This window comes from Enterobacter cloacae complex sp. I2, from assembly GCF_014896205.1.
Lineage (GTDB): Bacteria > Pseudomonadota > Gammaproteobacteria > Enterobacterales > Enterobacteriaceae > Enterobacter > Enterobacter quasihormaechei.
The window spans coordinates 1-115,343 of sequence record NZ_JADBRA010000009.1 but is presented as its reverse complement, the minus strand read 5'-3'; the positions used below and the strand labels follow the sequence as shown (position 1 = coordinate 115,343).

Genomic DNA, 115,343 nt, shown 5'->3' with positions numbered 1-115,343 from the left:
CAGTCGGCGTGGAAACGCGGGCAGAAGGTCTCTATCCACGGCTGGGCGTACGGTATTCACGACGGCCTGCTGCGCAATCTGGAAGTGACCGCCACCAACCGTGAAACGCTGGAGCAGCGTTACCGCTCGGGGATTGCCAACCTCAAGCTTAAGCACGTTAACCACAAATAAACAAAGCCGGGTGGCGGCTGCGCCTTACCCGGCCTACACGTGCCCTTCGTAGGCCCGGTAAGCGGAGCGCCACCGGGCAACACGCCACGATTACTCGTCCAGCATCACGACCTTGCCAACATACGGCAAATGACGATAACGCTGCGCGTAGTCAATGCCGTAACCCACGACGAATTCGTCCGGGATGGAGAAGCCAACGAACTCCACCGGCACCTGTACTTCACGGCGCTCAGGCTTATCCAGCAGGGTACAAATCGCCAGCGATTTTGGTCCGCGCAGGCTCAGGATCTCCCGCACTTTAGAGAGCGTGTTGCCGGAGTCGATGATGTCCTCAACGATCAACACATCTTTGCCACGAATATCTTCATCCAGATCTTTCAGGATTTTCACATCACGGGTTGTGGACATGCCGCTGCCGTAGCTGGAAGCGGTCATAAAATCGACCTCGTGCGGTACCTGCACTTCACGGCACAGGTCTGCCATGAACATGAAAGAACCGCGCAGCAGACCAACCAGCACCATTTCGCTGCCGCTGTCCTTGTAATGCTCGGTGATTTGACGACCCAGTTCGGCGATACGCGCTTTGATCTCGGCTTCCGGGATCATCACTTCAACAGTATGTTTCATATTACTAACCAAATGATTTTAATGAAAATCTCTCAATGCGGATGAATCTTGCTCCGGCATCGATACGCAAGCCAGCCATTATATCAGTAAATGGATAAGCCTGGCGTATGAGTTATAAAAGCAATATTTGTGATTCCGATCACAGTTGTTAATACCTATAATTAATTGCTAGCAAATAATTAACAAAACTGACGAGTACTTTTCTATGGCTGAAACAAAAACTAAGCAGCCGCGTCTACTGGTAACATTAACAGCCGCGTTTGCCGCATTCTGCGCGCTGTATTTGTTGATCGGAGGCGTCTGGCTGGTCGCTATTGGCGGCTCCTGGTACTACCCGATTGCGGGTCTGGTTATGGTTGGCGTAACCGTCCTGCTGTTGCGGAGAAAACGTTCTGCTCTGTGGCTGTATGCCGCCCTGCTCCTTGCCACCATGATCTGGGGCGTGTGGGAAGTCGGGTTCGACTTCTGGGCGCTGACGCCGCGCAGCGACATTCTGGTCTTCTTCGGTATCTGGCTGATCCTGCCGTTTGTCTGGCGTCGTCTGATCGTCCCGTCCAGCGGTGCCGTAGCCGGCCTGCTCGTTGCCCTGCTGATTAGCGGCGGTATCCTGACCTGGGCCGGTTTCAACGACCCGCAGGAGATCCACGGTACGCTGAACACAGAATCCACGCCAGCCGCGGCTATTTCGCAGGTGGCAGACGGCGACTGGCCCGCTTATGGCCGTAATCAGGAAGGTCAACGCTACTCCCCGCTGAAGCAGATCAACGCGGACAACGTGAAAAACCTGAAGGAAGCCTGGGTATTCCGCACCGGCGACCTGAAAATGCCGAACGATCCGGGTGAGCTGACCAACGAAGTGACCCCGATTAAAGTGGGCAACATGCTCTACCTGTGTACGGCGCACCAGCGTCTGTTCGCGCTCGACGCGGCCACCGGTAAAGAGAAATGGCACTTCGATCCACAGCTGAACTCCAACCCGTCGTTCCAGCACATCACCTGCCGCGGCGTCTCTTACCACGAAGCGCGCGCGGATAATGCCAGCCCGGAAGTCATTGCCGACTGTCCTCGCCGCATTATGCTGCCGGTGAACGATGGCCGCCTGTTTGCCATTAACGCTGAGACCGGCAAGCTGTGCGAAACCTTCGCCAACAAAGGTATCCTGAATCTTCAGACCAACATGCCGGACACCACGCCGGGTCTGTATGAGCCAACCTCCCCGCCAATCATCACCGATAAAACCATCGTGATTGCCGGTTCGGTAACGGATAACTTCTCTACCCGTGAAACCTCCGGCGTTATCCGTGGTTTCGACGTGAACACCGGTAAACTGCTGTGGGCCTTCGACCCGGGCGCGAAAGATCCAAACGCAATCCCGTCTGACGAGCACACCTTTACCTTTAACTCGCCGAACTCATGGGCACCGGCCGCGTATGACGCGAAGCTGGACCTGGTTTACCTGCCAATGGGCGTGACCACGCCGGATATCTGGGGCGGTAACCGCACGCCGGAGCAGGAACGTTACGCCAGCTCCATCGTGGCGCTGAACGCAACGACCGGTAAACTGGCGTGGAGCTATCAGACCGTTCACCACGATCTGTGGGATATGGATATGCCATCCCAGCCGACGCTGGCGGATATTACCGTTAACGGCAAAACCGTTCCGGTGATTTACGCCCCGGCGAAAACCGGCAACATCTTCGTGCTGGATCGCAGCAACGGTAAGCTGGTTGTGCCTGCGCCGGAAAAACCGGTTCCACAGGGCGCTGCCAAAGGCGACTACGTCACCAAAACGCAGCCGTTCTCTGACCTGAGCTTCCGTCCGGAGAAAAACCTCAGCGGTGCGGACATGTGGGGTGCTACCATGTTTGACCAGCTGGTATGCCGCGTGATGTTCCATCAGCTGCGCTACGAAGGGATTTTCACCCCACCGTCAGAGCAGGGTACGCTGGTCTTCCCGGGTAACCTGGGGATGTTCGAATGGGGCGGGATCTCCGTTGACCCGAACCGTCAGGTCGCTATCGCTAACCCAATGGCGCTGCCGTTCGTGTCCCGTCTGATCCCACGCGGTCCGGGTAACCCAATGGAGCAGCCGAAGGATGCGAAAGGCAGCGGTACCGAAGCCGGTATCCAGCCGCAGTATGGCGTTCCTTACGGTGTGACTCTGAATCCGTTCCTCTCTCCGTTCGGTCTGCCGTGTAAACAGCCTGCCTGGGGTTATATCTCCGGCCTGGATCTGAAGACCAACAAGATTGTCTGGAAGAAACGTATTGGTACGCCGCAGGACAGCATGCCGTTCCCAATGCCGGTTCCGGTGCCATTCAATATGGGTATGCCAATGCTGGGTGGCCCAATCTCCACCGCCGGTAACGTGCTGTTCATCGCGGCGACCGCAGATAACTACCTGCGCGCGTACAACATGACCAACGGTGAAAAACTGTGGCAGGGCCGTCTGCCGGCCGGTGGCCAGGCAACGCCGATGACCTATGAAGTGAATGGCAAGCAGTACGTTGTCATCTCTGCGGGTGGTCACGGTTCGTTTGGTACGAAGATGGGCGACTATATTGTCGCGTATGCACTGCCTGACGACGCTAAGTAATGAAAAAGCCCGGTGGCGCTAACGCATACCGGGCTTTCGGGTGTCCTATGTAGGCCGGGTAAGGCGAAGCCGCCACCCGGCTTTTTTTATACGGTAAAGCCCAGCATCATCCCCGTATCTTCATGCTCCAGCAGGTGACAGTGCGCCATATAAGCAAACTCTTTCGGCGCCTCGTGGTCGAACTTCACCAGCACCTCGCTGACGCCGCCTTCCACCCTCACCGTATCTTTCCAGCCCGCGCGATGCGCGTCCGGCGCTTTACCGTTCTCGGAGAGAATGCGGAACTGCGTGCCGTGGATATGGAACGGGTGCAGCATCATGTCGCCTTCGCCTGAAATGACCCAGCGCTCAAACTGCCCTTTCGTTGCGGCGAACATCGGTGTGTTCATATCGAACGCCTGGCCGTTGATACGGTTGGCGTTGTGGAAATCGAAACCATGACCGCCGTGATCCATGCCGCCCATTTTGCCGTGGTCCATATTCATGTGGCCCATCATCTGGCCGTGGTGCATTCCCGCCATGGCCTGATTGCCATACTTCTTCATCAGCGCCTGCATGCCCATCATGTCGAGCATCGGGTCCATAGAGAGCTGAAGCTTACGCTGCGTCAGCCCATCCAGCGACGGGAGCGCTGGCAGCGTGGTCAGGGTGTCCGGCAGAGTGCCGGAGGCGGTGATCTGTAGTGGCTGAATGCGCAGCACCGGGTGTGGTTTATCAAACGGCGCGACGGCCATCCCCATCTGGCTGACCGGCAGGGTCACGAGGTCAAACGCTTTACCATCGCTGATATCCACCAGCACCTCGAAGCGTTCGCCCATCAGCATCGGCAGCTCGCTCACTTTTACCGGTTCCGGCAGCAGGCCGCCGTCGCTTGCCACCACATAAAGTGGGCGCTTATCGCTGGTGGCGAAGTTCAGCGAGCGGGCGTTACAGCCGTTAAGCAGGCGTAAGCGCAGCCAGCCTTTCGGGGCGGCATGCTGTGGGTAGATTGCCCCGTTGGTCAGCAACGTATCGCCAAACCAGCCTACCGCCGCGCTCATCACATCCAGCTGATAGTCAATTTGCCCGTCAGCGCTGAATTTTTTGTCCTGCACAATCACCGGAACATCGTCGATACCCCACTGTTTTGGCAGGCGCAGGAGGCGGCTTTCGTCATCCTCAATCAACACCAGTCCGGCCAGCCCCATCGCCACCTGATGGCCCGTTTTGCCATGCTGATGCGGGTGGAACCAGCAGGTTGCCGCCCGCTGGTCAGGGGTAAAGGTTACGCTGCGTTTACCCCCAGGCTTGATAACGCCCTGGGGACCACCATCCACTTCGCCCGGGACTTCCAGCCCGTGCCAGTGCACCGTGGTCTCTTCAGAAAGCGAGTTATGAATGTCTACCGTCACCGCTTTCCCTTTTCGTAGCTGCAACGCCGGGCCGAGCAGATTGCCGTTATAACCCCACGTCGTCGCGGCGTGTTGCCCGAACGTGGTTTTGCCTGCCTGCACCACAAGCTGGATGCGGCTACGGGCATCTGCGCTGAGTAACTCAGGGATCGGTAAAGCAGGTCTGTCGGCGGCAAAAACAGCGCGGCTCCAGAGCGGTAACGCGCTGGCAACCCCCAGCGCGGCAGAATATTTTAAAAAATCACGACGTTGCATGTGCATTTCCTTATTTCCAGGCGGCGATCTTTTGAGCATAAACCCTCCCCTTACCGGAAGGTCAAGCACGGCGGCAATAATAAAGATCGTCGGCCTGGCATCAAGTATGCTAACGTTAATTTTCCGTGATGCAATGGTAAAGGCAATGAAGACGTTTTTCAGAACAATTTTGTTCGCCAGCCTGATGGCGATGTGTGCGAACAGTTACGCGCTTAGTGAAAACGAAGCGGAAGATATGGCCGATCTGACGGCAGTTTTTGTTTTTCTGAAGAACGATTGTGGTTACCAGAATTTACCCAATGGGCAAATTCGTCGCGCACTGGTCTTTTTTGCCCAGCAGAACCAATGGGACCTCAGCAACTACGACAGCTTCGACATGAAGGCGCTCGGTGAAGACAGCTACCGTGATTTAAGCGGTATCGGTATTCCCACTGCTAAAAAATGCAAAGCGCTGGCACGCGATTCACTCAGCCTGCTCGCCTACGTGAAGTAACCTTCCCGACGCCCCTTGTTGACCCGCTAACCGCCTCACGGCGGTTTTGTGTTGCGCCCATCTGCCGGATGTAATGGATGTTAACGAAGGAGGTGCTCCCCATGACCGATAAAACGGTATGGCAAGAAACGCTGCATGACCAGTTTGGTCAATATTTTGCCGTGGATAACGTGCTCTATCATGAGAAAACCGATCATCAGGATCTGATAATCTTCGAGAACGCTGCCTTTGGCCGCGTCATGGCGCTGGATGGCGTGGTGCAGACCACCGAGCGCGACGAGTTTATCTATCACGAAATGATGACCCACGTCCCGCTGCTGGCCCACGGCCACGCGAAGCACGTGCTGATTATTGGGGGCGGTGACGGCGCCATGCTGCGTGAAGTCTCTCGCCACCAGAATGTCGAAACCATCACCATGGTGGAAATCGACGCCGGGGTGGTGTCGTTTTGCCGCCAGTATCTGCCAAACCACAATGCCGGCAGCTATGACGATCCGCGCTTTCAGCTGGTTATCGACGATGGCGTCAATTTTGTTAATCAGACTACGCAAACGTTTGATGTCATTATCTCTGACTGTACCGACCCTATCGGCCCCGGCGCGTCGCTGTTTACCTCTTCGTTTTACGAAGGCTGCAAGCGCTGCCTGAAACCTGGTGGGATTTTTGTGGCGCAAAACGGCGTCTGCTTCCTGCAACAGGATGAAGCGCTGGATAGCCACCGTAAGCTGAGCACCTATTTTAGCGACGTCAGCTTCTATCAGGCGGCGATCCCGACCTACTACGGCGGGATTATGACCTTTGCCTGGGCGACGGATAACGACGTCCTGCGCCATCTCTCCACCGAAATCATTCAGGCCCGCTTCCACCAGGCCGGACTCACGTGCCGATACTACAATCCGGCGATCCACACCGCAGCCTTTGCGTTGCCTCAATACCTGCAAGATGCGCTGTCCTCAAAGGAGGTGAACTAATTGAAAAAGCTTAAACTGCATGGCTTTAACAATCTGACCAAAAGCCTGAGTTTTTGTATTTACGATATCTGCTACGCCAAAACGGCAGAAGAGCGCGATGGTTATATCGCCTATATCGATGAACTCTACAACGCCAACCGTCTGACCGAGATCCTGTCAGAGACCTGCTCGATTATCGGCGCGAACATCCTGAACATTGCGCGCCAGGATTATGAGCCTCAGGGTGCGAGCGTCACCATCCTGGTCAGTGAAGAGCCGGTTGACCCGCAGCTGATCGACAAAACCGAACATCCCGGCCCGCTGCCCGAAGTGGTGGTGGCGCACCTCGATAAAAGCCATATCTGCGTTCACACCTATCCGGAAAGCCACCCTGAAGGCGGACTGTGTACGTTCCGCGCGGATATTGAAGTGTCGACCTGCGGGGTGATTTCACCGCTGAATGCGTTGAATTATTTAATCCACCAGCTGGAATCAGACATCGTCACCATTGATTATCGTGTGCGCGGTTTTACCCGTGATATCAATGGCATGAAGCACTTCATCGATCATGAGATCAACTCCATTCAGAACTTCATGTCCGACGATATGAAGTCGCTGTACGACATGATGGATGTGAACGTCTATCAGGAAAATATCTTCCATACCAAGATGATGCTTAAGGAGTTCGACCTTAAGCACTATATGTTCCACACCAGGCCGGAAGATTTGAGTGAAGAAGAGCGTAAGGTCATTACCGACCTGCTCTGGAAAGAGATGCGCGAGATCTACTACGGCCGCAATATTCCGACCGTGTAAACGTGACCCGAAGCAGGGATGCTTCGGGGAGTTACTTCTGTTTCATAAAGTCGCGGTAGGCGTTCACCACTTTCAGGAAGTCTTCCACACCGCACAGCGACAGGCTCTCTTCGTCGTAGTAGCTCATCCCCTCTTCCATCTCATCCCCCGAAAACTCCAGCTGGTTGGCGCGCACCATCACCTCTTCGCCATCCATCCACAGGGTGTACTCATGCCCGGCACGTTGCCAGGAGCGTTCACTGCCTTTCACCGTTTCCGCCGCCTGTTCGACTTCATCCAGCAGCGCGAGGTTCTCTTTCACCTCTTCGTTAAACCAGTGCCCAACGGCTTCGTGCCCCATCGACATTCGCACTTTCACCACGCCGGTGATGTCGCGCAAAAATTCGTAATCCATAGCGTTTTCCTCTGCAAAGCCATTAGGGTAATTATCGCAGCAGAGAGGAAGAAAAAAAGCGGGAGAGGTGGGAGGAATGAAAATAAAAAACCCACCGACGTTGCGATGGGTTTTGTAGGCCCGGTAAGCGTAGCGCCACCGGGCAATGGGTCAGGTGCGGTCTGGTGCCCTCACCCCCAGCCCCTCTCCCACGGGAGAGGGTAGCATTTATACTGCCGTCTGGAAGATCACCCCGTCAGCCTTCTCGGTGTACTGAGAGAGCTGGTCGAAGTTCAGATAGCGATAGGTATCCACCGCCGTCTTATCCACCTGCGCCACAAAGGTCTGGTACTCTTCCGGCGTTGGCAGTTTGCCAATCAGCGCCGCAACCGCCGCCAGCTCCGCAGAGGCCAGGTAGACGTTCGCACCGGTACCTAAACGGTTCGGGAAGTTACGGGTAGAGGTGGAAACCACTGTCGCACCGTCGGCCACGCGCGCCTGGTTGCCCATGCACAGGGAACAGCCAGGGATTTCAATACGCGCCCCGCTCTTACCGAACACGCTGTAGTAGCCTTCTTCCGTCAGCTGTGCCGCGTCCATACGGGTTGGCGGCGCCACCCACAGGCGGGTCGGCAGCTGGCCCTTGTGGGTATCCAGCAGCTTACCGGCGGCGCGGAAGTGGCCGATGTTGGTCATGCAGGAGCCGATGAACACTTCGTCGATCTTATCGCCCTGTACGTCTGAAAGCAGACGCGCATCGTCAGGATCGTTTGGCGCGCACAGGATCGGCTCTTTGATATCCGCCAGATCGATGTCGATCACCGCCGCGTACTCTGCGTCAGCGTCGGCTTCCAGCAGCTGCGGATCCGCCAGCCATTTTTCCATGCCCTGAATACGACGCTCCAGCGTACGACGGTCGCCGTACCCTTCTGCAATCATCCACTTCAGCAGCACGATGTTGGAGGTCAGATACTCGATAATCGGCTCTTTGTTCAGCTTGATGGTACAGCCTGCCGCAGAACGCTCGGCGGAGGCGTCGGTCAGCTCGAACGCCTGCTCAACTTTCAGATCCGGCAGCCCTTCAATTTCCAGAATGCGACCAGAGAAGATGTTTTTCTTCCCTTTCTTCTCAACGGTCAGCAGCCCCTGTTTGATGGCGTACAGCGGGATCGCGTGAACCAGGTCGCGCAGCGTGATGCCCGGCTGCATTTTGCCCTTGAAGCGCACCAGCACGGATTCAGGCATGTCGAGCGGCATTACGCCGGTCGCCGCTGCAAACGCCACCAGGCCGGAGCCCGCCGGGAAGGAGATCCCGATTGGGAAACGGGTATGGGAATCACCGCCGGTGCCCACGGTATCCGGCAGCAGCATGCGGTTCAGCCAGGAGTGGATGACGCCATCACCCGGGCGCAGGGAGACACCGCCGCGGTTCATGATGAAGTCCGGCAGCGTGTGGTGCGTGGTCACGTCAACCGGCTTAGGATACGCCGCCGTGTGGCAGAAGGACTGCATCACCAGGTCAGAAGAGAAGCCCAGGCACGCCAGGTCTTTCAGTTCATCACGGGTCATTGGGCCAGTGGTGTCCTGAGAACCCACTGAGGTCATCTTCGGCTCGCAGTACGCGCCAGGACGGATACCGGCAACGCCGCAGGCGCGACCCACCATTTTCTGTGCCAGCGAGAAGCCGCGGTTGCTTTCCGCCACGTCTTTCGCCTGACGGAATACGTCACTGTGCGGCAGACCCAGCGCTTCACGCGCTTTGGTGGTCAGGCCACGACCGATGATCAGCGGGATACGTCCACCGGCACGCACTTCGTCGATCAGCACGTCGGTTTTCAGCTCGAAGCTTGCCAGCAGTTCGTTGGTTTCGTGGTTGCGCACTTCGCCCTTGAACGGGTAAACGTCAATCACGTCGCCCATGTTCAGGTTAGAAACATCTACTTCGATCGGCAGCGCGCCCGCATCTTCCATGGTGTTGAAGAAGATCGGTGCAATTTTGCCGCCGAGGCACAGGCCGCCGCCGCGCTTGTTCGGCACGTGCGGAATATCGTCGCCCATGAACCACAGCACGGAGTTGGTTGCGGACTTACGGGAAGAACCGGTACCCACAACATCACCGACGTAGGCCAGCGGGAAACCTTTTTGTTGCAGCGTTTCGATCTGTTTGATCGGGCCCACTACGCCCGGCTGATCCGGCTCGATCCCTTCACGGGCGTTTTTCAGCATCGCCAGAGCGTGCAGCGGGATATCAGGACGAGACCACGCGTCCGGTGCCGGAGACAGGTCATCGGTGTTGGTTTCACCGGTCACCTTAAAGACGGTCACGGTAATTTTTTCAGCCAGCGCAGGGCGGTTCAGGAACCATTCGGCATCGGCCCAGGACTGCATGACCTGCTTCGCGTAAACGTTGCCCGCTTTGGCTTTTTCTTCCACATCGTAGAAGTTATCGAACATCAGCAGCGTTGAAGAGAGCGCTTTGGCGGCAATCGGTGCCAGCGTGTCGTTATCCAGCGCATCAATCAGCGGATGAATGTTGTAGCCGCCCTGCATGGTGCCGAGCAGTTCAATCGCTTTTTCAGGAGTAACCAGTGGGGAGGTGGCTTCGCCTTTGGCAACGGCGGCAAGGAATCCGGCTTTTACGTAGGCAGCTTCATCTACGCCAGGCGGTACACGGTTGATCAACAGATCCAACAGGAATTCTTCTTCGCCCTTAGGCGGGTTCTTCAGCAGCTCGACGAGCGCGGCCATTTGGGTTGCATCTAAAGGTTTGGGTACAATTCCCTCGGCGGCACGTTCTGCTACGTGCTTACGGTATTCTTCTAGCACGACGGTTCTCCTCGCTCTCATTGTCATATGCGGCGGGCGTTCTCTTCACGCTCCTGTGAGACAGCAGTTTGTAGGGTAAATGCCCGATACCGCGTCGGGCAGCATAGCAGGATTTCTGCACAGTGTTAATCTGTTTACAAAAAAGCAACATTAAATTATTTGCTGAATCGTTAAGCATGGTGTAGCGGGGAGACGCGTCGACTTTTGGACACAAAAAAACCGCCTGATAGCGGTTAATTTGTTGCCTTGCGGTGGTAGCACACCGGGCTGGCAGTTTAGCGGCAATGCACTCGCCATAAATAATGCTCCTGTGTATGCAGATCTGCAAGCACATGTTCTGTCTTTACGAGCCTCCATCCAGTTCCGCATGAAAAAGAATGAAACTTCATTTCGCCTCTTTTAAGTCCATATCGGCTGTAATACTGTTGCGCTCGGCCTGCTTCGCTGGTGTAGCAACCAGTCACCGGGCCCGGGAGCAGTTCCGTAACCTACGCGGCAATGTACTCATTTGCCTGGTTCTGCCTTTCCCGGTGGAGAATGAACCCGCGTAGCCTGTACAGGAACGCACGCAATGGAGATGCGAATCACTGCGCTGATCGTTGTGATTGGTTTACTGCTTACCGCACTGCACGGTGGCTGGAGCATATCCGACATCACGGTGCTGTTTGTCGTCAACCTCGGCAACTAGCTGCTGGCCGCTCGCAAGAGCGGCCTTCTGAATTCCCGTCGCCTTTTTAGCCACCAGATATAATTGTGTAATAAATGCACACACTCTTTATCCGGACGCGCCGGGTGGTTTCCCAAGAAAAGTCAAAACGGTAAAACACGGGTGAATGATACTCGCGGCAACAGCAACGCCTCCCGGCACTGCACTCGTCTCGTTGGAGCCATTTTATGAAGTTGCCTTCTAAACCCCATCTTCTTGTTCTGCTTTGCAGTGCGGGACTGTTTGCCGCCTCGGGCGTCTTGTTTGTTAAAAGCCGCGTAACGGAGCCTGCTCCGGTTGCACAGCCCCCTGCCCCACCGGCAACCCAACCTGTGGCCGTCGCTACCCCGGCCTACACTGCTGCGCAAATCGACCAGTGGGTAGCCCCTGTTGCGCTTTACCCGGATGCCCTGCTGTCGCAAATCCTGATGGCGTCGACCTACCCGTCTAACGTTATACAGGCCGCGCAGTGGTCAAAAGATAACCCCAAAATGCAGGGGGATAACGCCATTCAGGCGGTCGCCAACCAGCCATGGGATCCCAGCGTAAAATCGCTGGTCGCGTTTCCTCAGCTGATGTCGCTGATGGGCGAAAATCCGCCGTGGGTACAGAACCTGGGGGATGCCTTTCTTGCACAGCCGAAGGATGTGATGGATTCAGTACAGCGGTTGCGCCTGCTGGCACAACAAACGGGTGCGCTACAATCCACGCCGCAGCAGACGGTCACCACCGTCACGAAGGCTGTACCGACAAAAACCGCGACAACCGCAACCCCCTCCAGCCCAACGGTGATTAAGATTGAATCCGCCGATCCGCAGGTGGTGTATGTCCCTACCTATAACCCGAATACGGTTTACGGCACCTGGCCTGAACCCGCGTACCCGCCGGTCTATCTCCCGCCCTCACCCGGCGAACAGTTTACCGACAGCCTCGTTAAAGGGTTAGGCTTCAGCCTCGGGGTCGCGACAACCTACGCCATCTTCAGCAATATCGACTGGGATGACGACAACTGGGATCACCATCATCACGATGATGACTGGGACAATCACGGCGGCTATAACCGTAACGGTGATAACAATATCAATATCAACGTGGATAACTTCAACAGAATCAGCGGGCAGCACCTGAACGGCAATGACCGCACCTGGCAGCACAACCCTGCTTATCGTGAAGGCGTGGCTTATCCGAATAACCAACTGGTTAGCCGTTTCCACTCCACGAACGCGGCAACGGGATTAAGTACGACCCAGCAAAGGCCGGTCAATCGCGACAGCCAGCGCCAGGCCGCTCTCAGCCAGATGGAAAAAGCGACGGGAAAAACGTTCCCACAATCGACACATACGGATGCACGAGACGCTCAGCGTCTGGCCTCAACGCAGCAGCTTAAGCAAATATCACAGCGCAATAATTTCCGCGGGTATGACGCCAGGCCGCAAGCCGTACAACGGACCAGCGCGCCGCAGCATGAAAATCATCAGGCTCCTGAGAAGCGTATTACGCAGACGGCACGGCACCCTGCCAGCGCACACCGCGCCAATGCCCTGAGCGGCAACGACAGCCGCTCGGCCTCCTGGCAGGCCCAGCAGCAGCGCGGGGCGCAAAGCCGCCACCTGTCGGCACAGCAGCATCCCCGACAGCGCACCGCCGACCGTACCGAACACCGCGAATTCCGTCATCGTTAAGGGAGCCGACATGAAAAGTAAACTACTCAGTGGAATGGTGTTGTTCATGGTGTCGGCAGCGGTTATGGCGCAGCAATCCTTCAGCTCGCCGGATCGGGCGACCCGCGCGCTGGCAACCGCCATCAGCGAGCACAACGAAAGCGCGATGAGCGCGCTGCTCGGCGAAAAATGGCGCGACGTTCTGCCGCCCGAAGGTGTCGATCCCGATGCTGTGGATCGTTTTCTGAGAGACTGGAAGGTTCGCCATGAAACCGTCGTCAATGGCGACGTGGCGCACCTGGCGGTGGGCAAGAACGGCTGGCAGCTGCCGATACCGGTAATCAAAACCGCCTCAGGCTGGCAGTTCGACATGCAGAAAGCCGCTGAAGAGATCCAGACCCGCGAAATCGGTCGCAACGAGCTCGCGGCCATCGAAGCGCTTCACGCCTACGTCGATGCGCAGCTGCGGTACTTTGCACTGAACCAGAAATACGTGCAGAAAATTGTCAGTTCTGAAGGGAAAAAGGATGGGCTGTACTGGCCCGTCTCGCCTGGCGATGCGCCAAGTCCGCTTGGCCCGGCGTTTAGTCCACCACAGCCGGGGGCGGGTTACCATGGCTATCGCTTCCGCATCCTGTCGGATAAGAATGGCTTTGCCATGGTTGCCTGGCCCGTGAGCTACGGTCAGACGGGGATAATGAGCTTTGTTGTAAACCAGAATGACGAGGTCTATCAGGCTGATCTCGGTAACGACTCAGCGCAGAAAGCGCAGGCTCTGTCTGAATATCACCCGGATAAAACCTGGCAGCCTGTCGCCCCTTAAACGCAGCGCATAAAAAAAGCGGCCTCAGGCCGCTTTTTTCATCTGAAGAAACTTATTTCTTCTTCGCTTTCGCGTTTGGCAGGTCAGTGATGCTACCTTCAAACACTTCTGCCGCCAGGCCCACGGACTCGTGCAGAGTCGGGTGCGCGTGGATGGTCAGCGCGATGTCTTCCGCGTCACAGCCCATTTCGATAGCCAGACCGATTTCACCCAGCAGCTCGCCGCCGTTGGTGCCGACAATCGCACCACCGATCACGCGGTGAGTCTCTTTGTCGAAGATCAGCTTGGTCATACCGTCTGCGCAGTCGGACGCGATAGCACGGCCAGAAGCAGCCCACGGGAAGGTGGCGGTTTCGTAGCTGATGCCTTTCTCTTTCGCTTCTTTCTCGGTCAGACCGACCCATGCCACTTCTGGCTCGGTGTACGCGATAGATGGGATCACTTTCGGATCGAAGTAGTGCTTCATGCCGGCGATAACTTCAGCGGCAACGTGACCTTCGTGAACGCCTTTGTGCGCCAGCATTGGCTGACCGACGATGTCGCCGATAGCAAAGATGTGCGGCACGTTGGTGCGCAGCTGTTTGTCAACGCGGATGAAGCCACGGTCGTCCACTTCCACGCCCGCTTTACCGGCGTCAAGGTTTTTACCGTTCGGCACGCGGCCGATAGCCACCAGCACGGCGTCGTAACGCTGTGGTTCAGCAGGGGCTTTTTTGCCTTCCATGGAAACGTAAATACCGTCTTCTTTCGCTTCAACGGCAGTCACTTTGGTTTCCAGCATCAGGTTGAATTTCTTGCTGATGCGCTTGGTGAAGACTTTAACGATGTCTTTGTCAGCAGCCGGGATCACCTGGTCGAACATTTCAACCACGTCGATCTCTGAACCCAGCGCATGGTACACGGTACCCATTTCCAGACCGATGATACCGCCGCCCATCACCAGCAGGCGCTTAGGAACGGTTTTCAGCTCCAGGGCATCGGTGGAATCCCACACGCGCGGATCTTCATGTGGAATGAATGGCAGTTCGATTGGGCGAGAGCCTGCCGCGATGATCGCGTTGTCGAAGTTGATCACGGTTTTGCCGTTTTCGCCTTCCACTTCCAGGGTGTTCGCACCGGTGAATTTACCCAGACCGTTAACCACTTTTACCTTACGGCCTTTCGCCATGCCAGCCAGACCACCGGTCAGCTGAGTGATAACTTTCTCTTTCCAGGTACGGATTTTGTCGATGTCGGTTTTTGGCTCGCCGAAGACGATACCGTGTTCAGCCAGCGCTTTGGCTTCTTCGATAACTTTCGCTACGTGCAGCAGCGCTTTAGAAGGGATACAGCCGACGTTCAGACAAACACCGCCGAGGGTGCTGTAACGTTCTACGATGACGGTTTCCAGACCTAAATCCGCTGCGCGAAATGCTGCGGAGTAACCTGCCGGGCCTGCCCCAAGTACTACGACCTGAGTTTTGATTTCTGTGCTCATCATGACCTCTTAATGTATACCCGTCGTCCACCGGGTCGTTCTATCCGCCCGTATTTTACAAAATTGTTAACAATTTTGAAACAACAAACGGCTCACGAATTATCGCTTTCACCAATAACCTCAAAAGCCCCATGAGATTATCAGAAAAAAGCCGGCCGATTGGCCGGCTTTTCGATTACATCACCAGGCGGCGAATGTCGCTCAGGGTGTTGTTGATGATGGTGATGAAACGCGCACCATCAGCCCCGTCAATCACGCGGTGGTCGAAGGACAGAGAGATTGGCATCATCAGACGCGGCACGAACTCTTTGCCATTCCACACCGGCTCCATCGCGGACTTGGACACACCGAGGATAGCCACTTCCGGCGCGTTAACAATCGGCGCGAAGTGGGTGGTACCCAGGCCGCCGATGCTGGAGATAGTGAAGCAGCCGCCCTGCATTTCGCCGGCAGTCAGCTTACCATCACGCGCTTTCTTGGAGATGGTGGTCAGTTCACGGGACAGCTCGGTAATGCTCTTCTTGTTCACGTCCTTGAAGACCGGAACAACCAGACCATTTGGCGTATCTACCGCAACACCGATGTTGATGTATTTCTTCAGCGTCAGCTTCTGGCCGTCTTCGGACAGGGAGCTGTTGAAGCGTGGCATCTGCTCCAGAGCAGCGGCAACGGCTTTCATGATGAAGACCACTGGGGTGAATTTCACGTCCAGCTTACGCTTCTCGGCTTCGGCGTTCTGCTGTTTACGGAACGCTTCCAGATCGGTGATATCGGTCTTATCGAAGTGGGTAACGTGCGGGATCATCACCCAGTTACGGCTCAGGTTAGCACCAGAGATTTTCTGGATACGGCCCAGCTCCACTTCTTCGATTTCGCCGAACTTGCTGAAGTCCACTTTCGGCCATGGCAGCATGCCCGGGATACCGCCGCCAGCGGCTGCCGCAGGTGCAGCTTCGGCGCGTTTCACCGCGTCTTTCACGTAAGCCTGAACGTCTTCGCGCAGGATACGACCCTTACGGCCGGTGCCTTTCACTTTCGCCAGGTTCACGCCGAACTCGCGCGCCAGGCGACGGATCAGCGGAGTCGCGTGGACGTATGCGTCGTTTTCAGCAAACTCAGATTTTTCTGCTTTTGCAGCAGGGGCAGCGGCTGGTTTAGCAGCCTGAGCCGGTGCAGCAGCCGGTGCTGGAGCAGCCGCGGCAGCCGGAGCTGCGGCAGGCGCAGCGCCTTCCACTTCGAAGACCATGATCAGGGAGCCGGTAGACACTTTGTCGCCGGTGCTGATTTTGATCTCTTTAACGGTACCGGCGAACGGCGCAGGCACTTCCATGGAAGCCTTGTCGCCTTCAACGGTGATCAGTGACTGTTCAGCGGCAACTTTATCGCCCACTTTCACCATCACTTCGGTGACCTCAACTTCGTCACCGCCGATGTCCGGTACGTTAACGTCTTTCGCACCGCCAGCAGCCGCTGGTGCAGCCGCCTGAGCCGGAGCAGCTTCCGCTTTCGCTGGAGCCGCAGCGCCTTCAGCGCCCGCCACTTCAAAGACCATGATCAGGGAACCAGTAGACACTTTGTCACCGGTGTTGATCTTGATCTCTTTCACGGTACCCGCGAACGGCGCCGGTACTTCCATAGAGGCTTTGTCGCCTTCTACGGTGATCAGTGACTGCTCAGCTTCAACTTTGTCGCCCACTTTCACCAGGATTTCGGTAACTTCAACTTCGTCACCGCCGATGTCAGGCACGTTAACGTCTTTCGCGCTCGCGGCAGCTGCTGGAGCAGCGGCGGCCGGAGCGGCTTCTTTCTTCTCTTCCTGCGCAGGTGCAGCAGCTGCTGCACCGTCGGCGGAATCGAAAATCATGATCAGTTTGCCGGTCTCGGTTTTATCGCCAACGGAGACTTTGATCTCCTTAACGATGCCAGCCTGAGGAGACGGGACTTCCATAGAGGCTTTGTCGCCTTCTACGGTGATCAGCGACTGTTCAGCTTCAACTTTGTCGCCCACTTTGACCAGGATCTCGGTGATTTCAACTTCATCAGCCCCGATGTCCGGTACATTGATTTCGATAGCCATTATTCTTTTACCTCTTACGCCAGACGCGGGTTAACTTTATCTGCATCGATGTTGAATTTGGTAATTGCGTCCGCAACCACTTTCTTATCGATTTCGCCACGTTTAGCCAGTTCGCCCAGTGCTGCTACCACCACGTAGGAAGCATCAACTTCGAAGTGGTGACGCAGGTTTTCGCGGCTGTCAGAACGACCGAAGCCGTCAGTACCCAGTACGCGATAATCATCAGCTGGAACGTAAGTACGAACCTGCTCAGCGAACAGTTTCATATAGTCAGTAGACGCCACCGCTGGCGCGTCGTTCATCACCTGAGCGATGTACGGAACGCGTGGGGTTTCCAGTGGGTGCAGCATGTTCCAGCGCTCACAATCCTGGCCATCACGCGCCAGTTCAGTGAAGGAGGTAACGCTGTACACGTCGGAACCGACGCCGTAGTCTTTCGCCAGGATCTGCGCTGCTTCACGAACGTGACGCAGGATAGAGCCGGAGCCCAGCAGCTGAACTTTACCTTTGCTACCTTCAATGGTTTCGAGTTTGTAGATACCTTTACGGATACCTTCCTCGGCACCTGCTGGCATTGCCGGCATGTGGTAGTTTTCGTTCAGGGTGGTGATGTAGTAGTAAATGTTCTCTTGCGCTTCGCCGTACATGCGCTGCAAGCCGTCATGCATGATGACTGCCACTTCGTACGCGTAGGACGGATCGTAAGAGATACAGTTCGGGATAGTCAGAGACTGAATATGGCTGTGGCCATCTTCGTGCTGGAGACCTTCACCGTTCAGGGTCGTACGACCAGAAGTACCACCGATCAGGAAGCCGCGAGCCTGCTGGTCGCCTGCCTGCCAGCACAGGTCACCGATACGCTGGAACCCGAACATGGAGTAGTAGATGTAGAACGGGATCATCGGCAGGTTGTTGGTGCTGTAAGAGGTCGCAGCAGCCAGCCAGGATGCGCCTGCACCCAGCTCGTTGATACCTTCCTGAAGGATCTGACCTTTCTCGTCTTCTTTGTAGTAGGCAACCTGCTCACGGTCCTGCGGGGTGTACTGCTGGCCGTTCGGGCTGTAGATACCGATCTGACGGAACAGACCTTCCATACCGAAAGTACGCGCTTCGTCGGCGATGATTGGAACCAGACGATCTTTGATCGACTTGTTCTTCAGCATCACGTTCAGGGCACGAACGAAAGCGATGGTAGTGGAGATCTCTTTGTTCTGCTCTTCCAGCAGCTGAGAGAAGTCTTCCAGCGCTGGCAGTTCCAGCTTCTCGGTGAAGTTAGGCTGACGAGCAGGCAGGTAGCCTTTCAGCGCCTGACGACGTTCGTGCAGGTACTTGTGCTCTTCAGAACCTTCCGGGAAGGTGATGTAAGACAGGTTTTCTACCTGCTCATCGGTCACTGGAACGTTGAAACGGTCGCGGATGTAACGCACGCCGTCCATGTTCATTTTCTTAACCTGGTGAGCGATGTTTTTACCTTCTGCGGTATCACCCATGCCGTAACCTTTGATGGTGTGGGCCAGGATTACAGTCGCTTTACCTTTGGTTTCCTGCGCTTTTTTCAGTGCAGCGTAGACTTTCTTCGGATCGTGACCGCCACGGTTCAGGGCCCAGATCTGCTCATCAGTCCAGTCTGCAACCAGTGCTGCGGTTTCAGGGTATTTACCGAAGAAGTGCTCACGTACGTACGCACCGTCTTTGGATTTGAAGGTCTGGTAGTCGCCGTCAACGGTTTCGTTCATCAGCTGGATCAGCTTACCGCTGGTGTCTTTACGCAGCAGCTCATCCCAACGACCGCCCCACATGACTTTGATCACGTTCCAGCCAGCACCCGCGAAGATGCCTTCCAGCTCGTTGATGATCTTGCCGTTACCGGTTACCGGACCATCCAGACGTTGCAGGTTACAGTTGATGATGAAGCACAGGTTGTCCAGCTTCTCACGGGTTGCGATGGTGATCGCACCTTTAGATTCTGGCTCATCCATTTCACCGTCGCCCAGGAAGGCGTAAACGGTCTGCTCAGAGGTGTCTTTCAGACCACGGTGTTCCAGATACTTCAGGAATTTAGCCTGGTAGATCGCACCGATTGGGCCCAGACCCATAGAAACGGTCGGGAACTGCCAGAACTCAGGCATCAGTTTAGGGTGCGGGTAAGAAGACAGACCTTTACCGTGAACTTCCTGACGGAAGTTGTTCATCTGCTCTTCAGTCAGACGACCTTCCAGGAAGGCACGCGCATAGATGCCCGGAGAGATGTGGCCCTGGAAGTACACCAGATCGCCGCCATCTTTCTCGTTAGCTGCACGGAAGAAGTGGTTGAAGCACACTTCGTAAACGGTCGCTGAAGACTGGAAGGACGCCATGTGGCCACCCAGCTCCAGGTCTTTCTTGGATGCGCGCAGAACGGTCATGATGGCGTTCCAGCGGATAGCAGAACGGATACGGCGTTCCAGATCCAGATTGCCCGGGTATTCCGGTTCGTCTTCGACGGCAATCGTGTTTACGTAGTTGTTAGCCCCTGCACCTGAAGCCACTTTCACGCCGCCTTTGCGCGCTTCTGAAAGCAGCTGATCAATCAGATACTGAGCGCGCTCAACACCTTCTTCACGGATGACCGATTCGATCGCCTGTAGCCAGTCGCGAGTTTCGATCGGATCCACGTCATTTTGGAGACGTTCTGACATGGGGGTATTCCTTATCTATCTAATACGTTGATTTGTCTGGAACCTGTCCCATTGTATTTTCCCCAGAAAACACAATAAGACAGGTTCTGCGTTTAGTTGCCGCGCTCTAAAAGTACCTGGCGCTTAATCCTTTCGTTGCTGTATGCGGCGTAATGAACGTTCGCGACGCGATTGTTCACGGCTGCGGTCCAGCAAGATTTCCTCAATGAAAGCCAGATGGCGGTGCGACGCTTCACGCGCCTGCTCCGGTTCCCCGGCCATTATCGCCTCGAATACTCGGGTGCGATGGTTGCTTACCAGCGGGAGCATCTCCCGACGGGCATACAACAATTCAAAATTCTGACGAACGTTCTGGGCCAGCATCGGCTCCATGCAGCGTAGCAGATGGAGGAGCACCACGTTGTGTGCTGCTTCGGTGACGGCAATTTGATACTGGACGACGGCGCTGGACTCGGCGTCTAAATCGCCGGACTGCTGTGCCCGTTCAATGGCCTGATGCAGCTCGCGAATACGCACGCGATCTTCATCAGTGCTGCGAAGGGCGGCGTAATAGGCCGCAATACCTTCCAGCGCGTGACGGGTCTCAAGCAGATCAAACTGGGATTCTGGGTGGTCAGAGAGAAGTTCGACCAGCGGATCGCTGAAGCTCTGCCACAGGCTGTTTTGCACAAAGGTTCCGCCACCCTGGCGACGGAGCAACAGGCCCTTTGCTTCGAGACGTTGAATCGCCTCACGCAGAGAGGGACGTGAAACGTCGAACTGTTTGGCCAGCTCGCGTTCTGGCGGGAGCTTCTCGCCCGGGCGCAGTGTCCCTTCGAGAATTAAAAACTCCAGCTGCTGCTCAATCACATCGGAAAGTTTTGGTTGGCGAATTTTGCTGTAGGCCATATTCCCTGTCTTACGCCTTTTTGCCCGGAGTCAATTGGTCTTACCAATTTCATGTTCGTATCGCTAAAGTAACAAAGTATTCACCTTCTGTCCATATTGGTTTTGATTGAAATCAGTAAACCCGGCAGATTTTAACAACCTTACAGAACTAACGTTTCAGGAATGTAACTTTGCACAAATGAAATGGTTACTCCCAAAGAGGCAGTTTTAACCATAATTAAACGAGGGTTATTGCAATCTGAAGCGATTCAACAGGGCAAAATATGAAAATTCGCCCGCTTTTGACGCATTTCTATTCTATAGGTTGGGTATGAGGGGTTAACGTACCGATTTACAATTGGTTTCTTTTTATTCAAGTCGTCTTCATCCCTTCATAAAGCAGGTGCATTCGGCTGCACTTACCACTATTCTGGCGCTAACGGAAGCCACCTCCGCTTTTTTCGGTATCGTTAACCGTAAAGAAATAAATACAGAATATGGACTTTCATAATTACACACGCACAGCGTGAACATAACAACCACACACGAGGTTTCAAATGGAAGCTCAACAGCATGGCGATCAGCTAAAGCGCGGCCTTAAAAACCGCCATATTCAGCTCATCGCCCTGGGCGGTGCTATTGGTACTGGCCTGTTTCTGGGCAGCGCATCCGTAATCCAGTCTGCCGGTCCAGGCATTATTTTGGGTTACGCGATTGCGGGTTTCATTGCTTTTCTGATTATGCGCCAGCTGGGTGAAATGGTCGTCGAGGAGCCGGTCGCAGGCTCGTTCAGCCACTTTGCCTACAAATACTGGGGCAGCTTTGCGGGCTTCGCCTCCGGCTGGAACTACTGGGTTCTGTACGTTCTGGTTGCCATGGCCGAGCTAACCGCCGTCGGGAAGTACATTCAGTTCTGGTATCCGGAGATCCCCACCTGGGCGTCAGCCGCGGCCTTCTTCGTTATCATCAACGCCATTAATCTGACCAACGTAAAAGTGTTCGGCGAGATGGAGTTCTGGTTTGCGATTATCAAAGTCATTGCCGTGGTGGCGATGATCATTTTCGGCGGCTGGCTGCTCTTCAGCGGCAACGGCGGCCCGCAGGCCACCGTACGCAACCTCTGGGAACAGGGTGGCTTCCTGCCGCACGGCATGACCGGCCTGGTGATGATGATGGCGATCATTATGTTCTCCTTCGGCGGTCTTGAGCTGGTGGGCATCACCGCTGCGGAAGCCGACAACCCGGAGCAGAGCATCCCGAAAGCGACTAACCAGGTGATCTACCGTATTCTGATCTTCTATGTGGGCTCCCTGGCGGTACTGCTCTCCCTGCTGCCATGGACGCGCGTCACGGCGGATACCAGCCCGTTCGTGCTGATCTTCCACGAGCTGGGCGACACCTTCGTAGCGAACGCGCTTAACGTCGTGGTGCTGACCGCCGCGCTCTCTGTTTATAACAGCTGCGTTTACTGCAACAGCCGTATGCTGTTCGGCCTGGCACAGCAGGGCAACGCGCCGAAAGCGCTGCTTACCGTTGATAAACGTGGCGTACCGGTTAACACCATTATCGTGTCGGCGGTCGTGACGGCGCTGTGCGTGCTGATTAACTACCTGGCCCCGGAATCGGCCTTCGGTCTGCTGATGGCGCTGGTGGTTTCCGCGCTGGTGATCAACTGGGCGATGATTAGCCTCGCGCACATCAAGTTCCGCCGTGCCAAGCAGCAGCAGGGCGTCACCACTCGCTTCCCTGCCCTGCTCTATCCGCTGGGGAACTGGGTTTGCCTGGTGTTCATGGCAGCCGTGCTGGTTATCATGCTCATCACCCCCGGCATGGCGATTTCCGTTTACCTGATCCCGGTCTGGATTGCGATCCTCGGCGTGGGCTATCTGGTGAAGCAGAAAAATGCCAAAACGGTGAAAGCGCACTAAGTGTTTTCTCGCTGCGCCCATCCTGCCGGGCGCAGCGTCTTGTTACCTTCCTCACAAATTCACGCCAACAGCAAAATCATCCATATCGCCGCCCTTATATTGCAACGCATATATTCGTTTGCCAGCGAATAATTCTCTCCATACCGAAACCCGGAGAGCTGTCGATGGATAACAACAAACTGTCAGTAAAAGAAAAGATCGGCTATGGCATGGGTGACGCCGGATGCAACATTATCTTTGGCGCCATCATGTTATTTGTTAACTATTTTTATACGGATATTTTTGGTCTTGCGCCTGCGCTGGTTGGCGTTTTGCTGCTTTCTGTACGCGTCATCGATGCCGTAACGGACCCGATCATGGGCGCGATTGCCGACCGTACCCGCAGCAAATATGGCCGGTTTCGTCCATGGCTGCTGTGGATTGCCTTCCCCTATGCGCTGTTCAGCATCCTGATGTTTACCACGCCCGACTGGAGCTATAACAGCAAGGTTATCTATGCGTTCGTCACCTATTTCCTGCTGTCGCTGACCTATACCGCCATCAACATTCCGTACTGCTCGCTCGGGGGCGTGATCACCAACGACCCGAAAGAGCGCGTTGCCTGCCAGTCCTATCGTTTTGTGATGGTCGGTATCGCCACGCTGCTGCTCTCCTTAACGCTGCTGCCGATGGCCGACTGGTTCGGCGGGGATAACAAAGCCAAAGGCTACCAGATGGCGATGACCGTGCTGGCGCTGGTGGGTACCTGCATGTTCCTGTTCTGCTTCGCCACCGTGCGCGAGCGCGTACGTCCGGCGGTGCAAACCCATGATGAGCTGAAAAATGATCTGAAGGACGTGTGGAAGAACGATCAGTGGGTGCGCATTCTGCTGCTCACGCTGTGCAACGTCTGCCCGGGCTTTATCCGCATGGCGGCAACCATGTATTACGTTACCTGGGTAATGGGTCAAAGCACCCATTTTGCCACGCTGTTTATCAGCCTGGGCGTTGTCGGCATGATGTTTGGCAGCATGCTGGCGAAAGTGCTGACCGACCGCTGGTGTAAGCTTAAAGTCTTCTTCTGGACCAACATCGCGCTGGCGATTTTCTCCTGCGCTTTCTACTTCTTCGACCCGAAAGCCACCGTCACCATCGTGGTGCTCTACGTCCTGCTCAATATCCTGCACCAGATCCCCTCCCCGCTGCACTGGTCCCTGATGGCCGACGTGGATGACTACGGCGAGTGGAAAACCGGGAAGCGCATCACCGGGATCAGCTTCTCCGGCAACATCTTCTTCCTCAAGCTGGGCCTGGCGATTGCCGGGGCGATGGTGGGCTTCCTGCTCTCCTGGTACGGTTACGACGCGGGGGCGAAAGCGCAGAGCGCGGATGCCATCAACGGCATCGTGCTGCTCTTTACCGTCATTCCGGGCGTCGGGTATCTCATAACCGCTGGCGTGGTGCGTCTGCTGAAAGTTGACCGGGAGACGATGAAGCGGATCCAGGAAGACCTGGAGAAGCGCCGCATTAACTATCGCGAGCTGAACGAGTATCAGGAAATCAGCGCCGCTGAGACTAAATAAGGAAAGCCGAATGCAAACCTGGCCAAACCCGTTTATTGAACAACGCGCCGACCCGTACATCCTGCGCCACGACGGGCAATATTACTTTATCGCCTCCGTGCCGGAGTACGATAGGCTGGCGATCCGCCGCGCGGACTCGCTGGAAGGTTTACGCAATGCCGAAGAGGTGGTGGTCTGGCGCAAGCCTGACGCCGGCCCGATGAGCCAGCTGATCTGGGCACCCGAACTGCACCACATTGACAACAAGTGGTACATCTATTTTGCCGCCACGCATACGCAGGCGCTCGACAAGCTGGGGATGTTCCAGCACCGCATGTTTGCGCTGGCGTGCGCCGACGGCGATCCGCTTACCGGGTCGTGGGTGGAAAAAGGGCAAATCAAAACGCCTTTCGACACCTTCGCGCTGGACGCCACCACCTTTGTTCATCAGGGCAAACGCTGGTACCTGTGGGCGCAAAAAGCCCCGGACATTTCCGGTAACTCCAATCTTTACCTGTGTGAAATGGAAAATCCGTGGACGCTGAAGGGCGAACCGGTGATGCTCAGCAAGCCGGAATATGACTGGGAGTGCCGCGGGTTCTGGGTTAACGAAGGCCCGGCAGTGCTGTTCCACGGCGATAAGCTGTTCATCAGCTACTCCGCCAGCGCCACCGACGAAAACTACTGCATGGGATTACTGTGGATAGACGTGAATGCCGATCTGCAAAACCCGGCTAACTGGCAGAAATCCCCGCGCCCGGTGTTCGTCACCAGCTATGAAAACCGGCAGTATGGGCCAGGCCATAACAGCTTTACGCAGACCCCTGAGGGCGACGATGTGCTGGTCTACCACGCGCGAAACTACACTGAAATTGAAGGCGATCCGCTGTACGATCCCAATCGCCACACTCGCCTGAAGCGCGTCCGCTGGGACGAAAACGGGATGCCTGATTTCGGCATCCCGCCTGCGGATACGCTGTAACGGCTTCGGCGCGCTGGCTTAGACCAGCGTGCCGTAAATCGTCAGCAGCGCCACAACCACCACCACCACAAACGACGTTTTCTTCGCCATCGAGACGGCTGCTTTTGGCGTTTCGACTTTGTCCGCGTGCGGCTCACGCGCCAGCGAGAACTGCGCCAGGCGGGTTAACACCTGATACTGCGACGTATGGCGGTCCGCAAGGGAGGCAAACCACGCGGGCAGCGCTTTTTCGCCGTGACCGATAAGGGCATAGACCACGCCCACCAGACGCACCGGGATCCAGTCGAGCACGTGCAGAATGGCATCAATGCCGGAAAGCAAACGCTCATGCGGGGTCAGATAACGGGCAAGCCAGGTCTGCCAGGCGCGCAGGAACGCATAGCCCATCAGCAGAACCGGCCCCCACGGGCCGCCCACCACAAACCAGAACAGCGGCGCCAGGTAATAACGGAAGTTGATCCACAGCAGCGCGTTTTGCAGCTCGCGCAGGAACTCGCGTTCATCGCAGTCCGGCGGCACGCCGTGGATCATCGTCAGCTCGCTTGCCATCGCGCCGCGCGCGTGGGCATCGTCCCGTGAGGCGGCTTTCAGGTAGGCATGATAGTGCATACGCACCTTGCCCGCGCCGATGCACAGCACGCCCAGCAGGATCCACACTACCAGCAGCGGCACGTTGAAAAAGAGGCCGTAAAGCGCGCGCAGCAGCAGGAAGGTAATGACCATCACACCGGCCGTCATCAGCAGCGTGCGTAGCATGGAAAAATGCCTGATGCGGCGGAATAACACTTCCAGCCGGTGATCCAGATGCCAGTGCTCGCCGAGCTTAAACAGGCGTTCGGCGATCATAACCAGCAGCATGGTAAACAACGTCATGTTATCTCCTTATCTGACGACGTGGTAAGCATGGCGTGAAACCGGGACCAGTCAAACGCCGGGCCGGGGTCAGTTTTTCTTTCGGGGGCGATGTCGCTGTGCCCCGTAATATTGTCTGCAATGGCGGGATAAAGCCCGACTAACGTTTGCGTCACAGCAACCAGTTTCTGATATTGCGCATCGGTGTAAGGCGTGGTGTCGGTGCCTTCCAGCTCTATTCCAATGGAAAAATCGTTGCAGCGCTCGCGTCCTTTGTACATCGACACGCCCGCATGCCAGGCTCGCTTATCAAAGGGAACATACTGAACCACTTCGCCGTCACGACGGATCAGGCAATGCGCCGATACGCGCAGGTGTGCAATCTCAGCAAAGAAAGGGTGGGCATCGGGATCTATCGTTCCAGTGAATAACGCGTCGATCCACGGACCGCCAAATTCACCCGGCGGGAGACTAATGTTATGAACCACCAGCAGTGTGGGTTTTTCATCCTCCGGGCGGCAATCGTGGTGCGGCGACGGTACATGTCGCGCGTCCACCAGCCATCCGTTTTCTAACAACATGCTGGAACTCCTTATCTATGGTGCTGTTACTCGGTTCAGAGTAGCATGTTTCAATATTATGATTCGTTACCAATTTGGAGTTTTATCATGCCGCCTCGCCGCTATAACCCCGACCACCGACGTGACGCGCTTCTGGAACGTATTAATAGTGATATTCCGACAAGCGTTGCCCATGCTCTCAAAGAAGATCTGGGCGGCGACGTCAGCGCCGATAACGATATTACCGCACAATTGTTGCCAAAAGAGACACGCTCGCACGCGGTCATCATCACCCGCGAAGACGGCGTATTTTGCGGCAAACGCTGGGTTGAGGAGGTCTTCACCCAGCTGGCGGGCGACGAGGTGCAGGTAACATGGCACGTTGACGACGGTGATGCGGTCAGTGCGAATCAGCCCCTTTTCGAGCTGGACGGTCCGGCCCGCGTCTTGCTGACCGGCGAACGCACCGCGCTCAACTTTGTGCAAACGCTCTCTGGCGTCGCCAGTGAAGTGCGCCGCTACGTTGACCTGCTGGCAGGGACCCGCACGCAGCTGCTGGACACCCGTAAAACCCTGCCGGGCCTGCGCACCGCGCTGAAATACGCCGTGCTCTGCGGCGGCGGCGCAAACCATCGTCTGGGGTTATCCGACGCCTTCCTGATCAAAGAGAACCACATTATTGCCTCCGGCTCGGTGCGCAAGGCAGTAGAAAAAGCCTTCTGGCTGCATCCGGATGTGCCGGTCGAAGTAGAAGTGGAAAATCTGGACGAGCTGGACGAGGCCATTAAGGCGGGGGCTGACATCATCATGCTCGATAACTTCGACACGGAGCAGATGCGTGAAGCGGTCAAACGCACAAACGGCCAGGCGCAGCTGGAGGTGTCCGGCAACGTGACGTTCGACACCCTCCGCGAATTTGCTGAAACCGGCGTCGACTACATCTCCGTTGGCGCGCTGACCAAGCACGTACGCGCCCTCGACCTCTCGATGCGCTTCAAATAATTTGCCCTTCCCCTCTCCGCCCGGAGGGGGGAAATACGAAACCGCTCGCAATTACGCTGTCCATCTCTGCAACGCTGAATCATTTCCCTGAAAGCCCCTTCACGTTCACGCTTTTGCCCCTCGTTTCTGCGTCCCGGCACTGCCAGAGTAGCGCCACCTAACGTAAGGAGCAGACATGAACAGACAACAAGGATTTACGCTGATTGAGCTAATGGTCGTCATTGGCATTATTGCCATCCTGAGCGCGATTGGCGTCCCGGCCTACCAGAACTACCTGCGAAAAGCGGCGCTCACCGATATGCTGCAAACGTTCATTCCCTACCGTACCGCCATTGAGCTTTGCGCCCTGGATCGGGGGGGCGTGGATCGCTGCGACACAGGCACCAATGGTATTCCCTCTCCGACAACCACGCGTTACGTTTCGGCGATGAGCGTAGCAAAGGGGGTCGTATCGTTAACAGGGCAGGAAAGTCTTAGCGGACTCGAAGTGCTGATGACGCCGATCTGGAGCGACGGTAACGGTATGACGGGCTGGACGCGCGACTGCAAAATTGCGTCCGACAGTGCGCTCAGACAAGCCTGTGAAGATGTTTTCCGCTTCGACACCAACTGACAGGAGTGGGCAATGAATACCGAACAGCTTATGACACTCTGTCAGCGCCATCATGCACTGCTGCTCGCAAGCGACACCGACACGATCAGCATTGCGGTAGTGGGTAACCCTGCCTCTGAGCTGATGGAGGCGTTACGCTTCGCCACACAGAAGCGTATTGATATCGAGTGCTGGACGGCCGAGCGGATGGAAAAACGGCTACAGCCCGTCTCATTATCCCATCTGCCGGGCATAGCGCCAAACTCAGCCGCAGATGTGCTCAACACAACGTTGCAGCAGGCAGTAAACCAGCGGGCCTCCGATATCCATATTGAACCGACGGGCAACGGCTACCAGATCCGGTTGCGAATTGACGGCGTTCTCTACCCGCAGCCGCCGATCCCTGCCGCCCTCGGGACGACGCTTGCCGCACGCCTGAAGGTGCTGGGCCAGCTGGATATTGCAGAGCGTCGCCTGCCGCAGGACGGTCAGTTTACGGTGGAGCTGGCAAGCGTCCCCGTCTCTTTTCGTATCGCAACCCTTCCCTGTAGCGGTGGAGAAAAAATCGTGCTCCGCCTGCTTCATCAGGTACAGCAAGCTCTGGAGCTTGAACAGCTGGGAATGAGCGCAGACCAGCAGGCCCGTTTTGCCGGAGTGCTTAACAGCCCTCAGGGTTTAATTCTGGTCACCGGCCCAACCGGTAGCGGGAAAACGGTGACGCTGTACAGCGCGTTGCAGGCCCGGAATACCCCTGACGTCAATATTTGCAGCGTGGAAGATCCGGTGGAAATTCCCCTTGCAGGCTTAAACCAGACGCAGATTAATCCGCGCGCGGGGCTGACCTTTCAGAGCGTGCTGCGCGCGCTGCTCAGGCAGGATCCTGACATCATTATGGTGGGTGAAATTCGCGACGGCGAAACGGCAGAAATTGCGATTAAGGCCGCGCAAACCGGGCATCTGGTGCTGTCCACCCTTCATACTAACTCGACGACTGAAACGCTGGTCAGGCTGCAACAGATGGGCGTCGCACGCTGGATGATCTCCTCGGCGCTCTCGATGGTGATTGCCCAGCGGCTGGTACGCCGTTTATGTCCGTACTGCCGGCAGGAAACCAGCCGCCACGCCGAACTGCCGCGCACGCTGTGGCCACGTCCGCTTCCTCGCTGGCAACCCACCGGCTGCGATCGCTGCTATCACGGTTTTTACGGTCGCGTAGCCATTTTTGAAGTGCTGGTCATCGACGATGCGCTCCGTCAGGCCATTGCCAGCGGAGCAAGTACGGAGGTGATCGGCTCCAGCGCACGTCAGGCGGGAATGGCCTCTTTGTTTGAGCATGGCTGCATGGCCGTGGAGCAAGGGCTGACCACGCTCGAAGAGCTGTTGCGCGTACTGGGAATGCCCGATGGCTGCTAATTCGCTCTGGCGCTGGCGTGCTCTTACCCCCGAGGGGGACGTGCAAACGGGCACCCTCTGGGCCATCGACCGTGACGCAGCTTTCACCGCACTGGTGCTTAAACAGCTGCACCCGCTGGCGCTCAAGCGCTGTCAGGGACGCCACCGATGGCAGGTGCAGCACTGCTACGAGATTTTTCGCCAGCTCGCCACGCTGTTACAGGCCGGACTCACGCTGTCCCAAAGCCTGCAAATGCTGGCGGAACAGCATCCTTTGAAACAGTGGCAGGCGCTGCTGCACAGTCTTGCTGATGACCTCAGTGAAGGCTGTGCCCTGTCAGAGGCCATGAAGAAATGGCCAGAGGTGTTCAGCCCTCTGTATGTCTCCATGGTGAAAACGGGTGAGCTAACGGGAAAGCTCGAAGCGTGCTGCCGTCAGCTTGCGCAGCAGCAGAAATCCCAGCAGCAGCTCAGTGCAAAGGTAAAGAAAGCGCTGCGCTATCCAACGATCATTCTGACGCTGGCCGTTTTCGTGGTGCTGGCCATGGTCACGCTGGTGTTGCCTGAGTTTGCTGCAATCTACAAAACGTTTAAAACCCCGCTCCCTTTGCTCACGCAGGCAGTCATGGGGCTGGCCGCCTTTGTTCAGACGCATATTCTTACCCTTGTCGCCCTGCTCATCATATTGGCTATCATCGCCTGTAAACTGCGGCGGCACCCACGCTGGCAGTATGTCTTGTTACACGTACCGGTAATGGGCACGCTGACGCGCGGGCAAAAGCTGGGACAAATTTTTACCGTGCTGTCATTAACCCAGCAGGCCGGCATTACCTTTTTACAAGGGCTGGAAAGCGCGGAGGAGATCGTTGAGCGTGGCTACTGGCAGGAAAAACTCTGCGCGATACGCAGCAATATCGAACAGGGCATGCCCGTGTGGTCCTCCTTCCAGAAGGCCTCTGTTTTCACGCCACTGTGTATTCAGCTCATTCGCACCGGCGAAATATCGGGTTCGCTGGATGTAATGCTGATGAATCTGGCCCGTCACCATACGGAGCAGACATTTCAGCAGGCGGACAATCTGGCGGCGCTGCTTGAGCCTCTGTTACTTGTCGTGACGGGACTGATTATCGGCACGCTGGTGGTGGCAATGTATCTGCCGATTTTTCATCTGGGGGATGCAATGAGCGTGGGGTAGCGCTGGCGCACGGACGCGCGCCAGCCGTAGCCGTCAGAGGCTATTAAATACGCGGTTTTCCTGCTCCTGAACGCGGATAAACGTCGTGCGTTTAGTCAGCTCTTTCAGGCGGGAAGCCCCAACGTAGGTACAGGCGGAGCGCAGACCGCCGAGAATATCGCGCGCCGTGTTCTCGACCGGGCCACGCAGCGGCAGCTTAACGGTTTTGCCTTCCGCCGCACGGTATTTGGCTACGCCACCCACGTGACGGGTCATCGCAGATTCAGAGCTCATGCCGTAGAAAAGCATGAATTTCTCGCCGTTCTCTTCCACCACGGTACCGCCGCTCTCTTCGTGGCCTGCCAGCATGCCGCCGAGCATCACGAAGTCTGCGCCACCGCCAAAGGCTTTCGCGACATCGCCCGGCATGGTGCAGCCACCGTCGCTGATGATTTGGCCGCCCAGACCGTGCGCGGCGTCAGCGCATTCAATGACCGCAGACAGTTGCGGATAACCCACACCGGTTTTCACGCGCGTGGTGCATACGGACCCCGGGCCAATGCCTACTTTCACAATGTCGGCACCGGACAGGATCAGCTCTTCACACATTTCCCCGGTCACCACGTTGCCCGCGATGATGGTTTTGGTGGGCCAGGCTTCACGCGCCTTGCTGACGAACTGGACGAAATGCTCGGAATACCCGTTTGCCACGTCAATGCAGACAAAATTCAGCGCAGGATTCGCGTTCAGGATCTGTTTGGTTTTCTCGAAGTCGGCATCAGACGTACCGGTCGAGACCATCACATGCTTCACCACGTCAGCGGAGGCGGAGGCGACAAACGCATTCCACTCCTCAGGGCTATAGTGTTTGTGTACCGCAGTAAGGATGTCGAATTGCGCCAGTGCGGTCGCCATCTCGAAGGTCCCGACCGTGTCCATGTTGGCCGCGATAATCGGCACGCCAGACCACGTTTGACCGGAATGCTTAAAGGTGAATTGACGTTCAAGTTCAACGTCTGAGCGACTTTTCAGTGTAGAGCGTTTAGGGCGGATAAGAACGTCTTTAAAACCTAACTTCAGATCTTCTTCGATACGCATGTGCGGATTCCTGGGGTTAGAGGCAAATTTATTAAAAGCACAACTCCAGTGACGCTATCATACGCACTAATACCTGCTCCGCAAGACTGCGAAATTCTCTTTTTTTACGCTACAATCCTATAAATTTACCTGGTAAAAAGCGGGTAAAGAGAGCTAAACATTGGCTGTTGTAAGTTTGAATTTTAAGCAACTGATTTTAAAAATGAATAATTCCCAGGATCCGATTTAATGGGGTATATCGTCGCATTAACCGGCGGCATCGGTAGTGGTAAAAGCACCGTTGCGCAGGCGTTTGCTCGTCTCGGCATCACGATTATCGACGCCGACATCATTGCCCGTCAGGTGGTAGAACCCAATACACCCGCCTTAAACGCCATCGAAGCGCATTTTGGTCGCAGTGTTATACAGGCTGACGGCACCCTGAATCGTCGGCAGCTGCGCGAGTGCATATTTTCCGATCCTGTGGAAAAAGCCTGGCTTAATGCCCTGCTCCACCCCATTATCCACCAGGAAACCCAGCGTCAAATTGCCGCAGCCCGTTCGCCCTATGTGTTGTGGGTGGTCCCGTTACTGGTTGAAAATCAGCTTCATAATAAAGCAGACAGAACGCTGGTGATTGACGTTTCCCGCGAAACGCAAATCCAGAGAACCATGGCGCGTGACCACGTTTCACGCGAGCATGCTGAACAAATTCTTGCCGCACAGGCCACGCGCGAAGCGCGCCTCGCCGTTGCGGATGATGTTATTGATAATAACGGCGCACCAGATGCCATTGCATCGGATGTTGCTCGTCTGCACGCGCAGTATCTGACCTTCGCCGCGCAGGCCGTTGCACAGGAAAAACCATAATGTCGACTCATATCCTTTTTGAGCACCCGCTTAACGAAAAAATGCGTACCTGGCTACGCATAGAATTCCTTATTCAACAGCTTTCACAACATCTGCCCGTCAACGATCACGCTACCGCGCTGCATTTTTTCCGCAACGTGGGCGATCTGCTGGATGTGATTGAACGCGGCGATGTCCGCACGGAGCTGTTGAAAGAGCTGGAGCGCCAGCAGCGTAAATTGCAGGCCTGGGCCGAAGTCCCGGGCGTCGATCAAAGTCGCATCGACGCTCTACGCCAGCAGCTGAAAAACAGCAGCACAACGCTGATGGCTGCGCCGCGCGTTGGGCAGTTTTTACGAGAGGACCGTCTCATTGCGCTGGTGCGCCAGCGCCTGAGCATACCGGGCGGGTGCTGTAGCTTTGACCTGCCAACGCTGCATATGTGGTTGCACATGCCGCAGGAGCAGCGCGATCGTCAGGTAAACAGCTGGCTGGGCAGCCTGGAGCCGATGAATCAGACGTTATCGCTGATCCTCGATCTTGTGCGTAACTCCGCCCCGTTCCGCAAGCAAACCAGCCTCAACGGTTTCTATCAGGATAACGGCGACGACGCCGATCTTCTGCGTCTGAATCTGGCTCTTGGCGAGCAGCTTTATCCGCAAATTTCCGGGCATAAAAGCCGTTTCGCGATCCGCTTCATGCCGCTGGACAGTGAACATGGCACCGTGCCGGAACGCCTCGATTTTGAACTGGCCTGTTGTTAAGGAGTGCCGATGTCTGACGTAACCACCGTAAACTGCCCAACCTGTGGGAAAACTGTCGTCTGGGGAGAAGTGAGTCCGTTTCGCCCGTTCTGCTGCAAGCGCTGTCAGCTTATAGACCTGGGCGAATGGGCGGCGGAAGAGAAACGCATTCCCAGCGAAGGCGATCTCTCCGATAGCGATGACTGGAGCGAGAACCAGCAGTAACCTCTGAAGCCTGCTGGCGCTTCGCTTAGCAGGCCTACAGGTTGCCCGTTAGCCGGGATATGACGGGCGCATTTGCCGGAGGAAATTTTTCGGCATCACTCGCGTGAAGCGTAACCCAGCCCCCCGGTTGCCCCTCTTTACCCCACGGTTCACCTTCCCAGCTTTCCACCAGCCAGAACCACAGCGTGATGTGCCTGTCCGGAAACTGGTATTCCAGCTTATCAAACAGCGTTGCGCCAAGCGGAGTAATGCCGACCTCTTCCTGAAGCTCGCGCACCAGCGCCTGCTCCGGTGTTTCATCGGATTCAATTTTCCCGCCCGGAAATTCCCATTTGTTCGCCATGTGCGCATCGGCGGCGCGTTGGGTTATGAAGATCTGATTTTGCGGGTTGCGAATGATCCCGACAGCAATTTGCAGTGTTTTCATCGTGTCACGTCCATAAAAAAGGCGCAGAAGTCTGCGCCTTTTCGAGTGGTTATGTCTTAGCTCAGGCGGCCGTGGCACGCCTTGTATTTTTTGCCGGAACCGCATGGGCACGGATCGTTACGACCGACCTTACGATCGCCCGTCTGCGCGGCGATTGCCGCTGCGGCTTCGCTTTCATCGGTCTGGTGGCTCAGCTGCTGCATCTGCGCCAGACGCTCAGCTTCTTCACGACGCTGCTGCTCCATCGCTTCCACCTCTTCCGGCATACGCACCTGAACTTTGCTCAGGGTGCTGATGACTTCATACTTCAGCGATTCCAGCATGGCAGCAAACATGGCGAAGGATTCACGCTTGTACTCCTGCTTCGGATCTTTCTGCGCATAACCACGCAGGTGGATACCCTGACGCAGGTAATCCATTGCTGCCAGGTGCTCTTTCCACAGGGAATCCAGCGTCTGCAACATAACGCCTTTCTCGAAGTGACGCATCATCTCAGCGCCAACCACTTCTTCTTTACGCTTGTAGACGTCCAGTGCGGTTTCGTAGATACGCTCGCGCAGCGTCTCTTCGTGCAGCTCAGGCTCTTTGTCCAGCCACTCTTTGATTGGCAGCTCGAGGTCGAAGTCATTTTTCAGACGTTCCTGCAAGCCTTCGATATCCCACATCTCTTCCAGAGACTGCGGCGGAATGTGCGCGTCGATAGTGGCTTTGAACACATCTTCACGAATGCTGTTGATGGTTTCGCTCACGTCAGACACGTCCAGCAGTTCGTTACGCTGGGTGTAGATCGCACGACGCTGGTCGTTGGCCACGTCATCATATTCCAGCAGCTGCTTACGAATATCGAAGTTGCGGCTTTCCACTTTACGCTGGGCGTTAGCAATCGCTTTAGTCACCCACGGGTGCTCAATGGCTTCACCAGGCTTCATGCCCAGTTTACGCATCATGCCGGACACGCGATCGGAGGCGAAAATACGCATCAGCGCATCTTCCATAGACAGGTAGAAGCGGGAAGAACCGGCATCACCCTGACGGCCCGCACGGCCACGCAGCTGGTTATCGATACGACGAGATTCGTGACGCTCGGTACCAATGATGTGCAGACCACCGGATGCCAGCACCGCGTCGTGACGCACCTGCCAGTCGGCTTTGATCTGCGCGATCTGCTCTGGCGTTGGGTTTTCCAGCTCTGCGACTTCAGCCTGCCAGCTACCGCCGAGCATAATATCGGTACCACGACCCGCCATGTTGGTGGCGATGGTCACGGCAGCCGGATAACCCGCCTGAGCTACGATATCCGCTTCTTTTGCGTGGAACTTAGCGTTCAGTACGTTGTGTTTAATGCCCGCTTTGGTCAGCTCGTTAGACACCACTTCGGATTTCTCGATGGAGATGGTCCCCACCAGTACTGGCTGCCCCTTCGCAGTGCGATCGCGAATATCTTCGATGATCGCCTGAATTTTTTCCGCTTCGGTCATGTACACCAGGTCCGGCATATCCTTACGGATCATTGGACGGTTGGTTGGCACCACCACGGTATCCAGCTTGTAGATAGAGCTGAATTCAAACGCTTCGGTATCTGCGGTACCGGTCATCCCCGCCAGCTTCTCGTACAGACGGAAGTAGTTCTGGAAGGTGATGGATGCCAGCGTCTGGTTTTCGTTTTGAATGTCCACGCCTTCTTTCGCTTCCACGGCCTGGTGCAGGCCATCGGACCAGCGACGGCCCTGCATGGTACGACCGGTGTGTTCATCGACGATGATGACTTCACCGTCTTTCACAATGTAGTCAACGTCGCGGGTGAACAGCGCGTGCGCGCGCAGTGCGGCGGTCACGTGGTGCATCAGCATGATGTTGCTCGGGGAATACAGGGACTCGCCCTCTTCCATAATGCCTTCAGCCACCAGCAGCTCTTCGATTTTCACCAGACCGCGTTCGGTCAGGTTCACCTGGCGCGCTTTTTCATCCACGGAGAAGTGACCTTCACCCTGGAAGGTATCGGAGTCTTCTTTCTCCTGACGCAGCAGGTGCGGAATGATTTTGTCGACTTTACGGTACATCTCGGAGCTGTCTTCGGCCGGGCCGGAGATGATCAGCGGGGTACGCGCTTCATCGATCAGAATGGAGTCAACCTCATCCACCAGCGCATAGTGCAGCTTACGCTGGACGCGCTCTTCCGGGCTGAACGCCATGTTGTCGCGCAGGTAGTCGAAGCCGTATTCGTTGTTCGTTCCGTAAGTAATATCCGCGTTATAGGCTTCACGCTTGGCAGGTGCCGGCAGGCCGGACATGTTAATGCCGACGGTCATGCCGAGGAATTCGAACAGTGGACGGTTGTTTTCGGCGTCACGCTGCGCCAGGTAGTCGTTGACGGTAACAACGTGAACGCCTTTCCCGGTCAGCGCGTTCAGGTAGGCCGGCAGCGTAGCGGTCAGGGTTTTACCTTCACCGGTACGCATTTCCGCGATGCAGCGCTCATTGAGCACCATGCCGCCCAGCAGCTGTACGTCGAAGTGACGCATGCCAAACACACGCTTACTCGCCTCACGAACGACGGCAAAGGCTTCCGGGATCAGGCTTTCTAAGGTTTCGCCTTTTTCCAGGCGCGCGCGGAACTCCGCAGTTTTCGCCTTCAGCTCATCATCAGAGAGCTTCTCCATCGCCGGTTCCATACCGTTGATGACGTTTACAGCTTTGCGCATACGGCGCAGGGTACGATCGTTACGACTACCAAAAACTTTGGTTAATAATTTGATTAGCATAATAAATTCTCAAACGCCCCAGACGGGCAGATAAATTAAGGTATTGAAAAAGATTAATTTAGCTGAGGCGCAGAGGCCCGGCACGGATGCCGTGAACCTGGCTAATCCATGTCGAAACAGAGAAGGAGGAAGGGGGAACAAATTCGGTTTGTGCCGTCTGGCTTACGGCCACAGGCGGCTGATTGTCCTGCGTCAGCAGCGCATTAAGCGTATCGAGCAGGGCAAGATGCTGGGCCTGAACCGGCAGCGTTTCTTCAGCAACGGGCATCGTCTGCGGCGCCATCGCGAACGACAGATGGCGGATAACCGTGCGAATGGCGTGTTGCTGCCAGTAATCAACGGAGAAATTGGGACGACGGCTGGCTTCAAGCCAGGCGAGATTAGTAAAATTAACCCGCGTGGTGAGATCGTGTTTGGTCGTCGTGGAACGTGCTGGCGTTGCCGCGTCTGCACTGTTGCTGAGCACAGGCAAGCCGAGACTCGCCGCGACCATCCCTAATAAGAGATGCGGCCAGAAGTAACGTCTGCCAAATTGTCGCCAGCGCGTCAGTATTCCGCTCACTTGCTCCACCACGTTCGCCCGCCGGTGCAGGCTGAATTCACTTATTCTTTTTTTAGCGCCCAGATATTACCACTAAAGCCAATACACGGCAGCAGGAATGACACCTTGCAGCAGGTAAAAACGGTCAATAATGCAGCGAACACACCGTTATTCGGCACCTGACACGCGCCAGGGGTGAGAGGGGCAAATCAAAGAAAGGCAGAAATAAAAACGACTGGCTTCCCTGGTCGGAGAGAGTACCAGGTGAACCAGTCGCTTTTCTTACGAAACGGGTTTAACCGTTACGCCAGGACCATAGTCGGTGCTTTGAACGCCAGCGGCAGTTCAGCTTCGTCTTCGAAGGTCACATATTCCCAGGCTTCCTGTTTTGCCAGGACTGCCTGCAACAGTTTGTTGTTCAGTGCATGACCGGATTTAAACGCGGTAAAGGCACCAATGATATTGTGACCACACATGAAGAGGTCGCCGATCGCATCCAGCATTTTGTGACGAACAAATTCATCTTCAAAACGCAGGCCGTCTTCGTTCAGTACGCGATAATCGTCAACAACGATGGCACAATCGAAGCTGCCGCCCAGGCACAGGCCGCGGGACTGCAAATATTCGATATCACGCATGAAGCCGAAAGTACGCGCTCGGCTGATCTGACGCATAAACGCATCCGCAGAGAAGTTCATCGCGTAGCGCTGGGTGCTGGAATCAATCGCCGGGTGGTTAAAATCGATGGTGAAGTCCAACGAGAAACCATTGTACGGTTTGAATTCAGCCCATTTGTCGCCATCTTCGACGCGAACGGTCTCTTTAATGCGAACAAATTTCTTCGCGCAGTTCAGTTCTTCGATGCCGGCATCCAGCAGCAAATAAACGAACGGAGCAGCACTCCCGTCCATGATCGGGATTTCTGGCGCATCGACTTCAACAATAATGTTGTCGATACCCAGACCCGCCAGGGCGGCGTTCAGGTGCTCTACGGTAGAAATCCGCACGTCATGCTCGTTCACCAGACAAGTACAGAGCATAGTATCACGCACAGATTTGGCATCGGCCGGAAAATCTACCGGTGGATTCAAGTCGGTGCGACGATAGATGACCCCGGTATTGGCCGGCGCAGGGCGTAACGTCAGTGTGACTTTCTTGCCGGTATGTAAACCGACACCCGTCGCCTGAACGATACGTTTAAGTGTCCTTTGTTTGATCATCGTATAATCTCGCCAAATTAACTATCCAACCGAGAGTGTATATCACTAACGGTGGGCCAGTTTAGCACAAAGAGCGCAAATCCCCAAATTCCAGCCAATTCTTAGTCAGCTTGCTTACGCAGGAACGCCGGGATATCCAGATAATCTGGCTCTTTTGCCGTTTGTGGTGTCGGGTCGTTCACCACTTTCGCCGCCGGTTTTTGCTCCTGAGTCAGAGGCGCCATACCGTGCTGCTGGTAACGATCCATCACCGGCTGCTGAGTCTGTTTGTTGGTTACCAGGGTGATCTCAGGACGCTTGTCCATACCGATACCGGTGGCGACAACAGTCACACGCAGTTCGTCGTTCATTTCCGGATCAAGTGACGTACCGATTACCACGGTCGCGTTGTCAGAGGCGAACGCACGGATGGTGTTACCCACGGTTTCGAACTCATCCAGACGCAGGTCAAAGCCAGCGGTGATGTTGACCAGCACGCCGCGCGCACCGGACAGGTCGATATCTTCCAGCAGTGGAGAAGAGATCGCCATTTCAGCCGCTTCTTCCGCACGGTCTTCGCCGCTTGCCACGCCAGAACCCATCATCGCGTAGCCCATTTCGGACATCACGGTGCGAACGTCTGCAAAGTCAACGTTCATCAGACCAGGACGGGTAATCAGTTCAGCGATACCCTGAACCGCGCCTTTCAGCACGTCGTTTGCTGCGCCAAAGGCGTCCAGCAGAGAAATACCGCGACCCAGCACTTTCAGCAGCTTGTCGTTCGGGATGGTAATCAGAGAGTCCACGTGCTTGGACAGCTCGGTGATACCCTGCTCCGCGAAAGCCATACGCTTCTTGCCTTCAAAGTTGAAAGGCTTGGTCACGACAGCAACGGTCAGAATACCTAAATCTTTTGCGACTTCCGCCACAACGGGTGCTGCACCGGTACCTGTACCGCCGCCCATACCCGCTGCGATGAAGACCATGTCAGCACCGTCCAGTGCAGCGCGCAGCGCTTCACGATCTTCTTCAGCCGCGTTACGGCCCACTTCCGGGTTAGCCCCTGCTCCCAGACCTTTGGTGATGCCACCACCGATCTGAATGGTCTGGCCAACAGCCGTTTTACGCAGTGCCTGTGCATCGGTGTTCACCGCGAAGAATTCAACACCTTCAATGCGCTCGCGCACCATATGCTCTACGGCGTTACCGCCGCCGCCACCGACGCCGATGACTTTAATCACCGCGTCGTTGGTTAATTCCATTGGTTCAAACATAGTTTCTCTCCGTTGTGCCTGTCGCCCGAGACCGCTAATTCTCTCCGGTCTCTTAAAAAATTAAAATTCTTTTCGCAACCAGGTGTTAAGTCGTTTGACCCACGACCCCACCGAGACGCGTTTTTCCACCTCTGCTTCACCACTTAAATGGGACTCTTTCCCGTAGTGCAGCAGGCCCACCGCCGTTGAATAGTACGGCTCCTGAGCATAATCCGTTAAACCGGTAATATTCAGCGGCGCACCGATGCGCACCTGCGTATGGAACACGCGCTGAGCGCAGGCCGCAAGACCTTCAATTTGCGCTGCCCCGCCGGTTAATACAATCCCCGCCGCGAGATGATGTTTCACACCCTGCTGGCGAAGCTGTTCCTGTAACTGCAAAATCTCTTCGTTGACCAGGTTGAGCAGCTCGGTATAGCGCGGCTCAATCACCTCTGCCAGGGTCTGGCGTTGCAGGCTGCGCGGCGGTCGCCCACCTACGCTCGGCACTTCAACGCTTTCGTCTTTGCCGACGATAGAGCCCAGCGCGCAACCATGGCGCACTTTAATCGCCTCTGCGTCGCTCGGTGGCGTACCAAAGGCGTAAGCGATATCGCTGGTCACCACATTCCCGGCATACGGGATCACTTTGGTGTGGCGCAACGCACCGCCGGTATAGACAGCCATGTCCATTGTACCACCACCAATATCCACCACACAGACGCCCAGTTCACGTTCGTCTTCGGTCAGCACGGAATAGCTCGCGGCAAGACCGGCGAAAATAAGTTGGTCAACTTTCAGGCCACAACGTTCAACGGCTTTTACAATGTTCTTCGCCATATCGTTGTGACATGTGATCAGGTGCACTTTTGCCTGCATACGCACGCCCGACAGACCGACCGGATTCTTGATGCCTTCCTGGTAGTCGATCGCGTATTCCTGCGGGATCACATGCAGCACACGGTGCTCGTCGCGAACGCGCACGGATTTCGCCGTGTGGACAACGTTCTCAACGTCTTCCTGCGTCACTTCTTCTTCGGAAATCGGCACCATACCGATTTCATTCTGGCAGCTGATGTGCTTACCAGAAAGGGCCAGATAGACAGAGGAAATCTGGCAATCTGCCATCAATTCAGCCTGGTCGATGGCGCGCTGAACGCATTTCACCACCGACTCAAGGTCGTTTACCCCACCTTTATCCATACCACGGGACGGGCAGCTGCCCACGCCAATGATATTGACCATACCGTCGGGCAGAACTTCCCCTACTAAAGCGGCAACCTTCGCGGTGCCAATCTCCAGTCCTACTACCAATTTTCTGTCCGTCGACTTGATCATTGTTGTTCTGCCTGTACCTGTGCCTGATTCTGTTGCTGATTAGGTTCCTCGACCGGAGCCGGCTCCCAACCGACTGCTGCGCCTGAGTCATAGCGCAAATCAACGTAGCTTATCCGTTTGCCATCCGTCTGCGCCTGCTGCTGTAAAACCGGGTAAAGTTCTACAAAACGCGCCAGACGTTTCATTGTGTCGCCGCGGCCAAGGTTGAGCTTAATGCCGTTCGTAAGCGTCAGCTGCCAGGAGCGGCGCGCCGTCATCGCAGCTTCTTTTAACGCAAAACGATCCTTAGCCAGCACCTGCCCCATCTCACGAAAACCCTGCAAGACTTCGTTTTCGCTGCCTTCCGGGCCATACAACATCGGTAAATTCTGCTTGTTGACACGATCGCTCGGGACGCTGAACGAATTTCCGTCTACGTCAACCATATGCTGATCATTCCAACGCGCAATCGGCACATATTCAACCAGATGAATCTTCAATTCATCAGGCCATTGCTTTCTGACACTCGCCTGTTTAATCCAGGGCAGACGTTCAATCTGACTCTGGATAATGTTGACGTCCTGCGTCATAAAGGTGCCAGGCGACCCCAGTGCCAGAATAGACTGGCGAATGTCATCGTTACGCGTGTAGTGACGTTCCCCGGTCACCACCAGCTTCGACAGCGGCAACCGCTGCGCGTCTTCCATCCAGCCCAGCACCATCCAGCCGCTGATAAACACGGTGCACAGCACTCCGAGCAGGAATATGATACCTGCAAGACGCGTACCATTACTCCGGCGCGAAGAAGTGTATTCTTCTTCCTCGCGGTTGCGCGTGTTCAATGCAGCCTGAGACATATCAGCCCGCCTGGTCCAGAATACGTACGACTAACTGCGAGAAACTCATTCCTGCCTGACGCGCCGCCATTGGCACAAGGCTATGGCTGGTCATACCCGGAGACGTGTTTGCTTCCAGCAGATAAAATTGCCCGTCACCGTCGAGCATCACGTCGATGCGTCCCCAGCCACGGCATCCCAGAACATTCCAGGCTTTAAGCACCAGAGACTGTAATTCGGCTTCGCGTTCTGCTTCAAGGCCACCAGGACAGAAATATTGCGTCTCATCAGAGAGATACTTCGCCTCATAATCATAGAAGACTCCCGCAGGTTGGATGCGAATTGACGGTAAAATTTCTTCGCCAAGCATCGCGACGGTAAATTCCGGCCCGCTGAGCCATTTTTCAATCAATACTTCTTCATCGTGTTGAAATGCCAATGCTAAAGCGGACGCTAAATCGTCAGCTTTATCCACTTTGGACATTCCCACGCTCGACCCTTCGCGGCTCGGCTTGACAATAACCGGTAAGCCCAGCGCGGCAATGCGTGTATTAATGCTGTCCGACAGGCCCAATTCATATTCGCGACGCGTCAGTGCAACCCATGGCGCAACGGGCAGGCCCGCACCCTGCCACAGCAGTTTGCTGCGCAGTTTATCCATAGAGATGGCAGATGCCATCACGCCGCTGCCGGTATACGGCATACCGATAAGCTCCAGCAGCCCCTGTAACGTGCCGTCTTCACCGCCGCGACCGTGCAACGCGATGAAGGCTTTATCGAAGCCCATCGCTTTCAGCTGCGTAACGTCTACGTCTTTCGGATCAACCGGGTGCGCGTCGACGCCCCCTTCACGCAGGCCCGCCAGCACGGCAGCGCCCGAATTCAGAGAAACCTCGCGTTCGGCGGAGGTGCCGCCAAACAGGACAGCAATCTTATCAGCCATGACGCTCGTCCTCCTGAGTTTGCGGCTTCAGTTTGATTTCAGCTAAGGTACGGGCGATTTTGCCGATATTTCCTGCACCCTGAATCAGGATCAGATCGTTGCCTGTCAGGACCGGGGCAAGCATTTCTGCCACCTGTGCCGGGTCGGGAACCAGAATAGGATCCACTTTACCTCGTCCACGGATGGTACGACATAAAGAACGACTGTCCGCACCCGGAATCGGATTTTCGCCTGCGGCATACACGTCCAGCATCAGCAGGGTATCGACCTGCGAAAGCACGTTGGCAAAATCGTCGTACAGATCGCGGGTACGCGTGTAACGGTGCGGCTGGAAGATCATGACCAGATTCTTTTCTGGCCAACCCGCGCGTGCCGCTTTGATGGTGGCGTCCACTTCGGTCGGATGGTGACCGTAGTCGTCTACCAGCATCGCAGAACCTGGCTTACCGTTTACCGGCTCCAGTGGGAATTCACCGAGGAAGTCGAAGCGACGGCCCGTTCCCTGGAAGCTTTCCAGCGCGCGCAGGATCGCCTCATCGTCAATGCCTTCTTCTGTCGCAACCGCCACGGCCGCAGCCGCATTCAGGGCGTTGTGGCGTCCCGGCGCGTTCAGGGTGACACGCAGCAGGTCTTTGTCCTGACGTGCAAGGGTGAAATGCCCCTGCGCACCAATCTGCTTGTAATCTTCTACGCGTACGTCAGCGTCTTCGCTGAAACCATAGGTGGTGATTTGACGCCCGACGCGCGGCAGCAGCTCGCGGATCACCGGATCGTCCACGCACATTACCGCACGGCCATAAAACGGCAGATTGTGCAGGAAATTAATGAAGGTTTGCTTTAAGTTCTCGAAGTCGCCCTGGTAGGTATCCATATGGTCAGCTTCGATATTGGTGACGATCGCCACCATGGGTTGCAGATGCAGGAACGACGCGTCGCTCTCATCCGCTTCCGCAATCAGATAACGGCTGTGACCCAGACGCGCATGTACGCCAGCGGCTTTCACCAGACCACCGTTGACGAACGTAGGATCGAGACCCGCTTCCGCATAAATGCTGGAAACCATGGCCGTGGTAGTGGTTTTGCCGTGCGTACCGGCCACCGCAATGCCGTGACGAAAACGCATCAGTTCCGCCAGCATTTCCGCGCGACGGATCACCGGAATACGCGCCTCATGCGCGGCAACGATTTCCGGGTTATCGGCGGAAATGGCGCTGGATACCACCACCACGCTCGCATCGCTCACGTTTTCCGGGCGATGATTGAAATAGATAGTCGCCCCAAGCGACGCCAGCTGCTGCGTAACAGGGTTTGGCGCCAGGTCAGACCCGCTGATCTGATAGCCTTCGTTAGCTAACACTTCGGCAATACCGCCCATGCCGGCACCACCGATGCCGACAAAGTGAATGTGCCGGACGCGACGCATCTCGGGCACGATAGAACGCAGTTTTGCCAGTTGTTGTGTATTCATTCTCTAAACGCCATCGACTACTTCAAAAAAATCGTGCAGCGCAACACGCGCTGCGAGAATTATGCCTGGGCTGCCAGGCTCACTTCTTTTGCCACCCGTTCCGTTGCATCCGGGATAGCGGTCGCGCGCGCGCGTTGCGCCATCTCCAGTAATACATCCCGGTTCCAGCCCGCCAGGGTAGCGGCGACCGCCTCAGCGGTAAATTGTGGCTGCTCAAAAATTTTCGCCGCGCCCGCTTTCTCCAGCGGCAGCGCATTCCAGTACTGCTGTCTGTCTTTGTGCTGGAACGGCACGAACAGCGCAGGCAGGCCGGCGGCAGCGATTTCGCTCACCGTCAGCGCGCCCGAACGACAGACCACGACATCGGCCCAGGCATAGGCTGCGGCCATGTCATCAATAAATTCAGTGACCTTATGCTGCGGCTGACCTTCTGACGCGTAGGCCTGCTCAACGGTCTGCTGTGCGCCCTTCCCGCTCTGGTGCCAGATGGTCACGGCATCACCCAGTTTTGCCGCAACCTGCGGCATCGTCTGGTTTAAGATACGTGCGCCCTGTGAACCGCCAACCACCAGCACACGCACCGGTCCTTCGCGACCGGCCAGACGCACGTCCGGCAGCGGCAGCGCCAGCACGTCTACGCGCACCGGGTTCCCTACGACATCTGCTTTCGGGAATGCCCCAGGGAAGGCCTGCATCACTTTGGTGGCAATTTTCGCCAGCCATTTGTTGGTCAAACCGGCAATACCGTTCTGCTCGTGCAGAACAACGGGGATCCCCAGCGACCACGCCGCCAGTCCGCCAGGGCCGGAAACGTAACCGCCCATACCCAGTACGACGTCAGGCTTAAAACGCTTCATAATGGCGCGCGCCTGACGCCAGGCGTTGAAAATACGCACCGGGGCCAGCAGCAGCGCCTTAATCCCTTTGCCACGAAGGCCGGAAATACGAATAAAGTCGATCTCGATACCGTGCTTCGGTACCAGGTCGGCTTCCATGCGGTCTGCGGTTCCCAGCCAGCGTACCTGCCAGCCCTGATCCATTAAATGGTGCGCAACCGCCAGCCCCGGGAACACGTGTCCGCCGGTACCGCCTGCCATCACCATTAACCGCTTCGGTTGATTCATCGTGAACCTCGTGTAAACGCCTGGGCTTTCTCCAGACGCGTTTCATAATCTATGCGTAACAAAAACATGATGGCCGTCGACATGATCAACAGACTCGAACCACCATAACTGATCAGCGGCAGCGTCAGGCCTTTGGTTGGCAGCATACCCGCTGCGGCCCCAACGTTTACCAGCGCCTGGAAGCTAAACCAGATACCAATTGAGCAGGCCAGAAAACCGGAGAAACGGTGATCGATCTCCAGCGCTTTACGGCCAATCGACATGGCGCGGAAAGCGACGAAGAATACCATTAATAGCGCCAATACCACACCGATATAACCCAGTTCTTCCCCAATAATGGAGAAGATGAAGTCGGTGTGCGCCTCCGGTAAATACTCCAGTTTTTGCACCGAGTTGCCCAGGCCTTGCCCCCAGACTTCGCCGCGGCCAAACGCCATCAGCGACTGCGTCAGCTGATAGCCGCTGCCGAACGGATCTTCCCACGGGTTCCAGAACGAGGTTACGCGGCGGATACGGTATGGCTCGGCCAGGATCAGCAGCACAACCGCCGAGATCCCCATTCCGATAATGGCGATGAACTGCCACAGCTTTGCGCCCGCCAGGAACAGCATCGCCAGCGTTGTGACAAACAGTACGACTACCGTACCGAGGTCGGGCTGCGCCAGCAGCAGGATCGCGAGCACCAGAATCACGCCCATCGGTTTTAAGAAGCCGCGCAGGTTGTTACGAACCTCGTCAACTTTACGCACCAGGTAGTTCGCCAGGTAGCAGAACAACGAAAGCTTGGTGAACTCCGCAGGCTGAATACGCAGTGGACCAAAGGCGATCCAGCGCGATGCCCCGTTAACGGAGCTCCCGACTACCAGTACAATCAGCAGCATAATAATCGACGCAATCAGCATGGCCGTACTGTGCCGCTGCCAGAACGTCATCGGCAGGCGTAAGGTGATCATCGCCAGGCAGAACGCCAGAATGATGTACAGCCCGTCACGCTTGGCAAACAGGAACGGATCGTTTGCCAGACGTTGTCCAACGGGCATTGACGCCGAGGTGACCATGATAAAGCCGATTGCTGCCAGCCCCAGCGTGAGCCAGAACAGCATACGGTCATACATGATCAGGCTGTCGGAATCTTTATCCCGGGAAGCCATCACCCAGCCTTTCAGCGCCTCAAACAGCCACACCAGGATGCCAAATCCTGGCAGGCGCGGCATTCTCAGGCGAGGGAGTGAAAAACGCATCAGCCTAACTCCTTCGCCAGGCGGGTAAAGAGATCGCCCCGCTGTTCGAAATTCTTAAATTGGTCGAGGCTGGCGCAGGCAGGCGACAGCAGCACCATATCGCCGGGCTTCACGCGCGGGGCAATAAGGCGCATCGCCTGCTCCATGGTCTCGGTTTGCTCGGCAACCTCAGGACGCAGCGCCGCCAGCTCGCGACCGTCGCGGCCAAAGCAGTACAGGCGCACGTTATCGCCGCCGAGATACGGCTTCAGCGAGGAGAAGTCGGCCGATTTACCGTCGCCGCCCAGCAGCAGGTGCAGCGTGCCGTCAACGTGCAGGCCGTTCAGCGCGGCCTCGGTGCTGCCCACGTTGGTGGCTTTGGAATCATTAATCCAGCGCACGCCGTTATGCTCCAGCGCCAGCTGGAAACGGTGCGCCAGGCCGGTAAAGGTGGTCAGCGCTTTCAGGCTGGACGATCGCGGCAGGTCAACGGCATCCGCAAGCGCCAGCGCCGCCAGGGCATTGGTGTAGTTATGCTGGCCGGAAAGTATCATCTCTTTCACGTTCAGCACCTTCTCACCTTTCACCCGCAGCCAGGTTTCGCCCTGCTGACGGTTGAGGTGATAGTCACCCATGTTAATACCGAAGCTAATGCAGCGATCGTCCGCGCCGCGCACCGGCATGGTGAGCGCATCATCGGCGTTCACCACGCAAACGTTGGCATTTTCATAGACGCGCAGCTTGGCCGCGCGGTACTGCTGCAAGCCGAACGGGTATCGGTCCATATGATCTTCGGTGACGTTAAGGATCGTCGCCGCCGCCGCATGCAGGCTTGTGGTGGTTTCCAGCTGGAAACTGGAAAGCTCCAGTACAAACAGCTCACAGCCTTTATCGAGCAGCATCAACGCGGGCAGACCAATGTTACCGCCCACGCCGACATTTTTACCCGCCGCTTTCGCCATCTCACCCACCAGCGTGGTGACGGTGCTTTTACCGTTTGAACCGGTAATGGCAACGATCGGGGCCTGCGCCTCCCGGCAGAACAGTTCGATATCGCCAACGATCTCAACCCCGGCATCCGCCGCGGCGCTCAGCGAAGGGTGCGCCAGCGCCATGCCCGGGCTGGCAACAATCAGATCCGCGGCCAGCAGCCACTCATCATTCAGACCACCCAGGTGGCGTTCAACCTGCTCCGGCAGCTTGTCCAGACCCGGCGGAGAGACACGCGTATCCATCACGCGCGGCGTCACGCCACGCGCAAGGAAAAAGTCCACGCAGGAGAGCCCGGTCAGGCCCAACCCGATGATAACGACTTTTTTGCCCTGGTAATCTGCCATGATTAACGTACCTTCAGCGTTGCCAGGCCAATCAGCACCAGCATCAGCGAAATAATCCAGAAGCGCACAATGACGCGCGGCTCCGGCCAGCCTTTCAGTTCATAGTGGTGGTGAATCGGTGCCATACGGAAGATGCGCTGACCGCGCAGCTTGAAGGAACCGACCTGCAAAATCACCGACAGGGTCTCAACCACAAACACACCGCCCATGATCACCAGCAGGAACTCCTGACGCAGCAGCACGGCGATAATGCCCAGCGCGCCGCCCAGCGCCAGCGAACCGACGTCGCCCATAAAGACCTGCGCCGGATAGGTGTTGAACCACAGGAAGCCGAGACCCGCCCCGACAATCGCCGTACAGACGATCACCAGCTCACCCGCGTGACGCAGGTACGGAATGTGCAGGTAGTTAGCAAAGTTCATGTTACCGGTCGCCCACGCTACCAGCGCGAAACCGCCGGCGACAAAAACGGTTGGCATGATGGCCAGGCCATCCAGACCATCGGTCAGGTTGACGGCGTTACCGGTGCCGACGATGACAAAATAGGCCAGCAGGATGTAGAACAGCCCCAGCTGCGGCATCACGTCTTTGAAGAACGGCACCACCAGCTCGGTGGCCGGGGTATCTTTACCCGCCAGGTACAGCGCGAACGCCACGCCCAGCGCAATCACCGACATCCAGAAATACTTCCAGCGGGCGATCAGGCCTTTGGTGTCTTTACGCACGACTTTGCGGTAGTCATCCACGAAGCCGATGATCCCGTAGCCAACCAGGACCGTCAGCACGCACCAGACGTACGGGTTAGACGGATAAGCCCACAGCAGAACGGACACCACAATGGCGGTCAGGATCATGATCCCACCCATGGTCGGCGTACCGCGCTTGCTGAAATGCGATTCCGGACCGTCGTTACGCACAACCTGGCCGAAAGAGAGTTTTTGCAGACGGGCAATCATACGCGGGCCCATCCACAGCGAGATGAACAGCGCAGTCAGCAGGCTGACGATGGCGCGAAACGTCAGATAGGAAAAGACGTTAAAGCCTGAATAATATTTGACCAAATGTTCGGCCAGCCAAACTAACATGTCCCGTTCTCCTGTAATGCGTGCACAACCTCTTCCATGGCGGCACTACGTGAACCTTTAACTAAAACAGTCACAATTTGTTTTTCTGCAATCAGCGCCTTCAGGCGTTCAATCAGTGCAGATTTATCGGCAAAATGTTCGCCAACTTCACTGGCATCAGAAATAGCCTTGCTCAGCGTGCCGGCGCTCAGTACGCGGTCAAGTCCTGCCGCTTTCGCCGCTTCGCCAACCTGAATATGGCAGGCTTCGCTTTCATCACCCAGCTCGGCCATATCGCCCACAACCATCACCCGATAGCCCGGCATTTCAGACAGTACCTGCACGGCCGCCGTCATGGAGCCGACGTTGGCGTTGTAGGAGTCATCCAGCAGCAGTTTGTTTTCAGCCAACTGAATCGGGAACAGACGTCCCGGCACGGCTTTTAAGTTTGCCAGACCTGCTTTGATCGCATCGTGTGAAGCACCTACCGCCATCGACAGCGCTGCCGCGGCAAGCGCATTGGCGATGTTATGACGACCCGGCAGCGGGAGCAGCACGTCAATGTCGCCCGTTGGGGTAGAGAGGGTGAACTCAGTACCGTGTGACGTCACATGAATGTTGGTCGCCGAAAAATCGCTGTTTGCCGCGTTTGGCGAGAAGCGCCAGGTCTTGCGTGAACCGATGATGTTCTGCCAGTTCAGCCAGTCGTTGTTATCGGCATTCATGATGGCGATGCCGTCATCCGGCAGGCCGGTATAGATTTCACCTTTCGCTTTCGCCACGCCTTGCAGCGAACCAAAACCTTCAAGATGTGCCGCCGCCAGGTTATTCACCAGCGCCGCTTCCGGACGCGTCAGGCTCACGGTCCAGGCGATTTCGCCCTGGTGGTTAGCCCCTAACTCAATCACCGCATATTCATGCTCTTTGCTCAGGCGCAGCAGCGTCATCGGCACGCCGATGTCGTTATTAAGGTTGCCCGCCGTGTAAAGCGTGTTGCCGCACTGGCTGAGGATGGCCGCCGTCATCTCCTTAACGGAGGTTTTTCCCGACGAGCCCGTCAGCGCCACTACGCGGGTCGGCACCTGCTGGCGAACCCATGCCGCCAGCTCGCCAAACGCCAGGCGCGTATCTTTCACCACAATCTGCGGCAGATCGATATCGAGCTTGCGGCTGACCAGCAGCGCGCCGGCGCCGTTATCTTTGGCCTGCTGTGCAAAATCGTGGGCGTCAAAACGTTCGCCCTTCAGCGCCACAAACAGGCAGCCCGCAGTCACTTTACGGGTGTCGGTGGTCACGGCCTCAATGGTCAGATCCTGACCATGCAATGCCCCCTGCAATACCGCAGCGGCCTGGCTTAAGGTAATGCTAATCATGCCACCACTCCCAGCAGACGCGCTGCCGTCACGCGGTCCGAGTAATCCAGACGACGATTGCCGACTATCTGATAATCTTCATGACCCTTACCGGCCAGCAGAACCACATCATTCTCCTGCGCCTGCATAATGGCGTTAGTCACGGCCTCCGCACGGCCTTCGACCACGCGCGCGCGGCCCGCATCCAGCATGCCGGCCAGAATGTCGTTGATAATGGCACGCGGCTCTTCGGTACGCGGGTTGTCATCGGTCACCACCGGAATATCCGCGAACTGCTCGGCAATCGCGCCCATCAGCGGTCGTTTGCCCTTGTCGCGATCGCCGCCGCAGCCAAATACGCACCAGAGCTTGCCTGCGCAGTGCAGACGCGCCGCTTCCAGCGCTTTTTCCAGCGCATCCGGCGTGTGGGCGTAATCCACCACCACCGTCGGCTTGCCCGGCGCGCTGAACACTTCCATTCGGCCACAAACCGGTTGCAGACGCTCAGCCGTTTTCAGTAGATCCGCCATCGGATACCCCAGCGCCAGCAGCGTCGCCAGCGCCAGCAGCAGGTTGCTGACGTTGAAGGCCCCCATCAGGCGGCTTTCAATCTCACCGTCGCCCCAGGTGGAAGCAAAGCGGATCGTCGCCCCGCTATCGTGGTAGTTCACCTCGACCGCCTTCAGCCAGCGGCCACGGCAGTTCGGGTTGATATGATCTTCCATCGACACCGCTACCGCATCCGGCAGTTTTTCCAGCCAGCGGCGACCGACTTCGTCGTCGGCGTTAATGATCGCCTGTCCGTGGTGGTGAGTGGAATAGAGCAGCCATTTCGCCGCTTCGTAGTGTTCCATATCACCGTGATAATCAAGGTGATCGCGGCTCAGGTTGGTGAAGACGGAGGCGGCAAATTTCAGCGCCGCCACGCGATGTTGTACCAGACCATGGGAAGAGACTTCCATCGCGGCAAAGGTCGCCCCCTGCTCTGCAAGGCCCGCCAGCACACGCTGCACGTCAACCGCCGAGCCGGTGGTGTTTTCCGTCGGGCTGACTTTGCCCAGAAGACCGTTCCCCACCGTGCCCATGACGGCGCCGGTTTCGCCCAGCAGCTGCGCCCACTGCGCCATCAGCTGGGTTGTGGTGGTTTTTCCGTTGGTTCCTGTCACGCCAACCAGCTTTAACTGGTCGGAAGGTTCGTGGTAAAAACGTCCTGCCAGCGCGGAGAGACGCTCATTCAGCTGGCTGAGATAGATGACCGGCACGCCGTGCATTTCACGGATCTCACCGTCTGTTGCCTCATCTTTAGCCTCTGCAATAACGGCAGCAACACCTTGCGCAATCGCCTGCGGGATATAACGACGCCCGTCCGCCTGATGACCTACCACTGCCACAAAAAGATCGCCAGCAGCCGCTACGCGGCTGTCCAGTACCATCTCTCGCAGTGCTCGCGCAGGTAGCATTGGCACCCACGGAGCAAGAAGGTCGCGCAAATTACGATCTGCCACCTGTTCCCTCGCCTTGATTAATTACAAATTCACTTTTTTCGCCCGTCGCCAGCGCATCCGGTTCTATGTTCATGGTGCGCAACACGCCGCCCATAATAGCCCCGAATACAGGCGCGGAGACGGCGCCGCCGTAGTACTTACCCGCCTGCGGATCGTTAATGACAACCACCAGCGCAAAACGCGGATTGCTTGCAGGCGCTACGCCTGCGGTATAGGCAATGTATTTGTTGATATAGCGGCCGTCCGGCCCCACTTTTTTAGCCGTACCGGTTTTAATGGCGATACGATAGCCCTTAATCGCGGCCTTCACGCCGCCACCGCCCGGCAGCGCAACGCTTTCCATCATATGCACAACGGTACGCACGATAGATTCAGGGAAAACACGCTCACCCGGAACCGGTGGATCAACTTTGGTGATCGACAGCGGGCGATAAATGCCATAGCTGCCAATCGTTGCGTAGACTCGCGCTAACTGTAACGGGGTTACCATTAGCCCGTAGCCGAAAGAGAAGGTGGCCCTCTCTATGTCAGACCACCGTTGTTTTTGAGGATATAAGCCACTGCGTTCTCCGACCAACCCCAAATTGGTCGCCTTTCCCAGCCCAAAACGTGAGTAAGTATCTACTAACGCTGAGGACGGCATCGCTAACGCCAGCTTTGACACACCGACGTTACTCGACTTCTGTAAGACCCCGGTCAGGGTCAGTTCGCTGTACCGCGCCACGTCTTTGATTTCGTGACCGTTAATTCGGTAAGGGATGGTATTCAGAACGGTATTTTCGTTGACGATGCCTCGCTGTAGAGCCGTCATCACCACCATCGGTTTTACGGTCGAGCCGGGTTCAAACACATCGGTGATTGAGCGGTTACGCATCGCATCTTTTGCTGTACCGGCAAAATTATTTGGGTTGTATGAGGGGCTACTGGCCATCGCCAGCACTTCACCTGTCGCAACATCCACCAGCACGGCACTGCCCGATTCCGCCTTGTTAAACGCCACGGCGTTGTTCAGCTCGCGGTAGACCAGCGCCTGCAAGCGCTCATCAATACTCAGAGCAAGATTGTGCGCGGCCTGGCTGTCTGTTGAGGAAATGTCTTCAATGACGCGGCCATAGCGGTCTTTACGTACGATTCGCTCGCCGGGCTGGCCGGTCAGCCATTTATCGAAGCTTTTTTCAACGCCCTCGATCCCCTGGCTGTCGACGTTAGTGAAGCCAATGAGGTGAGCGGTTACTTCGCCGGAAGGATAGTAGCGGCGGGATTCTTCACGAAGATGAATGCCCGGCAGCTTCAGCTTTTTAATATAGTCAGCCATATCAGGGTTTACCTGACGGGCCAGATAGATAAAGCGCCCTTTCGGGTTGGCATTCACGCGGGAAGCCAGCTGGTCCAGCGGCATTTTTAACGCGTCTGCGAGCGCCTTCCAGCGGTTATCCAGCGAGATCCCGCCGGCGTCGTGCAGTTCCTTCGGATCGGCCCAGATTGCCTTCACCGGCACGCTTACCGCCAGCGGACGGCCGGAGCGGTCGGTGATCATCCCACGAGAGGTAGAGACTTCCTGTACGCGCAGAGAACGCATATCACCCTGACGTACCAGCATGTCGGGGGCGATGATTTGCAGCCACGCCACGCGGCCCAGCAGGAAACCCAGCGCCAGTAAAATGCAGCCGCAAAGCAACGCAAAACGCCAACTGACAAAGTTGGCCTGTTCTTCCTGACGTTTTGGTTTTAGCGTTTTTGCCGCTGCTTTCATGCGTCGCGTTTTCCCTTATTTTTGTACTACGATATTTTCCTGCGAAGGATCAACATGCTGCAATTGCAGCTTTTCCGTTGCGATCCGTTCAACCCGGCTGTGATCGCCGAGCGCATTTTCTTCAAGGATCAGGTTTCGCCATTCAATATCCAGCGCATCGCGTTCCAGCACCATCTGCTCGCGCTGCGCAGTCAATAAACGGGTATGGTGCGCGGTAGTGACCACCATGATTGCCGTCACAATGATGCAAATGAACAAGCAGAGTGGCAGCTTCCCAAACCGCAAAAGATCGTCGCCGATCACGCCAGGCAAGGCATGGCGCTCGTTGCTTCCTAACGATCCCTTAACTTTGCTTAGGGTCTCTGTCACTCTGCCGATCATGCGTTCGTCCTCTCTGCAATGCGCAGCACTGAACTACGGGCACGTGGATTCTCTGCCACCTCTTTTTCGCCCGGCATCAACTTGCCTAATGCTCGCAACTGACGGCCGCCCAGTTTACTGAGTTGTTCTTCCGTCATCGGCAGCCCCGCTGGAACCTGTGGACCGCGGCTCTGTTCACGCATAAAACGCTTCACGATGCGATCTTCCAGCGAATGGAAGCTGATGATGGATAACCGCCCACCCGGGGCCAGCACGTCGAGCGAGCTTTTTAGCGCCAGCTCTATTTCCTCCAGTTCACTGTTTACCCAGATGCGAACCGCCTGGAAGGTACGGGTCGCAGGATGTTTGTGCTTATCCTTCACCGGCGTTGCCGCCGCGATGACTTCTGCCAGCTCTTTGGTGCGAGTCATAGGCTCAATACGGTTGCGCTCAACGATGGCGCGCGCGATACGTTTGCCAAAACGCTCTTCGCCGAAGGTTTTAATCACCCAGGCGATATCTGCTTCGTCGGCGGTTTGTAACCACTCGGCGGCAGACTGACCGCGGGTGGGGTCCATACGCATATCCAGCGGACCGTCGCGCATAAAGGAGAAGCCGCGTTCTGCATCATCAAGCTGAGGTGAAGAGACGCCAAGATCGAGGAGGATCCCGTCGATTTTGCCGGTCAGGCCGCGCTCGGCAACATAATCCGCAAGCGCAGAGAAAGGTCCATGCACGATGGAAAAGCGAGGATCATCGATGGTTTGCGCAACGGCAATCGCCTGCGGATCGCGGTCAATTGCCAGCAGGCGTCCTTCCGCTCCAAGCTGAGAGAGGATCAAACGCGAGTGACCACCACGACCAAAAGTGCCATCGATATAGATGCCGTCCGGACGAATATTCAGGCCGTTAACGGCCTCGTCCAGCAGCACCGTTGTATGTTTATAATTTTCCATCATATTTATAGTGACAAGTCCTGCAACCGTTCCGACAATGTTGCGGAATCAGATTGCTCAGCGTCGATATCTTCCTTGACCTGTTGATACCAGGTCGTTTCGTCCCACAGTTCAAACTTGTTGAACTGCCCGACCAGCATCACTTCTTTTGTCAGACCAGCATGTTGCCGCAACACCGGCGCAATCAATAATCGCCCAGCGCTATCCATCTGACATTCACTGGCATGACCCAATAACAGCCGCTGCACGCGGCGTTCCTGCGGGTTCATGCTCGACAGTCGCGACAGCTTTTGCTCAATGATTTCCCATTCAGGCAAAGGGTAAAGCAGCAGGCAGGGGGAGTTGATGTCAATGGTGCAAACCAGTTGACCCGAAGCGTTCTCAATCAGCTGGTCGCGGTATCGGGTTGGTACCGATAAACGCCCCTTGCTGTCGAGATTGACTAACGTTGCTCCACGGAACATGCCAGCCTCACCCCTCCTCACCACTTTAACCCACAAATTCCCACCTGAAGGAGTTTACGGAGCGAGGGAAAAGCTTGTCAAGCCAGGACTCTCTCTATACCGGGGCGAAAGCACCGTATTTACAGAGCAAGAGTGACCTGGCTAATAACTACACAACTGGCGAGGCAAAATTAACGTTATGAATATTTGTAAGAAAAAAACCGAATATGCACACGAGCGTTAAGACTCACTCAATATCATCGCAGGGAAATATAAAGTGTCAGTTTGCGACGCGGGCAGCATTTTAAGGCATATTGGCGGGTGATGACAGCCTCAGATGAGCGATAAGGCGATAAGGTGCCCTTCAGGTGCCGTAAGGTCTGGAGACGTTTTAAAAAATGGCTGAATATTTATCGGCTGGCGCCTGTTTGTAACAAAACAATACAAAGAAATTCTTTTATAGAGCAATAAAAGGTCTTTTATAAGCCAAAAAAGATTCAGAAAAATAGCGGGCTATCTTTCATAAGGAATAATCTTAATTTTTATCCGGATTTTAATTTACGTAATAAATGTACAGCTAGGGGGCAGTTTTCACTCCCCCGCTGAGATATTAATGACGGCTCAAAATTCCGCGCCGATAGAGATTACGTTTGATGCGCGTCAGCCCGGGTTTCGGCTTACGGGGTTCATCCAGGCTTGCAAGAACGATCTCCAGCACCCGCTCGGCGACGTCGCGGTGACGCTGGGCCACGGCCAGCACCGGACATTGCAGGAAGTCGAGCAGCTCATTATCGCCGAAGGTCGCAATCGCCAGATCGGATGGCAGCTTGCCATCGCGACGTAATGTGACGTCCATGACCCCCTGCAACAGGGCAAACGAGGTGGTAAACAGGGCCTGCGGCATGGGGTGCGTTTCCAGCCATTTCTCGAACAGCTGAGCAGCCGCTTCGCGCTCATAGCTGTTGGCATACAGATAGTGAACGTCACGCGGATCGTCTTTCCATGCGGTACGGAACCCTTGTTCACGCAGGAAGCTCACGGAGAGTTCAGGCAACGCGCCAAGATACAGTACCGTTTCAGCCGGGAAGGTACGCAGCTCGGCAGCCAGCATTTCTGCATCGTCCTGATCGGCACCCACAACGCTGGTGAAATGCTCACGGTCAAGCGCACGATCCAGCGCCACAATAGGGAACGGATCGTTCGCCCAGCGCTGATAGAAAGGATGCTCCGGTGGTAAAGAGGTCGACACGATGATGGCGTCAACCTGACGTTGCAGCAGATGCTCAATGCAACGCATTTCGTTGTCGGGCTGATCCTCGGAGCAGGCAATCAGCAGCTGATAGCCACGCTGGCGAGCCTGACGTTCCAGATAGTTGGCGATGCGGGTGTAGCTGGTGTTTTCCAGGTCCGGGATCACCAGGCCAATCGAGCGGGTGCGCCCGGCACGTAACCCTGCGGCGACAGCATTCGGATGGTAATTATGCTCACGAACGACTGCCATCACTTTCTCAACGGTCTTATCGCTGACACGATACTGCTTTGCTTTACCGTTAATCACATAGCTGGCCGTGGTTCTCGACACGCCGGCGAGCCGGGCGATTTCATCCAGTTTCACAATTGCCTCTCAAAAAAGAAAAAAGTCCATGGCCCTGTCAAGGTTATGGTTAAATATTTTAACATCTAAACGCAGAATAGCCTTCACGGCAACCGCTTTTGTCTGCGTTGTCGGCGGATTACGCAAAAAAAAGCCCGGCTTTGGCTACCGGGCTGAAAGAGGCGAACCTTTTGCGCTACTCACGCATGATTTTATCGCCGCGCGAGAGGCCAACAACGCCAGAGCGCGCAACTTCAACTATTTTTGCCACATCCCTGACAGACGCCAGGAATGCGTCCAGCTTATCGCTCGTTCCGGCAAGCTGCACAGTATATATAGAAGGCGTGACGTCGATGATCTGCCCACGGAAGATATCCGTGTTGCGTTTGACCTCTTCACGGCCGTAACCGCTGGCCTGGATTTTCACCAGCATCACTTCACGTTCAACGTAAGCCCCCTGCCCCAACTCGCTGACGCGCAACACGTCCACCAGCTTATGCAGCTGCTTTTCGATCTGCTCAAGCACTTTCGCATCGCCGACGGTCTGGATCGTCATGCGGGAGAGCGTGGGATCGTCGGTCGGTGCAACGGTCAGGCTTTCAATGTTGTAGCCACGCTGCGCAAAAAGCCCAATGACGCGCGACAGTGCGCCCGACTCATTTTCCAGTAATACAGATAATATCCGGCGCATATCAGGTTCTCTCCGTTTTGCTTAACCACATTTCATCCATACCACCGCCGCGAATATGCATCGGATAAACGTGTTCTGAGCCGTCAACGATCACGTCCATGAAGACGAGGCGATTGTTTTTAACGTGCGCAAGCGCTTCGCCGAGCTTCGCTTCCAGCTCTGACGGATCGGTTACCCGCATGCCAATATGGCCATAGGCTTCAGCCAGACGGACAAAATCCGGAAGTGACCTCATATAAGACTGAGAGTGACGGCCGGAATAAATCATATCCTGCCACTGCTTCACCATCCCGAGGTAACCGTTATTCAGGTTCAGCACCAGCACTGGCAGCTCATATTGCAGCGCGGTAGAAAGCTCCTGAATATTCATCTGAATACTGCCGTCACCCGTCACGCAGATGACCGTTTCGTTCGGCAGCGCCAGCTTCACTCCCAGCGCGGCGGGCAGGCCAAAGCCCATCGTGCCCAGCCCGCCTGAGTTGATCCAGCGACGCGGTTTATCAAACGGGTAATACAGCGCAGCGAACATCTGATGCTGGCCCACGTCAGACGTCACATACGCATCGCCGTTCGTCAGACGCCAGATCGTTTCGATCACCGCCTGCGGCTTGATGCTCTCACTGTGCGTGTCGTATTTAAGGCACTGACGGCTCCGCCATAGCTCGATTTGCTGCCACCAGTCGCGGATCTCGTCCAGCGGTTGAGACGCGGATTCCTGCGCCAGCAGATCTAACATCTGCTCCAGCACCTGACGGGCGTCACCCACGATCGGTACATCCGCCGGCACCGTTTTAGAGATAGAGGTAGGATCGATATCAATATGCAGCACTGTCGCATTCGGACAGTATTTCGCCAGGTTATTGGTGGTGCGATCGTCAAAACGCACGCCGACGGCAAAAATCACGTCAGCGTTGTGCATTGTCATATTGGCTTCATAGGTGCCATGCATACCCAGCATGCCCAGCGCCTGACGGTGGGTAGCCGGGAATGCCCCCAGCCCCATCAGCGATGACGCGACAGGAAGATTAAGCTTCTCGATCAGTTCGCGTAACTGCGTTTCACAGGCCGCATTGACGGCGCCGCCGCCCACATAGACTACCGGCTTTTTCGCAGCCAGCAGCGTTTGCAGCGCACGCTTAATCTGTCCTTTGTGCCCTTGCGTCGTTGGATTATACGAACGCATGCTCACCGACTCAGGCCACAGGTAAGGCAGTTTATTTGCCGGGTTGAGAATATCTTTTGGCAGATCGACGACCACGGGCCCGGGACGACCGCTGGCGGCCAGCCAGAAGGCTTTTTTCAGTACGCCCGGGATGTCTTCAGTTTGCTTAACCAGAAAGCTGTGCTTCACCACGGGGCGTGAGATCCCCACCATGTCGCACTCCTGAAACGCATCATAGCCAATCAGTGACGTCGCCACCTGTCCGGAAAGAATGACCAGCGGAATGGAATCCATATACGCCGTCGCGATGCCGGTAATGGCATTGGTCGCCCCCGGCCCGGAAGTGACCAGCACAACACCCACTTCGCCCGTGGCGCGGGCCAGACCGTCAGCCATATGCACAGCGGCCTGCTCATGACGAACCAGAACATGATCGATACCGCCTACCGTGTGCAGCGCGTCATAGATATCGAGAACTGCGCCTCCAGGATAGCCGAACACCTGCTTCACGCCCTGATCGATAAGCGATCGGACGACCATTTCCGCGCCAGACAACATCTCCATGCTTTGCCTCCAGGCTTTTGTTATAGACGGTCTACAGAATTCATTTCCGCGCCGTCTTCTGACAGGGTTAACCCATCTTATAATTTGCAGAGTGATTGCTACCTTAACCGCTCGTTATGAGGCAGGCAATTAGCAAACCGGTGGCGGTAACGGGTAAGAAAAGCAGAATAAACAGGTATCAGATACGAATATGGTGTATTCGTCTGGAATGCGTGGAGACAATAATAATTCATCTCTTAAAAAGAGGAGGGATCAGGAAATCATCTATTTTTGAGCATGTCTGAGTGAGTGAAAAAAATGAAAGCAGAACAAAATTTTGCCCGCATGAAAAATCACAGAATAAACCGCACGGTGCCATGCGGTTTATTCACCCGAACTTAGCGACGACAAATAGCGATCAGCAGCTCTTCCATCCACTGATGCCCTTTATCCCGACCCGCGGCTTCATGCCATGAAAGGTAACAGGTACGGCTATTAAGCTTGAGCGGCAGAGGTAAAATTTGCAGGTCCAGCGAATCGGAGAACTCTTCAGCTAGCCAGCGCGGTGCGATGGCGACTAAATGGGTCTGAGAAACGACGTTTAATACGCTGACCATGGCCATCCCCTGATAGGCCACGCTGGCTTGTTTATCGGCAGTGTCATACCACGGCTGACTGAATGAGGCATATCGGTCAAGCGCAACAACGGCGTGCTGCTCGCTGTAAACATCGCTTTCACGCAGCGGCGAATTCATACGGGGATGTTTTTTACTGGCAACTAATACCATTTCATCTTTGAACAATGGAACGCAGGCAAATTCTGGACGGCGGAACTCTTCATAGCCCAGAACAAACTCTGTTTCCTGATAACGAAGCTGGTGTTCAGTGTTTTGATTTAATGATGATTTAAAAACGAGGTGAATATTTGGGGCGATCTGTTCAACTTTATTATATATAACAGACGTCAAATAATTGTCTAACGGACTGCAAACACAGAGATGGAAAACTCGCTCACTGCTTAAGGGTTCAAAGCCCGAACCGGGAAGCTCATTTTGAACCAGCTGTAGCGCCTGACGAATCGAACCGAATAGCTGGAATGCACGCGCCGTGGGCTGTATCCCCCGTCCATAACGTACAAATAACTCGTCGTTAAACATCACCTTAAGTCTGGCTACGGCATTACTCACGGCAGGTTGAGACATTCCCAGAGATTGCGCTGCTCGTGTAATATTCTGCTCCTGCATCACTGCATCAAATACCGTTAACAAGTTAAGATCCACTGTGCGTAACTGAGGCTTAACCCCATCATAAGACTGTGGTTGGTTAATATTATTTTCTGGCATTTCTGACTCCACCGTCACGCTAAATTCCCTTTGCCAAAGTACAGTAATAATTTCGAAAAATATGATTTACCATGCATATACAACAAGCGAAAGAGAATTATTTAAAATTCGGAATATATAAAGAGCCCTCTTTTCTGGCGTGGCATTATGCCGCCCAAAAACGAAGCGCTAAAAACGTTCAAATGATATCTTAAACTTTAATGCAGGCATGAAACCATAAACCAGACAAATACACAATCACCGCCCTCGTGAATAACGACTTAAGTATTATTAAACTATTAATGGCATAGGCCGCGTTTTCATTAACAAACTGATATCAATATTGATCATTTACTCACCCGCAACTCATTCACGCCACTTATAAATCAACAAGATGAAACAGATTTCTTTTCACAGCATGTCGGTAAAAATACTGTGTTCAATTGCTACCAATTATATTCAAATTATTCCAGAGATGAATCTTCAGTCCAATAATAGACAATAAAGTCGGTTAGCCATGCCAAAACCAGCACAATTAGCTAACGTACTTACCCTGTACTGAATAGCCGTTTTGCCTGTGAGGGGTTGACATGCGTCAGCGTATCCAGTACCACTAAAAGCATAACGCATTCACCTGGAGCACGATTCATGATTCGCACCCTTCGTTTCACCGGTCTACTACTACTAAACGCATCCACTGTGCGCGGTAGACTGGCGGGCGAAATTCAGCGTTGAATCGTCTTCAGTAAAACTAAAAACCCGCGCCACTGCGCGGGTTTTTTTATGCTCGTAGCAAGGCGCCCTAAGACTGACAAGGACCTAACCCATGAGCCAGCAAGTCGTTATTTTCGATACTACTTTACGTGACGGTGAACAGGCATTACAGGCGAGCCTGAGTGTTAAAGAGAAACTGCAAATTGCGCTGGCCCTGGAACGCATGGGTGTAGACGTAATGGAGGTCGGTTTTCCTGTCTCCTCGCCGGGTGATTTTGAGTCAGTGCAGACCATCGCCCGCACCATCAAAAACAGCCGCGTGTGCGGTCTGGCGCGCTGCGTTGAGAAAGATATCGATGTGGCCGCGGAATCCCTGAAAGTTGCAGAAGCCTTCCGTATCCATACGTTCATTGCCACCTCACCTATGCACATTGCGACCAAGTTGCGCAGTACGCTGGATGACGTGATCGAACGCGCGGTTTATATGGTCAAACGCGCGCGTAACTACACTGATGACGTTGAATTTTCCTGTGAAGATGCTGGCCGCACGCCGATTGACGATCTGGCCCGCGTAGTCGAAGCCGCCATCAATGCTGGTGCCAGAACCATCAACATCCCGGACACCGTCGGCTACACCATGCCGTTTGAGTTCGCCAACATCATTACCGGCCTGTACGACCGCGTGCCAAATATTGATAAAGCCATCATCTCCGTGCACACCCACGATGATTTGGGCCTGGCGGTGGGTAATGCCATCGCCGCCGTCCACGCCGGTGCGCGTCAGGTTGAAGGCGCAATGAACGGCATTGGGGAACGTGCCGGCAACTGCTCGCTGGAAGAAGTGATCATGGCGATCAAGGTGCGCAAAGACATTATGAACGTGCATACCCGCATTAATCACAACGAAATCTGGCGCACCAGCCAGACCGTGAGCCAGATTTGCAACATGCCGATCCCGGCCAACAAGGCGATTGTTGGAACCGGCGCGTTCGCCCACTCCTCCGGTATTCACCAGGACGGCGTGCTGAAGAACCGTGAAAACTACGAAATCATGACCCCGGAATCCATCGGTCTGAACCAGGTTCAGCTGAACCTGACCTCACGCTCTGGCCGCGCGGCGGTGAAACACCGTATGGAAGAAATGGGCTATCAGGACAGCGATTACAACATGGATCAGCTGTACGACGCCTTCCTGAAGCTGGCCGACAAGAAAGGCCAGGTATTCGATTACGACCTGGAAGCGCTGGCATTCATCAACAAACAGCAGGAAGAGCCAGAGCATTTCCGTCTGGACTACTTCAACGTGCAGTCAGGCTCAAGCGATATCGCTACCGCCTCCGTCAAGCTGGCCTGCGGCGAGGAAATTAAAGCGGAAGCCGCCAACGGTAACGGCCCTGTGGATGCCATTTACCAGGCGATTAACCGCGTTACCGAGTACGACGTAGAGCTGGTGAAATACGACCTGACGGCAAAAGGGCACGGCAAAGACGCCCTGGGTCAGGTTGATATCGTCGTCAACTACAACGGTCGCCGCTTCCACGGTGTGGGTCTGGCGACAGATATTGTCGAATCCTCCGCAAAAGCGATGGTGCATGTCCTGAACAACATCTGGCGCGCCGCTGAAGTCGAAAAAGAGTTGCAACGCAAAGCTCAGAATAAAGAGAACAACAAGGAAACCGTGTGATGTCGAAGAATTACCATATTGCCGTGTTGCCGGGTGACGGTATTGGCCCGGAAGTGATGGCACAGGCGCTGAAAGTACTGGAAGCCGTTCGCTCGCGTTTTGCGATGAAAATTACCACCAGCCACTACGATGTGGGCGGTATTGCGATTGATAACCACGGTACGCCACTGCCAAATGCAACGGTGGAAGGCTGTGAAAATGCCGATGCCGTGCTGTTTGGCTCCGTGGGCGGCCCGAAGTGGGAACACCTGCCGCCGGCCGGGCAGCCTGAGCGCGGCGCGCTGCTGCCGCTGCGTAAACATTTCAAGCTGTTCAGCAATCTGCGTCCGGCGAAGCTGTACCCGGGGCTGGAAGAGTTTTGTCCGCTGCGTGCGGATATCGCGGCCAACGGTTTCGACATCCTGTGCGTGCGTGAGCTGACCGGTGGCATCTACTTCGGTCAGCCAAAAGGCCGCGAAGGCAGCGGTCAGCATGAAAAAGCGTTTGATACCGAGGTCTATCACCGTTTTGAAATTGAACGTATTGCCCATATCGCCTTTGAGTCGGCGCGCAAACGCCGCCGCAAGGTGACCTCCATTGATAAAGCGAACGTACTCCAGTCGTCTATTTTGTGGCGCGAAATCGTCAGCGAAGTGGCTAAGCAGTACCCGGACGTTGAGCTGTCGCACATGTACATCGATAACGCGACGATGCAGCTGATCAAGGACCCGTCACAGTTTGACGTCCTGCTGTGTTCCAACCTGTTCGGCGATATTCTCTCGGACGAGTGCGCAATGATTACCGGCTCGATGGGCATGCTGCCTTCTGCCAGCCTGAACGAAGAAGGCTTTGGCCTGTACGAGCCGGCGGGCGGCTCCGCGCCGGATATCGCAGGCAAAAACATTGCCAACCCGATTGCGCAAATTCTTTCGCTGGCCCTGCTGCTGCGCTACAGCCTAGATGCAGGCGATGCAGCAACCGCAATTGAAAACGCCATTAACCGTGCGTTAGAAGAAGGCGTCCGTACCGGTGATTTAGCACGCGGCACGGCGGCAGTCAGTACCGATGAAATGGGCGACATCATTGCCCGCTATGTCGCTGAAGGGGTGTAATCATGGCTAAAACGTTATATGAGAAGTTGTTTGATGCGCACGTTGTCCACGAGGCGCCAGACGAAACCCCGCTGCTGTACATTGACCGCCATCTGGTGCACGAAGTGACCTCCCCTCAGGCCTTCGACGGACTGCGTGCGCACAAGCGCCCGGTGCGTCAGCCGGGTAAAACCTTCGCCACGATGGATCACAACGTCTCCACCCAGACCAAAGACATTAATGCTTCCGGCGAGATGGCGCGCATCCAGATGCAGGAGCTGATCAAGAACTGCAACGAATTTGGCGTGGAGCTGTACGATCTGAACCACCCGTATCAGGGGATCGTCCACGTGATGGGACCTGAGCAGGGTATTACGCTGCCGGGCATGACCATCGTCTGCGGTGACTCCCATACCGCGACGCACGGCGCGTTTGGCGCGCTGGCGTTCGGGATTGGCACCTCTGAAGTTGAACACGTTCTGGCAACGCAGACCCTGAAACAGGGCCGCGCCAAAACCATGAAGATTGAGGTGAAGGGCAAAGCCGCACCGGGTATCACCGCGAAAGATATCGTGCTGGCGATTATCGGCAAAACCGGCAGCGCAGGCGGCACCGGTCACGTGGTTGAATTCTGCGGTGACGCTATCCAGGCGCTGAGCATGGAAGGTCGTATGACCTTGTGCAATATGGCCATTGAGATGGGTGCCAAGGCAGGGCTGGTCGCACCAGACGAAACCACCTTCAACTATGTGAAGGGGCGTCTGCATGCCCCGAAAGCACAGGATTTTGACGACGCGGTCGCGTACTGGAAAACCCTGAAAACGGATGAGGGGGCAGTTTTTGATACCGTGGTGACGTTGCAGGCGGAAGAGATCGCCCCCCAGGTCACCTGGGGCACCAATCCGGGCCAGGTCATCTCCGTCAACGACAGCATTCCTGACCCGGCTTCCTTCGCCGATCCGGTCGAACGCGCCAGTGCGGAAAAAGCGCTGGCCTATATGGGGCTGAAACCCGGCGTACCGCTGACTGACGTGAGCATTGATAAGGTGTTCATCGGCTCCTGCACCAACTCCCGTATCGAAGATTTACGCGCGGCGGCTGAGATTGCTAAAGGCCGCAAAGTGGCGCCCGGTGTGCAGGCGCTGGTTGTGCCGGGTTCCGGTCCGGTGAAAGCCCAGGCGGAAGCGGAAGGTCTGGATAAGATCTTTATCGACGCGGGCTTCGAGTGGCGCCTGCCGGGCTGCTCCATGTGTCTGGCGATGAACAACGACCGCCTGAATCCGGGCGAGCGTTGCGCATCCACCAGCAACCGTAACTTTGAAGGCCGTCAGGGCCGGGGTGGACGCACCCACCTTGTCAGCCCGGCAATGGCCGCCGCCGCGGCAGTCACCGGTCATTTCGCCGATATTCGCAGCCTGAAATAAGGAGACAATCATGGCAGAGAAATTTACCCAACATACGGGCCGTGTTGTCCCGCTGGACGCCGCGAACGTTGATACGGATGCGATCATTCCTAAGCAGTTTTTGCAGAAAGTGACGCGCACGGGCTTTGGCGCGCACCTGTTCAACGACTGGCGTTTCCTCGATGACAAAGGCGAAGTGCCCAACCCGGAGTTCGTCCTGAACTTTCCGGAATACAAAGGCGCGTCGATTCTGCTGGCGCGGGAAAACTTTGGCTGCGGATCGTCGCGTGAACACGCGCCCTGGGCGCTGACCGACTACGGCTTTAAGGTGGTTATCGCCCCGAGCTTTGCGGATATCTTCTACGGCAACAGCTTCAACAACCAGCTGCTGCCGGTGACGCTTAGCGACGAGCAGGTCGATGAACTGTTTGCGCTGGTACAGGCGAATCCGGGGATTTCGTTTGAGGTGGATCTGGAAGCGGAAGTGGTGAAAGCCGGGGATAAAACCTACAGCTTCAGCATTGACGCGTTCCGTCGCCACTGCATGCTGAACGGTCTGGACAGCATTGGCCTGACGCTGCAACACGAAGAGGCTATCTCCGCCTACGAGAAAAAACAGCCTGCGTTTATGGGGTAGAAGCAATGGCCCGCAGGGCGCGGGCCATTGATAAGGGTGCGTTGAGGCAAGTACGTTTTGTCATTCCAGCCTCCTTATTGCTTTTCGGCAATGAAGAGACTAACCTCGCAATGTTGGTTGTGAAGTTGGTCTCCCCATCAGTTTTTTGATGTGGGACTCTCCACTGTTTGCCTCTTGCGAAAGCCTGAGGCAAACAGCCTCAAGCACCCGTCACGCACTCTATGCGCCTTCTTTGCACCTGTCAGAAAATCGTTTCATTTCGTGAAGCCGCCTTCCAGAATCAAATGTCTTTAACCCGGCACGTCAACACCAGCGTGACAATCGAAATCGCCGCAATCACCCAGTATACGGATGCATGGCCATAGCTTTGCGCCAGCGCACCCTGAATTACACCCGCCAGGATCACGCCGGTCGAAATACTGTTGGTAAACAGCGTGGTCGCCGAGCCAGCGCGTCCAGGCATTAAATCCTGGAACCAGAGCATGCCTATCCCGGCGACAATCCCGATAAACACGGCATTAAACAGTTGCAGCGCCAGCAGCGCGTCGTGCGAGTGGAAGAAGATCAGCCCGATATAGAACATCACCCCGGCGGCAACCGCCACCACCATCATTTTGCGTTTTCCGAAGCGCTTGACGTAATATCCCGCCAGAATCATTGCCGGAATTTCCAGCCCGGCAGCGGTACCCATTAAGATCCCCGCAAGCTTGTCCGGCAGCCCCAGATCGCTGCTGATCCACAGCGGCATGTCGATGATGTACATGGTGTTGCAGGTCCACATCAGCGTGGAGGCGATAAACAACATGCGAACGTTTTTATCCTGCCAGCCGCTTACCTGCGTGATGGGTTTGTCCGACGCCTGCTCCACGCGCGCCACCGACGGCAGCGCAAAGGCAATCAGCGCCAGGCTGATGGCAAAAATCCCCGCGGCGATGGAGAACATGGCGGTGAAACCGTAGTTCAGCGCCAGCATGAACGCCAGCGGAGGGCCGATGACCCACGCGAGAGAGAGCTGGGCACGCATCACCGAGCTGAACATCACCACTTCCCGCGCCGAGTTATCGGCGTACTCCCGGGCCAGAGCGAACAGCTGCGGCATGGCGGTGTTTGCCAGAGAAGCCAGCAGCACGCCGCAGGTGATGAGGGTCAGGTAATGGCGGTTGAAGGCAAACAGCAGCGCGTTGCCCACGGCCATGGCGCAGCAAAAGAGGATCAGTTTGCGGCGATCGCCCTGGCTGTCGGATCGTTTCGCCAGCCACAGGCTGACGAGGATCCCGGCAATGGCGTTGACGGTATAGAACAGACCCACCCAAAATGGCTGCGCCCCCACCTCACGGCTGAGAAACAGGCTCAGCGTCGGTGCCTGTAGCGCACCGGCCACGCCCATCATGAAGGCCACCAGCATAAAAGCGGCGTACACGCCGTTCAGGCGTCGCCCCATCGTCATCAACCAGAGCATGCGCAAGTCCTTGTGAAAGCGAATCGAATTTGGGTGAAATAGTAAACGAAAAAAGCCAGCAAAAACATTTTGCTGGCGGGTGATTAGCACCAATACTCAGTCACACATGATCGAGGCGAGTTAGCGAGAAGAGGTCGGTTTCGTAACGTCCCACTGCATCAGATCTTCCAGGATTCTCAGCCGCTGCTCTGCGCACTGGCGGGCCAGCCAGGACACTCCCTTTGTCGCTGAAAAATAGTGCTGATAAAACTGACGTGCGGTAGACCTCTTCATAATTTACCTCCTCGCTTCATCGGGAAGAATTATTGGCCTAATATAGGGATAAATAAATTGCTGGTTTTTTGTCAGGAGTTCCCCTTTTATGCCTTCCGGTCGTCTGCAACAACAATTCATCCGCCTGTGGCAGTGCTGCGAGGGGCAGTCGCAGGAGACTACGCTGAACGAACTGGCCGAGCTGCTTAACTGCTCCCGGCGTCATATGCGCACCCTCCTCAACACCATGCAGCAGCACGGCTGGCTCAGCTGGGAAGCGGAGGCGGGACGCGGCAAGCGCTCGCGCCTGACGTTCCTTTATACCGGCCTGGCGTTGCAGCAGCAGCGGGCGGAAGATTTGCTGGAGCAGGACCGCATCGATCAGCTGGTCCAGCTGGTGGGCGACAAAGCCGCCGTGCGCCAGATGCTGGTCTCACACCTGGGACGCAGCTTTCGCCAGGGACGCCACATTCTGCGGGTGCTTTACTACCGCCCAATGAAAAATCTGCTGCCCGGTACGGCGCTGCGTCGCTCTGAAACCCACATGGCCCGGCAGATATTCAGCGGCCTGACGAAAATAAATGAGGAAAACGGGGAACTGGAAGCGGATATCGCCCACCACTGGCAGCAGCTTTCCCCCCTGCACTGGCGTTTCTTTTTACGCCCGGGCATTCATTTCCACCATGGACGCGAGCTGGAGATGCGTGACGTCATCGCCTCTTTAGAGCGCGCCCGCACGCTGCAGCTCTATTCGCATATCACGCGGATCCACTCCCCAACGGCCTGGACGCTGGATATTGAGCTATCGCAGCCGGACAACTGGCTTCCGTGGCTTCTGGGCTACGTGCCCTCGATGATCCTGCCTGCCGAGTGGCGATCCCTGAACAATTTTTCCAGCCAGCCGATTGGTACAGGCCCCTACTCCGTTACGCGCAATAACAGCAATCAGCTGAAGATCCGCGCCTTTAATGACTATTTTGGCTATCGGGCGCTGATCGACGAAGTGAACGTCTGGGTGTTACCGGACCTCAACGAAGAGCTGAGCGCAGGCCTCACCCTGGAAGGACCAACAACCAGCGAAAAGGCGTTCGAGAGTCGCCTTGAAGAGGGCTGCTACTATCTGCTTTTTGACAGCCGCAGCCATCGCGGGGCGAATCACGACGTCCGCAAGTGGATAAGCCATATTCTGGCCCCCGCGAACCTGATTTATCACGCTGAAGAGCAATACCAGACCTGGTGGTTCCCGGCCTATGGCCTGCTTCCGCGCTGGCACCATGCACAGCCGGTCCGCAGCGAGAAACCTGCCGGACTGGAGACCATCACCCTCAGCTACTATCGCGATCACATTGAGCACCGGTTTATCGCGAGGATCATGAGTAAGCTGCTGGCAGCCGAGGGGGTGACGCTGGCGATACAGGAAGTGGACTATGATGAATGGCACCGTGGGGATGTGGTCAGCGATATCTGGCTCAACAGCGCGAACTTCACGCTGCCGCTGGATTTCTCACTCTTTTCACACCTGTATGAAGTGCCTCTCATTCAGCACTGCATCAGCCGGGACTGGCAGCAGGACGCCGCAAGGTGGCGGGCAGGAGAGATGGATCTGGCCGCCTGGTGCCAGGAGCTGCTGGCCGGGCAGACGATCGTACCGTTAATTCACCACTGGCTGCTGATCCAGGGGCAGCGCAGCATGCGCGGCCTGCGTATGAACACCCTGGGCTGGTTTGATTTTAAATCCGCGTGGTTTGCGCCGCCGGAGCCATAACGCTTTCGTAATATTCACCAAATCATTACAATAGCGCCGTTCTCAACGGGGTGCTGCATCACTGATGTGCGCTGAGATCATACCCGTCGAACCTGATCCGGATAACGCCGGCGAAGGGATTTGAGGCTGTTTCTCAAAATCCTTTGCCACTCAACCCTGAGGTGCAAAGTGTTAAAAAACGTTCTTCCTCTGCTGGCGCTGTTTGCGCTGCCTGTTTTTGCTAAGCCTGTTCTGACGATCTATACCTACGACTCCTTCTCCGCCGACTGGGGCCCTGGCCCGGTGGTGAAAAAAGCCTTTGAAGCCGACTGCAACTGCGAGCTGAAGTTCGTGGCGCTGGAAGATGGCGTGTCGCTGCTCAACCGCCTGCGTATGGAAGGCAAAAACAGCAAGGCCGACGTGGTGCTCGGGCTGGATAACAACCTGCTGGAAGCCGCCACGCAAACCAGACTGTTTGCCAAAAGCGGCGTAGCGGCAGATGCCGTCAACGTGCCGGGCGGCTGGAAAAACGACACCTTCGTTCCCTTCGATTACGGCTACTTTGCGTTCGTCTACGATAAAAACAAGCTGAAGAATCCGCCGAAGAGCCTGAAAGAGCTGGTCGAAAGCGACCAGAAATGGCGCGTGATTTATGAAGATCCGCGCACCAGCACGCCGGGCCTGGGGCTGCTGCTGTGGATGCAGAAAGTCTACGGCGACAAAACGCCGGAGGCGTGGCAGAAGCTGGCTGCGAAAACCGTTACGGTCACGAAAGGCTGGAGCGAAGCCTATGGCCTGTTCCTGAAAGGCGAAAGCGACCTGGTGCTGAGTTACACCACCTCTCCGGCCTACCACATTATTGCCGAGAAGAAAGATAACTACGCCGCCGCGAACTTTGCCGAAGGGCATTATCTCCAGGTGGAAGTGGCGGCGCGGACCGCTGCGAGCAAGCAGCCGGAACTGGCCGAAAAATTCCTGAAATTTATGGTCTCCCCGGCATTCCAGAACGCCATTCCGACGGGCAACTGGATGTACCCTGTTACCGACGCGGCGCTGCCGGCAGGCTTTGAGAAGCTGAACAAACCGCAGACCGCGCTGGAATTTACGCCGCAGCAGGTTGCCGCTCAGCGCGCCGCATGGATAAGCGAATGGCAACGCGCCGTCAGCCGCTGATCCCCGGCTGGTTAGTGCCCGGACTGATTGCCGCCATACTGATGGTGGTCGTCAGTCTGGGCGCGTTTCTCGCGCTGTGGTTTAACGCGCCAGAGAGCGATCTGCTCGCGCTCTGGCACGATAGCTATCTCTGGCACGTCATCCGTTTCTCCTTCTGGCAGGCATTTCTCTCCGCGCTGCTGTCAGTCATCCCGGCCATTTTCCTTGCGCGCGCCCTCTATCGCAGACGTTTCCCCGGCAGGCTGGCCCTGCTGCGCCTGTGTGCCATGACGCTGATCCTGCCCGTACTGGTGGCGGTGTTCGGGATTCTGAGCGTATACGGTCGCCAGGGCTGGCTGGCCTCCCTCTTCAACCTGCTTGGTCTGGAATGGACCTTCTCCCCTTACGGCCTGAAGGGCATTCTGCTGGCGCATATTTTTTTCAATATGCCGATGGCGACGCGCCTCTTTTTACAGGCGCTGGAGAACATTCCCGGCGAGCAGCGCCAGATTGCCGCCCAGCTTGGCATGCGCGGCTGGTCGTTCTTCCGTTTTGTCGAATGGCCGTGGCTGCGACGTCAGATCGCCCCGGTTGCCGCGCTGATCTTTATGCTCTGCTTCGCCAGCTTTGCCACCGTCCTTTCGCTCGGCGGCGGGCCGCAGGCCACCACCATTGAGCTGGCGATCTATCAGGCGTTAAGCTACGACTACGATCCGGGGCGCGCCGCGCTGCTGGCGATCGTGCAGATGGTGTGCTGCCTGGCGCTGGTGTTACTTAGCCAGCGGCTGAGCAAAGCGATTCCCGCAGGAAGCAATATCCTTTCCGGCTGGCGCGATCCGCAGGACAGCCTGCACAGCCGCATCTCGGACGTGATGCTGATCGCGCTGGCGCTCCTGCTTCTGCTGCCGCCGCTGCTGGCCGTGATCGCCGATGGCCTCAACAGGAATGTGGTGTCGGTACTGCAACAGCCGGTCCTGTGGCAGGCCACGTGGACCTCGTTGCGCATCGCGCTGGCAGCCGGGCTCCTGTGCGTGATCCTGACCATGATGCTGCTCTGGAGCAGCCGCGAGCTGTACGCGCGCCATGCCCGCAAAGCCGGACACGCGCTGGAACTGACGGGTATGCTGATCCTGGCGATGCCGGGCATCGTGCTGGCGACCGGCTTCTTTTTACTGTTTAACAGCACCATCGGCCTGCCGGAAAGCGCCGACGGCATCGTCATTTTTACCAACGCCTTAATGGCCATCCCGTATGCGCTGAAGGTGCTGGAAAACCCGATGCGGGATGTTAACAGCCGGTACAGCGCCCTGTGCCAGTCCCTTGGCATTATGGGCTGGCGGCGGCTGAAAGTGGTCGAACTACGCGCCCTGAAACGGCCGCTCGCCCAGGCGATGGCCTTCGCCTGCGTGCTGTCGATTGGGGATTTTGGCGTGGTGGCCCTCTTTGGCAACGAGGATTTTCGCACGCTGCCGTTCTGGCTTTATCAGCAAATTGGCTCCTACCGCAGCCAGGACGGTGCCGTCACGGCGCTGCTCCTGCTGCTGCTGTGCTTTGCCTTATTTACCGTTATCGAAAAACTTCCGGGGCGTGATGTTAAAACTGACTGATGTAACCTGGCTTTACGAGCACCTGCCCATGCGTTTTACTCTCTCCGTTCGTCAGGGAGAGCGAATTGCGGTGCTTGGCCCAAGCGGGGCCGGAAAAAGTACCCTGCTCAATTTGATTGCCGGTTTTTTGCAGCCTGCCAGCGGGTCGATAGTCATTGATAATGGCGAGTATACCTACGCTCCGCCGGCTAAGCGCCCGGTGTCGATGCTGTTTCAGGAAAACAATCTGTTTAATCACCTTACGGTGTGGCAGAACATCGCGCTGGGAATCGATCCGGGGTTAAAGCTCAACGCTGCGCAGCGTCAGAAGCTGGCGGCGATTGCCGAACAAATGGGCCTGTCCGCGTTGATTACCAGACTGCCCGGTGAGCTTTCCGGCGGCCAGCGTCAGCGCGTGGCGCTGGCACGTTGTCTGGTGCGCGAACAGCCGCTGCTGCTGCTTGACGAACCCTTCTCGGCCCTTGATCCGGCCCTGCGCCAGGAGATGCTTTCGCTGGTTGAGGAGGTTTGCCAGCGCCAGCAGATCACGATGCTGATGGTTTCGCACAGCATTGAAGATGCCGCACGCATCGCGCCGCGATCGGTAGTGATCGCGGAGGGACGGATTTTGTGGGATGGCACGACCGACGCCTTAATGAGCGGGAAAGAAATCGCGTCAGGATTACTGGGTATAAAACCGTAGGCCGGGCAAACGCAGTGCCGCCCGGCGTTTAACGGCTCACCACTTTCAACAGGATCTCACCATACACCGGCATCAGCGGGTGACGAATCAGCGCGACCAGCGCCACCACCGCCACGCCCAGCGTCAGCGGGGCCAGCCAGAGCAGGCGCGTGCGCGGGAGATAGCGCGTCAGGCGATCGACGCTGGCTTTCGCGCTGCGCCATAGCCGCCAGCAGAGCCAGACCGCCAGCCACAGCAGTACCGCCGTTCCCAGCAGCAGCCATTTGAACTCACCGCTTTGCATACCGTCAGGAATATCAATGGCCGCGCCTGCCAGAATACCCGGCAGGAAGTAGAACGGCGGCCAGAAGACGCAGCCAATGATGTTCGGCACCACGAATTTCGCGACGGGCAGGTCCAGCATCCCGGCAACCATCGGCACCAGCGGACGCGTTGGGCCAACGAAGCGCCCCACGAGGATGGTGAACATGCTGTGCTGATGCAGCGCATGCTCGGTTTTATCCAGCAGCGCTTTGTTCTTTTTCATGAACGACCAGCGGTGCAGCGGCTTCTTAAAGCGCCAACCCAGCCAGAAGGAGACCCAGTCCCCCAGCAAACAGCCGATAATCCCGGCCATCCACGCCTGCCAGAAATTGACCTCACCGCTGCCGATAAGCGCCCCAAGCCCCGCCATCATCACGGTGCCGGGCAGGATCAGCCCGACCAGCGCCAGCGATTCCAGAAACGCCACCAGCGCCACGGCGATGAGCGAATACATAACGGACTGGGTAATAAAATGTTCCAGCAATGCCTGCATAACTATTCCGGTCAGAAAACGAATCAGCGATTCTGCTTAGCGCCCTGCACCGCGTCAAGGCAACAATTGTCTGAATAGTTTACAGGGTGCTTTCTGAGTTCACCTGTATGTTTAGCTTTTTTTACCGATTATTCACATCCCGCGCGAAATTCACTGGGGCTGGCGCCGGTGCACTTCTTAAACACGCGAGAGAAATAGAGCTGATCTTCAAAGCCCACGTTGCGTCCGACGGTGGCGATAGGCATTCGGGTGGTGCTGAGCAGCAGTTTCGCCTGGCTGATGCGCTGATCCTCACGCCAGCTGAGCACGCTCACGCCAAGCTGCTGGCGGAACAGATGTGAGAGCCGTGACGGTGACAGACAGACGTGCTGGGCAACGCTGGCGATATCAAACTGGCTGTCGGCCAGATGGTCGCTGATGTACTGACAGGCATCACGGACACGGTTGTCCAGCGGCGGGTTAAGCGATTCGTTGATCGCCTCCATGCGGCGCAGCAGCACCTGCTCAAGCAGGTTGATCGCCAGCAGCTCGGCATAGCGCCCTCCCGCCTGCCCCGCCTCAATAATTTGTGCGAACAGTTCACGAAACTGCGCCAGATGCGCCTCATCCGGCCGATAAAAACCGGTTTGCGCGAAAATAGCCGGCCATGAGAGCCACTCCTGCCAGTAGGCGCGCGGGCGGAAATAGACCCACTGGTGATACCACTCTTTGGCATCCGGGTGACGCCCGTAGTGGTGGATCTCCCCCGGCGGGAACAGCAGCATATCGCCCGGGCGGCAAACAAACTGCCGATCGCCGTTTTTGATCACCCCTTCCCCGCGTACGGTCAGGTTCAGAATATACCCTTTCATGCCGAGCGGTCGGTCGACGTAAAAATCGAGATACCCCTCGGCCTCAATTGGCGTCAGCCCCGCCACCAGATGGGCGTTAAATGAGTATCCCGGCAGCAGGGGATCGTTTTGCGGTTCGGCCATAGATTCAGTTCTCCAAAGGGTCCTGAAGGAAACCATTTGTCCATATCGTTAAAAGCAGTATAAAAATGGCCCGCGAAAAGATCCAAAAAGCATCACGCCTCTTTTACGTCCGCCATGTTTCAGCCTTTTCCCCTGATTTTTCTGCCGACACGGGCAGAGAAGCAGTAACAAAAGTGTCTATAAGTGCGGCAGAAATGTCCACATTGAATATTTGCACGGCGTCACACTTTCCGTTGCTACAGCAATTTAGTCCATAAGATTAGCGGATCCTGCCTGACGATTTTTGTCCCCAGTCTCTAATGTTCTTCCATACCTGTTTCGGATGGAGCAACACCATGGCAATTGCAATTGGCCTCGATTTTGGCAGCGACTCGGTTCGCGCGCTGGCAGTGGACTGTACGACTGGCCAGGAGATAGCAACCAGCGTTGAGTGGTATCCGCGCTGGCAAGAGGGGCGCTACTGCGACGCGCCAAACAACCAGTTCCGTCACCACCCGCGCGATTACATTGAATCGATGGAAGCGGCGATCAAAACCGTGCTGGCTGAACTGTCGGACGCCCAGCGGGCCGACGTCGTGGGGATTGGCGTGGACAGCACCGGCTCAACGCCTGCCCCTGTCGATGCCGAAGGCCGCGTACTGGCGCTGCGCCCGGAGTTTGCCGACAACCCGAACGCCATGTTTGTGCTGTGGAAAGACCATACCGCCGTGGAAGAGGCGGAAGCCATCACCCGCTTATGCCATCAGCCAGGCAAGACCGACTACTCACGCTATATCGGCGGGATTTACTCCAGCGAGTGGTTCTGGGCCAAAATCCTGCACGTTACCCGCGCGGACGCTTCGGTCGCCCAGGCCGCGGCATCATGGATTGAGCTGTGCGACTGGGTGCCCGCCCTGCTCTCCGGCACCACTCGCCCGCAGGATATCCGCCGCGGACGCTGTAGCGCCGGACATAAATCCCTGTGGCATGAAGGCTGGGGCGGTCTTCCTCCGGCAGCGTTCTTCGATGAGCTTGACCCGATCATCAACAAAAACCTGACATACCCGCTCTTTACCGACACCTTCACCGCCGATATTCCGGTCGGCACGCTCTGCGAAGAGTGGGCGACGCGTCTCGGCCTGCCGCAAAACGTGACCATTTCCGGCGGCGCGTTCGACTGCCACATGGGCGCCGTGGGCGCGGGTGCGCAGCCTAACACGCTGGTGAAAGTGATTGGCACCTCCACCTGCGACATTCTGACGGCAGATAAGGCCAGCGTCGGAGACCGCGCGGTAAAAGGCATCTGCGGCCAGGTTGACGGCAGCGTGGTGCCGGACTTTATCGGCCTTGAAGCGGGTCAGTCCGCGTTTGGCGATATCTACGCCTGGTTTGGCCGCGTGCTCGGCTGGCCGCTGGATCAGCTGGCTGCCGCGCATCCTGAGCTGAAAACACAGATTATCGCGAGCAAAAAACAGCTCCTGCCGCAGCTCACTGAAGCCTGGGCAAAAAATCTGTCTCTCGATCACCTTCCGGTGGTGCTGGACTGGTTCAACGGTCGCCGCACGCCGTTCGCGAACCAGCGCCTGAAAGGGGTGATTACCGATCTCAACCTGGCGACCGACGCGCCCGCGCTGTTCGGCGGCCTGATTGCTGCCACCGCGTTCGGCGCGCGCGCCATTATGGAGTGCTTCACCGAACAGGGCATCGACGTGAACAACGTGATGGCGCTGGGCGGTATCGCCCGTAAAAACCCGGTAATTATGCAGGCCTGCTGCGACGTGCTGAACCGTCCGCTGCAAATAGTGGCCTCCGATCAGTGCTGTGCGCTGGGCGCCGCGATTTTCGCTGCCGTGGCCGCAGGCGTGCATGCGGATATCCCGACCGCGCAACAGCATATGGCGAGCGCCGTCGAAAGTACGCTCCAGCCGCAGCCTCAGCAGGCACAACGCTTTGAACAGCTTTATCAGCGCTACCAGCAATGGGCAAAAAGCGCCGAACTTCACTATCTCCCTGTCGCCGCCCCGGCCAAAAGTACCGCGGACACTACGGCAACCCTGACACATTAAGGACACGATAATGACCATTTTTAATAATTATGAAGTGTGGTTTGTGATTGGCAGCCAGCATTTGTACGGGCCGGAAGCGTTGCAGCAGGTGACGAAACATGCGGAGCACGTTGTGAATGCCCTGAACGCGGAAGCCAAACTGCCGTGCAAACTGGTGCTGAAGCCCCTGGGTACGACGCCGGACGAAATCACCAACATCTGCCGTGATGCCAACTACGACGACAAATGCGCCGGCCTGGTGGTGTGGCTGCACACCTTCTCACCGGCCAAAATGTGGATCAACGGCCTGGCAATTCTCAACAAACCGCTGCTGCAATTCCACACTCAGTTCAATGCCTCCCTGCCGTGGGACAGCATCGACATGGACTTCATGAACCTGAACCAGACCGCGCACGGCGGCCGCGAGTTCGGCTTCATCGGCGCGCGCATGCGCCAGCAGCATGCCGTGGTAACCGGCCACTGGCAGGACGGCCAGGCACAACAACGCATTGGCTCCTGGATGCGTCAGGCGGTCTCTAAGCAGGACACCCGTCACCTGAAGGTGGTGCGTTTTGGCGACAACATGCGCGAAGTGGCGGTCACCGACGGTGACAAAGTGGCCGCGCAGATCAAGTTTGGTTTCTCCGTCAACACCTGGGCGGTGGGCGACCTGGTGCAGGTAGTGAATGACATCAGCGAGGGTGATGTTAACGCGCTGGTAGATGAATATGAAAGCAGCTACCGCCTGACGCCTGCGGCGCAAGTTAACGGCGACAAGCGCCAGAACGTGCTGGATGCCGCACGCATTGAGCTGGGCATGAAGCGTTTTCTGGAACAGGGCGGCTTCCACGCCTTTACCACTACATTTGAAGACCTGCACGGCCTGAAACAGCTGCCGGGTCTGGCAGTACAACGTCTGATGCAGCAGGGCTACGGCTTTGCGGGCGAAGGCGACTGGAAAACTGCCGCTCTGCTTCGCATCATGAAGGTGATGTCGACCGGTCTACAGGGCGGCACCTCCTTTATGGAGGACTACACCTACCACTTCGAGAACGGCAACGATCTGGTGCTCGGCTCGCACATGCTGGAAGTCTGTCCCTCCATCGCGGTTGAAGAGAAACCGATCCTTGACGTGCAGTACCTCGGCATTGGCGGCAAAGCGGATCCGGCCCGTCTTATCTTCAACACCCGTACCGGCCCGGCCATCAACGCCAGCCTGATCGACCTCGGCGACCGCTTCCGCCTGCTGGTGAACTGCGTCGATGCGGTTGAAACCCCGCATTCTCTGCCGAAGCTGCCGGTCGCCAATGCCTTGTGGAAAGCGCAGCCGGACCTGCCAACCGCGTCAGAGGCGTGGATCCTGGCGGGTGGCGCGCACCACACCGTCTTCAGCCATGCGCTTGACCTGAACGATATGCGTCAGTTTGCCGAGCTGCACGACATCGAGCTGACCGTGATTGATAACGACACCCGTCTGCCAGCCTTTAAAGACGCGCTGCGCTGGAACGAAGTCTATTACGGTTCAAAACGCTAAGTACGCAATGCCCGTTGGCACTGCGTTTACCGGGCCTACGATCCTGTAGGCCGGATAAGCGAAGCGCCATCCGGCACTGGAGACAACCATGTTAGAAGATCTCAAACGTCAGGTACTTGAAGCTAACCTGGCGCTGCCAAAACATAACCTGGTGACCCTGACCTGGGGCAACGTCAGCGCCGTTGACCGGGAAAAAGGGGTATTCGTGATCAAGCCTTCGGGCGTGGATTACGCGCTGATGACCGCAGAGGATATGGTCGTGGTCAGCATCGAAACGGGTGAAGTGGTCGAAGGCAACAAAAAGCCCTCATCCGATACGCCGACTCATCGCCTGCTGTATCAGTCCTTCCCGACCATCGGCGGCATCGTGCATACCCATTCGCGTCACGCGACCATCTGGGCGCAGGCGGGCCAGTCCATTCCGGCCACCGGCACCACCCACGCAGACTACTTTTACGGCACCATTCCCTGCACGCGTCTGATGACCGATGCGGAGATCAACGGTGAGTACGAATGGGAAACCGGGAACGTGATTGTCGAAACCTTTGAAAAACAAGGGATCGATGCGGCGCAAATGCCCGGCGTACTGGTGCACTCCCACGGTCCGTTTGCCTGGGGGAAAAATGCGGAAGACGCGGTGCATAACGCGATCGTACTGGAGGAAGTCGCCTACATGGGGATCTTCTGCCGCCAGCTGGCGCCGCAACTGCCGGATATGCAGCAAACCCTGCTGGATAAGCATTATCTGCGCAAGCACGGCGCGAAGGCGTACTACGGGCAGTAAATCATTGCCCGGTGGCGCTGCGCTTACCGGGCCTACGGATCCTGTAGGCCGGATAAGCGCAGCGCCATCCGGCAAAACAGATACTGTATAAAACCCCAGCAAACACCCCTCAACCAGGCTATAATCAGGCCTGGTTTTGTTTTGTGGGATCGCAGCGTGGCACAGGCGCAAGAAGGCTTTTTACTGACCCGACACTGGCGGGATACCCCTCAGGGCACCGAGGTTGCGTTCTGGCTGGCGACGGATAACGGCCCGCTGCACGTTACCCTGCCGCCTCAGGAGTCCGTGGCGTTTATCCCTGAAGGCCACGTCGAGAAGGTAAAGCAGCTGCTGCGCGGTGAAAACGGCTGGCGCCTCACGCCTCTTGAGCTAAAAGATTTCCACCGTCAGCCGGTGTATGGCCTTTACTGCCGCGCCCATCGCCAGCTGATGCGCTACGAAAAGCTGCTGCGCGAAGCGGGCGTAACGCTCTACGAAGCGGACATTCGCCCGCCGGAACGTTTTCTGATGGAGCGGTTTATTACCGCGCCCGTCTGGGTGGATGGTGCGGAACAGAATGGCAGTCTCGTGAACGCGCGCCTCAAGCCTAACCCGAATTATCGCCCGCCGCTCAAGTGGGTCTCGCTGGACATCGAAACCACCCGTCACGGCGAACTGTACTGCATTGGCCTGGAAGGCTGCGGACAGCGGGTTGTCTATATGCTCGGGCCACCGAACGGCGATGCATCCGCGCTGGATTTTCAGCTTGAGTACGTCAGCAGTCGCCCGCAGCTGCTGGAGAAACTTAACCAGTGGTTTGCCGAGCACGATCCGGACGTGCTGATAGGCTGGAACGTCGTCCAGTTTGACCTGCGCGTGCTGCAAAAACATGCCGAACGTTACCGCATTCCCTTAATACTGGGACGCGGCAACAGCGAGCTGGAGTGGCGTGAGCACGGTTTCAAGAACGGCGTTTTCTTTGCCCAGGCCAATGGTCGCCTGATTCTCGACGGCATCGAGGCGCTGAAATCCGCCTTCTGGAACTTCTCGTCATTCTCCCTCGAAGCGGTCGCCCGGGAGCTGCTCGGCGAAGGGAAATCCATCGACAATCCCTGGGACAGAATGGACGAGATTGACCGGCGCTTTAACCAGGATAAGCCGGCGCTCGCCACCTATAACCTGAAAGACTGCGAGCTGGTGACGCAGATTTTCCACAAAACTGAAATTATGCCTTTTCTGCTTGAGCGCGCGACGGTGAACGGCCTGGCAGTCGACAGGCACGGCGGCTCGGTAGCGGCCTTTAGCCACCTCTATTTTCCACGAATGCACCGCGCGGGCTATGTCGCACCCAACCTTGGCGACGTGCCGCCGCAGGCCAGCCCCGGCGGCTACGTAATGGATTCTCGGCCCGGGCTGTATGACTCGGTTCTGGTGCTGGACTATAAAAGCCTGTACCCGTCGATTATCCGCACCTTCCTCATTGACCCGGTAGGGCTGGTGGAGGGAATGGCGCAGCCAGATGATGAACACAGCACCGAAGGTTTTCTTGGGGCACGCTTCTCGCGCGAAAAACACTGCCTGCCGGAAATCGTGGGAAACATCTGGCACGGCCGCGACGAGGCGAAACGCCACGGCAACAAACCGCTCTCGCAGGCGCTGAAAATCATTATGAACGCCTTTTACGGCGTGCTGGGTACCAGCGCCTGCCGCTTCTTTGATCCGCGTCTGGCGTCGTCCATCACCATGCGCGGGCACGAGATTATGCGCCAGACCAAAGCGCTGATTGAATCCCGGGGCTATGACGTCATTTATGGCGATACCGACTCCACCTTTGTCTGGCTGAAAGCCGCCCATTCGGAAGACGACGCCGCGCAAATCGGCAAAGATCTGGTCGCCTTTGTGAACGACTGGTGGCGCGAAAGTTTGCAAAAAGAGCGGTTAACCAGCGCGTTAGAGCTGGAGTTTGAAACCCATTTCACCCGCTTTTTAATGCCTACCATTCGCGGAACCGACCAGGGCAGCAAGAAGCGCTACGCCGGGCTGATTCAGGAAGGTGAAGCGCAACGGATGGTGTTTAAGGGGCTGGAGACGGTGCGCACTGACTGGACGCCGCTGGCACAGCAGTTCCAGCAGACGCTCTACCTGCGAATATTTCGCAACGAGCCTTATCAGGATTACGTGCGCGACACCATCGCCAGCCTGATGGCGGGTGAACTGGATGACCAGCTGGTGTATCGCAAACGCCTGCGCCGCCCGCTGGCAGAGTATCAGCGTAACGTTCCCCCTCACGTGCGCGCGGCGCGGCTGGCGGACGAAGAGAACGTTCGTCGGGGACGCGCACCGCAGTATCAGAACCGGGGGACGATAAAATACGTCTGGACGACGAACGGACCGGAACCCGTTGATTATCAACAGTCGCCTCTCGATTACGATCACTACCTCACCCGCCAGCTTCAGCCGGTTGCGGAGGGAATTTTACCGTTCATCGACGACGACTTTGCTACACTAGTGACAGGACAACTTGGGCTATTTTGACGCGTGACGAAACCGTTGCCATCCAGTACCATAGCGCCCTTTCCATTCCCGGACCCATTTTTCGATGACCGTCTTTTTTGACGGGGGTCGAACTATTGCCTGCAATTAAAGATTAGAGCCGAACAACTATGCCTTTTACACTTGGTCAACGCTGGATCAGCGATACAGAAAGCGAACTTGGATTAGGAACCGTCGTTGCCGTCGATGCGCGCATGGTTACCCTCCTTTTCCCTGCTACCGGTGAAAACCGCCTGTACGCTCGCAATGACTCCCCTGTTACCCGCGTAATGTTCAATCCGGGTGATACCGTGACCAGCCATGACGGCTGGCAGCTAAAGGTTGAAGACGTAAAAGAAGAGAATGGACTGCTCGCCTACATCGGAACGCGCCTTGATACCGACGAGACGAACGTCATCCTGCGTGAAGTGCTGCTCGACAGCAAACTGGTGTTCAGCAAGCCGCAGGACCGTCTGTTTGCCGGGCAAATCGACCGAATGGATCGCTTCTCCCTGCGCTACCGCGCGCGTAAGTTCCAGAGTGAACAGTACCGCATGCCGTGGAGCGGCCTGCGCGGTCAGCGTACCAGCCTGATCCCCCATCAGCTGAACATCGCCCATGACGTGGGCCGTCGCCATGCGCCTCGCGTGCTGCTGGCTGACGAAGTGGGCCTGGGTAAAACCATCGAAGCCGGCATGATCCTGCACCAGCAGCTGCTCTCTGGCGCTGCCGAGCGCGTGCTGATTGTGGTGCCGGAAACGCTGCAACACCAGTGGCTGGTCGAGATGCTGCGCCGCTTTAACCTGCGCTTCTCCCTGTTCGACGACGAGCGTTATGCCGAAGCCCAGCACGACGCGGATAACCCGTTTGAAACCGAACAGCTGGTGATTTGCTCCCTGGACTTCGTGCGCCGCAGCAAGCAGCGCCTGGAGCATCTGTGCGACGCTGAATGGGATCTGATGGTCGTCGACGAAGCCCACCACCTCGTCTGGAGCGAAGATGCGCCAAGCCGCGAATACATGGCGATCGAGCAGCTTGCGGAGCGCGTACCGGGGGTTCTGCTCCTGACCGCAACGCCGGAGCAGCTGGGTCTTGAGAGCCACTTCGCCCGTCTGCGCCTGCTCGACCCAAACCGTTTCCACGATTTCGAGCAGTTTGTTGAAGAGCAGAAAAACTACCGTCCGGTAGCGGATGCCGTCGCGCTGCTGCTGGCAGGTAATCGTCTCTCTAATGATGAACTCAACACCCTGAGCGATCTGATTGGCGAGCAGGATATCGAGCCGCTGCTTCAGGCCGCGAACAGCGACAGCGATAATGCCGGATCCGCGCGTAAAGAGCTGATCGACATGCTGATGGACCGTCACGGCACCAGCCGCGTGCTGTTCCGCAACACCCGTAACGGCGTGAAGGGGTTCCCGAAACGCGAGCTGCACACCATCAAGCTGCCGCTGCCAACCCAGTATCAGACCGCGATTAAAGTCTCCGGCATCATGGGCACCCGTAAATCGGCGGAAGATCGCGCGCGCGACATGCTCTACCCGGAGCAGATTTATCAGGAATTTGAAGGCGACACCGGCACCTGGTGGAACTTCGATCCGCGCGTGGAGTGGCTGATGGGCTACCTGACCGCGCACCGTTCCCAGAAGGTGCTGGTGATCTGCGCCAAAGCCGCCACCGCGCTTCAGCTGGAACAGGTTCTGCGCGAGCGCGAAGGTATTCGCGCCGCCGTGTTCCACGAAGGCATGTCCATTGTTGAGCGCGACCGCGCTGCGGCCTGGTTTGGTGAAGAGGACAGCGGCGCACAGGTTCTGCTGTGCTCCGAAATCGGTTCTGAAGGCCGTAACTTCCAGTTTGCCAGCAATCTGGTGATGTTTGATCTGCCGTTTAACCCGGATCTGCTGGAGCAGCGTATCGGCCGTCTGGATCGTATCGGTCAGGCGCACGACATTCAGATCCACGTTCCGTATCTGGAGAAAACCGCTCAGTCCGTTCTGGTTCGCTGGTATCACGAAGGGCTGGATGCGTTTGAACATACCTGCCCGACGGGCCGCACCATTTATGACCAGGTGCATAGCGATCTGATCGGTTATCTCGCGGCGCCGGAAAATACCGACGGCTTTGATGAGCTGATCAAATCCTGCCGCGAGAAGCACGACGCGCTGAAAGCCCAGCTGGAGCAGGGGCGCGACCGCCTGCTGGAGATCCACTCCAACGGCGGTGAAAAAGCGCAGCAGCTTGCCGAAAGTATTGAAGAACAGGACGACGACACCAGCCTGATCAGCTTCTCCATGAACCTGTTCGACATCGTCGGTATTAACCAGGACGATCGCGGCGAGAACATGATCGTGCTGACCCCGTCCGATCATATGCTGGTGCCGGATTTCCCGGGCCTGCCGGAAGATGGCTGCACCATCACCTTTGAGCGTGATGTGGCGCTGTCCCGCGAAGACGCACAGTTCATCACCTGGGAGCACCCGCTGATCCGCAACGGTCTGGATCTGATCCTCTCCGGCGATACCGGCAGCAGCACCATCTCCCTGTTGAAGAACAAAGCGTTGCCCGTGGGCACGCTGCTGGTGGAGCTGATCTACGTTGTGGAAGCGCAGGCGCCGAAACAGCTTCAGCTTAACCGCTTCCTGCCGCCAACGCCGGTGCGTCTGCTGCTGGATAAAAACGGTACGAACCTGGCCGGCCAGGTGGAGTTTGAAAGCTTCAACCGCCAGCTGAGCGCGGTCAACCGCCATACCGGCAGCAAGCTGGTGAATGCGGTGCAGCAGGACGTGCATGCCATCCTGCAACTGGGTGAAGCCCAGGCCGAAAAAGCGGCCAGAGAGCTGATCGATGTGGCCCGCAGCGAAGCTGACGAGAAGCTGTCAGCTGAACTGTCGCGTCTGGAAGCGTTGAAAGCGGTGAACCCGAACATTCGTGACGATGAACTGGCCGCGATTGAGAGCAACCGTCAGCAGGTGCTGGAAAGCCTGAATCAGGCGGGATGGCGTCTCGACGCCCTGCGTCTTATCGTTGTGACGCACCAGTAAGCGGAGCGCAAGATGGTAATGGAGCCCTACAATCCCCCGATGGAACCGTGGCTGGTCGTTCTGTATCAGGATGAGCACATTATGGTGGTCAACAAGCCAAGCGGCTTGTTGTCCGTGCCGGGCCGTCTGGATGAGCACAAGGACAGCGTGATGACGCGCATTCAGCGCGATTATCCGCAGGCCGAGTCTGTCCATCGTCTGGATATGGCCACCAGCGGCGTGATTGTGGTGGCGCTGAATAAACCCGCGGAGCGCGAGCTTAAGCGTCAGTTCCGCGAGCGCGAGCCGAAGAAGCAGTATGTCGCCCGCGTGTGGGGCCATCCGGCGCAGGCGGAAGGGCTGGTGGATTTACCGCTGATTTGCGACTGGCCGAACCGGCCAAAGCAGAAGGTGTGTTATGAAACCGGCAAGGCCGCGCAAACCGAGTATGAAGTGCTGGAGTACGCGCCGGATAACACCGCGCGCGTCCTGCTGAAGCCGATTACCGGGCGCTCCCACCAGCTGCGCGTGCATATGCTGGCGATGGGTCACCCCATTCTGGGAGACAGATTTTATGCGCCGCCGGAAGCGCTGGCGTTAGCGCCGCGCCTGCAACTGCATGCGCAGACGCTCACCATCACCCACCCTGCTTTCGGCAACACCATGACGTTTAAAGCCCCGGTGGACTTCTGAAAAAAAGGCCCGACGCTGTGTCGGGCCTTTTTTTATTTAAAACCTTTCTGCTCTTTAATCAGCTCGTAGGCTTTCTGGATTTCCTGCGCTTTCTGTTTCGCCATCTCCATCATCTCTGGCGGCAGGCCTTTCGCCACCAGCTTATCCGGATGGTGCTCGCTCATCAGCTTACGATACGCGCGTTTGATGGTCGTAACATCGTCAGACGGCTTCACGCCGAGGACGTTACAGGCATCTTCAAGCGTAGGGCCACGCTGCGCCTGCTGCCAGCCGCCGCCGGACGATTGCTGCTGATAACCGCCGCCAAAGTGCGCACCGCCCTGCATCATGCGCAGGAACTGGTCGAACTGCATGCGGGAAATGCCCAGCTCTTCGGCAATTACGTATAAGACGTCCCGTTCATTCGGATGCAGAGAGCCATCCGCGAAAGCGGCCTGGATTTGAATTTCCAGAAACATCCGAATTAAATCAAAGCGCCCGAAACAGATGCTACGGAACTGCCGCATTTTTTCTCGCAGCGGGTAGTTATCTGATTTACCAATCCGGAACGCATTCTGCGCCGCGATGCGTGATTCGCCGTGCAGATTCATGCGGTCCATAAAGACGCTGGCGACCTGAATATCGGCTTCCGTTACGCGCCCTTTTGATTTGGTTAAATGCCCCATCACCTCAAAGGTGGTGGAGAAAAAGAGTGACTGGCGCTCGCGCTGGTTGGCAAACCAGGCCATTTTGCGGCTGCGTGCCTTATCAAACATATGGCCGATAATGAGGCCAAGAATGACGCCCCAGAATCCGGCACCCATAATAATTGCGAACGCAACGCCGATTATTTTACCCCAATACTGCATATACTCCCCGAATGGTCATGTTCCTGGCCGACGCAACGCCATCATTACAGTGGTCGCGCCACGGTCAATTGAGGGACATCGCCTATAATTTGCATTATCATACTCGTCATTCGATAGCGAGCCTAACACTCTGGCGCGCAAACGGGCAGGATTAACGCTGGTACTGCGCTGATGAGTAAGATAGTCTCTGAGCGTTTGTAAGCCGTAGCCACTGATGACGGAACAATAAAATACAACGTATGAAAAAACGTATCCCCACCCTTCTGGCCACAATGATTGGCACCGCCCTGTATAGCCAACAGGGGCTCGCAGCCGATCTCGCCTCGCAGTGTATGCTTGGCGTCCCAAGTTACAATCGCCCACTGGTGAAAGGCGATACGAATGACTTACCCGTCACCATTAATGCCGACAGCGCAAAAGGTAATTATCCTGACAACGCGACCTTTACGGGCAATGTCGATATTAACCAGGGAAACAGCCGCCTGCTGGCTGACGAAGTGCAATTGCACCAGAAGCAACCGGAAGGTGCCCAGGCGCCTGTCCGTACGGTGGATGCGCTGGGTAATGTGCACTATGACGACAATCAGGTCATCCTGAAAGGTCCGAAAGCCTGGTCCAATCTGAATACGAAAGATACCAACGTCTGGGAAGGTGATTACCAGATGGTGGGCCGTCAGGGTCGCGGAACCGCAGACCTGATGAAGCAGCGCGGCGAAAACCGCTACACCATTCTCGAAAACGGCACGTTTACGTCCTGTTTGCCTGGGTCAAATACCTGGAGCGTCGTGGGCAGTGAAGTGATCCACGACCGTGAAGAACAGGTCGCCGAGATCTGGAACGCCCGCTTCAAGCTTGGCCCGGTGCCAATTTTCTATAGTCCTTACCTGCAACTGCCGGTGGGCGACAAACGTCGTTCGGGCTTCCTGATCCCGAACGCCAAGTACAGCACGTCGAACTACTTTGAGTTCTACCTGCCGTACTACTGGAACATTGCGCCCAACATGGACGCCACGATCACGCCGCACTATATCCACAAGCGCGGTAACATCATGTGGGAGAACGAGTTCCGCTATCTGACCAAGGCGGGCGCGGGTCTGATGGAATTTGATTATCTGCCATCAGATAAAGTGTTCCAGGACGAGCATCCTTCCGAAGGCGATAAGCACCGTTGGATGTACTACTGGAAGCACGCCGGGGTATTGGATCAGGTATGGCGCTTCAACATCGACTATACCAAGGTCAGCGATCCGTATTACTTCAACGACTTTGACTCTAAATACGGGTCCAGTACCGACGGTTACGCCACGCAGAAATTCAGCGTGGGCTACGCCATTGAGAACTTCGACGCCACCGTGTCGACCAAGCAGTTCCAGGTATTTGATACGCAATCGAAAAGTACCTACGGTGCAGAGCCGCAGCTGGACGTAAACTGGTATCAGAACGATGTGGGTCCTTTCGACACGCGCGTTTATGCTCAGGCGGTTCATTTCGTCAACACCAACTCGGATATGCCGGAATCAACGCGTCTGCATATCGAGCCGACGATCAATCTGCCATGGTCAAACGACTGGGCGAGCCTGAACACCGAAGCCAAGTTGATGGCCACCCACTACCAGCAGAAGAATCTGGACTGGTATAACAAACGCTATGGCACCGATTTTGAAGAGTCGGTAAACCGTACGCTTCCGCAGTTCAAGATGGACGGGAAGCTGATCTTCGAACGTGATATGGGCCTTCTCGCCGATGGATACACCCAGACGCTTGAGCCACGTATGCAGTATCTCTACGTGCCTTATCGCGATCAGAGCAAAATTCAAAACTACGACTCGTCCTTCCTGCAATCAGACTACAGCGGCCTGTTCCGTGACCGTACCTACGGCGGCCTTGACCGTATTGCGTCTGCTAACCAGTTAACGACCGGCGTCACAACGCGCGTTTATGATGATGCTGCCGTTGAACGTTTTAACGTTTCTGTTGGTCAAATCTACTATTTCACCGAGTCTCGTACCGGTGATGACGACATTAACTGGGAGAAAGACAACAAAACGGGCTCACTGGTATGGGCAGGCGACACCTACTGGCGCATGACGGATCGTTGGGGTCTGCGCGGTGGTGTTCAGTACGATACACGACTGGACAATATCGCGACGGGCAGCGCTGCCATTGAGTATCGTCGTGATGAAGACCGCATGTTGCAGTTGACGTATCGTTACGCCAGCCCGGAGTATATCCAGGCGACGCTGCCTAACTATGCGAATACGGACCAATACAAAGACGGTATTTCACAGGTAGGTACTGCCGCGAGCTGGCCGATCGCCGATCGCTGGTCAGTCGTCGGGGCCTACTACTATGACACGAATGCCCAAAAACCTGCCGACCAGATGTTAGGTCTGCAATATAACTCCTGCTGTTACGCAATACGTGTCGGTTACGAACGCAAACTTAACGGCTGGGATACGCAAAACAGTCAGGGCAAATACGATAACGTGATTGGCTTTAATATCGAGTTGCGCGGCCTGAGTTCTAACTACGGTCTGGGCACGCAGCAGATGCTGCGCTCGAACATTCTGCCGTATCGTAGTTCATTGTAATGTGCTTGATTTACAACGTAATCCGCTTTGCGGTTAATTGAAATGGAAAAAGTATGAAGAACTGGAAAACGCTGCTACTCGGTGTCGCTATGGTTGCGAATACCAGCTTCGCGGCCCCACAGGTTGTCGATAAAGTCGCGGCTGTGGTTAACAACGGCGTCGTGCTTGAAAGTGACGTTGACGGTTTGATGAAATCTGTAAAGCTCAACTCGGGCGAAGCAGGTCAACAACTTCCGGATGACGCCACGCTGCGCCACCAGATCCTGGAACGTCTGATCATGGATCAGATTGTCCTGCAAATGGGCCAGAAAATGGGCGTGACGATCTCTGACGAGCAGCTCGATCAGGCGATCGCCAACATCGCAAAGCAGAACAACATTACCCCGGATCAGATGCGTAGCCGCCTGGCCTATGACGGCATCAGCTATGCCACCTACCGTAATCAGATCCGTAAAGAGATGCTGATTTCAGAAGTGCGTAATAATGAAGTCCGTCGCCGCGTCACCATCCTGCCTCAGGAAGTGGAAGCTCTGGCAAAACAGGTGGGTAATCAGAATGATGCCAGCACCGAGCTTAACCTGAGCCACATCCTGATCCCACTGCCGGAAAACCCAACCTCCGATCAGGCGGCTGAGGCAGAAAGCCAGGCGCGCGCTATCGTTGAGCAGGCGCGTAATGGCGATGACTTCGGCAAGCTGGCCATCACGTACTCTGCTGATCAGCAGGCGCTGAAAGGCGGCCAGATGGGCTGGGGGCGTATTCAGGAGCTGCCATCCCTGTTTGCACAGGCGCTGAGCACGGCGAAGAAAGGCGACATCGTCGGTCCAATCCGTTCCGGTGTGGGCTTCCACATTCTGAAAGTGAACGATCTGCGCGGTCAGAGCCAGAACATTTCCGTCACCGAAGTTCACGCGCGTCATATCCTGCTTAAACCGTCTCCGATCATGACTGACGATCAGGCCCGTGCGAAGCTGGAACAGATCGCGGCAGACATCAAGAGCGGTAAAACCACCTTTGATAAAGCGGCAAAAGAGTTCTCTCAGGATCCTGGCTCTGCTAACCAGGGCGGTGACCTGGGTTGGGCGGCAGCCGATATTTACGATCCGGCTTTCCGCGATGCGTTAATGAAGCTGAACAAAGGCCAGATGAGCGCACCCGTGCACTCCTCCTTCGGCTGGCATCTGATCCAGCTGATGGACACCCGCAACGTGGATAAAACCGACGCGGCACAGAAAGACCGAGCGTATCGTATGCTGTTCAACCGTAAGTTCTCTGAAGAAGCTGCAACCTGGATGCAGGAACAACGCGCCAGCGCTTACGTGAAGGTCCTGAGCAACTGATGAAGCCGCATCGTGTTGCGATCACTCCCGGCGAACCCGCCGGGATTGGGCCTGACCTTGTGGTTCAGCTCGCCCAGCGCAGCTGGCCAGTCGAGCTGGTTGTCTGCGCTGATGCAACACTGTTACAAGACCGGGCAGCCTTGCTCGGTCTGCCTTTAACGCTCATCCCTTACGTTGAAGGCCAACAGCCCGCACCGCAGCAGGCTGGCACCCTCACCCTGCTCTCTGTTCCGCTTCGTGCACCTGTTGTCCCCGGTGAGTTACACACTGAAAACGGCCACTACGTTGTCGAGACGCTGGCGCGCGCCTGTGACGGATGTCTGAAGGGCGAATTTGCCGCCCTGATCACCGGTCCGGTGCATAAAGGGGTCATCAACGACGCGGGCATTCCGTTTACCGGGCATACCGAATTTTTCGAAGAGCGTTCGCACAGCCCGAAAGTGGTCATGATGCTGGCAACCGAAGAAATGCGCGTTGCGCTGGTCACGACTCACCTGCCCATCAAAGCCATTCCGGATGCCATTACGCCTGAACTCCTGCGTGAGATCATCGGCATTTTGCATCACGATCTGCAAACCAAATTCGGCATTCCGCAGCCGCATGTGCTGGTTTGTGGCCTGAATCCGCACGCGGGTGAGGGCGGACATATGGGCACCGAAGAGATCGACACCATCATTCCGGTACTTGAGGAGATGCGGGCGAAGGGGATGAACCTCAGCGGGCCATTGCCTGCCGACACCCTTTTCCAGCCCAAATACCTGGATAATGCTGACGCCGTGCTCGCGATGTACCACGATCAGGGTCTGCCCGTGCTAAAATACCAGGGCTTTGGCCGCGGTGTGAATATCACACTCGGTTTACCCTTTATTCGAACGTCCGTTGACCACGGTACTGCGCTGGATCTGGCAGGCCAGGGAAAAGCGGATGTCGGCAGTTTTATTACGGCGCTTAATCTCGCCATCAAAATGATTGTTAATACTCAATGACTAATCGAGTCCATCAGGGCCACTTAGCCCGTAAACGCTTCGGGCAAAACTTTCTCAACGATCAGTTCGTGATCGACAGCATCGTCTCTGCCATTAATCCGCAGAAAGGCCAGGCCATGGTCGAAATCGGCCCGGGTCTTGCCGCGCTGACCGAGCCGGTAGGCGAACGCCTTGACGAACTGACCGTTATCGAACTTGACCGCGATCTGGCCGCGCGTCTGCAAACGCATCCGTTCCTCGGGCCGAAGCTGACGATTTATCAGCAAGATGCGATGACCATGAACTTCGGCGAACTGTCAGAAAAAATGGGCCAGCCGCTGCGCGTGTTCGGTAACCTGCCGTACAACATCTCCACCCCGCTGATGTTCCATCTGTTTAGCTATACTGATGCCATTGCCGACATGCACTTCATGCTGCAAAAAGAGGTCGTTAACCGTCTGGTTGCAGGGCCGAACAGTAAGGCGTATGGTCGTTTAAGCGTGATGGCGCAATATTACTGCAACGTGATCCCGGTATTAGAAGTACCGCCTACCGCGTTCACGCCGCCGCCAAAAGTGGATTCTGCGGTGGTACGCCTGGTGCCGCATAAAACGATGCCGTACCCGGTCAAAGACCTGCGCGTGCTGAGCCGTATTACCACTGAAGCCTTTAACCAGCGTCGTAAAACGATTCGTAACAGCCTTGGCAATCTGTTTACCGTTAACGTGTTAGCTGAGTTGGGTATCGACCCGGCAATGCGTGCGGAAAATATTTCCGTTGAGCAGTACTGCAAGCTGGCTAATTACATCAGCGACAATGCGCCGCCGAAGGAGAGCTAAGCCATGATTGATTCGCCCCGCGTCTGTGTTCAGGTTCAAAGCGTCTACATTGAGTCCCAATCCACACCGGATGAAGAACGTTTTGTCTTTGCTTATACCGTAACCATTCGCAATCTGGGGCGGATGCCCGTGCAGCTGCTCGGGCGCTACTGGCTTATCACCAACGGCAATGGCCGCGAAATTGAAGTCCAGGGTGAAGGTGTGGTCGGTGAACAACCTCATATCGCCCCTGGCGAAGAGTATCAGTACACCAGCGGCGCGGTAATTGAAACGCCGCTGGGCACCATGCAGGGCCATTACGAAATGGTCGATGCCGACGGTAATGCCTTCCGCATTGCCATTCCCGTATTCCGTCTCGCCGTACCTACACTTATTCATTAATCTAATGTCTACATATCTGATTGGCGACGTTCACGGTTGCTACGATGAACTGATCGCATTATTAAAACAGGTCGACTTTATTCCCGGGCAGGACACGCTCTGGCTCACAGGCGACTTAGTGGCGCGCGGTCCAGGCTCGCTGGACGTCCTCCGCTATGTCAAATCTCTGGGCGACAGCGTGCGGCTGGTGCTGGGCAACCACGATCTGCATTTACTGGCCGTATACGCCGGGATCAGCCGTAATAAGCCGAAAGATCGTATTACCCCTCTGCTGGAAGCACCGGACGCCGACGAGTTGCTCAACTGGCTGCGTCGCCAGCCGCTGCTCCAGATTGACGAAGAGAAAAAACTGGTGATGGCCCATGCCGGCATCACGCCTCAGTGGGATCTTGAGACGGCAAAAACCTGCGCGCGCGACGCGGAAGCGGTGCTGGCGAGCGATTCCTATCCGTTCTTCCTCGATGCGATGTACGGCGACATGCCGAACAACTGGAGTGATGACCTCAGTGGCCTGGCGCGACTGCGTTTTATCACCAATGCGTTTACGCGGATGCGCTACTGCTTCCCGAACGGGCAGCTGGATATGTATTGCAAAGATACGCCGGAAAATGCCCCTGCGCCGCTTAAGCCGTGGTTTGCCATTCCGGGCCCCGTGACGAATGAATACAGCGTGGTATTTGGCCACTGGGCCTCGCTGGAAGGGAAAGGTACGCCGGAAAATATCTATGCGCTGGATACCGGATGCTGCTGGGGTGGGGATTTAACCTGCTTACGCTGGGAAGATAAAGCTTACTTTGTGCAGCCATCCAACCGACAGCTGGACTTAGGTGAGGGTGAAGCGGTCGCTTCCTGAGGATGTTTATCCTCTCCCACCGGGAGAGGATAAAACCGTTAACGACGTTCCAGAATTTCGAAGCAGTAGCTGTGTGAGTTTTGCGCATCCGCATCGTGAAACTCGCTGAACACGGACTCCCACTCATCCGGATCGTAATCCGGGAAATGCGTATCCCCTTCCACTTCCGCATCAATGTGGGTCAGATACAGCTTCTGCGCTTTTGGCAGGAACTGCTCATAAACACGACCGCCGCCGATCACCATGATCTCTTCGGCATCACCGCAGGCGGCAATCGCTTCATCAACGGACTTAACCCACTGAACGCGATCGTCTGTGCCCGGCTGGCTACTGATCACAATATTCTTACGCCCTGGCAATGGACGACCAATCGACTCCCAGGTCAGACGGCCCATCACTACCGGCTTGTTTAACGTCGTACGTTTAAACCATGCGAGATCGGCAGGCAGGTTCCACGGCATGGCGTTTTCCATGCCGATAACGCGGTCTACCGCCAGCGCTGCAATCAGACTGATCATTGAAAATTTCCCGGATGCAAAAAATTGCCGCCACTATACGGAAAGCTTAATCTTTCGTCGACTGGCGGCAGGGTAAAGAATTAGAAATTTTTTAATATTGCTGGCAACTCCACTTCACGCGGAGGGTTTACTCTCCGGTTCATCTTCCGGATTACCGGTATGCTTGCCCTCTTCCGTTCCTTGCCAGCCGTGGCGCTGAACCAGCGACAGGTGATTACGATCCTCGTTGATGATCTCCGTCAGCATGGTGCTGGTGCGTTTAAACACCGCTGCGCGTTCGGTTGCCGTACTGCTCGCCATCGCCACCATCTCTTCCACCATCTCATGATTAAAACGACGGAACAGATCGGCACGCTCACGCGCTTCATACGCGCCAAGCCCCAGGCTTTCCAGCGCCATACGGCCCGATTTGAGCGCCCCTTCAAATGTTTCACGCTCCGGTGCCGCCACTCCCGCCTGACGCAGCTGGATGTAGTGATCCACGTCGCGCGCACGCGAGATAATCGTCAGGTTCGGGAAGTGCTCTTTGACCAGCTCAACCATCTGCATGCTGGTCTCAGGATCGTCGATGGCGTTAATCAACACCTCGGCCTTCGCCGCACCGGCGGATTCCAGCAGGTCAACCCGGGTCGCATCGCCGTAAAACACCTTCATATCGAATTTACGCAGCGTATCGACATGGTCGGGATCGTGATCGAGGATAACCATTTTCACACCGCTGGAGAGCAGTAAACGGCCAGTGATTTGCCCGAAGCGGCCAAAGCCAGCGATGATTACGCGCGGCTGCTCTTCGTCGATCTCGTCGGCTTCTCGCTCCTGTTCGCTTCCCGCTTTTTCCAGACGCGTCAGCAGCACCAGCAGGATCGGCGTTGCGGCCATCGACAGCGCGACCGCCAGCGTCAGGGCTTTTGCCCATTCCGGATCGAGTACGTTGGCCATTTGCGCCGCGCCAAAGACCACGAACGCAAACTCACTCCCCTGCCCCAGCAGCACGGCAAACCAGCGGCGCTGCGGTTTTGGCACGTTTAACGGACGGGCAATCAGCCACAGCATGGTCATTTTTATAACCAGGAAGCCCACCAGCAGAATAATGATGCGCAGCGGATGGGTGACCAGCGTTCCGAAGTCGATAGACATCCCGACGCCGATGAAAAACAGCCCCAGCAGCAGCCCTTTAAACGGCTCGATATCGCTTTCCAGCGCGTGCCGGTATTCGGAGCTTGCCAGTAAAACGCCCGCGAGGAAGGCACCCATCGCCATCGACAGCCCGGCCTCTTCCAGCAGCAAACCAAAACCAAATACCAGGAATAACGCAACGGCGCTGAACACTTCGCGCAGGCCAGAGCGCGCAACAAAGCGCAGCAGCGGACGCGTTACGTAGCGGCCCAGCAGGATCACCAGCGCCAGCGCGCCGACAACCTTCAGCGCCGAGAGGGCAAATGCTCCCAGCGTCGTTGACGCGCCGCTGGTTGCCAGCAGCGGGATCATCGCCACCAGCGGGATCGCGGCAATATCCTGGAACAGCAGAACGGAAAAGGCGCTGCGCCCCATTTGCGAGACCGTCAGGTTACGCTCGTTCATTGCCTGCATGGCAATCGCCGTCGAGGAGAGCGCCAGCGTCATGCCGATCAGCTCCGCGACTTTCCACTCCATGCCTAACAAAATGCAGAATCCGCCCAACAGCAGGCCGCAGGCCAGCATTTGCATAGCACCTCCGCCAAACACCGAGGCGCGCAGCTTCCACAGCCGCTGCGGATCCAGCTCCAGACCAATCACAAACAGCATCAGCACCACGCCGATCTCTGCAAAATGCAGGATCGACTCGGCATCCGTCACCAGGCGGAAGCCCCAAGGGCCAATGACACATCCGGCAATCAGATAGCCGAGGACCGAGCCCAGCCCCAGACGCACCGCTACCGGCACAATTAATGCCGCCGCGCCGAGGTAAATCAGCGCCTGTATCAGCGTATGGCTATCCATTGTGCGCCTCCTGCCACTCGAGTAAACGTTGTTTGTAGTGACGAGCCTGCGCCTGCAAGGTTTCATCGTCGCAGACAAAAGTACAGTGCATTGCAAAAGGCGGAAGCCAGGTCAGGCCACAGTAAAGGGCGGTAGCCTGAAGCGGCTGCGCCAGCACCTCAAATCCCGGGAAAGCGCCAATTTCAAAGTGGCTTTCACCGCCGCCGGTGGTTACGGCCCACATCAGGCTTTTGCCCTGAAGCGCTTTGCCGTTGTGTCCGTATGCCCAACCGTGCGAGAAGACTTTGTCGATCCACAGTTTCAGCAGCGGTGGCGTACTGTACCACTGCATCGGATGCTGCCAGACGATCAGATCGGCACGAGAGAGCGCCTCCTGTTCGGCGGCGATATCGATATTAAAATCGGGATAGAGTTGATAGAGGGAACGTATCTCTACGTTTTCGAGCGTCCTTGCCTGCTCAAGCATCCGCTTATTCGCGTGCGAGTGCTGCGGATAAGGGTGCGCATAAATTATCAGAATCATTGAGTAGCCTGTTGTTTTACTGCCTTCTTTTACCAGAAGAGTGTAGACAGTAATTCAACAGGCTAATAGTGAATATTATTGACGGGCTAACGTCAGAAAACTGAATTAGTTATCCAGCTCGCCCATGGATTTCACCTGGTCGCGGTTAATCTGTTCAGTTTGACCGGTTTCGGCGTTTTTGTACGACACCAGTCCGGTATCGTCATCCACCTGCGGTTTCCCGTCGGTGACAATCGTTTTGCCATCGGTGGTTTTTACGGCCTGATTGGACGAACAGCCCGCTACGGTGAACATTGCGGTGGCAGCCAGAACGGAAGCGATCAGTAGTTTATTTTGCATGGTGTTTTCCCCTGCTCTCAGTTGAATTTTCGTTATCGACCTAACTATTTTAGGCTAACTGACTGAAAGCGGATGAAAAACCAGAAGGTTCTTAAGATGGGTAAAGAAAACCGTAGGGCGGGTAAGCGAAGCGCCACCCGCCATTTGCCCGGCGGCGCTACCGCTTGCCGGGCCTACGCAGATTATTTGCTAATCTGAGCGTGCATTTCCTGCACCGAAATCACCTTCTCGGTGGCGTCCGCATTCAGCGCCATGGCCGTCGCGAAACCGCCGTTCAGGGTGGTGTCGTAGTGCACTTTGTACTGGAGCGCGCTGCGGCGAATCAGCTTAGAGTCTTCAATCGCCTGGCGACCTGCGGTGGTGTTAATGATGTAGGTGTACTCGCCATTCTTGATGCGGTCCTGAATGTGCGGACGACCTTCATGCACTTTGTTCACCAGACGCGGGTTGATACCCGCTTCACCCAGCACAATCGCCGTACCGTGGGTTGCGTCCAGCTCGAAGCCCTGTTTCAGCAGCTTGGCGGCCAGGTCAACCACGCGCTCTTTATCGCCTTCGCGAACGGAGAGCAGCGCACGGCCCGATTTTCTCATGGTAGAGCTGCTGCCCAGCTGCGCCTTGGCAAACGCTTCTGCGAAGGTACGGCCCACGCCCATCACTTCCCCGGTAGAGCGCATCTCTGGCCCTAACAGCGGGTCAACGCCCGGGAATTTGTTGAACGGCAGCACCACCTCTTTCACCGAGTAATACGGCGGGATGATTTCTTTGGTGACGCCCTGCTGCGCCAGCGTCTGGCCAGCCATCACGCGCGCCGCCACTTTCGCCAGCGGAATACCGGTTGCTTTAGAGACGAACGGTACGGTACGCGCCGCACGCGGGTTGACTTCAATCAGATAAACTTCGTTGTCTTTCACCGCGAACTGAACGTTCATCAGGCCACGAACCTGCAACTCAAAGGCCAGCTTCTGCACCTGCTGGCGCATCACGTCCTGAATTTCCTGGCTCAGCGTGTAGGCCGGCAGAGAACAGGCGGAGTCACCGGAGTGCACGCCTGCCTGCTCGATATGCTCCATGATGCCGCCAATCAGCACCATTTCGCCGTCGCAGATGGCATCCACGTCCACCTCAACCGCGTCGTCGAGGAAGCGGTCAAGCAGCACTGGCGCATCGTTGGAAACGCTTACCGCTGTCTGGAAATAGCGGCGCAGGTCGGCTTCGTCGTAGACGATTTCCATCGCGCGGCCGCCCAGCACGTAGGACGGGCGCACCACCAGCGGGTAGCCAATCTCTTTCGCCTTCTCAACGGCCATTTCAATGGCGGTCACGGTGGCGTTCGCCGGCTGTTTCAGCTTCAGACGGTCAACCGCCTGCTGGAAACGCTCACGGTCTTCCGCGCGGTCAATCGCGTCCGGGCTGGTGCCGATAACCGGCACGCCTGCGGCTTCCAGCGCGCGCGCCAGCTTCAGCGGAGTCTGGCCGCCGTACTGCACGATCACGCCTTTTGGCTTCTCGATGCGCACGATTTCCAGCACGTCTTCCAGGGTTACCGGCTCGAAGTAGAGGCGGTCGGAGGTGTCGTAGTCGGTCGACACGGTTTCCGGGTTACAGTTGACCATGATGGTCTCGTACCCGTCTTCGCGCAGCGCCAGCGAGGCGTGTACGCAGCAGTAATCGAACTCGATGCCCTGGCCGATACGGTTTGGACCGCCGCCCAGCACCATGATCTTGTCGCGGTCGACGGACGGGTTCGCCTCGCACTCGTCTTCATAAGTGGAGTACATGTACGCGGTATCGGTCGAGAACTCTGCCGCACAGGTGTCCACGCGCTTGTAAACCGGGTGCAGGTCATACTGGTCGCGCAGCTTGCGGATTTCCGCTTCACGCACGCCCGCCAGTTTAGCCAGACGCGCATCGGCGAAGCCTTTACGCTTCAGCATGCGCAGGAAGTCTGCGTCCAGGCCGTTGATGCCCAGCTCCGCCACTTTCTCTTCCAGACGCACCAGCTCTTCAATCTGCACCAGGAACCAGCGGTCGATGTTAGTCAGGTTGAATACGCCATCGACGGACAGGCCCGCGCGGAAGGCATCGGCGATGTACCAGATACGCTCTGCACCCGCGTCTTTCAGCTCGCGGCGAATTTTGGTCAATGCTTCAGGGTCGTCCAGGCTCACTTTCGGGTCAAAGCCGGTCGCACCCACTTCCAGGCCGCGCAGCGCTTTTTGCAGGGATTCCTGCTGCGTGCGGCCAATCGCCATCACTTCACCCACAGATTTCATCTGGGTTGTCAGACGGTCGTTAGCGCCGGCGAATTTCTCGAAGTTGAAGCGTGGGATTTTGGTCACAACGTAGTCGATAGACGGCTCGAAGGAGGCTGGCGTGCGGCCACCGGTGATGTCGTTCATCAGTTCGTCGAGGGTATAACCCACCGCCAGCTTCGCTGCCACTTTCGCAATCGGGAAGCCGGTGGCTTTAGAGGCCAGCGCGGAGGAACGGGACACGCGCGGGTTCATTTCGATAACGATCAGACGACCGGTTTTCGGGTTCACCGAGAACTGCACGTTAGAGCCGCCAGTTTCCACGCCGATTTCACGCAGTACCGCCATCGAGGCGTTACGCATGATTTGATACTCTTTATCGGTCAGCGTCTGGGCTGGCGCAACGGTGATGGAGTCGCCGGTGTGGATCCCCATCGCATCGAAGTTTTCGATGGAGCAGACGATGATGCAGTTGTCGTTTTTATCACGCACCACTTCCATCTCGTACTCTTTCCAGCCAATCAGCGATTCATCAATCAGCAGCTCTTTGGTTGGGGAGAGATCCAGGCCGCGCTCGCAAATCTCTTCAAACTCTTCGCGGTTGTAGGCGATACCGCCGCCGGTGCCGCCCATGGTGAAGGAAGGACGGATGATGCACGGATACCCCACTTCAGCCGCAACGGCCAGCGCTTCTTCCATATTGTGTGCGATACCGGAACGCGCAGTGTCGAGGCCGATTTTTTTCATCGCCACGTCGAAGCGGCGACGGTCTTCAGCTTTATCAATCGCGTCGGCGGTTGCACCGATCATGGTCACGCCGAACTCTTCCAGCACGCCCTGACGCTCCAGCTCAAGCGCGCAGTTCAGCGCCGTCTGGCCGCCCATGGTTGGCAGCACCGCGTCCGGACGCTCTTTCTCGATGATTTTGCGTACCACTTCCCAGTGAATTGGCTCAATGTAGGTCGCATCCGCCATTTCCGGGTCGGTCATGATGGTGGCCGGGTTAGAGTTCACCAGGATGACGCGGTAACCCTCTTCGCGCAGGGCTTTACACGCCTGCGCGCCGGAGTAGTCAAATTCACAGGCCTGGCCGATCACGATCGGGCCAGCGCCAAGGATCAGGATGCTTTTTATGTCTGTACGTTTTGGCATGGTCTTCTCAGCTCCTGATTATTTAGCGGTCTTACGGTATTGCTCGATGAGTTCGATGAAGTGATCGAACAGCGGCGCGGCATCGTGCGGGCCCGGGCTGGCTTCAGGGTGGCCCTGGAAGCTGAACGCAGGCTTATCGGTGCGATGGATACCCTGCAAGGTGCCATCGAACAGGGATTTGTGCGTCACGCGCAGGTTAGCGGGCATCGAGGCTTCGTCGACGGCAAAGCCGTGGTTCTGCGCGGTAATCATCACCGTGTTATTGTCGATGTCTTTCACCGGGTGGTTCCCACCGTGGTGGCCAAACTTCATCTTCACGGTGTTGGCTCCGCTCGCCAGCGCCAGCAGCTGATGGCCGAGGCAGATGCCGAATACCGGGATATCGGTTTCGAGGAAGGACTTGATGGCGTCGATAGCGTAATCGCACGGCGCCGGGTCGCCTGGGCCGTTAGAAAGGAAGATGCCGTCCGGGTTCATCTTCAGCACCTCTTCAGCGGACGTTTGCGCTGGAACCACCGTCAGGCGGCAGCCGCGGTCAACCAGCATGCGCAGGATGTTGCGCTTGGCACCAAAATCGTAGGCCACCACGTGGAACGGCAGTTCGTTCTCTTTTTTCGCTTCCGGCAGGTCGCCTTCCAGCGTCCAGCTCCCCTGCGTCCAGCTGTAGGCTTCCGCCGTGGTCACTTCTTTCGCCAGGTCCATACCGTTCAGGCCCGGGAAGGCTTTCGCTTTTTCCAGCGCCAGCGTCGCGTCGAGGTTATCCCCTGCGATGATGCAGCCGTTCTGTGCACCCTTCTCACGCAGCAGACGCGTCAGCTTGCGGGTATCGATATCGGCAATCGCCACAATGTTATGGCGCTTCAGGTAAGAAGAGAGGTCTTCGGTGTTGCGGAAGTTGCTGGCAATCAGCGGCAGGTCACGAATGACCAGGCCTTGCGCATGTACCTGAGAGGATTCTTCGTCAGCCGCATTGGTGCCGACATTGCCGATATGAGGATAAGTAAGAGTAACGATTTGGCGAGAATAGGAAGGATCAGTGAGGATTTCTTGATAACCGGTCATTGAAGTATTGAAAACGACTTCCCCAACCGCCGAACCCGTTGCCCCTATGGCCCGACCGATAAACTGGGTTCCGTCTTCCAGAACCAATAGCGCTGACTTAATCAAAACACCCTCCAGAGAATATTCACTCACTTTATTTGCATATTAATTCATAACCACGTCATGAATCAATGCAAATGTGTTGCCAGCGAATTTTTGGCAAACGGCGGCATTCTGGGGATTTGGCATGTAAAAGTCAACTTAAAACGGGTATTTTGTTTATTCTTTTGCAGGACTGGCGGCCTGAATGGGATTTAACGGGCAAAAAGATCAGGTAAATCATCCTGGAAAACGCTTGCGCGGTTGGTTTTTTGGAATTTGAGAGGCGGGAGCGATAAAAAGTGGACCAAATGGTCAAAATTTACGTTCAGTTCACAGAAAAATGGCATAAAACTCAGGTTTATGACCATTACCAACCAAATTTCATCTCAAACATATAAAATAAGAGGGCAATAAATTATTGCCCTATGCAATCAATACATTACGACTGCAATAACCACATCACGATGGGTAATAACGCTTACAAATTAGTGAGATCAAGCACATCTCGCATATCAAAAAGACCCTTTTCTTTCGATTTCAGCCACAACGCGGAACGTACTGCGCCATTGGCGAACGTCATGCGGCTTGACGCTTTGTGCGTAATCTCAACACGTTCGCCAATATCGGCGAACATCGCCGTGTGTTCGCCGACGATATCGCCCGCCCGGACGGTTGCGAAACCAATGGTGCCCGGCACGCGTTCTCCGGTATGCCCTTCACGGGAATAGACTGCGATGTCTTTTAAATCTTTATCCATTGCATAAGCAATCGCTTCGCCCATCGCCAGCGCCGTGCCTGATGGAGCATCAACTTTATGACGGTGGTGCGCTTCAATAATCTCAATGTCGGTGTAGTCGCCCATCACCTTCGCCGCCTTTTCCAGCAGCTTCAGCATGACGTTAACGCCTACGCTAAAGTTCGCGGCAAAGACAATCGCAATGTCGGTGGCTGCATCCTGAATGGCCTGTTTACCCGCATCATCGAAGCCGGTGGTGCCAATCACCATTCCTTTACCGTGCTGGCGGCAAAACGCCAGGTGAGTCAGGGTACCTTCCGGACGGGTAAAGTCGATGAACACGTCAAAGTCATCTTTCACCGCATCAAGGCTGCTCTGAACGGTAACGCCTGTCTTACCCGCGCCGGCCAGTTCACCCGCATCGGATCCCAGCAGGGATGAACCTTCACGCTCCAGCGCCGCGCCGAGTGCCACGCCTTCCATTTGTATTGCCGCCTGAATCAGCTGGCGACCCATACGTCCACCCGCGCCCGCAATGGCGACACGGATCTGTGCTTCATGCATAGTTATTCTCTTACGTTAAAATGATGTAAACCGTTTTCAGATTAACCAGCCTTCGTAAAGGCTGCCAACTGAAAACACCAATAATTAGAATTTAACGTGAAACCGACTCAGATATCAGTAAAAGACATGATTTTGTCGTCACGATAAAGTCCGGGGCAAAAAAAAGGCCAGCACAGGAGGTGCTGGCCTTTCATCAGAAAAGAAGTTATTCCACTTCGCGGGCGTCGATTCGCAGCTCTTTCGGCACTTCGAAGACGATATTCTCTTCGCGGCCTTCGAGCGGAACGGCTTCACCACCGCCCAGCTCTTGCAGGCGGGCAATGACGTTTTGCACGAGGATATCCGGCGCAGAAGCCCCTGCGGTGACGCCGACGCAGGCCGCGTTTTTAACCCACGCTTCCTGTATGTCCGTTGCGTCGTCGATTAAAAACGCCGCCTTGCCCATTCGCTGTGCCAGTTCGGCCAGACGGTTAGAGTTAGAGGAGTTTTTTGAACCGACCACCAGCACCACGTCCGCCTGTTCCGCCAGCGCGCGCACCGCTTCCTGACGGTTAGTGGTGGCGTAGCAGATATCATCCTTACGCGGCCCGACGATTTTCGGAAAGCGCTGGCGCAGGGCGTCAATCACGTCTGAGGTGTCGTCTACGGAGAGCGTGGTCTGGGTCATAAACGACAGACGCGCTTCGTTTTTCACGTTCAGCGTCAGGACATCTTCCGGCGACTCAACCAGATACATCCCCCCTTCCGGGTTGCTGTACTGGCCCATGGTACCCTCGACTTCCGGGTGACCGGCGTGACCAATCAGGATCGACTCTTCACCGCGACGGCTGGCGCGCGCCACTTCCATATGCACTTTGGTGACCAGCGGACAGGTGGCGTCGAAGACGGTCAGATCCCGGCTTTTGGCTTCGTTACGCACGGCCTGCGAAACGCCGTGCGCGGAGAAGATCAGGATAGCGCCGTCCGGCACTTCGCTGATTTGCTCGATGAAAATCGCCCCGCGCTCGCGCAGGCTGTCGACCACGTAGCGGTTATGTACCACTTCATGACGCACGTAAATCGGCGCGCCGTAAATTTCCAGTGCGTTTTCAACAATGCTGATAGCGCGGTCTACACCGGCGCAAAAACCGCGCGGGTTAGCCAACAGGATCTGCATTTCAGGCCTCCAGTGCCGGATCGATCTCCAGCACTTCTACATCAAAATGAACGGTACGCCCGGCTAGCGGATGGTTGAAGTCAACGGTGATGGAGTCCCCGTTGATTTCGCGGATCACGCCAGGCATTTCGCTGCCGTCCATAGCGGTAAAGAGCATAATCGCTCCGATTTCCGGCTCGCCCGCATCCATAAACTCACGGCGCGAGAAGTACTGGATCAGATCCGGGCTTGGCACGCCAAATGCCGCATCCGGCTCCAGCGAAAACGCCTTTGTCTCGCCCTCTTTCAGACCCAGAAGCTGCTGCTCAAGGCCTTCAGACAAGGAGGTATCGCCCAGACGAAACAGCGCCGGTTTGCCGTTATTGCGGGTGGATTCAGCCGTGGAGCCGTCATCCAGCTTCAGCGTGAAGTGAACGAGTACCGCGCTGTTGCTCTGTACGGATTTAGACATGCAAATTGCTCGCTTGTTTTGCCCGGTGGCGCTGCGCTTACCGGGCCTATATTAACCGTAGACCGGGATCGCTACGCGTCACCCGGCTGGTTTGGTTACGCCTGCTCTTTCGCCGCCGGTTTAGGCAAGAAGCCTTCCAGCACGATTAACGCCGCACCGATGCAAATTGCGCTATCGGCGAGGTTAAAGGTCGCGAAGTGCCAGTTGCCGACGTAGAAGTCGATCATATCGACCACAAAGCCGTGCCACAGGCGGTCAAACAGGTTGCCCAGCGCGCCGCCAATGATCAGCGCGTAGGCGATGTTATTCAGCTTTTGCGTTGCTTTCGAGCGGTACATCAGCACCGCCAGCACAACGCAGATACCCATTGCGATACCTGCGAAGAACCAGCGCTGCCAGCCACCGCTGTCGGCCAGGAAACTAAACGCCGCGCCGTAGTTGCGGGCGTAGTGCAGGTTAAGCGACGGGAACAGCGGGACCGTATCCCCCAGAGCAAAGTTCTGGAGGATCAGGAACTTGCTGCCCAGATCGATAATCAGCACCACCACCACCAGCCACAGCCAGCGCAGTCCTGTGGAACAGAGAGTTTTACTCATCAGGCAAACTTACGTTTTTCGCCGTCACCGGCGACGTTGCTTACACAGCGTCCGCAGATGTCTGCGTGTTCCGCCACCTGACCGACATCGGTAGTGTAATGCCAGCAACGCGGGCATTTCTCACCGTCGGCTTTGCTCAGTGCGACCTTCAGTCCTTTGAGCAGTTCGCTCTGCTGAGCATCAGCAGACGCGTCAGCATAATCCGCAACTTTCGCACCGGAGGTCAACAGGACAAATCGCAATTCATCGCCCAACGCCGTCAGCTTCGCCGCCAGCTCCGGTTCGGCGTACAGGGTTACTGCCGCTTCCAGAGAGCCGCCGACTTTCTTGTCAGCACGCGCCTGCTCGATAACCTTGTTCACTTCGCCACGCACTTTCAGCAGCTCGTCCCAGAAGGCATCGTTCATCGCTTCGGTGCTGGAGAGATCGAACAGACCTTCGTACCACTCGCCGGTGAAGACATACTTCTCACGCTCGCCCGGCAGGTAACCCCAGATTTCATCCGCGGTGAAGGACATGATCGGCGCCATCCAGCGCACCAGCGCTTCTGCGATGTGGTACAGCGCAGACTGACAGCTGCGGCGCGCCACGCTGTCCGCTTTCGCGGTGTACTGACGGTCTTTGATGATGTCGAGGTAGAACGAGCCCATCTCAATGGAGCAGAAGCGCATCAGGCGCTGCACCACTTCGTGGAAGTCGTAAGACTCATAGGCTTTCAGGATATCTTCCTGCGCCGCTTTCGCGCAGCCTACCGCCCAGCGATCGAGCACGACCATCTCTTCCGGCTTCACCATGTCTTTTACTGGATCGAACCCGTTGAGGTTCGCCAGCAGGAAGCGCGCGGTGTTACGGATACGACGATAGCTGTCGGCAGCACGTTTCAGGATCTCGTCAGACACCGCCATTTCGCCAGTGTAGTCGGTAGAGGCTACCCACAGACGCAGGATGTCCGCGCCCAGCTTGTTCATTACGTCCTGCGGCGAAACGGTGTTACCGATGGACTTGGACATCTTACGGCCCTGGCCATCCACGGTGAAGCCGTGGGTCAGTACCTGACGGTAAGGCGCTTTGCCCTTCATGGCGGTGGAGATCATCAGCGATGACATGAACCAGCCGCGGTGTTGGTCGGAGCCTTCGAGATACATGTCGGCAGCGTGACCAGCGAACTCAGGGCGCACGTCAACCACGGAGGCGTGGGTTGAACCGGAGTCGAACCACACGTCCAGGGTATCCGGCACTTTCTCGTAGTTATCCGCGTCCGCGCCCAGGATGTCGCGGGCGTCGAGATCCCACCACGCCTGAATGCCGTCAACTTCAACGCGCTTCGCCACTTCTTCCATCAGTTCCAGGGTGTTCGGATGCAGTTCCTGCGTCTCTTTGTGCACGAACAGCGACATCGGCACGCCCCAGGTACGCTGACGGGAGATACACCAGTCAGGACGGTTAGCCACCATGGATTCGATACGCGCCTGGCCCCAGTCCGGGATCCACTGCACGCCCTTGATCTCTTTCAGGGACTGCTCGCGCAGGCCTTTCTGATCCATGCTGACGAACCACTGTGGCGTCGCACGGAAGATGATCGGCGTCTTGTGACGCCAGCAGCACGGATAGCTGTGCTGCATTTTTTCAACGTGCAGCAGCGCACCGCGTTCACGCAGCATCTCAACGATGATGTCGTTGGCTTTAAAGACGTTGATACCGTCCAGCGCCGGGTAGGTGCCAGGCAGGTAAGACCCGTCCGGGCCAACCGGGTTGGCGATTTCCAGACCGTATTTCAGGCTGATGTTGTAATCGTCAGGACCGTGACCGCCAGCGGTATGCACCGCACCGGTACCCGCGTCCAGCGTGACGTGGTCGCCCAGGATCGCCGGAACGTCGAAGTCCAGGAACGGGTGTTTGAAGCGCATCAGCTCCAGCGCGTCGCCTTTCACGGTGCCCAGCACGGTGTAGTCGGTGATGTTCGCGCGCTTCAGCACGCTTTCTACCAGATCTTTCGCCAGGATAACCGCGCGGCCGTCAACCTGCACCAGCGCGTATTCGAACTCGCCGGAGAGAGAGATTGCACGGTTGGCTGGCAGCGTCCACGGGGTAGTGGTCCAGATCACCAGCGAGATCGGGCCGCTTACGCCAGGCAGACCGAATTTAGCTTTGATCGCGTCCTGATCGACCGCTTCGAAAGCCACGTCGATAGAAGGAGACGTTTTGTCGTAATACTCCACTTCGGCTTCTGCCAGCGCAGAGCGGCAGTCCACGCACCAGTGCACCGGCTTAGCGCCTTTGTGCAGGTGACCGTTACCGATGATTTTGCCCAGCGCCCGGATGATGTTGGCTTCGGTTTTGAAGTCCATGGTCAGGTACGGGTGCGACCAGTCGCCCAGCACGCCCAGACGGATAAAGTCTGCGCGCTGGCCGTCAACCTGGGTGGCAGCATATTCGCGGCATTTCGCGCGGAACTCAGCAGCGGTGAACTTCTCGCCTGGCTTGCCGTACTCTTGCTCAACTTTCAGCTCGATTGGCAGGCCGTGGCAGTCCCAGCCCGGAACGTAAGGCGAGTCATATCCCGCGAGTCCTTTGGACTTCACGATAATGTCTTTCAGAATCTTGTTTACAGAGTGACCAATATGAATGCTGCCATTCGCATATGGAGGGCCATCGTGCAGAATGAAGGTTTTTTTGCCTTTTTTGGCTGCACGAATGATGCCGTACAGGTCATCATCGGTCCAACGCGCCAGCATTCCCGGTTCGCGCTTGGCGAGATCGCCGCGCATCGGGAACCCTGTTTCCGGCAAATTCAGGGTTGATTTATAGTCACTCATCAGATTCTCGGTTCCGTATTTATCACGTAGGCAGTTAAGCCGGTTCTAAAGCCCAAAAAACTCGCGGGCCGTCAATTCATCTCGCGCGATTTGCGCCTTAAGTTCATCCAGCGAAGCGAATCGCTGTTCATTGCGTATTTTTTTACGCAGTATCACATCTATATGGCGACCGTAGAGGTCCATTACAACGTCCAGCAGGTGTACTTCTAACTGTTGACGCACACCGGCAACCGTTGGACGCGTGCCAATGTTGGCGACGCCGTAGAAAGGCTTCTCGCCCAGTCCTGCCACTTCCACCGCATATACCCCTTTAACCGGGGAGACCTGACGACGCAGCGGTATGTTCGCCGTCGGGAAACCTATCGTGCGGCCCAGCGCATCGCCATGGACCACGCGACCTGAAATCGTGAACGGGTGGCCCAGCAGCGTTTCTGCCGTGTCCAGATCATCGTTCGCCAGCGCCTGGCGTACCGCCGTGCTGCTGACGCGTACGCCGCCCTCGCAGAAGGTCATCGTACTGGTGACGTCAAACCCGTACTCCAGACCAGCCTTCTGTAATAACAAGAAATCGCCCTGACGACCAGCGCCAAAGCGGAAATCATCCCCCACCGCGAGGAACTGCACGCCAAGCTGCCTGACCAGCAGATCGCTGACAAAGTTTTGTGCGGTCAGCGCGGCAAATCGACGGTCGAAACGTACGCACAGGACGTAGTCCACGCCGGACTCCGCCAGATAGCGTAACTTCTCGCGCAGGCGGGTCAGCCGTGCGGGGGATTTCTCACCCGCAAACAGCTCCAGCGGCTGAGGCTCGAAAATCATCACCACGACGGGCAGGCCTCGCGCCTCGCCTTCTTTACGCAATCCCTGCAACAGCGCCTGATGCCCACGATGCACGCCGTCGAAATTACCAATGGTCAGCACGCACCCGCGCGGGGCTTGACTGAGATTATGTATGCCGCGTATCAGCTTCATGACTGGCTCAAAACAGTGAAAATCGCCAAAGTATACCTTGTACAGCGGTTAACGTTAACCGGCGATTGTTCACGCGAAACAGAAAGCCGTATGATTTCATCACGCTGACCTTTCACAGCAAAAAAATCTGCCCGCGAACAGCGTTTTTTACGCCGAAAAGCTGTATTCACGAACGACAAGCTGGTAGAATCCTGCGCCATCACTACGTAACGTAGCGTCGCCACATTAACGGCGCTTATTTGCACAAATCCATTGACAAAAGAAGGTATAGAGGGCATATTCCTCGGCCTTTGAATTGTCCACATAGATCATATTTGGGAGTTGGACCTTGGCTAATATCAAATCAGCTAAGAAACGTGCCGTTCAGTCTGAAAAGGCTCGTAAGCACAATGCAAGCCGTCGCTCTATGATGCGTACTTTCATCAAGAAAGTATACGCAGCAATCGAAGCTGGCGACAAAGCTGCAGCGCAGAACGCATTTAACGAAATGCAACCAATCGTGGATCGTCAGGCTGCTAAAGGTCTGATCCACAAAAACAAAGCAGCGCGTCATAAAGCAAACCTGACCGCGCAGATCAACAAACTGGCTTAATCGCCACTTGTTGTTGCTTGTTTGAAAGAACCCGCTTAACGCGGGTTTTTTTATGCCTTCAGATTGCCGGTGGCGTAAACAGCGCCGAGTAGTCCCGGTTGCAGATACGCTGCACCGCGGGGTGCTGAATCATCCTTTCGGCGAATATGGCGTGATACTCTTCCATCACGTTTTCCACCCTGCCAATCTCCGTAATCTTGTCGTCTGAATAGAGATCGTGCGCGTACAGCGTCGGGGCAACGAAGATCGCATTATGCGCTTCGCCAAAGGCTTTCATCAGCGCGGCATCGTCAAACTCACCGAGGATTTCCACGTTCAGCCCCTGGGAGTTAAACCAGTTCAGCAGCTTACGTCCGAGCATTGACCGTCTTCCCGGCACCAGCAAACGGCGCTCTTCCAGGCAGGCCGGAAACGGTTTTTCCGGTGGCGGATTGATGCACCAGAAGCTGACGCCGCATTCGCCAATTTTCACCGAGAACAAGCCTTCCTGCTGGGTGGAGTCGATGGGGCAATCCGAGATAATCATATCCAGCTTATGCTGGCTCAGCTGTTCCAGCAGCATCTCGTGGGTGGACTCAAAGCAGCGTAAATGAATCTGTTCATCTTCCACCACCGCCGCATCCAGCACGCCGCTTACCAGCCGTTTGGATAGCGCATCCGCCACGCCCACGTCAAAGAGCAGGTTAGACTCTTTGCGATAGTTAACGATATCCAGCATCTCCTGGCTCAGGGTGAACATCTTGTCCGCGTAACGGAACACCAGCTCACCCAGCTCGCTCGGCTCAATGCCACGCCCTTTCCGCTTAAAAAGCTTGCCCTGCAAGCGCTCTTCCAGGGCTTTGATTTGCCCGGTAATGGTCTGTGGCGTCAGGTAGAGCGCCTCAGCGGCTCCCACGACCGAGCCCTGCTTGTAGACATGCCAGAAGTAATAGAGATGGTTGTAGTTCAAATGAGACATCACGTTTTCACTCCCTGATAGTTTATCGGGAGAAGGCTTCCCTCCTCCCGGTTTCCCGTTATGCCTGGACAGCCTGTCCGGACAACTTCACCTTCAACAAGGTATAGCCGATAACCGCGGCCAGGAGCGACCCGATAAGAATGCCGAGTTTCGCCCAGACGATAAGCTCAGGCGCGCTTGCGCCAAACGCCAGCGTCGAGATAAAGATCGACATGGTGAATCCAATACCGCACAGCACCCCGACGGCCATAATCTGACTAAAGGTGGTCCCGTTTGGCAATGACGCCAGCTTAAGCTTCAGCGCCAGCCAGCAGAACAGGCTGATGCCCAGCGGCTTACCGATAAACAGACCGGCGATAATACCCAGCGGCAGCACGGAGGTGAGGCCGTCCAAAGTCACCCCTGCCAGGGAAACGCCCGCGTTGGCAAACGCAAACAGCGGCAGGATCATAAAGCCTACCCACGGGTGAAGCACGTGCTCTAACTGTCTGGCAGGCGATTTGCCGTTCTGCTCCTTCAGTGGGATGAAGAAACCAACGATGACGCCCGCCAGCGTGGCGTGCACGCCGGATTTCAACACTGCCGTCCACAGCACCATTCCCACCAGGATATAAATGCCCGTGCGTCGGACGTTGAAGACGTTCAGCAACGCCAGCACCGCGATAGCCACGGCCGCCACGCTCAGCGACAGAACGGACAGATCGCTGGTGTAGAACAGCGCGATAATCACGATAGCGCCCAGGTCATCAATAATCGCCAGCGCCATCAGGAAAATTTTCAGTGCTACCGGGACGCGGCTACCGAGCAAGGCTAATACCCCGAGCGCAAACGCGATATCCGTTGCGGCCGGGATCGCCCAGCCGTCGCGCGCAACCGGATCCTGCCACGTGAACGCGAGGAAGAGCAGCGCCGGCACGATCATCCCGCCAATCGCCGCGATCGCAGGGAACGCCGCGCGCTGACGGCTGGCAAGCGAGCCGCTCACCAGCTCACGTTTGACCTCCAGGCCCACCAGCAGGAAAAATACCGCCATCAGCGCATCGTTGATCCACAGCAGCATGTTTTTGTTGATTTCCAGCGCTCCGACCTTCAGCTCGACGGGCGTTTCCAGAAATGCGTGATAGAGATCGCGCGTCATACCCATATTGGCGAGCAGCATGGCGGCCGCGGCTGCAATAATCAGGATGACGCCGCCGGATGCCTCACTGCTAAAGAAACGGTGTAGTAATTTCACGTTAATTATCTCTTTTACAACAATACCTCGGTAAAACCATAATATCAGCGCAAACAGATCGGTAAAAACAGATTAATATTGGGTATGGATTCAGTTTAACCGAGCAATAACGCTGTAAAGAAAAAGCCCGGAATCGCTTCCGGGCTTTAAAGGATAGTAACCAGCTGACGGGTTAGCGGGTTAAATCATCGAAGAATTTTTTGACGCCATCGAAGAAGCTTTTGGAGCGCGGGCTATTTTTCTCACCCGTAGGGCCGCCAAAACTTTCCTGAAGCTCTTTCAGCAGCTGTTTCTGCTTGTCGTTCAGGCCAACTGGCGTTTCGACTACCACGCGGCATAGCAGGTCGCCCTGCGCGCCACCGCGAACGGATTTAACGCCTTTGCCACGCATGCGGAACAGCTTGCCGGTCTGTGTTTCGCCCGGCACCTTCAGGTTCACGCGACCGTCCAGCGTCGGCACTTCAATTTCGCCGCCCAGCGCCGCCATCGCGAAGTTGATCGGCACTTCGCAGTACAGGTTGTTGCCTTCACGCTCGAAAATGGCGTGCTGCTTCACCTGAACCTGAACGTACAGATCGCCTGCCGGTGCGCCGTGCTCGCCCGCTTCGCCTTCGCCTGCCAGACGGATACGGTCGCCCGTATCGACGCCTGCCGGGATCTTAACGGACAGGGTTTTGGTTTTCTCAACGCGACCGTGGCCGTGACACTTGTTGCACGGATCTTTGATCAGCGTACCGCGACCGTGACAGTGCGGACACGCCTGCTGCACCGCGAAGAAGCCCTGGCGCATCTGCACCTGACCGGAACCGTGACAGGTTGGACAGGTCTGTGGCTGAGTCCCCGCTTTCGCGCCGCTGCCGTGGCAAACGTCACACTCTTCCAGCGTCGGAATACGGATCTCTTTGGTGACGCCGCGAACCGCTTCCTCCAGCGTCAGCTCCATGTTGTAGCGCAGGTCTGCGCCGCGCGCCGCGCGCTGGCGGCCACGACCGCCGCCGAAGATATCGCCGAATACATCACCAAAGATATCGCTGAAATCAGCGCCGCCGCCGAAGCCGCCGCCACCAAATCCACCGCCGCCCATGCCGCCCTGTTCAAAGGCCGCGTGACCATACTGGTCATAAGCCGCGCGTTTTTGCGCGTCGGTCAGGACTTCGTAGGCTTCTTTAATCTCTTTAAATTTGGCTTCAGCCTCTTTATCACCCTGATTGCGGTCTGGATGATATTTCATGGCCAGGCGCTTATACGCCTTTTTGATTTCACGCTCTTCCGCAGTTTTCGGAACGCCTAAAATCTCGTAATAGTCTTGCTTTGCCATTGGTTTTTTTAAGCCCCTTAACATGCGAGCACGGGCGTGGAGAATTCTCCTACGCCCGTGCCGATTAATTACCCTGCATCAGGGCGATTATTTTTTATCTTTCACTTCTTCGAACTCAGCGTCGACAACGTCGTCGTCTTTCGCGTTGTTCGCCGAAGCATCAGCGCCCGCCTGCTGCTGTGCGTGCTGCTGCTGAGCGATTTCCATCAGTTTCTGAGAAACCTGTGCCAGCTCCTGCATCTTCGCTTCGATGTCCGCTTTGTCTTCGCCTTTCAGAGACGTTTCCAGCGCGCTCAGTGCAGTTTCGATCGCAGTTTTGTCTTCCGCTGGCAGTTTATCGCCCGCTTCTTCAACCTGCTTACGGGTGCTGTGCAGCAGATGGTCACCCTGGTTACGGGTCTGAACCAGCTCTTCGAACTTACGGTCGGATTCCGCGTTAGCTTCGGCATCACGAACCATTTTTTCGATTTCCGCTTCGTTCAGGCCAGAAGATGCCTTGATGGTGATCTTCTGCTCTTTACCGCTGTTTTTGTCTTTCGCAGACACGTGCAGGATACCGTCAGCATCGATGTCGAAGGTGACTTCGATCTGTGGCATACCGCGTGGCGCCGGGCTGATACCGTCCAGGTTGAACTGACCCAGAGATTTGTTATCTGCCGCACGCTTACGCTCACCCTGAATCACATGGATGGTTACCGCAGACTGGTTGTCTTCAGCGGTAGAGAACACCTGGCTGTGTTTCGTCGGGATAGTGGTGTTTTTGTTGATGAGCGGAGTCATTACGCCACCCATGGTTTCGATACCCAGAGACAGCGGGGTAACGTCCAGCAGCAGTACGTCTTTCACTTCACCGGTTAGTACACCACCCTGAACCGCAGCACCAATAGCTACCGCTTCGTCCGGGTTCACGTCTTTACGTGGCTCTTTACCAAAGAATTCAGCCACTTTCTTCTGAACCATTGGCATACGCGTCTGACCACCTACCAGGATAACGTCCTGAATGTCAGACACGGACAGGCCAGCGTCCTGCAATGCAACTTTCAGTGGCTCGATAGAACGGTTCACCAGGTCTTCTACCAGGCTTTCCAGTTTCGCACGGGTCACTTTGATGTTCATGTGTTTAGGACCGGTCGCGTCTGCGGTGATGTACGGCAGGTTCACGTCGGTCTGCTGAGCGGAAGACAGTTCGATCTTCGCTTTCTCAGCGGCTTCTTTCAGGCGCTGCATCGCCAGCGGGTCGTTACGCAGGTCAATGCCCTGATCTTTCTTGAACTCGTCAACGAGGTAGTTGATCAGACGAGTATCGAAGTCTTCACCACCCAGGTGGGTATCACCGTTGGTTGCCAGAACTTCGAAGGTTTTTTCGCCGTCAACGTCGTCGATTTCGATAATAGAAATATCGAAAGTACCACCACCCAGGTCGTACACCGCGATAGTACGGTTGCCGACTTCTTTATCCAGACCGTAAGCCAGCGCCGCTGCGGTTGGTTCGTTGATGATACGTTTTACTTCCAGACCTGCGATACGGCCAGCATCTTTGGTTGCCTGACGCTGAGCATCGTTGAAGTAAGCAGGTACGGTGATAACAGCTTCAGTTACCGGTTCGCCCAGGTAATCTTCTGCGGTTTTCTTCATTTTCTTCAGCACTTCAGCAGAGATCTGCGGAGGTGCAGTTTTGGTGCCTTTCACATCAAGCCATGCATCGCCGTTATCGGCTGCGATGATTTTGTAAGGCATGATGGAAACGTCACGCTGAACTTCTTCGTCCTGGAAGCGGCGGCCAATCAGGCGTTTGATCGCAAACAGGGTGTTTTGCGGGTTTGTCACTGCCTGACGTTTAGCCGGCTGACCAACCAGAGTTTCACCATCCTGGGTATAAGCAATGATAGAAGGCGTGGTGCGATCGCCCTCGGCGTTCTCCAGCACGCGTGCAGTAGTGCCATCCATAATCGCTACACAAGAGTTGGTAGTACCCAGGTCGATACCAATAATTTTACCCATCTAAACGTCTCCACTAAAAATTCAGTCAACATGTGGTTGTGTACCTGTAATAAGGGCAGAACGTGCTTTTTCAACTGCCCAGATTTGATTTTTTTCAGGTCCACACACTGCGGTTGCTTACAAGATGGGGTCGCAACGTCATCCATCAAGGGGGAGACATAAAAAAATTTTTAATTTCACCCTGATGAGATCATAGTCGGCGCCGATTACGACTATGTTTACGCCACCTTGACAAAAGCTTCACTGGCATCACAAAACGAACAATTGTTGATACCACTTAGACGATGACGCCCTCACCCCTACTGATATTTGGTAAACATTAAGAGCAACTATTACTAACGGGTAAAAACTGCCTGACCAATCTGACATTGCGTTATTGATATTTTTCATAGATGGCAAAACAAGACGGGAGAGATACTCCTGATGATTTTCAGCGGAGCATTAATACGATGGAACGCCTTAGGCTTTGAGGCTTCATTTTGTAACAAATTTGTCCACTTTTGAAAGTTTGGGTTATGTCATAAGCGGTGTAGCATGAGCAAATAACCATAGTAAATCCAGGGACAGATGATGAAAATGGTACTGCCAGTTAATGGCTATAGTTCGGCA

At 56.2% G+C, this 115,343-nt stretch carries 94 protein-coding genes, 1 pseudogene and 1 riboswitch (1 of these 96 running past the window's edge); of the genes and pseudogenes, 39 read left to right on the top strand and 56 right to left on the bottom strand.

Going from position 1 to position 115,343, the window contains the following annotated elements:
- On the top strand, positions 1-171 hold the 3' end of the coding sequence (gene can, locus IM300_RS09885) for a carbonate dehydratase (RefSeq protein ID WP_003856301.1). 492 nt of this gene lie to the left of the window's left edge; the window shows 171 of its 663 coding nt (coding positions 493-663); its start codon lies beyond the left edge, outside the window; the stop codon is at positions 169-171.
- 90 nt (positions 172-261) lie between these two features.
- On the opposite strand, the gene hpt is transcribed toward can, so the two are convergent.
- Positions 262-798 (bottom strand): hypoxanthine phosphoribosyltransferase, encoded by a 537-nt coding sequence (gene hpt / locus IM300_RS09880; protein WP_063450628.1) that lies wholly within the window; start codon positions 796-798, stop codon positions 262-264.
- Between the two features lie 205 nt (positions 799-1,003).
- On the opposite strand from hpt, the gene IM300_RS09875 reads away from it, so the two are divergent.
- Positions 1,004-3,394, top strand: coding sequence for a glucose/quinate/shikimate family membrane-bound PQQ-dependent dehydrogenase (locus tag IM300_RS09875; protein ID WP_063450629.1), 2,391 nt, complete (start codon positions 1,004-1,006; stop codon positions 3,392-3,394).
- 86 nt (positions 3,395-3,480) lie between these two features.
- On the opposite strand, the gene cueO is transcribed toward IM300_RS09875, so the two are convergent.
- Complete coding sequence (cueO, locus tag IM300_RS09870; RefSeq protein WP_193036328.1) at positions 3,481-5,040, bottom strand: multicopper oxidase CueO; 1,560 nt, start codon at positions 5,038-5,040, stop codon at positions 3,481-3,483.
- Between the two features lie 145 nt (positions 5,041-5,185).
- Here cueO and IM300_RS09865 point away from each other — a divergent pair, with 145 nt between their 5' ends.
- The 3 genes from IM300_RS09865 to speD all read left to right on the top strand — a co-directional run bounded on the left by IM300_RS09865 (position 5,186) and on the right by speD (position 7,299).
- A complete protein-coding gene (locus tag IM300_RS09865; protein ID WP_003856306.1) occupies positions 5,186-5,533 on the top strand; it encodes a YacC family pilotin-like protein in 348 nt (115 codons plus the stop codon).
- Between the two features lie 101 nt (positions 5,534-5,634).
- The gene (gene speE / locus IM300_RS09860) at positions 5,635-6,504 is read left to right on the top strand and encodes a polyamine aminopropyltransferase (protein ID WP_063867472.1); all 870 of its coding nucleotides are present in this window, start codon (positions 5,635-5,637) and stop codon (positions 6,502-6,504) included.
- Positions 6,505-7,299, top strand: coding sequence for an adenosylmethionine decarboxylase (gene speD, locus IM300_RS09855; protein WP_063450632.1), 795 nt, complete (start codon positions 6,505-6,507; stop codon positions 7,297-7,299).
- A 31-nt stretch (positions 7,300-7,330) separates the two neighbouring features.
- On the opposite strand, the gene yacL is transcribed toward speD, so the two are convergent.
- The gene (gene yacL, locus IM300_RS09850) at positions 7,331-7,693 is read right to left on the bottom strand and encodes a protein YacL (protein ID WP_022647069.1); all 363 of its coding nucleotides are present in this window, start codon (positions 7,691-7,693) and stop codon (positions 7,331-7,333) included.
- A gap of 207 nt (positions 7,694-7,900) precedes the next feature.
- Positions 7,901-10,498: a bifunctional aconitate hydratase 2/2-methylisocitrate dehydratase gene (gene acnB / locus IM300_RS09845; RefSeq protein WP_112791967.1), complete on the bottom strand. Its 2,598-nt coding sequence runs from the start codon at positions 10,496-10,498 to the stop codon at positions 7,901-7,903.
- A gap of 894 nt (positions 10,499-11,392) precedes the next feature.
- Here acnB and IM300_RS09840 point away from each other — a divergent pair.
- Together IM300_RS09840 and IM300_RS09835 are read left to right on the top strand one after the other, a co-directional pair.
- On the top strand, positions 11,393-12,886 hold the full coding sequence (locus IM300_RS09840) for a DUF3300 domain-containing protein (protein ID WP_193036326.1): 1,494 nt from the start codon (positions 11,393-11,395) through the stop codon (positions 12,884-12,886).
- Between the two features lie 10 nt (positions 12,887-12,896).
- A complete protein-coding gene (locus tag IM300_RS09835; protein ID WP_193036324.1) occupies positions 12,897-13,688 on the top strand; it encodes a DUF2950 family protein in 792 nt (263 codons plus the stop codon).
- A 52-nt stretch (positions 13,689-13,740) separates the two neighbouring features.
- Here the strand turns inward: IM300_RS09835 and lpdA are convergent, their stop codons facing one another.
- The 4 genes from lpdA to pdhR all read right to left on the bottom strand — a co-directional run bounded on the left by lpdA (position 13,741) and on the right by pdhR (position 20,808).
- A complete protein-coding gene (lpdA, locus tag IM300_RS09830) occupies positions 13,741-15,165 on the bottom strand; it encodes a dihydrolipoyl dehydrogenase (RefSeq protein WP_063450636.1) in 1,425 nt (474 codons plus the stop codon).
- 175 nt (positions 15,166-15,340) lie between these two features.
- The gene (aceF, locus tag IM300_RS09825) at positions 15,341-17,242 is read right to left on the bottom strand and encodes a pyruvate dehydrogenase complex dihydrolipoyllysine-residue acetyltransferase (RefSeq protein WP_063450637.1); all 1,902 of its coding nucleotides are present in this window, start codon (positions 17,240-17,242) and stop codon (positions 15,341-15,343) included.
- A 14-nt stretch (positions 17,243-17,256) separates the two neighbouring features.
- Positions 17,257-19,920 carry a pyruvate dehydrogenase (acetyl-transferring), homodimeric type gene (gene aceE / locus IM300_RS09820; RefSeq protein ID WP_063867468.1) on the bottom strand — a complete coding sequence of 888 codons (2,664 nt, stop codon included), beginning with the start codon at positions 19,918-19,920 and terminating at the stop codon, positions 17,257-17,259.
- A 123-nt stretch (positions 19,921-20,043) separates the two neighbouring features.
- Entirely contained in the window at positions 20,044-20,808 is a 765-nt protein-coding gene (gene pdhR / locus IM300_RS09815; protein WP_006173806.1) for a pyruvate dehydrogenase complex transcriptional repressor PdhR, read from the bottom strand.
- Between the two features lie 536 nt (positions 20,809-21,344).
- Here pdhR and aroP point away from each other — a divergent pair.
- From aroP to IM300_RS09800, 3 genes are all read left to right on the top strand, one after another.
- Positions 21,345-22,715, top strand: a complete 1,371-nt coding sequence (gene aroP / locus IM300_RS09810; protein WP_063450640.1) for an aromatic amino acid transporter AroP — start codon at positions 21,345-21,347, stop codon at positions 22,713-22,715.
- 164 nt (positions 22,716-22,879) lie between these two features.
- Positions 22,880-24,277, top strand: coding sequence for a glycoside-pentoside-hexuronide (GPH):cation symporter (locus tag IM300_RS09805; protein WP_063450641.1), 1,398 nt, complete (start codon positions 22,880-22,882; stop codon positions 24,275-24,277).
- A gap of 10 nt (positions 24,278-24,287) precedes the next feature.
- Positions 24,288-25,238, top strand: a complete 951-nt coding sequence (locus tag IM300_RS09800; protein WP_193036322.1) for a family 43 glycosylhydrolase — start codon at positions 24,288-24,290, stop codon at positions 25,236-25,238.
- A gap of 18 nt (positions 25,239-25,256) precedes the next feature.
- On the opposite strand, the gene ampE is transcribed toward IM300_RS09800, so the two are convergent.
- On the bottom strand, positions 25,257-26,111 hold the full coding sequence (gene ampE, locus IM300_RS09795; protein ID WP_064910129.1) for a beta-lactamase regulator AmpE: 855 nt from the start codon (positions 26,109-26,111) through the stop codon (positions 25,257-25,259).
- Positions 26,108-26,671: a 1,6-anhydro-N-acetylmuramyl-L-alanine amidase AmpD gene (gene ampD, locus IM300_RS09790; protein ID WP_193036320.1), complete on the bottom strand. Its 564-nt coding sequence runs from the start codon at positions 26,669-26,671 to the stop codon at positions 26,108-26,110. The genes ampE and ampD overlap by 4 nt, the downstream gene beginning before the upstream one ends.
- 87 nt (positions 26,672-26,758) lie before the next feature.
- On the opposite strand from ampD, the gene nadC reads away from it, so the two are divergent.
- The 4 genes from nadC (at position 26,759) to hofC (ending at position 30,831) form a co-directional block, all read left to right on the top strand.
- Positions 26,759-27,652, top strand: coding sequence for a carboxylating nicotinate-nucleotide diphosphorylase (nadC, locus tag IM300_RS09785; RefSeq protein ID WP_063867463.1), 894 nt, complete (start codon positions 26,759-26,761; stop codon positions 27,650-27,652).
- Between the two features lie 175 nt (positions 27,653-27,827).
- Positions 27,828-28,265 (top strand): prepilin peptidase-dependent pilin, encoded by a 438-nt coding sequence (gene ppdD, locus IM300_RS09780; RefSeq protein WP_193036318.1) that lies wholly within the window; start codon positions 27,828-27,830, stop codon positions 28,263-28,265.
- Positions 28,266-28,277: 12 nt separating this feature from the next.
- A complete protein-coding gene (gspE, locus tag IM300_RS09775; RefSeq protein ID WP_193036316.1) occupies positions 28,278-29,657 on the top strand; it encodes a type II secretion system protein GspE in 1,380 nt (459 codons plus the stop codon).
- Positions 29,647-30,831, top strand: a complete 1,185-nt coding sequence (gene hofC / locus IM300_RS09770; RefSeq protein WP_193036315.1) for a protein transport protein HofC — start codon at positions 29,647-29,649, stop codon at positions 30,829-30,831. Before gspE ends, hofC begins: the two co-directional genes overlap by 11 nt.
- A gap of 33 nt (positions 30,832-30,864) precedes the next feature.
- On the opposite strand, the gene IM300_RS09765 is transcribed toward hofC, so the two are convergent.
- Positions 30,865-31,908, bottom strand: coding sequence for a GMP reductase (locus IM300_RS09765; protein WP_022647054.1), 1,044 nt, complete (start codon positions 31,906-31,908; stop codon positions 30,865-30,867).
- 228 nt (positions 31,909-32,136) lie between these two features.
- On the opposite strand from IM300_RS09765, the gene coaE reads away from it, so the two are divergent.
- The 3 genes from coaE to yacG are packed head-to-tail and all read left to right on the top strand — an operon-like array spanning position 32,137 to position 33,704.
- Entirely contained in the window at positions 32,137-32,757 is a 621-nt protein-coding gene (gene coaE / locus IM300_RS09760) for a dephospho-CoA kinase (protein ID WP_193033795.1), read from the top strand.
- Positions 32,757-33,500: a cell division protein ZapD gene (gene zapD, locus IM300_RS09755; protein ID WP_063450650.1), complete on the top strand. Its 744-nt coding sequence runs from the start codon at positions 32,757-32,759 to the stop codon at positions 33,498-33,500. The genes coaE and zapD overlap by 1 nt, the downstream gene beginning before the upstream one ends.
- Before the next feature lie 9 nt (positions 33,501-33,509).
- Positions 33,510-33,704 carry a DNA gyrase inhibitor YacG gene (gene yacG, locus IM300_RS09750; protein WP_003856332.1) on the top strand — a complete coding sequence of 65 codons (195 nt, stop codon included), beginning with the start codon at positions 33,510-33,512 and terminating at the stop codon, positions 33,702-33,704.
- A gap of 34 nt (positions 33,705-33,738) precedes the next feature.
- On the opposite strand, the gene mutT is transcribed toward yacG, so the two are convergent.
- From mutT to leuO, 23 genes are all read right to left on the bottom strand, one after another.
- Complete coding sequence (gene mutT / locus IM300_RS09745; RefSeq protein ID WP_193036313.1) at positions 33,739-34,131, bottom strand: 8-oxo-dGTP diphosphatase MutT; 393 nt, start codon at positions 34,129-34,131, stop codon at positions 33,739-33,741.
- Between the two features lie 56 nt (positions 34,132-34,187).
- Complete coding sequence (secA, locus tag IM300_RS09740) at positions 34,188-36,893, bottom strand: preprotein translocase subunit SecA (protein ID WP_063450652.1); 2,706 nt, start codon at positions 36,891-36,893, stop codon at positions 34,188-34,190.
- A 58-nt stretch (positions 36,894-36,951) separates the two neighbouring features.
- Entirely contained in the window at positions 36,952-37,455 is a 504-nt protein-coding gene (gene secM / locus IM300_RS09735; protein ID WP_112792031.1) for a secA translation cis-regulator SecM, read from the bottom strand.
- A 281-nt stretch (positions 37,456-37,736) separates the two neighbouring features.
- The gene (gene lpxC, locus IM300_RS09730; RefSeq protein ID WP_006810110.1) at positions 37,737-38,654 is read right to left on the bottom strand and encodes a UDP-3-O-acyl-N-acetylglucosamine deacetylase; all 918 of its coding nucleotides are present in this window, start codon (positions 38,652-38,654) and stop codon (positions 37,737-37,739) included.
- 101 nt (positions 38,655-38,755) lie between these two features.
- On the bottom strand, positions 38,756-39,907 hold the full coding sequence (gene ftsZ / locus IM300_RS09725) for a cell division protein FtsZ (protein ID WP_003856338.1): 1,152 nt from the start codon (positions 39,905-39,907) through the stop codon (positions 38,756-38,758).
- A gap of 60 nt (positions 39,908-39,967) precedes the next feature.
- Positions 39,968-41,224, bottom strand: coding sequence for a cell division protein FtsA (gene ftsA / locus IM300_RS09720; protein ID WP_003856340.1), 1,257 nt, complete (start codon positions 41,222-41,224; stop codon positions 39,968-39,970).
- Positions 41,221-42,060: a cell division protein FtsQ gene (gene ftsQ / locus IM300_RS09715; protein ID WP_063450653.1), complete on the bottom strand. Its 840-nt coding sequence runs from the start codon at positions 42,058-42,060 to the stop codon at positions 41,221-41,223. The genes ftsA and ftsQ overlap by 4 nt, the downstream gene beginning before the upstream one ends.
- A gap of 1 nt (position 42,061) precedes the next feature.
- Positions 42,062-42,982, bottom strand: coding sequence for a D-alanine--D-alanine ligase (locus IM300_RS09710; RefSeq protein ID WP_193036311.1), 921 nt, complete (start codon positions 42,980-42,982; stop codon positions 42,062-42,064).
- Positions 42,975-44,450 (bottom strand): UDP-N-acetylmuramate--L-alanine ligase, encoded by a 1,476-nt coding sequence (gene murC, locus IM300_RS09705; protein ID WP_063450655.1) that lies wholly within the window; start codon positions 44,448-44,450, stop codon positions 42,975-42,977. Before murC ends, IM300_RS09710 begins: the two co-directional genes overlap by 8 nt.
- Before the next feature lie 59 nt (positions 44,451-44,509).
- On the bottom strand, positions 44,510-45,574 hold the full coding sequence (murG, locus tag IM300_RS09700) for an undecaprenyldiphospho-muramoylpentapeptide beta-N-acetylglucosaminyltransferase (protein ID WP_193036309.1): 1,065 nt from the start codon (positions 45,572-45,574) through the stop codon (positions 44,510-44,512).
- Positions 45,571-46,815: a cell division protein FtsW gene (gene ftsW, locus IM300_RS09695; protein WP_063450657.1), complete on the bottom strand. Its 1,245-nt coding sequence runs from the start codon at positions 46,813-46,815 to the stop codon at positions 45,571-45,573. The genes murG and ftsW overlap by 4 nt, the downstream gene beginning before the upstream one ends.
- Entirely contained in the window at positions 46,815-48,131 is a 1,317-nt protein-coding gene (gene murD, locus IM300_RS09690; RefSeq protein ID WP_131636670.1) for a UDP-N-acetylmuramoyl-L-alanine--D-glutamate ligase, read from the bottom strand. Before murD ends, ftsW begins: the two co-directional genes overlap by 1 nt.
- Positions 48,132-48,133: 2 nt before the next feature.
- Complete coding sequence (mraY, locus tag IM300_RS09685; protein WP_003856353.1) at positions 48,134-49,216, bottom strand: phospho-N-acetylmuramoyl-pentapeptide-transferase; 1,083 nt, start codon at positions 49,214-49,216, stop codon at positions 48,134-48,136.
- A complete protein-coding gene (murF, locus tag IM300_RS09680; protein ID WP_112791986.1) occupies positions 49,210-50,568 on the bottom strand; it encodes a UDP-N-acetylmuramoyl-tripeptide--D-alanyl-D-alanine ligase in 1,359 nt (452 codons plus the stop codon). The genes mraY and murF overlap by 7 nt, the downstream gene beginning before the upstream one ends.
- Positions 50,565-52,052: a UDP-N-acetylmuramoyl-L-alanyl-D-glutamate--2,6-diaminopimelate ligase gene (gene murE / locus IM300_RS09675; RefSeq protein ID WP_193033801.1), complete on the bottom strand. Its 1,488-nt coding sequence runs from the start codon at positions 52,050-52,052 to the stop codon at positions 50,565-50,567. Before murE ends, murF begins: the two co-directional genes overlap by 4 nt.
- Complete coding sequence (ftsI, locus tag IM300_RS09670; RefSeq protein WP_063450661.1) at positions 52,039-53,805, bottom strand: peptidoglycan glycosyltransferase FtsI; 1,767 nt, start codon at positions 53,803-53,805, stop codon at positions 52,039-52,041. The genes murE and ftsI overlap by 14 nt, the downstream gene beginning before the upstream one ends.
- 15 nt (positions 53,806-53,820) lie before the next feature.
- A complete protein-coding gene (ftsL, locus tag IM300_RS09665) occupies positions 53,821-54,186 on the bottom strand; it encodes a cell division protein FtsL (RefSeq protein ID WP_063450662.1) in 366 nt (121 codons plus the stop codon).
- Positions 54,183-55,124 carry a 16S rRNA (cytosine(1402)-N(4))-methyltransferase RsmH gene (gene rsmH, locus IM300_RS09660; protein ID WP_193036307.1) on the bottom strand — a complete coding sequence of 314 codons (942 nt, stop codon included), beginning with the start codon at positions 55,122-55,124 and terminating at the stop codon, positions 54,183-54,185. Before rsmH ends, ftsL begins: the two co-directional genes overlap by 4 nt.
- Before the next feature lie 2 nt (positions 55,125-55,126).
- The gene (gene mraZ / locus IM300_RS09655) at positions 55,127-55,585 is read right to left on the bottom strand and encodes a division/cell wall cluster transcriptional repressor MraZ (protein ID WP_014830641.1); all 459 of its coding nucleotides are present in this window, start codon (positions 55,583-55,585) and stop codon (positions 55,127-55,129) included.
- Between the two features lie 589 nt (positions 55,586-56,174).
- The gene (cra, locus tag IM300_RS09650; protein ID WP_003856369.1) at positions 56,175-57,179 is read right to left on the bottom strand and encodes a catabolite repressor/activator; all 1,005 of its coding nucleotides are present in this window, start codon (positions 57,177-57,179) and stop codon (positions 56,175-56,177) included.
- A gap of 175 nt (positions 57,180-57,354) precedes the next feature.
- A complete protein-coding gene (gene ilvN / locus IM300_RS09645) occupies positions 57,355-57,849 on the bottom strand; it encodes an acetolactate synthase small subunit (RefSeq protein WP_001252742.1) in 495 nt (164 codons plus the stop codon).
- A 1-nt stretch (position 57,850) separates the two neighbouring features.
- Positions 57,851-59,575 (bottom strand): acetolactate synthase 3 large subunit, encoded by a 1,725-nt coding sequence (gene ilvI / locus IM300_RS09640; protein ID WP_193036305.1) that lies wholly within the window; start codon positions 59,573-59,575, stop codon positions 57,851-57,853.
- 377 nt (positions 59,576-59,952) lie between these two features.
- Positions 59,953-60,897 (bottom strand): transcriptional regulator LeuO, encoded by a 945-nt coding sequence (gene leuO, locus IM300_RS09635; protein WP_063867450.1) that lies wholly within the window; start codon positions 60,895-60,897, stop codon positions 59,953-59,955.
- Positions 60,898-61,524: 627 nt separating this feature from the next.
- On the opposite strand from leuO, the gene leuL reads away from it, so the two are divergent.
- The 5 genes from leuL to leuD all read left to right on the top strand — a co-directional run bounded on the left by leuL (position 61,525) and on the right by leuD (position 66,384).
- Positions 61,525-61,611 carry a leu operon leader peptide gene (gene leuL / locus IM300_RS22810; RefSeq protein ID WP_057979999.1) on the top strand — a complete coding sequence of 29 codons (87 nt, stop codon included), beginning with the start codon at positions 61,525-61,527 and terminating at the stop codon, positions 61,609-61,611.
- Between the two features lie 91 nt (positions 61,612-61,702).
- Positions 61,703-63,274 (top strand): 2-isopropylmalate synthase, encoded by a 1,572-nt coding sequence (gene leuA / locus IM300_RS09625; protein WP_063867449.1) that lies wholly within the window; start codon positions 61,703-61,705, stop codon positions 63,272-63,274.
- On the top strand, positions 63,274-64,365 hold the full coding sequence (leuB, locus tag IM300_RS09620; protein WP_063450669.1) for a 3-isopropylmalate dehydrogenase: 1,092 nt from the start codon (positions 63,274-63,276) through the stop codon (positions 64,363-64,365). The genes leuA and leuB overlap by 1 nt, the downstream gene beginning before the upstream one ends.
- Before the next feature lie 2 nt (positions 64,366-64,367).
- Entirely contained in the window at positions 64,368-65,768 is a 1,401-nt protein-coding gene (leuC, locus tag IM300_RS09615; RefSeq protein ID WP_063450670.1) for a 3-isopropylmalate dehydratase large subunit, read from the top strand.
- A 10-nt stretch (positions 65,769-65,778) separates the two neighbouring features.
- Positions 65,779-66,384, top strand: coding sequence for a 3-isopropylmalate dehydratase small subunit (gene leuD / locus IM300_RS09610; protein WP_045141617.1), 606 nt, complete (start codon positions 65,779-65,781; stop codon positions 66,382-66,384).
- Positions 66,385-66,664: 280 nt separating this feature from the next.
- On the opposite strand, the gene IM300_RS09605 is transcribed toward leuD, so the two are convergent.
- Positions 66,665-67,843, bottom strand: a complete 1,179-nt coding sequence (locus IM300_RS09605; protein ID WP_193036303.1) for a sugar efflux transporter — start codon at positions 67,841-67,843, stop codon at positions 66,665-66,667.
- Positions 67,844-67,963: 120 nt separating this feature from the next.
- A complete protein-coding gene (sgrT, locus tag IM300_RS09600; protein ID WP_003856388.1) occupies positions 67,964-68,116 on the bottom strand; it encodes a glucose uptake inhibitor SgrT in 153 nt (50 codons plus the stop codon).
- 88 nt (positions 68,117-68,204) lie between these two features.
- Here sgrT and sgrR point away from each other — a divergent pair, with 88 nt between their 5' ends.
- From sgrR to thiQ, 4 genes are all read left to right on the top strand, one after another.
- Positions 68,205-69,860: an HTH-type transcriptional regulator SgrR gene (gene sgrR / locus IM300_RS09595; protein ID WP_193036301.1), complete on the top strand. Its 1,656-nt coding sequence runs from the start codon at positions 68,205-68,207 to the stop codon at positions 69,858-69,860.
- Between the two features lie 36 nt (positions 69,861-69,896).
- A riboswitch (TPP riboswitch) is annotated at positions 69,897-69,997 on the top strand.
- A gap of 31 nt (positions 69,998-70,028) precedes the next feature.
- Positions 70,029-71,012, top strand: a complete 984-nt coding sequence (thiB, locus tag IM300_RS09590; protein ID WP_063867444.1) for a thiamine ABC transporter substrate binding subunit — start codon at positions 70,029-70,031, stop codon at positions 71,010-71,012.
- Positions 70,988-72,598 (top strand): thiamine/thiamine pyrophosphate ABC transporter permease ThiP, encoded by a 1,611-nt coding sequence (thiP, locus tag IM300_RS09585; protein WP_193036299.1) that lies wholly within the window; start codon positions 70,988-70,990, stop codon positions 72,596-72,598. The genes thiB and thiP overlap by 25 nt, the downstream gene beginning before the upstream one ends.
- Complete coding sequence (thiQ, locus tag IM300_RS09580; RefSeq protein WP_107534683.1) at positions 72,582-73,280, top strand: thiamine ABC transporter ATP-binding protein ThiQ; 699 nt, start codon at positions 72,582-72,584, stop codon at positions 73,278-73,280. Before thiP ends, thiQ begins: the two co-directional genes overlap by 17 nt.
- Before the next feature lie 28 nt (positions 73,281-73,308).
- On the opposite strand, the gene IM300_RS09575 is transcribed toward thiQ, so the two are convergent.
- Positions 73,309-74,076, bottom strand: coding sequence for a DedA family protein (locus IM300_RS09575; RefSeq protein WP_193036297.1), 768 nt, complete (start codon positions 74,074-74,076; stop codon positions 73,309-73,311).
- A 128-nt stretch (positions 74,077-74,204) separates the two neighbouring features.
- Complete coding sequence (gene araC, locus IM300_RS09570) at positions 74,205-75,050, bottom strand: arabinose operon transcriptional regulator AraC (protein WP_028015490.1); 846 nt, start codon at positions 75,048-75,050, stop codon at positions 74,205-74,207.
- A 335-nt stretch (positions 75,051-75,385) separates the two neighbouring features.
- Here araC and araB point away from each other — a divergent pair, with 335 nt between their 5' ends.
- The 6 genes from araB (at position 75,386) to rluA (ending at position 85,613) form a co-directional block, all read left to right on the top strand.
- Entirely contained in the window at positions 75,386-77,095 is a 1,710-nt protein-coding gene (gene araB, locus IM300_RS09565) for a ribulokinase (RefSeq protein WP_193036295.1), read from the top strand.
- Between the two features lie 10 nt (positions 77,096-77,105).
- A complete protein-coding gene (araA, locus tag IM300_RS09560; RefSeq protein ID WP_063450678.1) occupies positions 77,106-78,608 on the top strand; it encodes an L-arabinose isomerase in 1,503 nt (500 codons plus the stop codon).
- A gap of 88 nt (positions 78,609-78,696) precedes the next feature.
- On the top strand, positions 78,697-79,392 hold the full coding sequence (gene araD, locus IM300_RS09555) for an L-ribulose-5-phosphate 4-epimerase (protein WP_193036293.1): 696 nt from the start codon (positions 78,697-78,699) through the stop codon (positions 79,390-79,392).
- A gap of 156 nt (positions 79,393-79,548) precedes the next feature.
- On the top strand, positions 79,549-81,906 hold the full coding sequence (gene polB, locus IM300_RS09550) for a DNA polymerase II (RefSeq protein WP_193036291.1): 2,358 nt from the start codon (positions 79,549-79,551) through the stop codon (positions 81,904-81,906).
- Positions 81,907-82,034: 128 nt separating this feature from the next.
- Entirely contained in the window at positions 82,035-84,941 is a 2,907-nt protein-coding gene (gene rapA / locus IM300_RS09545; protein WP_193036289.1) for an RNA polymerase-associated protein RapA, read from the top strand.
- Positions 84,942-84,953: 12 nt separating this feature from the next.
- Positions 84,954-85,613, top strand: a complete 660-nt coding sequence (rluA, locus tag IM300_RS09540) for a bifunctional tRNA pseudouridine(32) synthase/23S rRNA pseudouridine(746) synthase RluA (protein WP_193036287.1) — start codon at positions 84,954-84,956, stop codon at positions 85,611-85,613.
- Between the two features lie 32 nt (positions 85,614-85,645).
- Here rluA and djlA read toward each other — a convergent pair whose 3' ends face one another.
- On the bottom strand, positions 85,646-86,461 hold the full coding sequence (gene djlA / locus IM300_RS09535) for a co-chaperone DjlA (protein WP_193036285.1): 816 nt from the start codon (positions 86,459-86,461) through the stop codon (positions 85,646-85,648).
- A 239-nt stretch (positions 86,462-86,700) separates the two neighbouring features.
- Between djlA and lptD the strand changes: the two genes are divergently transcribed.
- Genes lptD through apaH form a run of 6 tightly spaced genes read left to right on the top strand, consistent with a single transcriptional unit; the run spans position 86,701 to position 93,430 of the window.
- A complete protein-coding gene (gene lptD, locus IM300_RS09530; protein ID WP_193036283.1) occupies positions 86,701-89,052 on the top strand; it encodes an LPS assembly protein LptD in 2,352 nt (783 codons plus the stop codon).
- A gap of 53 nt (positions 89,053-89,105) precedes the next feature.
- Positions 89,106-90,392 carry a peptidylprolyl isomerase SurA gene (gene surA, locus IM300_RS09525; RefSeq protein WP_063867433.1) on the top strand — a complete coding sequence of 429 codons (1,287 nt, stop codon included), beginning with the start codon at positions 89,106-89,108 and terminating at the stop codon, positions 90,390-90,392.
- Complete coding sequence (gene pdxA / locus IM300_RS09520) at positions 90,392-91,378, top strand: 4-hydroxythreonine-4-phosphate dehydrogenase PdxA (protein ID WP_063450687.1); 987 nt, start codon at positions 90,392-90,394, stop codon at positions 91,376-91,378. Before surA ends, pdxA begins: the two co-directional genes overlap by 1 nt.
- Positions 91,375-92,196 (top strand): 16S rRNA (adenine(1518)-N(6)/adenine(1519)-N(6))-dimethyltransferase RsmA, encoded by an 822-nt coding sequence (gene rsmA, locus IM300_RS09515; RefSeq protein WP_193036281.1) that lies wholly within the window; start codon positions 91,375-91,377, stop codon positions 92,194-92,196. Before pdxA ends, rsmA begins: the two co-directional genes overlap by 4 nt.
- Positions 92,197-92,199: 3 nt before the next feature.
- Positions 92,200-92,577, top strand: a complete 378-nt coding sequence (gene apaG / locus IM300_RS09510; RefSeq protein WP_003856425.1) for a Co2+/Mg2+ efflux protein ApaG — start codon at positions 92,200-92,202, stop codon at positions 92,575-92,577.
- A gap of 4 nt (positions 92,578-92,581) precedes the next feature.
- Positions 92,582-93,430, top strand: a complete 849-nt coding sequence (gene apaH, locus IM300_RS09505) for a bis(5'-nucleosyl)-tetraphosphatase (symmetrical) ApaH (protein ID WP_063867432.1) — start codon at positions 92,582-92,584, stop codon at positions 93,428-93,430.
- Positions 93,431-93,468: 38 nt separating this feature from the next.
- Here the strand turns inward: apaH and folA are convergent, their stop codons facing one another.
- From folA to IM300_RS22805, 13 genes and pseudogenes are all read right to left on the bottom strand, one after another.
- A complete protein-coding gene (gene folA / locus IM300_RS09500; protein WP_003856431.1) occupies positions 93,469-93,948 on the bottom strand; it encodes a type 3 dihydrofolate reductase in 480 nt (159 codons plus the stop codon).
- Positions 93,949-94,062: 114 nt separating this feature from the next.
- On the bottom strand, positions 94,063-95,928 hold the full coding sequence (kefC, locus tag IM300_RS09495) for a glutathione-regulated potassium-efflux system protein KefC (protein ID WP_193036279.1): 1,866 nt from the start codon (positions 95,926-95,928) through the stop codon (positions 94,063-94,065).
- The gene (gene kefF, locus IM300_RS09490; protein WP_063867430.1) at positions 95,921-96,451 is read right to left on the bottom strand and encodes a glutathione-regulated potassium-efflux system oxidoreductase KefF; all 531 of its coding nucleotides are present in this window, start codon (positions 96,449-96,451) and stop codon (positions 95,921-95,923) included. The genes kefC and kefF overlap by 8 nt, the downstream gene beginning before the upstream one ends.
- Positions 96,452-96,556: 105 nt before the next feature.
- Complete coding sequence (locus tag IM300_RS09485) at positions 96,557-96,790, bottom strand: YgdI/YgdR family lipoprotein (RefSeq protein WP_003856439.1); 234 nt, start codon at positions 96,788-96,790, stop codon at positions 96,557-96,559.
- 182 nt (positions 96,791-96,972) lie between these two features.
- Entirely contained in the window at positions 96,973-100,197 is a 3,225-nt protein-coding gene (gene carB, locus IM300_RS09480; protein ID WP_023315370.1) for a carbamoyl-phosphate synthase large subunit, read from the bottom strand.
- A gap of 18 nt (positions 100,198-100,215) precedes the next feature.
- The gene (gene carA / locus IM300_RS09475; RefSeq protein ID WP_193033812.1) at positions 100,216-101,364 is read right to left on the bottom strand and encodes a glutamine-hydrolyzing carbamoyl-phosphate synthase small subunit; all 1,149 of its coding nucleotides are present in this window, start codon (positions 101,362-101,364) and stop codon (positions 100,216-100,218) included.
- A 454-nt stretch (positions 101,365-101,818) separates the two neighbouring features.
- Entirely contained in the window at positions 101,819-102,640 is an 822-nt protein-coding gene (gene dapB, locus IM300_RS09470) for a 4-hydroxy-tetrahydrodipicolinate reductase (protein ID WP_193036277.1), read from the bottom strand.
- Positions 102,641-102,845: 205 nt separating this feature from the next.
- Complete coding sequence (gene ispH / locus IM300_RS09465) at positions 102,846-103,796, bottom strand: 4-hydroxy-3-methylbut-2-enyl diphosphate reductase (RefSeq protein WP_028015471.1); 951 nt, start codon at positions 103,794-103,796, stop codon at positions 102,846-102,848.
- A gap of 1 nt (position 103,797) precedes the next feature.
- A complete protein-coding gene (gene fkpB / locus IM300_RS09460; RefSeq protein WP_063867427.1) occupies positions 103,798-104,247 on the bottom strand; it encodes an FKBP-type peptidyl-prolyl cis-trans isomerase in 450 nt (149 codons plus the stop codon).
- Positions 104,248-104,342: 95 nt separating this feature from the next.
- Positions 104,343-104,843, bottom strand: a complete 501-nt coding sequence (gene lspA, locus IM300_RS09455; RefSeq protein WP_063867426.1) for a signal peptidase II — start codon at positions 104,841-104,843, stop codon at positions 104,343-104,345.
- Complete coding sequence (gene ileS / locus IM300_RS09450) at positions 104,843-107,659, bottom strand: isoleucine--tRNA ligase (RefSeq protein WP_193036275.1); 2,817 nt, start codon at positions 107,657-107,659, stop codon at positions 104,843-104,845. Before ileS ends, lspA begins: the two co-directional genes overlap by 1 nt.
- A 45-nt stretch (positions 107,660-107,704) precedes the next feature.
- Positions 107,705-108,631, bottom strand: coding sequence for a bifunctional riboflavin kinase/FAD synthetase (ribF, locus tag IM300_RS09445; RefSeq protein WP_063450695.1), 927 nt, complete (start codon positions 108,629-108,631; stop codon positions 107,705-107,707).
- Positions 108,632-108,638: 7 nt separating this feature from the next.
- A pseudogene (locus tag IM300_RS22805) lies at positions 108,639-108,844 on the bottom strand (DUF2575 domain-containing protein); the annotation flags it as partial.
- Between the two features lie 115 nt (positions 108,845-108,959).
- Here IM300_RS22805 and rpsT point away from each other — a divergent pair.
- A complete protein-coding gene (gene rpsT, locus IM300_RS09440) occupies positions 108,960-109,223 on the top strand; it encodes a 30S ribosomal protein S20 (RefSeq protein WP_003856458.1) in 264 nt (87 codons plus the stop codon).
- A gap of 58 nt (positions 109,224-109,281) precedes the next feature.
- Here the strand turns inward: rpsT and nhaR are convergent, their stop codons facing one another.
- From nhaR to dnaK, 4 genes are all read right to left on the bottom strand, one after another.
- Complete coding sequence (gene nhaR, locus IM300_RS09435) at positions 109,282-110,181, bottom strand: transcriptional activator NhaR (RefSeq protein WP_063450696.1); 900 nt, start codon at positions 110,179-110,181, stop codon at positions 109,282-109,284.
- 58 nt (positions 110,182-110,239) lie between these two features.
- Positions 110,240-111,415, bottom strand: coding sequence for a Na+/H+ antiporter NhaA (nhaA, locus tag IM300_RS09430; RefSeq protein WP_193036273.1), 1,176 nt, complete (start codon positions 111,413-111,415; stop codon positions 110,240-110,242).
- A gap of 172 nt (positions 111,416-111,587) precedes the next feature.
- Entirely contained in the window at positions 111,588-112,733 is a 1,146-nt protein-coding gene (gene dnaJ, locus IM300_RS09425) for a molecular chaperone DnaJ (RefSeq protein ID WP_063450698.1), read from the bottom strand.
- Positions 112,734-112,820: 87 nt separating this feature from the next.
- Complete coding sequence (dnaK, locus tag IM300_RS09420) at positions 112,821-114,734, bottom strand: molecular chaperone DnaK (protein ID WP_063450699.1); 1,914 nt, start codon at positions 114,732-114,734, stop codon at positions 112,821-112,823.
- Between the last annotated feature and the right edge of the window lie 609 nt (positions 114,735-115,343).

Coding starts and splice junctions, on each gene's coding strand:
- ftsI (WP_063450661.1), bottom strand. CDS start 53,805: ATGAAAGCAGCGGCAAAAACGCTAAAACCAAAACGTCAGGAAGAACAG.
- IM300_RS09875 (WP_063450629.1), top strand. CDS start 1,004: ATGGCTGAAACAAAAACTAAGCAGCCGCGTCTACTGGTAACATTAACA.
- lpxC (WP_006810110.1), bottom strand. CDS start 38,654: ATGATCAAACAAAGGACACTTAAACGTATCGTTCAGGCGACGGGTGTC.
- leuL (WP_057979999.1), top strand. CDS start 61,525: ATGATTCGCACCCTTCGTTTCACCGGTCTACTACTACTAAACGCATCC.
- nadC (WP_063867463.1), top strand. CDS start 26,759: ATGCCGCCTCGCCGCTATAACCCCGACCACCGACGTGACGCGCTTCTG.
- leuB (WP_063450669.1), top strand. CDS start 63,274: ATGTCGAAGAATTACCATATTGCCGTGTTGCCGGGTGACGGTATTGGC.
- dnaJ (WP_063450698.1), bottom strand. CDS start 112,733: ATGGCAAAGCAAGACTATTACGAGATTTTAGGCGTTCCGAAAACTGCG.
- secA (WP_063450652.1), bottom strand. CDS start 36,893: ATGCTAATCAAATTATTAACCAAAGTTTTTGGTAGTCGTAACGATCGT.
- folA (WP_003856431.1), bottom strand. CDS start 93,948: ATGATCAGTCTGATTGCAGCGCTGGCGGTAGACCGCGTTATCGGCATG.
- ispH (WP_028015471.1), bottom strand. CDS start 103,796: ATGCAGATCCTGTTGGCTAACCCGCGCGGTTTTTGCGCCGGTGTAGAC.
- apaH (WP_063867432.1), top strand. CDS start 92,582: ATGTCTACATATCTGATTGGCGACGTTCACGGTTGCTACGATGAACTG.
- ftsW (WP_063450657.1), bottom strand. CDS start 46,815: ATGCGTTTTTCACTCCCTCGCCTGAGAATGCCGCGCCTGCCAGGATTT.
- ppdD (WP_193036318.1), top strand. CDS start 27,828: ATGAACAGACAACAAGGATTTACGCTGATTGAGCTAATGGTCGTCATT.
- cueO (WP_193036328.1), bottom strand. CDS start 5,040: ATGCAACGTCGTGATTTTTTAAAATATTCTGCCGCGCTGGGGGTTGCC.
- pdxA (WP_063450687.1), top strand. CDS start 90,392: ATGAAGCCGCATCGTGTTGCGATCACTCCCGGCGAACCCGCCGGGATT.
- surA (WP_063867433.1), top strand. CDS start 89,106: ATGAAGAACTGGAAAACGCTGCTACTCGGTGTCGCTATGGTTGCGAAT.
- aroP (WP_063450640.1), top strand. CDS start 21,345: ATGGAAGCTCAACAGCATGGCGATCAGCTAAAGCGCGGCCTTAAAAAC.
- djlA (WP_193036285.1), bottom strand. CDS start 86,461: ATGCAGTATTGGGGTAAAATAATCGGCGTTGCGTTCGCAATTATTATG.
- IM300_RS09865 (WP_003856306.1), top strand. CDS start 5,186: ATGAAGACGTTTTTCAGAACAATTTTGTTCGCCAGCCTGATGGCGATG.
- speE (WP_063867472.1), top strand. CDS start 5,635: ATGACCGATAAAACGGTATGGCAAGAAACGCTGCATGACCAGTTTGGT.
- dapB (WP_193036277.1), bottom strand. CDS start 102,640: ATGCATGAAGCACAGATCCGTGTCGCCATTGCGGGCGCGGGTGGACGT.
- aceF (WP_063450637.1), bottom strand. CDS start 17,242: ATGGCTATCGAAATCAATGTACCGGACATCGGGGCTGATGAAGTTGAA.
- thiP (WP_193036299.1), top strand. CDS start 70,988: ATGGCAACGCGCCGTCAGCCGCTGATCCCCGGCTGGTTAGTGCCCGGA.
- IM300_RS09575 (WP_193036297.1), bottom strand. CDS start 74,076: ATGCAGGCATTGCTGGAACATTTTATTACCCAGTCCGTTATGTATTCG.
- IM300_RS09805 (WP_063450641.1), top strand. CDS start 22,880: ATGGATAACAACAAACTGTCAGTAAAAGAAAAGATCGGCTATGGCATG.
- carB (WP_023315370.1), bottom strand. CDS start 100,197: ATGCCAAAACGTACAGACATAAAAAGCATCCTGATCCTTGGCGCTGGC.
- rsmH (WP_193036307.1), bottom strand. CDS start 55,124: ATGATGGAAAATTATAAACATACAACGGTGCTGCTGGACGAGGCCGTT.
- ilvN (WP_001252742.1), bottom strand. CDS start 57,849: ATGCGCCGGATATTATCTGTATTACTGGAAAATGAGTCGGGCGCACTG.
- ribF (WP_063450695.1), bottom strand. CDS start 108,631: ATGAAGCTGATACGCGGCATACATAATCTCAGTCAAGCCCCGCGCGGG.
- hpt (WP_063450628.1), bottom strand. CDS start 798: ATGAAACATACTGTTGAAGTGATGATCCCGGAAGCCGAGATCAAAGCG.
- IM300_RS09710 (WP_193036311.1), bottom strand. CDS start 42,982: ATGGCTGATAAGATTGCTGTCCTGTTTGGCGGCACCTCCGCCGAACGC.
- pdhR (WP_006173806.1), bottom strand. CDS start 20,808: ATGGCCTACAGCAAAATTCGCCAACCAAAACTTTCCGATGTGATTGAG.
- lspA (WP_063867426.1), bottom strand. CDS start 104,843: ATGAGTAAAACTCTCTGTTCCACAGGACTGCGCTGGCTGTGGCTGGTG.
- nhaR (WP_063450696.1), bottom strand. CDS start 110,181: ATGTCTCATTTGAACTACAACCATCTCTATTACTTCTGGCATGTCTAC.
- mraY (WP_003856353.1), bottom strand. CDS start 49,216: ATGTTAGTTTGGCTGGCCGAACATTTGGTCAAATATTATTCAGGCTTT.
- ftsZ (WP_003856338.1), bottom strand. CDS start 39,907: ATGTTTGAACCAATGGAATTAACCAACGACGCGGTGATTAAAGTCATC.
- leuO (WP_063867450.1), bottom strand. CDS start 60,897: ATGCCAGAAAATAATATTAACCAACCACAGTCTTATGATGGGGTTAAG.
- fkpB (WP_063867427.1), bottom strand. CDS start 104,247: ATGTCTAAATCCGTACAGAGCAACAGCGCGGTACTCGTTCACTTCACG.
- kefF (WP_063867430.1), bottom strand. CDS start 96,451: ATGATTCTGATAATTTATGCGCACCCTTATCCGCAGCACTCGCACGCG.
- dnaK (WP_063450699.1), bottom strand. CDS start 114,734: ATGGGTAAAATTATTGGTATCGACCTGGGTACTACCAACTCTTGTGTA.
- yacL (WP_022647069.1), bottom strand. CDS start 7,693: ATGGATTACGAATTTTTGCGCGACATCACCGGCGTGGTGAAAGTGCGA.
- IM300_RS09485 (WP_003856439.1), bottom strand. CDS start 96,790: ATGCAAAATAAACTACTGATCGCTTCCGTTCTGGCTGCCACCGCAATG.
- leuC (WP_063450670.1), top strand. CDS start 64,368: ATGGCTAAAACGTTATATGAGAAGTTGTTTGATGCGCACGTTGTCCAC.
- sgrR (WP_193036301.1), top strand. CDS start 68,205: ATGCCTTCCGGTCGTCTGCAACAACAATTCATCCGCCTGTGGCAGTGC.
- ampD (WP_193036320.1), bottom strand. CDS start 26,671: ATGTTGTTAGAAAACGGATGGCTGGTGGACGCGCGACATGTACCGTCG.
- leuA (WP_063867449.1), top strand. CDS start 61,703: ATGAGCCAGCAAGTCGTTATTTTCGATACTACTTTACGTGACGGTGAA.
- yacG (WP_003856332.1), top strand. CDS start 33,510: ATGTCTGACGTAACCACCGTAAACTGCCCAACCTGTGGGAAAACTGTC.
- apaG (WP_003856425.1), top strand. CDS start 92,200: ATGATTGATTCGCCCCGCGTCTGTGTTCAGGTTCAAAGCGTCTACATT.
- IM300_RS09605 (WP_193036303.1), bottom strand. CDS start 67,843: ATGCTCTGGTTGATGACGATGGGGCGACGCCTGAACGGCGTGTACGCC.
- rapA (WP_193036289.1), top strand. CDS start 82,035: ATGCCTTTTACACTTGGTCAACGCTGGATCAGCGATACAGAAAGCGAA.
- ftsL (WP_063450662.1), bottom strand. CDS start 54,186: ATGATCGGCAGAGTGACAGAGACCCTAAGCAAAGTTAAGGGATCGTTA.
- ftsA (WP_003856340.1), bottom strand. CDS start 41,224: ATGATCAAGTCGACGGACAGAAAATTGGTAGTAGGACTGGAGATTGGC.
- zapD (WP_063450650.1), top strand. CDS start 32,757: ATGTCGACTCATATCCTTTTTGAGCACCCGCTTAACGAAAAAATGCGT.
- leuD (WP_045141617.1), top strand. CDS start 65,779: ATGGCAGAGAAATTTACCCAACATACGGGCCGTGTTGTCCCGCTGGAC.
- rluA (WP_193036287.1), top strand. CDS start 84,954: ATGGTAATGGAGCCCTACAATCCCCCGATGGAACCGTGGCTGGTCGTT.
- lptD (WP_193036283.1), top strand. CDS start 86,701: ATGAAAAAACGTATCCCCACCCTTCTGGCCACAATGATTGGCACCGCC.
- ampE (WP_064910129.1), bottom strand. CDS start 26,111: ATGACGTTGTTTACCATGCTGCTGGTTATGATCGCCGAACGCCTGTTT.
- mutT (WP_193036313.1), bottom strand. CDS start 34,131: ATGAAAACACTGCAAATTGCTGTCGGGATCATTCGCAACCCGCAAAAT.
- gspE (WP_193036316.1), top strand. CDS start 28,278: ATGAATACCGAACAGCTTATGACACTCTGTCAGCGCCATCATGCACTG.
- ftsQ (WP_063450653.1), bottom strand. CDS start 42,060: ATGTCTCAGGCTGCATTGAACACGCGCAACCGCGAGGAAGAAGAATAC.
- thiQ (WP_107534683.1), top strand. CDS start 72,582: ATGTTAAAACTGACTGATGTAACCTGGCTTTACGAGCACCTGCCCATG.
- murG (WP_193036309.1), bottom strand. CDS start 45,574: ATGAATCAACCGAAGCGGTTAATGGTGATGGCAGGCGGTACCGGCGGA.
- rsmA (WP_193036281.1), top strand. CDS start 91,375: ATGACTAATCGAGTCCATCAGGGCCACTTAGCCCGTAAACGCTTCGGG.
- ileS (WP_193036275.1), bottom strand. CDS start 107,659: ATGAGTGACTATAAATCAACCCTGAATTTGCCGGAAACAGGGTTCCCG.
- araB (WP_193036295.1), top strand. CDS start 75,386: ATGGCAATTGCAATTGGCCTCGATTTTGGCAGCGACTCGGTTCGCGCG.
- hofC (WP_193036315.1), top strand. CDS start 29,647: ATGGCTGCTAATTCGCTCTGGCGCTGGCGTGCTCTTACCCCCGAGGGG.
- kefC (WP_193036279.1), bottom strand. CDS start 95,928: ATGGATAGCCATACGCTGATACAGGCGCTGATTTACCTCGGCGCGGCG.
- murD (WP_131636670.1), bottom strand. CDS start 48,131: ATGGCAGATTACCAGGGCAAAAAAGTCGTTATCATCGGGTTGGGCCTG.
- sgrT (WP_003856388.1), bottom strand. CDS start 68,116: ATGAAGAGGTCTACCGCACGTCAGTTTTATCAGCACTATTTTTCAGCG.
- IM300_RS09800 (WP_193036322.1), top strand. CDS start 24,288: ATGCAAACCTGGCCAAACCCGTTTATTGAACAACGCGCCGACCCGTAC.
- mraZ (WP_014830641.1), bottom strand. CDS start 55,585: ATGTTCCGTGGAGCAACGTTAGTCAATCTCGACAGCAAGGGGCGTTTA.
- araD (WP_193036293.1), top strand. CDS start 78,697: ATGTTAGAAGATCTCAAACGTCAGGTACTTGAAGCTAACCTGGCGCTG.
- murC (WP_063450655.1), bottom strand. CDS start 44,450: ATGAATACACAACAACTGGCAAAACTGCGTTCTATCGTGCCCGAGATG.
- IM300_RS09765 (WP_022647054.1), bottom strand. CDS start 31,908: ATGCGTATCGAAGAAGATCTGAAGTTAGGTTTTAAAGACGTTCTTATC.
- coaE (WP_193033795.1), top strand. CDS start 32,137: ATGGGGTATATCGTCGCATTAACCGGCGGCATCGGTAGTGGTAAAAGC.
- ilvI (WP_193036305.1), bottom strand. CDS start 59,575: ATGGAGATGTTGTCTGGCGCGGAAATGGTCGTCCGATCGCTTATCGAT.
- araA (WP_063450678.1), top strand. CDS start 77,106: ATGACCATTTTTAATAATTATGAAGTGTGGTTTGTGATTGGCAGCCAG.
- IM300_RS09840 (WP_193036326.1), top strand. CDS start 11,393: ATGAAGTTGCCTTCTAAACCCCATCTTCTTGTTCTGCTTTGCAGTGCG.
- aceE (WP_063867468.1), bottom strand. CDS start 19,920: ATGTCAGAACGTCTCCAAAATGACGTGGATCCGATCGAAACTCGCGAC.
- IM300_RS09835 (WP_193036324.1), top strand. CDS start 12,897: ATGAAAAGTAAACTACTCAGTGGAATGGTGTTGTTCATGGTGTCGGCA.
- lpdA (WP_063450636.1), bottom strand. CDS start 15,165: ATGAGCACAGAAATCAAAACTCAGGTCGTAGTACTTGGGGCAGGCCCG.
- murF (WP_112791986.1), bottom strand. CDS start 50,568: ATGATTAGCATTACCTTAAGCCAGGCCGCTGCGGTATTGCAGGGGGCA.
- araC (WP_028015490.1), bottom strand. CDS start 75,050: ATGGCCGAACCGCAAAACGATCCCCTGCTGCCGGGATACTCATTTAAC.